This window comes from Brucepastera parasyntrophica, from assembly GCF_022376835.1.
GTDB classification, from domain to species: domain Bacteria; phylum Spirochaetota; class Spirochaetia; order Treponematales; family Treponemataceae; genus Brucepastera; species Brucepastera parasyntrophica.
In genome coordinates this window covers 288,358-403,700 of record NZ_CP084606.1, presented here as the reverse complement: position 1 = coordinate 403,700, position 115,343 = coordinate 288,358, and the positions used below count along the sequence as shown (strand labels likewise).

Below are 115,343 nucleotides of genomic sequence, written 5' to 3'. Positions count from 1 at the left end.
CGCAGTTTGGGCCGATATTCCTGCAGGTTAATTCAGGAAAGAGGACAGCTTCAATAAAATAGTAATTTGCTGCTTATCCCCCTGGCCTGAAACTCAAAGTCCTTTTTTACTGAGCCGGATTACCGGTACCGGATATTTTTTTTCTCCGTACCCTTTCAAGCACAAACGGAAAGCCCGTAAACACTATCGTTCCTGCGGCGACAATACATACATAGAACGCCGGGTTCCCGATAGGCAGCTGTGAAGGCGGAAAGAATGCAACAATAAAGACAAACAGGGCGGCAAGAAAACCGATTCCTGCAACCAGCCACATTCCTGTCATCCCTCCGGGGACCTTATACGGTCTTTCCATATCAGGCTTCGATATCCTTAACCGGATTGCCGCGGCATACATCAGCAAATACATGACTATATATACGGCCGCGGTAAGCGCTGACAGAAGAAAGAAAGCCACATTTACATCCTTCAGGATAAAATACAGACAGGCGAGTACTGTCACAATAAGTCCCTGTATTATTAAAATAATAAAAGGCGCTCCATTCTTATTTGTAGCGGTCATCTTTTCCGGTAAAAGACCGTCCTTTGCTGTCTGGAGCAATCCGTGACTCGGCCCGGTAATCCAGGACATAACGCCGCCGAGCGTTCCGAAGGCTATACAAACGGCCAGAATACTGATGGCCCATTTCATATTTATTGCCCTAAGCATGACATCAAGCGCCTGCATTAATCCCGATTCAATCTGGATATGGGAAGAGCGGACAACAATGGAAATCGCGAGCGATCCGAATGTAAACAGTGCAAAGACTATAACTGCCGCAAGAAAAACTGCCGCCGGATACTGTTTTCTCGGATTTTCCATTTCAGAAGCATGGACGGCCTGAACCTCAACACCGGCAAACAATAAAATAATCCCGGCAAGAAAAGACAGATTGCTCATATTACTCACTGAAGGTAACCAGCGGAGCGACGGGTGTCCGTTTCTGATTACCGTAACGGCATTCTCTGCTGTTCCCATATCCTCAAACCCCACAGGCTTTTTCAGGATCAGCCAGACAAGGGCAAGAATAATAACCACAGCTCCCGGCAGGATAGTCCCCACAAGAAAGCCCCAGCTGGTTACCTTGGACAGTATTTTTGTTCCGGCGAAGGCAATAAATGTCGCCAGCCAGTAAAAAACAATAATAAACAGACCGGTATATACTCCGTTCCCGGCAAGCTCCGGCTTTCCGATTCCGTATGCGACTGCGCTGGCCGCAAATGCCAATACAGTGGGGTACCATACCACATTCTGTATCCACTGGAGCCAGATGGCGCAAAAACCGAAATTCTTTCCGAACGCTCCGCTGACCCAATCATATACGCCGCCACTCTTTCCTGCGTACGCGCTTCCCAGCTCTGCGGAAACGAGGGATGCGGGAATCAGAAAGAGAATAGTCGCAAAGGCAATGTAAAAAAACATTGTCATTTCTTCTGCTGCCATCATGGGTAATCCGCGCAGGCTGATAATTCCGGCGGCGGTCATAAAGGCGAGCGATGTGGTAGAAACCTTTGAGGATTTTGTTTTCTTTTCCATAACAGTCTCCCTTATGAATGATTAAAGCTGCCTCTGGCATCTTTTCTTGGAGAAGGCGGATACGATTCCAGAGCGCTGACCGCGCGTTTCATGTCCTCAAGAAGCAGTTCCATAAGATCGGTACTTGCACCATGCTTTACAAGTACACGCTGCACCGCGATATTGTCACAGTGGGCGGGCAGGGTATAGGCGGGAACCAGCCATCCCCGTTCACGGAGCTTATCGGAAAGATCAAAAAGAGTAAAAGGCAGATTGGCATTGTCCTTCAGTTTCCATGTGACTGCCGGAATTCCCTTTTTTTCATCCGGAGTATACAGAAACTCGAAAAACCCGAATTGTTCGAGGCCTCTGACAAGAAACTTTCCCGCATTATAGCATCCATCCTGGATTTTCCGGTAACCGTCGCGGCCGAACCGGATAAAATTATAATACTGGGCTATAATCTGCCCGCCGGGCCGGGAAAAATTAATGGCGAAAGTAGGCATATTGCCGCCGAGGTAATTCACATAGAACACAAGGTCTTCGGGAATATCTTTTTTTTCACTCCATACAACCCAGCCGCAGCCGAGCGGCGCAAGCCCGAATTTATGTCCTGAAGCATTTATCGACTTTACCCGGGGAACCCTGAAATCCCATTCAAGGGCCGGCGCGCAGAACGGAGCAAGAAAACCTCCGGACGCTCCGTCAACATGGATGGGAATGTCCCAGCCTTTTTCCTTTTGAAGTCTGTCGAGGGCTTCCGCTATTTCCTTTACCGGCTCATACTGACCGGTAAAAGTTATACCAAGAGTTACAACGACGCCGATAGTATTTTCGTCACAGCGTTTCAGCACTTCCTCCGCATTCATGATATACCGGCTCCTGTCCATGGGAATTTCCCTGAGTTCAACATCCCAATACCGGGCAAATTTATGCCAGCAAACCTGGACCGGACCGCAGACCATATTCGGTTTGTCCGTATCCTTCCCCGCTTTTTTGCGCGCCTCCCGCCAGCGCCATTTCATTGCCATGCCTCCCAGCATGGCCGCTTCCGAAGAACCGGTTGTCGATGTCCCTACCGCATTTTTTGACTCATGGGCATGCCAGAGGTCCGCTATAATGTTCACACAGCGTGCTTCCACTTCAGCGGTTTGCGGATACTCATCTTTGTCGATCATGTTTTTATCGATACAGTCATCCATAAGATGACGCACTTCGGGATCAGCCCATGTCTGGCAAAATGTCGCCAGATTCTGCCTGGCGTTTCCGTCAAGCATCAGTTCATCCCTGACCAACTGATAAATTTCAGCAGGATCGGACTCGTTTTCAGGTAATTTGAACCTGCCAAGCGGACGTTCCGCCGATTTTTTGTCGAAAAGATCGTCATAAGGCGATTCCTGCATTCTTTCATGCAATCCCATAGAGAGTCTCCTTAAGTGTTTTGATTTTTTTATTTTTGGATAATTAAAATATACACTATTTTACAGCCGAGTAACAAATTACATACATCCGCGGAATGGCGGACTGTTTCCTCCCGCGTAATAGCGGCGCTTCCGCTAAAGTTCCCTGCATTGATAAAAACATACTCGACAAAATGCCTGCCATGAGGTATTATTATACATAATATTGTTATCACGAGAGGAGACATACATGAAAACGGTACACTGCGATATATGCAAAAAGGTGATTGTCTCACCCATACCCGGAGGGGAAAACCCCGCCGAGATGCCCTTTTTTCATTACCGGGAATATATAATCTGCGAACCCTGCAAGGATGTCATCGATGTCCGTCTGCGCCCCGTACTCCGCAATCATTTTCCCTATTCTGCGGAATGGTATGAACAGCAGTTTGTTGATTTTATAAACGCCGGAATAAGGGCAAACCGTCCCTGATTTTACTGTTATCAGATTTGAATCGTAGAAAAGCGTGTCAAATGCGGAAAAAGATGCCTAATGCGAAAAAGTGGCGGTTTTTCCATCTGTTGACATGCTTTTTTCTTTTTTATACAATATGAAGATATTTAATTTGTATTTGAAGTAAAGGAGACATCATGTCAGGACATAGTAAATGGGCCACAATTAAACATGCCAAGGGAGCAGCTGACGCGAAACGCGGACAGATGTTTACCAAGTTCATAAAGGAAATTTCAATCGCTGCGCGTATGGGAGGCGGTGATCCGTCTTCAAACCCCCGGCTCCGCACCGCGATTCTTAAAGCGCGCGCCGCAAATATGCCCAAGGATAACATTGAAAGGGCTATAAAAAAGGGTACCGGTGAACTCGGCGCCGCGAACTATGAGGAATTGCTCTATGAAGGCTATGGTCCGGGCGGAGTCGCGATCCTTGTCGAGGTTCTGACCGACAACAAAAACCGTGCCGCTGCAAATGTCCGCAATCTCTTCTCGAAAAACGGCGGAAATCTGGGCGCTACCGGCTCGGTTGCCTATATGTTTGCGCGCAAGGGCGTAATTGAATATGATGCTGAAACTGCCGATGAGGATGCGATCATGGAGGTTGCCCTTGAATCCGGCGCCGATGATGTTTCAAATGAAGACGGAGTAATCTCTGTATACACCGACCCTGCCAGTTTTGAATCCGCGCTCGAAGCCCTCCAGGAAAAGGGTTTTGAGTCAGTTTCCGCGTCCGTATCCATGGTTCCCGATACCTACAGCACTCTTGATGCTGAAACGACCCGCAAGGTTCTCAAGCTCATTGATAAACTCGAAGAAGATGAAGATGTGCAGAATGTATACTCAAACATTGATATCCCTGAGGGATTTGAAGAAGAATAATCATTCTTTGTTATGAAAAGCCTCCGCTTGCGGAGGCCTTTTTTTTCGGGTACACTGGTATCCGTGATTAATAAGACTGAACGGATTGTAATTGGGATCGATCCCGGCCTTGCCTCAACCGGATACGGCATAGTCCGGGCCAGCTCAAACCATCTCCAGTATATCGCCCACGGTGTTATTGAAACGACCCCTGCTTTTGCCCGCCAGGACAGAATAGTCAAAATATTCAATGAAATTAATGAAGTTCTCGACAGATATAAACCTGATGAAGCCGGCATGGAAACCCTTTTCTTTGCGAAAAATGTTTCCAGCGCTATGGGGGTTGCCGAAGCCCGGGGCGTTGTTACTCTTGCGCTGGGGCTCCGGGGTATAAAACTGGGGGAATACACCCCGAACGGAATAAAACAGGCTGTCGCCGGTATCACCCGGGCAAATAAAAAACAGGTGCAGGAAGCGGTCTGTTTTCTGCTTGGCTTGTGCGAAACGCCGGAGCCGGACCACGCGGCCGACGCGCTGGCAGCCGCGATTACCAGAATACACACCAGTGATTTTTCAATACTATAACAGTATACTATCATATTATACTATATCACTCTATGATATATCGCATTATGGTATATTGATTATGCGGTATACTTTTCAGACAGCGGAGGCAGTGTCCTGTGGCCGGGCCGGACTGTCCCCGGACATATTGAATTTCCGCGCCAAAAAGGAGATAATGAGGTATGTTTAACAGCATTTCCGGTATTATTACCGCAAAAACTCCGGCATCGGTTTTTCTCGAAAATAACGGTATAGAATGGGATATAATGGTCCCTGCTCTTGCCATTGATTCCTTCGGGGCGGTAGGCGCCGAGGTCCGGGTTTATACCTGGCTGTATCATAAAGAAGATTCGATGCGGCTTTTCGGGTTTTTCAGCCCGGCCCAGCGGGACCTTTTTCTTAATCTGATGAAGGTTGAAGGTATTGGCCCGAAACAGGCGGTAAAAATACTTTCCCACATATCGGTTAACGCCTTTGAAGAAGCCGTTGACGGGGAAGACCTTGCCCAGCTTGAAAGGGTCCCCGGCATCGGGAAAAAGACCGCCCAGAAAATGATCCTTGCCCTGAAAGGAAATCTTGTCCGCGACAATCAGGGCGCGCTGCATATAAAAACCGGAATAAGCAAATATGAAGATATTATCAACGCCTTAGTTGAAATGGGATATGAAAGAAAGGCCTCAGTATATGCGGTGGAAAACGCCGCTACGGAAGTAATTGCAAAGGCGAAGTCTTCCTCCGGCGGACCGGACCCTGAAAAGGATCCTGCCGGTTTTGAAAAAGAAGTTTTCAGAATTGCAATTGTTTCCCTGAGCTGAAGCGGGGTAGGGACCAAGTATGGAAACAGGTAATCAGGGGATTGTCCGTCCGGCTTTTATGCCTGATGATGAAAAAGACAGGGCTCTGCGTCCGCGGCTGCTCGCTGATTTTCACGGTCAGGAGCAGATAAAATCAAATTTATCGGTTTTTGTCAGGGCCGCATGTTCCCGGCAGGAAAGTCTGGACCATGTTTTTCTTATCGGCCCTCCCGGCCTCGGAAAAACGACCCTGGCCCAGATCACAGCCAATGAACTCGGAGTGGAATTCAAGGTAACGAGCGCTCCCGCTCTGGAAAAGCCGAAAGACCTTGCCGGTATCCTTACATCAATATCGGAAAGGAGTGTTCTTTTCATAGATGAAATACACCGGCTGAAACCTGCTATAGAGGAAATGCTGTATATTGCGATGGAAGACTATGAACTCGACTGGATTATCGGGCAGGGCGCCAGCGCGCGGTCTGTCCGTATTCCGCTCCCTCCCTTTACCCTTATCGGGGCGACAACGCGCGCGGGAATGGTTTCCAGTCCTCTTATAAGCCGGTTCGGAATTGTTCACCGCTTCAATTTTTATACGGAAGAAGAACTCGCGACCATTATACGCCGGTCGGCGCAGATTCTGGAAGTCAGTATTCCTTCTGATGCGGCCGCGGCTCTCGCCCACTGTTCACGCGGTACTCCGCGCGTTGCGAACCGGCTGCTGCGAAGAATGCGTGATTTTGCCCAGATCCTTGGCGAAGGGGTTATAACCTGTGAAGTCGTGAATGACGGATTAACGAAACTGGAAATCGACAGCCTGGGTCTTGAACGCCATGACAGGGAAATACTCGCTTCAATAATCACCAATTACGGCGGAGGGCCTGTAGGCGCGGAAACCCTTGCTATTTCCGTGGGCGAGCCGCTCGACACTCTTGAGGATTACTACGAACCCTACCTTATCCAGTCCGGGTTGCTTCAGCGGACATCGCGCGGCAGGATTGTGACGGAACGGGCGTATGCCCATCTGGGAATGGAACAATATAAAAAAAGCAGAGAAACGGACGATGCAAACGAAGGATTTTTATTTTAATCTGCCGGAAGAACTCATAGCGCAAAAACCCAGTTCAGTGCGCGGACAGGACCGGCTTCTTTTTCTTGACAGGCAAAAACATATTTTTTCGGATCATCTCTTTCAGGACTTGCCTGAACTTATTGAACCGGGAACACTTATGGTTTTCAATGATTCAAAGGTCCGACGCGCCCGTATTTTTGCGACTGCTGAATCAAGCGGAAATAAAACGGAATTTCTTTTGATAGCCCCGTACCTGATTGCCGGCTGTGAACCGGGAACAGTCTGGAAGGTTATGGCGAAAAACGCAAAGCGGCAAAAACCGGGCAGGACGTATTTTTTTGATGACGGGACGGGAGCTGAAATTATTACAGCGCAGGAAGCTTCAGCCTTGACTCCTGAGTTCCGCCTCCTGAAGTTCAGCCGTCCGGTTGATGATACCTGGCTTGAAACATTCGGACACTTGCCGCTGCCTCCCTATATTCGCCGTGAAGACGAAGCTGACGACGCCGACCGCTACCAGACTGTGTATGCAGAAAATATCGGTTCGGTCGCGGCTCCCACGGCAGGCCTGCACTTTTCCGAGGAAATATTCTCCGCTCTCGACAGCCGCGGGATTGAACGGACAGCCGTAACCCTGCACGTGGGACTTGGGACTTTTTTGCCGGTCCGCGCTGAACATATTGAAGACCATGTGATGCATACTGAAACTTATACAATAACACAGGATACTGCGGCAAAAGTTACGGCGGCAAAACGGGAAAAACGTCCGGTACTGGCGGTCGGGACAACAAGCGTGCGGACCCTTGAGTCAGCCTGGAATAATGAAGAGAATATTCTACGTTCCGGGGAATATGCCACCAATATATTCATTTATCCGGGATATTCTTTCAGGGCCGTTGACCGGATTTTTACCAACTTCCATACTCCCGAATCAACGCTGCTTATGCTGGTGTCTGCCTTTGCCGGAAAGAGTCTGGTAATGGACGCCTATGAACATGCAATCCGCGAAGGATACCGTTTTTTTCATACGGCGATTCAATGCTGATCGGATGATCCGGAAATCAGGTCAGCATCCGGAGCGCGACTTCAAGAAGATTGAACAGGCATTTTTTTTCGTATGGACTTGCAAAGAAGGAAGGGCTGAAAAAAGGTTCGGCTTTTTCGAGTACATTGGTTATTTCCTTTTCGCTGAGCGGGAGGCCCCTTCCTATTAAGAGATTTTCAAATTCGCGGTTCCTGAAAAATTTTCTCCCTGCCCAGGCTATCCGTATGTCGGAAAGAATGTCTTTTTGGGATTTTACAAGGCAGACAAAGGAAGCTGTCGTTTCTTCAATAATACCGGGTCTTCCAAGTCTCCGGTAATAGGATATGTCCCAGTTTTCTGTCGGAATACGTATCTTGCTTATCAATTCAGTTTCGGCCGGCCGCAATTGTTCGACGTTGGAAAAATAACGCCCGATCGGTATCCAGTCGGCTTCGTCCTTTGTCCGTATTTCAAGCCGCGCGTCAAGGGCCAGAAGCGGCGCAAAAGTTGAAAGCCTGCGGTCTTTTGATGAAATATTTCCCCCGATTGTCGCAATGGATCTTATCGCCGGATTTCCGATTCCCCGTATTGCCCTGAATAAAACTTCCGGCACATTTTTCCGTCCCAGTTTGATCAGATCATTCATTGTCATACAGGAGCCGAAGTCAATATACCGTTCTGTCTTGTTTACCGTATTCAGTTCCGGGACTTTTGCTATCGCGAGCACATCCGGCGGAAGAGAAATAAGCGGGCCTGTCTGTTTCCGGGCAATCTCTGTCCCTCCCGCTACAATGGAAATACCTGAAATATTTTTCATTATAAGCTGTGCTTCAGAGATTGATGATGCGTAGTAAATAGTGGATGCCTTATCTGACATTTTTCCGTTTCCGCCTTATCGCGCCTGCGAGTTTTACACCCGCTATTATATTTTCAATACTGGTGCATCTGCATAAATTTCCCGCGAACATTTCCTTTATTTCATCCCTTGCAGGTTTCATATTTTTTTCAAGTATTCTCTGCGCAATGAAGATTTTGCCCGCATTGCAGTAACCGCACATTATTGCGCCGGCCTGTTCAAAACCCTGAATGATGTCCTGGTAATCCGCGGTTTTGCTGAATTCTTCTATTGTTACGATTTCCGCGTCCCGGACCTGGAAAACTGAAATTATGCAGGACGGAACCGGCTTATTATTCATCAGTACGGTACAGGAGCCGCAATGTCCCGCGCCGCAGCTTTCTTTTGTTCCTGTCAGGTTAAAGCGCTTCCTCAGAATATTAACCAGCCGCTCTCCAGAGTTTGCGTCTATAAACACCGTGCTGCCGTTCAGTGTAAACGGGACAATCATACAGCTGTTTCCTCCTGTGGTTCCTGTGAAAATTTGCTTTCCAGCTTTTCAAATATCATTTCCGCATTAACAGGAATTGTTTCCGTAAACGAATCGGTAATCTGGGCAAGGGCTGTTGTATAAGCTGCGGGAATAAGGGTGTGTGCGATTGAATCCAGCCCGCGCGGAACGAAGGCGGAGTCCGCAAAAATAATGTGGGTTTTCGGAACCTGCACAGGAGAAATAATATTATACAGATTCCCGTCCGCCGGATGGAATTTCCCGTCCGTTATTTTTATCTGTTCAATACTTACTTTAGAAATTGCCTCCGCTATGGTTTTATTCACTGTGGAAATGGCCGCCTGTTTGTTATAAATCTGTCCGGCGTCACAGGCCAGCCAGACTGACCGGATATGCACTTCAAAGGCGGTTGGATCAAGTTCCATTTCAAGCACGCAAACAGCCGGGGTGAGCGAAATAAAGGGTTTGCCGGTCATCTGCGAAAAATCCCATATTTCTTTTTTCCCGGGCTTGTATATTTTTTTTACCGTAATGGGAAGCGGCTGTCTGAAACGCAGTTTCTGGATTGTTGAGCAGCATCTGATGATGAGCGGAGCAAGGATGGCAATCTTACTGGAAAGGGTTTCGGGACCGCTTATACTCATGTCGTCAGTATCAGTTCCCGCAAAATAAATAAGTTCTTTTCCGATTCCGAAAGAAGTAGCAACAATAGCTCCCAGTATATTTTTCATTGATTTTGAATAAAAACCTGATTTGATATATACATTTCCGTCTGTGTCCATAGTCATTTCAACTTCATATTTTGAATTATTCAGGGTTTTACTTATAAATCCGTTTCCCTGGAATCCGCAGGCAATTCCGATTCCCCTGAACGGGCCGTCTCCGTATCCGTTTCTGGTTTTGTTGAGGCTCGAATAGGCCGCGTATTTGCGGTGAAAATCGCTGGCCCTGCAAACCGAATCAAACAGGTCCTTAAAGTGGTAATCGGTTTCCATAATCGCACCGTAAAACAGCTTTTCGCCCCTTGATACTAAATTTGCAAGTTTCCATTCAACCGGAGAAAAGCCTGATTTTTTGATAATCTCATTAAGATGATTTTCCAATGCGAACAATACGGATGATTCTTCGAAGCCCGCAAGGGCATCCATTGGAGGCATACTGGTTTTTACCGCATAGACTTCGATTTTCCGGTTTTTCGCTGTATAAAAACCTGTAGCGGAAACAGCCATCCGGTCAATGATCTCGTGTATGAGCGGACTATAGGCCCCTGAATTAACCAGAATCTTTATTATTATTGATTCTATCTTTCCCTTGCTGTTTATTGCTGTTTTGTGGGTAATTTTTATCGGAGCTGATTTGGTCGTGTAGTAAAAATCTTCTGACCGGGAAAAAGATATTTTTACCGGTTTTTTGCACAGGTACGACGCGAGCGCCGCCTGCGCCGACAGGATTGACGGTGTCCATATTTTTCCATCAAGGACTTCGCCTGTCACTGTTGGTATGACCCTTACTTTTTCGTTATCGAGGCCGAGTACGGCGGCAACTGTTTCCCTGACATGGAAAGGCCATTGGGTAGCCGTATATATTTCAATCTTTTCCTTGGAATAATTTACCGTTGTGCAAAGGGGTTCCGCATAAAAGTGATCCTGCGGACCTATGGATGTTACTGTTTCAAATTTTGTTTTTGCCCTCGCATAGACCGGATCAGGATTGCCTGAAGAGATAATTCTCTTGCCTATTATCTGCTGTTCAGAAAAATCATCATCAAATAAGAAAGGCCGGTTTTCTTCAGTTTCAATTTTAATGTCCTGTGCGATTTTCCTGATTATCTCGGGATCAGGTCCCACAAGTATTCCGACCGGCTCCCCGAAATAACTGATTTCATGCGAAGCAAAAATTGGTACCGATGAATCAATTACCGTTAAAACCTTTTCCCCCGGAATATCCGAAGCTGTGTAAAAAAATAACCTGCAGGGAGGACCGGTGTCTGAATCTGTATGAGAATGCCATGTTCAATCTCTGCCCTGACAAGCAAACCGTAATACTGGCCAGCCAGATCTATATCACTGCAAAATCTGTTTTTTGTTTTTTTTATTCCGGTCATACGCACCGCCTGTAATACTGTTCCCTGTTTCTATAACCGTGTCAATAATGCGGCGTGCTGTTTGTTCAGGCATACCGGGCCAAAAGGGAAGGGAAATCGTTGTTCTATATTTTTTATCGGCCTCAGGAAAATCTTTTTTACTGAGACCGTATCTGTCTTTAAAGTAACTCATTTCAAAGTGCGGAATAAAGTGCATGGAAACCCCAAGGCCTTTTTCCCTGAGAATCTGCATAAAATCATCCCGGTCAATAGTCAGCTTTTCCGGAACAATCCGCAGCAGATACAAATGCCAGGCGTTTCCAGGACTGTCAGGAGGCAGCTGAAAGAATTCGCACCGGCTGAACGCGGTATTGAACATTTCCGCAAGAGCTTTTCTTTCCTTAAAAAAAGTGTCGGCCTTTGTGAGCTGGACTCTTCCGATCGCGGCAAGAATATCGGGAAGATTGCATTTCCAGCCTTCATCCACAACATCATATTTCCATGAAGCGTCGGGATTCGTATATCTGTCCCACACGATTCTGTTTATGCCGTTTGAGCGCATTATTTTTATCCGATCCGCCTTTTCACTGTCCCTTACGCAAACCATCCCGCCTTCACCTGTAGTTATTGTTTTTGTAGCGTAAAACGAAAAAACACCGGCGTCGCCAAGGGTACCCGCTAAACCGTCAGGAGTCCGGGCGGGAAATGCATGGGCGGAATCTTCAATAACCGGCACATTGAATCTGCTCGCTATTTCATTGATCGCTCTCATATTGCATACTTCGCCCGCGATATGTACCGGCACAATTGCCGCAATTGAAGAATCCTTCCTGAGAACGGTTTCTATTTTTTCCGGATCAATATTATATGAATCCGGTTCAATGTCCGCATACACTATTTCTGCATTAAGGTGGCGGGCGCTTGTCGCGGTTGATACAAAGGTGTAAGGCGTCGTCAGGATTTTTTTTCCGGATCCGACTCCGAAAGCCTCCATGGCCAGAAGAAGTCCTGACGAGGCGCTGTTAACGGCCAGGGAAAAGGGGCTTCCCGTGTATCCGGAAAATTCCCGTTCAAAATCGAGCGTTTCTTTTCCGGTTGTCAGCCAGCCCGACCGGATTACCCGTATTACGGCTTCTTCTTCTTTTTCTGAAAAAGAAGGCTTAAAAAAAGGGATATTCTTCTCTGCCGGCGGTTTTTCATTCATTATATATTTCTCCCAGAGAAGGAATAGCTTCGCATAGAACAGCGATGAGACTGTCCCTGTTACGGTATTCTTCTTTTCTTCCCTGTTCATAAAAACAAACCGGCGCTAGTTTTTCCAATAGAAGGGACAGCTTTATATCCGCCGCCGGATTACCGTTAACCAGCCGCAATATCTTGGGGTATTCGGTTTTTTCGGGCTTTTCTTCTTCAGACCAGAGAATCTCATCACAGCGTTCCCCGGGACGTTTGCCTATAAAAGAAATCTGTATATCCTCTTCCGGCCGGTACCCCATAAAGCGGATCAGCTGCTCGGCTACATCAAGAATTTTCAGCGGTTCCCCCATGTCGAGGAGGTACGCTTCTCCGTTAATTCCGACACCGCCTGTTTTAAGTACCAGCGAACAGGCCTCGGGTATGGTCATAAAATACCGCGTCATTGCCGGATCGGTAACCGTTACCGGACCGCCTTTATGAATCTGGTCAATAAAGAGGGGAAGTATTGATCCCCGGGAAGCCAGCACATTTCCAAAACGTACAACCATGTACGCCTGCGCGTCATCCTGTTCAGATGATTTGTCCAGGTTTCCGGCGGCTTTTTTTGCGCACTCCATAACCATTTTTTCGCAGATGAATTTTGAGGCCCCGTATACCGAAACGGGATTTACCGCCTTATCGGTTGAAATGAGAACAAATCTTTTAACTCCGGCGGCAAGGCAGGCTTCCAGAAGGTTCTTTGTACCGAATACATTGTTTTCAATTGCCGCAACAGGGTTTTCTTCCATAAGCGGAACATGCTTATAGGCCGCGGCATGGAATACGGCGTCGCACCGCAGTTTTTTAATGATATACCGCATATATTCCCGGTCTTTCAATTCTCCGATCACAGGTACAATAGTTGCTTTTTCTCCTACACCGCCTTCCTGAAGAAGATGCAGCTCATGATCAATCTGGTATATGGAATTCTCACCGTGCCCGAACAGAAAAATGCGTTCAGCCCCGCCCGAAAGAAGCTGCCGGGCAAGCTCGCTTCCTATTGAACCTCCCGCCCCGGTAATCAGGACTCTCTTTCCCTGAGGTAGGCGAGACTTTCCTTCAGGCTTATCGCAACAGGCGCCCTTCCCAGTAAATCCTGCGGGTCGATTTCCCTGGTTTGAACAAGATGGGCATTTCCCTCAAGAATCTGTGCGATATTCGGCAAAAGCCTGATTTTCGCGAATCCGGCCTTTTTCAGGACGGAATAAATGCCGCTGAGTAATTCGGGCCCCGCGCTTGGAATAGCAATAAGGGCCTCGTCCTTGGGCCCTATTCTGATTAAGCTCGCGGTTTGCTGTATGGGTCCGATGACAGGTATACCATCTATAGTCTTTCCTATCTTGTTCACATCGTCATCGAGAAAGGCTATAACAGTCCCGAAGATATCCTTTTCCCGGATTTCATGGGCAAGCATTGTCCCGGCAATCCCGGCCCCGATGATATAGATACTTGTTGCAGCATTGTTTTCCGGCATTTACTTTTTTCCCAGAATTTCAAAGGCGAGATCAACAGGAAAGGAATCATTATACATATCCAGTTTTACCTTTGCCCGGCATTTTCTCCTGTCGACTTTTATAATACTCCCCTCAAGCCCCTTGAGAGGTCCTTCAACAACAATAATACGGTTATTTTCATCGAACTGCACTTTTGAAATGTCCGCAACTTCTCCAAAAGAAAGAAAATGCTTTATTGTAGACAGGTCTTTTCCCGAAAGCGGCAGCGGATTTTTATTTTCAGGAAGATAACGGTAAAAGCCGGGAGTAGTGCGGATTGCCCAGTATAATGGTTCGGGAAAATCCCCTGTTTCTAGAAATACATATCCCGGAAAAATGGGAGAAATCTGATCGATCATTTTCCCTGTTTTCCGGATTGGCAGTTTTTTCTTCAGAAAAACAATAGTGACGGGATCAAAGTCATTTGTTAATACAGATAATAATGCCCGTTTGATAAACATTTCTTCGCCGCGTGTTTTAACCTGTAGGGCATAATAACTCATAGTATGAACAATACCACAGGAAATAAAAAAAGAAAATACTTTATTTCCGACGAAAATTCTCATACCGCATTAATTTTTTCCGATATTGTATGAAGAGGTGGAGTAAATATGCATAAAAACAGGCTATTTTTTGTCATCATTCTGCTGACTCTGTGTCTGGGCGGAATTTCGGCCGCAACTGTTACCATATCAGTGGTACAGAATGAACAGGCGCCTGAAGTTGCTCTCGAAATAAGCAGAACAGTCGAAAATGAAATAATGATGCAGTTTTTTGACGCCGGTCATATAGTTTCAAATGAACCGATAAAATCTAACGGAAACCGTTTTCCGGAAAAAAATTACGGCCTGAAAGATGCCGCTCTGGGGTATTCTGACTATCTGGTTGTTGTTTTTCTGCAGTATGGTGTCAATAAAATAGAATCTTCGGATAAAAAAAGCACCTATGCTGAGCTGAAATCAGTTAACTGGAGACTGGTCCGTGTCCGGAATGCGGAAATTATAACGGAAAAAAAACTTGAAATACAGGCTGGTCAGAAAAATAATTTTGACCCGTACAAAAACGCGAAAACTTTGGCAAAACAGATAACCGTGGATTTGCTCAAATATTGTAAGTAGGATCAGGGGGAAATAAATGAAGCATAAAATAGGTGTTTTCCTTATCGGATGTTTATTGCTGTGTATTCCTGCTCTCTCCGTGTGGGCAGTTTGGGAAGGAAATGCGGGAATTGCCGCCGACTATAATTTTCCAAAAGGCGGAATGTATGCCCTGAGCAATATGTTTCCCAGAAATACGATTGTGGAAATACAGAATCTTGAAACCAATATTACTGTCCGCGCCGTTATTACCGGTACTTCCGATGTTCCCGGTCTGGTAGCTCTGTTATCGCCGGAAACGGCGGCCGCGCTGAATATCCGCTCGGGATCAGTAAGCAGGGTGCGTATTTCCGTGCCATCGGTTGTTGCGGAACGCCCCGCGGACGGAACATACGCCAATACCACAAATACACAAAATCAGGATCCTGATGTTAATCCCGCGGTAGCCGCAAATACAAATCCCGTAATTCCGCTGGAAACCGTTGCTGAACCTGAGACTGACCCGCTGGTTGCCTATACTGACAATCCCGATGAATCCGGCACTGAAACAGTGGTTATTGAGGCTGATCCCATTATCGGCGAAGAGACATATGTAATAACCGAACCCGAACCGGATACCCAGGTTGCTGAAATACCGGACACTGAAAATACCGATGTGCCGGGAGAGGCTATCGCAGAAGCCAACCCTGATGAATCACCAGCCGTTTCTCTTACTGCTTCAGAGGAAGTGCCCGAACCGGGAAGTGATGCTCTCAATATTTATTATGATGAACCTTTGGTCGCTATTGTGGAAACGGAACCTGAACCGGAAGAAGAAACTGTGCATGTGAGCGCTTCCGATGAAATTCCCGACCCTGAAACAACGGAAATTACTCTGGTCCCTGTTGGACCAAAACCGCCGGAAGCAGTACCCGATCAGGAAAAGGATGAAACAATCCCGGTAGTTCAGGAAATAGCGCTTGGAGATAAACCCTCAGGGGAGCAGACAGTTGAGGACCCCATTCCCACTGTGCCGGAAATAATTCCTCCGCAAAAGACCACGGAACTTGCCCAGCAGCCCATAAAACAGGTAGACGAAATTCCGGGCAGGCCTCAAGCCGAAAATAGTACGGGACTCAAAGCCATTCATATAGAAGAAATTTATACTTCCGATATTTCGGGTCTGACTATATCCGATCTCGTAAAAAACAGGTATTATATACAGCTGGCGAGTTATTCCGATGTCCGCAATACTCTGAAAGTAATTGATACATACGGAAAAAAATATCCGCTTGCGGTCCAGAATAATGCTGATGTAATGAAGGTCCTGGTTGGTCCGCTCGACAAAACTGAATATGGGGCTGTACTGGAACACTTTAAAAAAGACGGGTTCAAGGATGCCTTTGTAAGAAAAGGACAGTAATTCTGTATGGAATATGTTAATGAGCTGATTACACTGGTAGAGCGTATGCCTATTTTCCGGGGAAAAAATATGCACCTGGCAATAATAGCGAACCCTATTTCCGGCGGCTTTGTATTAAAAAAAGAATTGAACAGAACCGTCGGTTTATCGAGGCGGCGGTTCTGGAAGTCAAAGACCGTCCTGTACAGACAAAATCATGTACCGCCGTATTGCATACTTCGGAATGGGTTGCCCATGCCCAGGTAATTGCCGCTCAATTATACAGGAATATTGAGAAAAATACGGATCCGGATGCGCTGTATTTAATTGTCACCGCAGGCGGAGACGGGACAAGCCTGGAAGTGCAGACCGCGTTTGCCGAGGTTGTGCTGAAAAACGGTAAGAAGGAAATAACGGACAGGATTTGTTTTTTGCGTCTGCCCTTCGGAACAGGAAATGACGGCGCGGACGGCAGGACCATTGATGTATCCCTGAAACTTTTAACCGAGCCGGTCCATTATGTTATGCAGCCCGCAGTCCGGGTATATCCCGCAGGCAAAAAGGATGATTGCTGGTATGCGTTTAATATTGCGAGTATCGGGCTTGATGCCTTTGTAACCCATATGACAAACCGTGTAAAACATTTATTTCCCGGTGATTTTTATAAAATATGGGTTGACCTTGCCTGTGTTTTTTATGACCGGATTTATCGCGTAGGAGACCTTTCCGTTCAGGCTGAACTCAAAGACGGGACTGTGGTCATGAACCATCAGGAAAAAATGCTTCTGTATCTGATGGGCGTTTCAGGCCACCGGACATACGGTTCCGGACAGAAAATCCTTTCTGACGATAATAATATCTGCGGTGTACGGGATATGAGCCTTTTGAGAAAGCTGAAAATAAAAAAGCACTTTCTTAACGGGACTCACGCCAGTTTTTCCGAAACATTACTGTATACGGCAGATATACTGAAATTTGATTACAATGAAAAAATCCTTGTCCAGCTTGACGGAGAATCCCATCTTCTCACTAAAGAAGATTTTCCCTTAACCATGGAACTTACCGAACCCTTTATCCGCATATTACGCCCTGAGGGAATTTAGACGGCGGATAATATAACTGCGTGCAAGTAAGTGCCGGAAAAAGAAAACCAGTCCGGTTTTGACTTATTTTCCGGCCGGTACTGTCATGCGCCGTGACAGAATTTGTACTTTTTGCCGCTGCCGCAGGGGCAGGGGTCGTTCCGTCCTACTTTCGGCATTGTCCGTACCACCTGCGCATTTTCGGGAGTGCTTGCGCTCATGGGGCCTGAATTTTTCCCCGGGGCGGCCGCCGCCGCGGAACTGAACGAGCCTATGGCATTATGCTGCGCATTGCCCGAAACCGTGCGGTAACCCCGTCTTGGCGCGGAAGCCCCGTCGACCTTTATCTTGACAAGGAATACCCGCGACGCAATTTCAAGCCGGATTTCGTCCAGCATCTGGTAAAATATATCAAACCCTTCAAGCTTATATTCCGTAAGAGGATTTTTCTGTCCATAGGAACGGAGATAAACCGCTTCTCTGAGTGATTCCAGATTTTCAAGATGATCGAGCCACTTTTTATCAATGGCCTGCAGGTATTGGTATTTGATAAATGTATTAAGGTTTTCTTTCCCGGCCAGCGACTCTTTTTGCTCCAGATCTTCCCGGAATTTCTTCAGCAGGTTTGCTTTTGTGTCTCCAGCGTTTTTCGTAATTCCGGCTATTTCTTCTTCCGTTATAGTGTAGCCGAATTTCGAATAAAAATGATCTTTCAGATCAGCTGTCGAGGCGTCCCGGTTTTTCCTGCTCGCCGCAGTAAATTCGCCAATATATTCGTCTATGTATTCTTCCGCGGTGGCCAGAATACGGCCTATAAGGTTTTCATCGGCAAGAATATCATTCCGCTGTTTATAAATAAAGGTTCTCTGTTCATTCAATACATCATCATATTCAAGCAGGTGCTTTCTTATTTCAAAGTTTCTTTCTTCTACTTTTTTCTGCGCCTTTTCAATACTTTTGTTCAGCCAGGGATGAAAGATCGGTTCTCCGGGTTCCATCCCAATCCTTGACATCATGCGCTTGAGGTTTTCTCCGCCGAAGAGCCGCATCAGATCATCATCAAGTGAAATGAAAAAACGGGACCGTCCGGGATTTCCCTGACGTCCGGAACGCCCTCGCAGCTGATTATCAATACGCCGGCTTTCATGGCGTTCGGTACCTATTACATATAACCCGCCGAGGTTTATTACTTCCTGCTCATCTTTTTTCCATTTCCCGAATTCTTCTTCATAAATGGCCGCATACTGTTCAGGTGTCGCATTTGTCCCGGCCCGTTTTCTGGCGCGGAATTCCGGGTTCCCTCCCAGTTTGATATCCGTACCGCGGCCCGCCATATTCGTCGCGATCGTTATAGAACCTTTTGCGCCGGCCTCGGCAATAATCAGGGCCTCGCGCGCGTGGTTTTTCGCGTTAAGGACTTCATGACGGACACCCTTTTTGGTGAGCAGTTTGGAGATATGCTCGGATTTTTCTATGGAAACGGTTCCGACCAGTACCGGCTGGCCCCTTGTATATGCATCGGAAATTTCATTACACAGCGCGTTCCATTTTTCCTTTTCATTCAGATAGACAACATCATCTTCATCTTTGCGGGCAACAGGAAGGTTTGTCGGAATGACAACAACTTCCATGCCATATATTTTGTTGAATTCAACCGCTTCTGTATCAGCCGTCCCGGTCATTCCTGAAAGTTTGTCATACATGCGGAAAAAATTCTGGAAGGTTATAGTCGCCATTGTCCGGTTGCGCTGGGCAATACGGATATGTTCTTTTGCTTCAATAGCCTGATGCAGCCCGTCGGAGTACCGCCTGCCGTCAAGAATACGTCCGGTGAATTCATCTACAATCTGAACGGCCCCTTCCTTGACAACATAGTCTACATCAATATGATACAGCTCGTGCGCCCTGACTGCCTGTGTGAAATAATGAATAAATTCAAAATTTTCTTCTTCAAAGAGACTTCCGCTGATCAGACTTCGCTTTTGCAGGATTTCCTCGATATGCAGCATACCGTCGCCGGTAAACGACACTCTCCGGCTTTTTTCATCAAGCTTGTAATCGCCGACAACGGACTCACCCTTTGTTTCATCGGGATAATCGTTTGTCCCCGGTTTTTTTTCAACTTCCTTGAGCTGGCCTATCAGTTTGTCCACTTCGGAAAAACGGGCCGTATCGTCTTCCGCGGACCCTGAAATAATAAGAGGGGTCCGCGCCTCATCAATCAGAATTGAGTCTATTTCGTCTACGACTGCAAAGGAAAATTCCCGCTGGGTACGCTCCGACATATCCCATTTCATATTGTCACGGAGATAGTCAAAACCGAGTTCATTATTTGTGCCATAGGTAATATCACAGTTATATGCGAGCCGACGGGCCTCGTTATCCATGTTGGACAGAATGGAACCCACGGTCTGACCAAGATATGTATATACCGGACGCATCCAGTCTGCGTCGCGCTCGGCAAGATAATCATTTACGGTGACTATATGCACACCCTTGCCGGTAAGGCTGTTCAGGTAAGCAGCGGCAACGCTCATAAGGGTTTTTCCCTCACCGGTTTTCATTTCTACAATCCGGCCGGAATGCAGAACAAGCGAACCGAGTATCTGTACATCATAGGGACGTTCTCCCAGAATGCGTCGAGCCGCTTCCCGGGCCAGAGCAAAGGCTTCCGGAATAAAAGCATCGAGGGATTCTCCTCCGGCATATCTTTTCTTGAATTCAGCGGTTTTTTTCGGAAATTCCTCCGTGGGCAAAGACATGGCCCAGGTTTCTTTTTCATTTACCTTATGTAATACAGGAAGCAGGGCTTTAATATCCCGTTCGTGCTGTGAACCAAAGAAAAAACGAATAATTGAGTCTGTTAACATTAGTACATTCTACTAAAAGTAAACAGTGTTGACAAGCGCAGGAATGAATTCTAACCTGTTAGGGCAGCGCTGATTAAGCCATGACGACTTAATCAGCGCTGCTTGGAGGATGTATGAGGCATCACGGAAGTCATGTAATTATTACGCTGCTGTTTTTTTGTACGGCCTTTTCTTTTGTTTCCTGCAAAAAAGAGGCGGCCGGAAGTCTGGAACGCGAAAAATTGTTTACACTTTCCTATGGACGTTTTGAAGACGAAATAGATCTTTTCCAGCTTGGGTCGGCTTTTTCCGTGCCTGATACCCAGATATATATGAGAGACGGAATGTTTTATATTGCGAATCCGGGAGCCCAGAAAATACTGCAGCTGACATCTTTCGGCGATTTGTTATCCGTTTATTACAATCCTGAAACAAACCCTGTTCCGTCCTTTGCCGACCAGGTCGCGCCGGTAAACGGCGTTGTCAGCCCTGCTACCCGCAAGGCCATACCGTATCCTTTTAACCATCCGAACTATCTGGCGGTTGATATGGATAAACGGCTTCTCGTTGCCGATCAGCTGCCGGAATCACGTTATGAATTTGATGCTGACCAGCAGCTTATTTTAAAGAATGTGATTCTGCGCTTTACATCGGACGGGAGGTATATTGATTATCTTGGACAGGAAGGACTGGGAGGGACACCCTTTCCTCCGGTAACAGGTCTGTATACAAATGTAAGAAATGAAATAATAGTCATTACAAAAACCATGACTGAAATACAGGTTTTCTGGTATGACGCCGAGGGAAACCTAATGTATAAAATTCCCGTAAGGTACAAAAACCTGCCGACTCCCTTTGAGGCAGCCGACACTATTCATATCTCCCTTGAGCGGGTTATTCCCGATCCGGTAAGACAGGTCCTGTATATTAAGCTGGATTATTTTCCTGAAATAATCGATTCCGAAACCGGAGCAAACGCCGGTATTTCGTATGACCGAAGCTGCATATATCCCCTGGATGTTAAGGCGGGCCGTTATGGCGAAAAAATAGATATTCCGGCCTATGATGAGGGTAATGCAAATTCCGAAAACATATATACAAGGCCCTTTGATTTTCTCGGAATTACGGCAAACGGAAATATTTTCCTCTATACACCCAATGAGGAAGGCTATGCCCTTGAAATTATGGATATCCGTTCCCGGAATGTCCAGAGAAGGACCCTTTCCATCCCCAGGGAAGAACAGGCCTACAATGCCTTTATGCTTTCCAGCGACGGAATACTTTCCGCCCTGCTTGCGACTCCTTCAAATGCCTCCGTTGTCTGGTGGCGCACTGATTCACTGATCGGAGAAATAAGACGGTGAAATCTGAAGATGATAAAAAAAACACGGATTCCGCTGATATGGAATCGGACGCCGAAAGGCTCCATTTCCATTATAACCGTGAACAGCGGCTGAAAAACGCACCGGAAAGCGTGCAGAAGATATATACCGAGGGATATACGCCCAACAAAGGTTTTATAAAGGGGCTTACGGCAAACCGCGGTCTCCGGAGTATTTTAACAGTAATCATTATTTTATGCATTGTTATTGCCGGAATTGCACTGTTTTCTGATCCGGAAGGAACGGCCGCGCTGTCCGGGACTTCTTTTAAGCTCAAAGCTTTTTTATATGATGAAACAATATATATTACGCTTTCCTGTTCCGGAAATTCATCGTATAATAATGAAACACAGCCTCTGATAGCAGTTTTCCAGGGTCTTGATACCGATGGTTTGGTTGTTCTGGAAAAAACAACTGTCGAAGCATACAGCGGACAGGAACTGGTAGTCAGGACAACAATGAGAGATTATGAAATAAAAAGAGTCCATGCAAATGTCTCAATCAATGATGAGGATGTGTCAATAACGGTAACAGTTGACCGGAGTTAAACTTTTTTATATTCTTAATCTTACAGGAGTGAAAAAATGCTGCAGTTTTATTTCTTTTCCGTTCTTTTTAATGCAATTACCGGTCTGGTCCTTGTTTTTTCCGATAAATTGTCCTCCGGTTCGCCGGTCCAGGAAGGCCTTTTAGTAATTGTACAGAATAGAACTTTCCGATTTGTTCTCGGCCTTTTAACCATGATAACAGGTTTCCTCAAGCTCGTGACGGTAGTCCGCGGGGATGTTCCCGTTATCGGCGATATTTTCCCTGCCTGTGCCGGTCTGGTCGGCGGATTCATTCTGGTATATGAATATTACAAGAGCCGCCCCGAAACTACGGATGAAAAGCCCCTGCCGAATTTTGCTCAGAAAATCATATCATGGAAGCAGTATGTCGGTTATGTAATGCTTGCTGCAGCGGTTCTTCATCTTCTTTTCCCGCAAGTACTGTTTATTTAATCCGCAAGGATCTTATGAGAGAGTCTGTTGCGGCAATAATGTGTTCTTCCGGCAAATTTCTTATCGGACACCGGCTGCCTGAGGGCGAAATGGGGGGACGCTGGGAATTTCCCGGAGGAAAGGTTGATGAAGGCGAAACTCCCGAGTCAGCGATAGTCCGCGAACTCCGGGAGGAAATGGGAATTGAGGCCGTCCCCGAACAGTATATAGCCTCCATTGATTTTTCCAATAAAAACGGCCCGGTCCGCCTGCTTGCCTTTACTGTCAGGATTGCCGATGATTCCGCCGTCAAACTGACAGAACATTCCGAAATAAAGTGGGCGACGCTTGAAGAAATTGAAAAGATGCCCTTTGTTGATTCCGACCGCAAGCTTTTTCCTTTTTTGAAGGATTTACATTGAAAATGAAATACCGTTTTATTTTTTTTATATTCCTGTGTATTTTTCTGTCCGCCGCAGCCTTGGGTTCATGCAAAAAAAGGATACAATAGGAACAATCACCTTACCCGAAACTTCCGCTGTTTCGGATAGCGCGCGGTTTGCCCTTATTGTGGATCCCTACATCTCAATCCGGGATAAACCGGGAGAAGACGGGATAACTGTTTCCCACGGCAGACGCGGAAGTATTTTCGAAGTTAAGGGGAGAAGAATCCTGAAATCGGGAAATTCACAGATAATCTGGATAAATATTGATGATGGATGGATCCCCGGGCCTTCAGTGCACTTATATTCGAATTATGAACAGGCCCAGACAGCCGCCGAACTTCTCCGGTAACCGGAAAAATCGGAAGGCATCCTGTTAATCAGGCGCCCTGCTGATTCCAAGCTGTCCGCAGGCCCCGCCTATTTTTTTTCCGCGCTTTTTTCTGACTGTTATGTTCAGACCATATTCCTCAAGCGTTTTAACAAAAGCGGTCGTTTCGGCTGACGGAGGTGAAGTAAACGGCAAAGACGGCACGGAATTCCAGGGAATTACATTAATATGGACATTCAGGTTTTCCGAGAAAACCGCAAGCTTTCCGGCCATCTTCCGGTCTGTGTTTATTCCTCCAAGCAATGGTATTTCAAGGGTCACCCGTCTGCCTGTTTTTTCATTGTAATACTTGACCGCCTCTTTGAGTGCCGAAAGGGGATTGGCCTTATTTACCGGCATCAATTCTGACCGGAGTCCGTCGTCCGCAGCGGTGAGCGAGACAGCCAGCCGTATATCAGGTCCCTCATCGGCGAGGGAATAAATACCTTCGCAAATCCCCGCGGTAGAGACAGTTATCCGTTTGCGGGACAGCCCCCGGCCTTCAGGATGCGTTAAAATTTCCACAGTTTTTCTGATTGCAGGCAGATTGAGCATCGGTTCTCCCATGCCCATAAAGACGATGTTGTCGAGCCTGCCGGCAATTGCTTCCAGATGGAGAAACTGTTCGACAATTTCGCCGGTACTGAGATTCCTTGAAAATCCCATATCTCCTGTTCTGCAGAAGGCGCAGTGCAGGGGGCACCCCACCTGGCAGGAAACACAGGCGGTTTTTCTGCCAGCCGCGTCCGTAAGCAGGACTGTTTCAACAGCGGTTCCGTCTGCAAGCGAGATTTGCAGCTTTACTGTACCGTCAGGATCCTTTTCTGTCCGGGAAACCTTTGTTGAATATATACTATACTTTCCGTCAAAACCGGTCCGGTCCGCAAGGGAAAGATTTGTCATTTCATCAAAGGTTTTCGCTCCGGCGGCAATCCATTTGAATATCTGCCGGGCTCTGAAGGGTTTATCAAACTGCATAAAAGAAAAAAGCTCCTCAGGGAGCATCCCTGAGAGAGCCTTTTCCATATGTGAATGTGAACACATAAAATATAAACTATTCCCTTAACTTTTCAAGCATTTCGGAAATTAACTGATTTCTGATGCCGAATTTCTGGAATTCCTGCAGAATATCAATTGCTTTCTTTTTATCTCCGCAATTTGAATGGCATTCTGCAAGTTCAAGATACAAACGGTAGTTACGCGGATCAGATTGCAGCAATCTTGAAAGACTTACCGCGGCCTCATCATATTTCCCCTGAATTTTGCTGATCATTGCAAGTCCGAGAACTGCATATACATCAAATTCAATATCGAAGGCGCGCTGGTAATAATCCTGTGCAAGTTCATAATCACCTAAATTCCTGTACGCATCTCCGGCTCTGGTAAGAATAACTTTATTATTCGGGTCTTTTTCGAGGATTTTGTTCCAGTATTCCACGGAACGGAATTGCTGGTTCATTCCCCTGTAGCAGTCAGCCAAGCCGAAAAGAGCATAAAAGTTATTCGGATCCATCCTGAGCGCCCGCTGGAAATAGTAGATTCCCTGATCATAGGTTTTCAGTTTTCGGTGACAGTTTCCGATTGACGTGAGTACGCGGATATCGATGGCATCATCATTCAGGTCAAGCATTTTCTGCCAGTAATACAGCGCGTCACGGTACTCCTTAAAGTCATAATGCAGATGTCCCAATCCTATAAGCGCATAGGGATTGTTATCTTCCACGTCGAGAACTCTAAGATACAGAATTTTGGATTGTTTGAAGTCGCGGATTTTCCGGTAAGCGTCCGCAACTCTGGTAAGAACAGTAATATTCCGGTCATCATGCTGGAGATACTGTTCCCAAATCTCGATGGCTTTGTTGTATTGGTTCAAAGCCTTGTAACAGTCTGCAAGTCCGAAAAGTGCGTAATTATTTCCAGGATGATACGATAGACATTTTGTATAATAGTCTACCGCCTCCCGGAAATGATTGCGTTTTCTGGCCGCGTCACCGAGCCCTACCAGGGCATAATTATTATCGGTTTCAAGATCCAGAATTTTCCGGAATGCATTTTCCGCCTCATCGACATGACTATCTTTGAGGAGCAGGTACCCGTTTTTTGATAATTCAGCGATTTCGTTGAATTTCTTTTCTTCTTCCGTAATTCCTGCCGTCGGTTCGGGTATCGGCGGCATGTCGGACAATAAATCTACCATTTTTAACCTCTTTATATTGAAATAATTGATTCTATCATCAAAGCTAACTTTTCAATTATTGGCTCTGCCTTACGTTTATTATGGGCCAACCAGTACATTTTCAGCGCATCAATCGGTTTGTCCTTTTCAGTATAAAAGTCCCCGACCCGCGTTAATCCGTCTGAATAACCGGTTGTAATGAAAATTCTCTTTGCGCTTTCTACCTCCCCTTGGTTAAAAAGTTCATTACCTTTTCTATTTAGAAGTGCTTTTTGTTCTGATGTCAGCCCTTGCAGGGGGGAATCAGTTGATTTGATCAAACCTTCATTTGTGAAGCGTGAAAATTCATCCAAATTTTTTGAATTCAAGAGTCCCCCATCATTCATAATAAGAAACTTTACTATATTTTTCAAGCAAGAAAAAATGATTTAGTGTAAAATTATCATTTACCATAAAAGTCAAGAATTGACCGTCCATATTCACGCTGATCTCTCCTCTTCATAACACCGATCGTATCGGGAAGGATACATTCTTTTGGCCGGTGAATTATTGCGAGTCCGCCCGGTTTTAAAACAGCCAGTTCTCCGCAGCGCGCGATCATTTCCGCATGAAAACGGTAGGGAAAGGGCGGATCAAAGTAGATTATATCAAACTGCATTTTTGAGCGTTTGAGAAACAGTTCCACGGGCTGGAATTTGCATTCTATTCTCCGGGGAGCCATTGATACATTTTTCAGAATTGTTTCAACTTTGAGAGGGTCTTTTTCAACAAGATATACCGGATCAGCGCCGCGCGATGAAGCTTCAAGCGCGCAGATTCCCGATCCGCTGAACATATCGAGAAAAGATTTTCCGGTTAAATCTCCCAGAATGGCAAAGAAGGATTCCCTCATTCTGTCCATAGCGGGCCGGATAATTCCTGCCGGACATTCCACTGTTCTGCCGCACAGACTTCCACCGGTTATTCTCATTTTACCAGCCCATTTGCAGTTTTATACCGTCTGCTGCCCGGATTCCCGACGCCCACGCGCCGGTAATTCCCCGGGATGTTCCCGCGCCGTCGCCAATCAGATATATGTTTTCGGTAGCCCGGAAATACCGGTCCAGAAAATGGGGTTTATTCGCATACAGTTTGATTTCCGGATAGTACATAATAGTCGCGGGATGCAGAACACCGGGAACTATAGTATCAAGCTGCTTTAATGCTCTCCAGATTGAACGCAGAAATTTGGCCGGGATTGCCAGGCTTATATCTCCCGGAGTACAGGTCGGCAGGGAGGGTTTAAAGTCGTACAGATCACCGTTTAGTCCTTCTTTTGTCGTTCGCTTTGCGAGTCTGAAATCGCCTATCCTCTGCATAATAGGATGTCCGCCTCCCGTGAGCATGGCAAGTGACGCCAGAAATTCCGCGTAATCCTGTCCCGAGGCAAGGGGCTGGGTGAACTCAACACTGCGCAGAACGGCAAAATTAACTAACCCGTTTGCTGCTTTCTCATTGGAAAAGGCGTGACCGTTTACGCTGTAATATATCTGTCCGGTTGATGTGGTGTATTTTTCCTGAACCACGTGGGCCGCTCCCGAATTGGTACAGAATGTCCGGGTGCGTTCGGGAAATAGAAATTTCGGATCATAATAGTCTTTGACAATAGGGTAGTTTTCTATTTTTGTTTCAACCCGGACTCCGACATCAATACTGTTGTCCGTATACGGAATATCATTTTCCTTCATGAACTTGCGCAGAAAATCAAAACCATGCCGTCCGGGCGCGACAATCATCTGTTTATATGCAATTTCACGTTTATCCGTCCTGGCTATGCTGTTTTTTTTATCAACCGATACGAGCGCTTCCTGAAGACAGATTTCAACTCCGGCCTTTTCAAGGCGTTCCAGCAATTCCCTGATCAGTTTGAGTCCCCCGTCGGTACCGAGATGGGACTGACGTATGAGTATAAGTTCCACACCTATCCTGCCCGCGCGTTTTTCATAGGTAGAGAGATTTTTCTGGGGCAGAATTTCCGGGTTCAGAAAGGATTCAACCCGGGACAAATAGGACCCCGCGGTATCTTTATCCCAGTATTCTTCGGGAAAACCTGTCGGCCAGGTGAAGTTCATTTTACAGTCATTGCGGAGTCCGCCCGAGGATATTTTTTCGCGTTCCAGGAGCAGGATTTTTGCATCAGGTTTAACTGAAAGAATTTCAAAAGCCGCGCCGAGTCCGGCGGGTCCGGAACCGACGATAAGACAGTCGTATTTCATATATACATAGTATCAGAAGTTGAGAAGTTCATTCAACTCATTGCTCGATACTATGTCTCTTGCATCGGTATTTTTAGCGCCTTTTTGCATTTCCTTAAGTATTTGTTCTCTTATTGAGCGCTGGAGATTTCTGATTGTCTGGAGTTTGGGCATAAGCGGTATAAAACTTTCTTTCATGGCTGTCTGTCCCTGCAGTATGGAATCAATAATTTTTATATACCGTTCCTGGCATGAATATAAATTGCGGAGCAGCCGGGTATATTCCCCCAGGTTCGGGTTCATTTGAATTTGCTTGTACATTTTCTGTATTATGTTATCAAAAAAAAGAATATCATCAACGATTTTATCAAAAAAGTATTCTTTTTGCAGTTCAAGCATAAGTCCTTCTGACAGCGTGTCCAGTGACTGGGACAACTGATATAAGTTATCCTGAAACACAATATTCTGCAGCATGTTACATCCTCGGAGTTAAGCGCGGCTAAAATGTCTGACAGCCCCGCGCCTGAATTTTATCTCTTTGATTAATGTATCGGCATAAAATTCCGTTATGTCAATATGAATATAAAATAAGATTTTGCATAGCGCTTCGTTTATGATATACTCGAACATAATGAACAGTTCTGAGATTACCGGCGGGATTATCAAAGATCCCGCCTTTGCGCCCTATATTCCGGTAGTAAGGGTTATCCCTGAAAGAGAAGGACAGTATGTGCCTTTTCCTGCTGACCTGAACCCCCGCCTTTTGGCGGCCTGCCGTTCCCGGGGATTAAACAGCCTCTATTCACATCAGGCGGCTTCCTATGTTTCAGCCCGTACGGGCGGGCATACGGTAATAGTTACGCCCACCGCGTCAGGGAAAACCCTGTGTTATAATCTGCCTGTTATCCAGGCCCTTCTTGAGGATCCCAATGCGCGGGCCCTGTATCTTTTTCCGACAAAGGCCCTGAGCCAGGACCAGCAGAGTGAAATTAATGATCTGTTCGGTTATTTTCAAAATTCAGCGGAACAGACGCCCTTGCGTGTCTGCATATATGACGGCGATACGCCCCAGTCTGTACGCGCGGACGCACGGGACAAGGGCCGTATTGTTATTTCGAATCCTGATATGATGCACGCCGGAATTCTCCCGAACCATACAAAATGGACCCATTTTTTTGTCAATCTGAAATATATTGTTATAGATGAAATGCATACATACCGCGGCATATTCGGAAGCCATATGGCCAATCTCATCCGGCGGATTATGCGTGTCGCGGATTTTTATGGTTCAAAACCAACCTTTATCCTGTGTTCCGCTACAATAGGAAATCCTGCTGAACTTGCGCAAAAACTGATAGGCGCACCCGTTAAACTTATTGATGAAAACGGCGCTCCTTCCGGTAAAAAGACCATTGTTTTGTATAATCCGCCCCTTATCGACGCCGTTCAGGGGATCAGACGGGGCGTTATTAATGAAAGCCAGAGATGGGCCCTTGCCTTTCTCAGAAAAAATGTAAAAACAATTCTCTTTGCCCATTCGAGAATAAAGACTGAAGTAATAGCTTCGTATATAAATGACTCCCTGGAAAATATGTATACCGGTAATGAGGGGATTACTGTAGTCCCGTACCGGGGAGGGCTTCTCCCTCTGGAACGCAGAACAATTGAAAAAGGTTTGCGCGAAGGAACCATTCAGGGGTTGTTTCCACAAATGCGCTTGAGTTGGGCATTGACATAGGCGGACTTGACGCCGCGATTGTTGCGGGGTTTCCGGGTTCTTTTTCCTCATTCTGGCAACAGTCGGGCCGGGCCGGACGCAGGCAGACCGAATCGGTGGTTGTTTTTATCGCCTCCTCATCACCTCTGGACCAGTTTATTATTACACATCCCGATTACTTTTTTGACCGCCCGCATGAAACCGCACAGATTGACCCCGAGAATCCTTATGTGCTGACTGATCATGTAAAATGCGCCGCTTTTGAGCTGCCCTTTACCGATGCGGAACTCACGTCGCCTCACGTGCAGGCTGCTTTTCCGCCTGAAACAGTGGAAATACTGTCCGCGCTTGAGGAAGACGGTATTGTCAGGCATACGGCCGGAAGGTGGCACTGGTCTGACCGGTCATTTCCTTCCGAAGGAATCAGTCTCCGTTCCGCAACGGCTGATAATGTTGTAATTGTTGATATAACAGAGGGAAGGAATACCGTAATAGGAGAAATGGACCGTCCTTCGGCAAAGGAAATGCTGTTTCCGAATGCCGTGTATATTCACCTCGGACGGCAGTATATGGTTACCCTGCTTGATATTCCGAACAGGCGGGCTGAAGTAACCGAGGTTGAAATCAATTACTTTACCGACGGTGTGGTTAAAACCGACATACAGGTTTTGACGGAAGATTCCATTGTTTCCTATCTTCCGGAAAAACTTTCAATCGCTGTCGGCGATATACTGGTCCGGACCCAGGTGGCAAAATTCAAGAAACTGCGTTTTCATACACATGAAAACATAGGGTTCGGTGAAATAGCGCTTGATGCCGAAGAAATGGAAACCAGGGGCGTTATGCTTCTTTTGGATAACCGTTTTTTTCCGCTTCATGATATGGAAGGTTCGGGGCTTGATGACGCAGACCTGGGTGAAATTCTGTCAGGTATGGGGACTCTGATGCGTTCCGTCGCCCCGGTCTTTTTGCTGTGCGACAGCAGAGATATTGGGGTCTGGCCGCGTATCCGTGACCTTCATTTCTCGGGACCTGTTTTATACTTTTTTGACAGAGTTCCCGGAGGTTCCGGTCTGGCTGACGCTTTTAATGAAAGTCTGCCGGCAATTATACAGGCGTCCATTGATCAAATCCAAAACTGTCCCTGTGAATATGGCTGCCCGTCCTGTATCGGAGTTCATTCGGAAAATCCTCTTATAAAATCTTCCGCCGCCGGACTTTTGAAGAACCTTGTCTCCGGTTCTCCGGGAGATAAAAACTGATGGCGAACTCCCGTCTTTCCGGCCGACTTAACCGGATCAGGGAAAAAGAGCGAAAAAACGGCGCGGAATTGCAGAATGTCATCGTAAGCGGGGAAGCGGAGACCGTTGCCGGTTTCGCTTCGCCTTATTTGCCCGGCTGGGAAAACACTGCGCCCTTTCTCTATGAGCGGATCCATTACGCAAATATCCCCTGTTTCCGCTCCGGTTTTTCCGCATCCCTGCCGCTTTTGTTTCCGCGTGAAAAAAAACTGCTTGAAAAGTTTCCCGTCTTCTTACCGGACCAATCAGATGAAGAGACCTCTTATTCTTTTTTGCGGAACCTTGTTTTTTTCGATATTGAAACAACCGGCCTCTCCCACGGCGCGGGAACAATTGCCTTTATGGTCGGGTTTGCCCGGTTTACTGAACCCGGAATCCTGGCGGTTCACCAGCTGCTGATTTCCGATTACCCCGGCGAGCCTGAATTGCTTGAAAAAATGTGCGCAATTATCGGTACAAATCCTGTTTTTGTTTCATTTAACGGAAAGTGTTTTGACTCGTCCATTCTCGTGTCCAGGCTTTGCATGAACAGGATCTCCGGAAACGGGTCTGTTTTTTCCTCGAATATTCATCTTGACCTGCTGTTTCCGTCGCGTGTTTTATGGAAACGTGAACTCGGGTCCTGCAGGCTTTCAATTCTGGAAAATCAAATCCTGGGAGTAAGCCGACTGAATGATCTTCCGGGAAGCGAGGCGCCCGACGCCTGGTTTGAATTTGTCCGTACCGGAACAATGGACCGGCTTTTGGCTGTCGGAGAACACAACCTTGAAGACTGTATAAGTCTTGCCCGGCTTTTATTCCGGCTGGACTCGGCAATAGAAGAAGGCGAGGGCAGGGCAGCCCTTGTACGCGCCCTTGATTTGCGGTCTCAGAAAAAATATGAAGAGGCCCGTATTTTTCTTGAACCGCTCGCTCATTCGGGCGACGCTCTCGCGGCAAAAATTCTGGCTATCGATCTTGAACACCGCCTGAGCGACCTCGAACAGGCCCTTATGTTCGCGGAAAAAAACGGGGACCTTCACCGCGCTGAGCGTATAAAAAGAAAAATGCTCAGGAACTGACATTTGCCTGACCGGTAAATGTCAGTTCTTCATGGGGGCTATTTCCTTTTTATACACATACCGCATAAACACAATACTGCATAGAACTGAAACGCATTCGGCAATGGGAAAGGACCACCATATGGAATGAAGTCCTCCCGTTTTTGAGAGAATATAGGCCGCCGGCAAAAGCACAGCCAACTGTCTGATTACCGACATAATAAGGCTCAGGACCGCATGTCCAAAGGCCTGAAAAACCGACGAAAGCACGATTCCGAATCCCGCGAGAAGAAAATGCAGGCTGATAATCCTGAGCGCATACATACCGATTTCCATCATGGACTCCGACGCATTGAACAAGGACAGCAGCTTGTCGGGAAACACCTGAAAAATTGTCATCCCTATAAGCATAATACAAACGGCATAGCAGATACTCAGCTTTATTGTCTTGGTAATGCGTTTTCTGTTTTTCGCGCCGTAATTGTATGCAATAATCGGTATCATTCCGTTATTCAGACCGAATACAGGCATAAAAATAAAACTCTGCAGCCTGAAATAGACCCCGAAAACCGCGGTGGCAGTGGATGTAAAAGCCATAAGTATTTTATTCATTCCGAAGGTCATAACAGATGAGATGGAAGCCATAACCATGGAAGGAATTCCCACCGCGTAAATTTTCTTTATGGTAAAAAAATCCGGGCGGAATTTTTTCAGGTTGATATGTATATCAGGGTTGAATTTCAGGTTAAAGAAAAGCCCCAGTCCCATTGCACAGGTTTGACCAATAACAGTAGCAAGCGCGGCTCCGGCGACTTCCATCCTGGGAAATCCGAATAAGCCGAAAATCATAATGGGGTCAAGGATAATATTGATAATTGCCCCGGCTCCTTGGCTTATCATGGTAAAGAAGGTCCGTCCTGTGGACTGGAGCAATCTTTCAAAGGTAACCTGTCCGAATATACCGAAGGAAAGCATTGTACAGATTGAAACATAGGCAATACCTTCCTTCAGAATCACCGGATTATCCGTCTGCATTTCAAAATAAAGCCGCGTGAGACTGAGTCCGAGAATGAAAAACAGGACAGCATAACACAGGGCAAGAAAAATGCCGTTATTGGCCGCTCGGTTTGCCTCATCCTGGTTTTTCTGGCCCAGACTTTTTGAAAGCAGGGCATTAATTCCGACCCCTGTGCCGGTTGCGATTGCGATCATTAAATTCTGTACCGGAAAGGCCAGAGTTACTGCCGAAAGCGCGTCTTCACTCAGTTTTGCGACAAAGAGACTGTCTACAATGTTATAAAGCGCCTGTACCAGCATTGAAATTACCATTGGAAGGGAAATTTCAATCAGCAGTTTACCGATAGGCATGGAGCCCATCTTGTTTTCTTTGAGTTCAGCATGTTCTGTCATAGATACACACGACTATATAGGAGTCGGCAATATATGTCCATGCAAAAGGAGCTGTTTTCTTTATAATGTTAATTTTTCTTTAAAAGCTGTTAAAAATCATTGTCATTTTTCCAAAAAATAGTATAGTGTAGAAGAAAGGTTTCTCATAATTTAAAAATAAACAGCCGTTTGTTCGCGGTATTGTAGTTTAAAATAGGAGTCTCAGCGATTAAGACGTCCTGAAAGGCATATGAAAATTTCAACCTTTGAACAACAGCAGGATCTCTTTGTTCAGGTCCTCGAAGAATTGAGCCGTCACAGCAACCCTTATGAGCCTATTTCAGGTATATTGAAAACAACCTGTGATTTTTTCGGCTTTGCCTGCGGTTTTATTTATGAGGCGGACCATACCCAGACTTTTCATCTGAGGGAGTCATACGTCCGTTTTAATACCTCGATATGTGAAACCATACAGATAAGCAAATACCTGAAACCTGACGAAATAGCGTATATAACCAATACTTCCGCCATTATTATACACAAGCAGGATGCAAAAAACGAACTGGAAAAAAAGCTGCTGCATTTTTTTCATATGAATACCATTTTGCTGATTCCGATTATTGATGCGGAAAAACAGTTAATAGGAATAGCCGGCATGATGGACCGCAGGAGCGAGGTTTTGCTGTACGAGCCTGAGGTAAATGCGGCCTGTTCAGTCATGAAGGTTGTCGGAAACCATATAAAACTGCGGGTTTATCAGCACAAACTTGAGGCGACCAAGGAATCCCTTTTATCCATTATGGATCATATGGGCATAGATATATATGTAAATGATTTCTATACTCACGAAATTCTGTACGCAAACAAATCCATGGCGGATCCTTACGGCGGTTTGCCGAATATGATGGGAAAAACCTGCTGGCAGGCTCTTTATTCGGATAAAACAGGCGAGTGCGATTATTGCCCGCAGAAAAAACTGATAGATGAAAACGGCGAACCAACCAAGGCGTACAGCTGGGATTATCAGAGGCCTTTTGATAAGTCCTGGTTCAGGGTTTTCAGCGCGTCTTTTCCCTGGGTCGACGGAAGGCTGGCCCATGTGGTAACCAGTGTTGATATTACCGAAAACAAGCGTAATGAGGAACTTATTAAGGAAATGGCTGGACTCGATACGCTCACAAAACTCCGGAACCGGCGGAGCCTGCTTTACGACTGCAGTGAAATGCTTAAACGCGCTGAAGAATCCGGGACAACAGGTTATTTTCTCTTTTTTGATCTTGATAATTTTAAGACAGTTAATGATACGCTGGGTCATCAGACCGGCGACGAACTTCTTGTTGCGATGGCGCAGGAACTTACGGAAAATCCCCTGACACAGGACAGGATATACCGGCATGCAGGAGACGAGTTTGTTCTGCTGTGTGAGGATACTTCGTCCGAAAAACTGCAGGAAATTCTTGATTATCTGCTGGGCCGGTTCCAGCAGCCCTGGCAATTGTCTGATTCAGCCCCGGTCTGCCCGCTGAGTATCGGCGTCGCGTCCTTTCCGAAAGATGGCGATACGGTAGAGCAGCTTCTGCATGCGTCCGATACCGCGATGTATTCAGCAAAACGGCAGGGGAAGAGTCGCGTGTGTTATTATGAAGCCCAGCCGGTAAAATCCCTGTAAATCGGGCTTCTTTCAAAACCCGGTTAGCTTTGAAAGAAGCTTTTCAAAGAGAAAACTATCAGATTCTTTATATCTGATAGTTTTCTCTTTTTTTACGCCTAAGGCGGCAATTTCAAAAACTTTTTCAGTTTTAAAATTGCCTCAATACCCAAAAAAACAGCTGTTTTACCGGTCTTTCGTGCAAAATAAATCCTAAGTACCCCAAGGCATTTCACCGATATTAACCATAAGGAGTTACCTGTATATGGTTAGAGGATGGTACACAGGCGCCAGCGGCATGAACGCGCAGCAATACAGGCTGGATGCGATTTCGAATAATCTTGCGAATGTGGATACAACAGGCTTTAAGCGGGATATCGCCGTCAGCAAAAACTTTCCGGAATTACTGCTCAGAAGAATGAATGACGACGGAGTATATAAAAATACTTTCGGGTCGGCTGATGCCGCACCAATCATAGGAAAAATAGGCCTCGGCGTTGAAGTGAATGAGCTGTTTACGAATTTCGAACAGGGTTCTTTCAAACAAACAGGAAACGACACTGACATGGCCCTTGAGGGACACGGATTTTTTGCCGTAGAAACCCCTCATGGTGAACGGTATACCAGGAACGGCAATTTTACGATTGGCGTTGAAGGCTATCTGTTGACAAAAGAAGGCTATCCCGTTCTGGGAGAAAATGGAAGAATTTTCCTGCAGGATACAAAATTTACCGTAAACAAAAACGGCGAAGTATATGCCAGGCCGATAGCGGATACCGATGCGGATCCTGTTCTTGTCGACAGAATGAAACTGGTTGTTTTTGAAAATGACCGTTATCTGGCAAAGCAGGGTTCAAGTTTATACAGGGAAACGCCTGTTTCCGGCCCGGCCTTTTCCGCGGAAGGAAATGAACGTCCTGTAATAACCCAGGGTTTTGTGGAAGCTTCCAATGTTAATGTTGTAAATGAAATGGTACAGATGATTGAGGTTAACCGTATGTATGAGGCGAACCAGAAAACAATCCAGACTGAAGATACCATGATGTCGAAATTATGGAGCGAGGTCGTCCGCGTCAGGTAAGTGCGGCGAAATAAAACCGGATAAAACCAAATAAACGGGGGCAAATATTTTATGGTGAGAAGTTTATGGACAGCTGCAACAGGCATGAACGGACAGCAGGCAAATATCGATACCATTGCAAACAACCTTTCAAACGTAAACACAACAGGGTTTAAAAAACAGCGAGTTGAATTTGAAGATCTGATTTATCAGACGGTACGGACCGCAGGGACTCCGGCAACTGAAGATACGATCACACCGGTTGGTGTCCAGATGGGGCATGGTGTCAAGGTTGCTTCAACCCTCCGGATGTTTGATCAGGGATCGCTCCAGAATACGGGCAATATCAGTGATGTGGCAATCCAGGGTGAGGGATTTTTCAGAGTTCTGCAGTATGATGGTTCCTATGCCTATACCCGTGACGGCTCTTTTAAAATAGACGCCGACCGCCAGCTGGTGACCTCAAACGGGCTGAAAGTTCTTCCCGAAATAACCTTTCCCGAAGGCTATATTCCCGAGCGAATAACCGTTACCCAGGACGGAAGGGTCACTGCCTATGTTAACGATCTGGATGAACCTCTTGATATAGGTATTATCGAGTTATACCGTTTTCAGAATTCCGCCGGACTTTCAGCTGTCGGTGAAAATCTGTTCAAGCAGACACCGGCAAGCGGTATTGCAATTGCCGGCAGACCGGGAACTGAAGGTTTCGGAAAAACCATTCATAAATTCCTTGAAATGTCCAATGTTTCAACAGTCAGTGAAATGGTTAATATGATAGTGGCGCAGCGGGCCTATGAATTCAGTTCAAAAGCTATCCAGACTACCGACAGTATGCTGGGTACAGCGGCAGGACTGAAACGGTAAGGAATAAAAATAAGGGGAGAGACGGCCGATGAGTACTTCAATGTTTTTGCAGAGCGTTTCAGGGAGCGGTTTTTCCGGCAGCACCGGAATTCTTGCGGATAATGCCCGCGCCCAGGAAACGGAACGCCGCTTTTCCGCCCTCATTGACGGAATTGCCGCGGGCCTTGACGAGCCAAAAACTGCCGCTTCACCGTCAGTCCCTTCCGGACAGGATACCCGTCTGCCCGGAGATTATATAAGTTCTTTTTCCATAACAAACCCGTCCGAAAATGACTATCAGGCAGCGCCTTCCGGGGCTGCTGCAAACAGCGGGCAGACAGGTAAAATTGATAAAACCAGCAAGCTATATGAACAGGCCCTTGAACTGGAATCCTATTTTGTCAAAATAATGCTTTCCTCAATGCGGAATACTATTACAAAAACAAACCTCTTCGGCGGAAGTGATTTTGCGTCAAAAATGTATGAAGACATGATGTATGATGAGCTTTCGAGGACCGTTACAAAGAACGCGGGATTCGGTCTTGCAGACCAGGTATACCTGCAGCTCGCTGAAACAGTATCAGAATAGGATTTATGGCAAGTATTCAGCCTTTTTTCTGTCTATAAAGATTTGGAGTTGCCGCTTCATTAAGCTGGGCAGTTTTTTGCCGGAAAGTTCAAAAATACATACCGTTAAAACAGCGAAATAATTTTCTCTGCTTTAACGGTTCCGGCCTTTAAAAATCAGATATGGTTACCATACGTCAAAATCGCTTAAATTCACTGTTGTCACTTCAGAGGCAAATGAAATCATATCAATACTTTCGTAATAATCTCCTGCGTCCAGGAATTCAATATCTACCCAATAGCTGCCTGTTCCGGTCCACTGGCTGCCAAGCATGGAATATAACGGGATTGTGACGGTTCCGCCGGAAATCGCTACAGGATAACCTATAGCAACCAGACTGGCTATACCATTATCTTCATAAATATAAACCCCGCATTCATCACCATTATATAATGAAATTCCGGTTATTTTGAGGCTTTTTTCCGGCTCTTCATCAAGCGCGCACCCGGAAAAAAACAATACTCCCAAAACCAGCATAGCCCCTACAAGTTTTTTTGTGACATTTTGTTTCCTCAACTTTTCACGTCTCCTTATGCGTTATGTTATACAATGAATAAACCGGGAAAGAGGTATCTTTTCTTCCGCAGGCTATAAAAATGTATTAGAACAGTGTACGGGGATATCCGGTATTTTTCAATATTTTTTGTAAAATATTCTGAAAAACAGGAATTGCCTGCGGTTTTTTTGCCGGTTTCAAATATTTCTGGAATGAAACGGAAATACATGCTATACTGATGCAAAGCCAATTTTTAAAGAGGTATTTTATGAATTCGACATTTGCAGTCAATGCCTTTCTCGGCCGCAATGATTTTCCAGCGTACGGCCCCGATGTTAATTCTGTTATTAATACAATGATGTATGATATTGAAGAAGGTCTGAAGCGTGACCCGACCTATCCTCCCGGGAGCGGCCCCTCCCTTGATATGATACCTACCTGGTCGGTACCCCCGGCTTCAGCCCCGAAAAACCAGCAGGTTATTGTAATCGATGCCGGCGGGACCAATTTCCGTTCCTGCCTTGTAACATTCAATGAAACCGGAGAACCCGAAATATCCCAGATGGAAAAATGCGCCATGCCGGGTTCAGACAGGGAATACAGCAAAAAAGAATTCTTTGCAACCATAGCCTCTTTTCTTGATCACCTGAAAAATAAGGCAACCAGGATCGGTTTCTGTTTTTCCTATTCCATGACAATTACTCCCGAGGGAGACGGAAAGGTTATCAGGCTTTCAAAGGGGATCAAGGCTGATGAGGTAATCGGTACGCTGGTAGGGGCAAGCCTGTCCGATGCCCTGGTCGCGCGGGGATGGAAACGGCCCGAAAAAATAACGCTGATAAACGATACGGCCGCGGCCCTTATGGCAGGCGCGGTCGCCGCCAAAAACGGAAAGGCCTATGATTCCTATGTCGGGTTTATCCTCGGAACGGGAATGAACGCCGCCTATATTGAATCTGAAAAAATTGAAAAAATTGCCTCCATGAATATTAATATACCGTCATCCCAGATTGTGGTCTGTGAATCGGGAAAATGCAATAAAATAGCCCGCAGCAGATTTGATCAGGAAATTGATAAAATAATGGATTCTCCCAATGTGTTTGAACGGATGTGTTCCGGCGCCTATCTGGGACCTCTCGGACGGCTGGCCCTGAATGGGGCGGCAAAAGACGGACTTTTTTCAGAGCCTGTCGCAAAAGAATTCCTGAAAATGGAGAGCCTTGATCTCATAGAAATGGACGATTTCTTTTTTACGCCGTATAAAACCGATACAAAACTCGGTAAAATTCTGGTTAACGGAACGGAAGATGACAGGGAAAAAACATTCAGGCTTCTCGATGCCTTTGTAGAGCGGGCCGCCCGGCTTGCGGCGGCAAATATAGCTGCCGTTGTAATTAAAAGCCGCAAGGGTACAAATCCGGTAAAACCTGTCTGTATTTTCTGTGAAGGTACGACCTTTCTAAAAACCCACAATCTCAGGGAACGGGTTATAGGCTATCTTAATACTGTGCTAACTGAAGAGAGGGGGATATGGTTTGAAATTGTTTCAATTGACCATGCCGTTACCCTCGGCTCGGCAGTCGCGGGCCTCCTTTAACAGGTAACTTTCTTTTTTCACGGTTGTTTATTTGATACCCGCCGGTAATGCAGAAGCAGGAAAGCGGGTCCATGTTGTTTTGTAATATGGAATCCAAAAACAGGTTCCCGGATTCAGGCGGATATCCGAATCCGGGGGCAGTGTAACTGTATAGCCGATTTTGGCAAGCCGTCATTGAAAAACAGGTATTTTCCGCTGTAATTCAGTCCATTATTTTACGTTTTATAGTGATTCCTGTTTGGATTTCGCCGGTAAAATTGCTATACTGAATTTAATTAATATGATATGATGGTTTGAAATGTTTTTTTTATATTTATCGCTGGCACTAATATTTCTTCTTGTTTTCGCCCTTTTATTGTCAAATAAGGGCACCGAGATAAAGAAATTTTTCCAGTTTTATATAACCGGTCTTGATTCCGGCTTCAGTCTGAGCCAGATCAGGGTCCTTGCAAAAGTGGGCGAACTGGCAGGGCTTGAGGACCGGTCAACCCTTTTTTGGTCCGTTGCGGCCCTTGACCGCTGCACTGCCGAAATTGTCCGGCAGAGCAGGGTGGAAGGAACAGAAAACGATCCCAAGGTCCAGAAACTGCTTTCCGCATTGTATACATACCGCACACAGATTGATATTGAACAAACCAGAAAAAAACGGGGAGTCGAGACTACCCGGGCAATTCTGATCGGACAGAAGGTCCGTATCCTGCTCCGCGGAGTCGGTATTTTCAGCTCGACTGTTACCGGAAATACCTCAAAATTTCTCCGGCTTGACTTTCCGTCCCATCCGAAAATTCAGGCGACTTCAATTGAGTGGACAAACAGGATAGTGACCGTTTATTTCTGGAGGAAGGACGACGCCGGATATGAATTTGAGACAACTATTATTTCCGATCCTGAATATGAGGAAAAAGCTGTTATTCTGCTTGCCCATACCTCAAACCTGACCCGTACCCAAATGCGTAATACTATACGGGTAAAGTGTCATATCCATGCCCAGATGTATCTTTTAAAACCCGGGGACGAAACGCGCTCATTAATGGAGTCCGAGCCCGGAATGAAGTGTCTGCTTGAGGATATTTCGGAGGACGGGGCCATGGTCATGATCGGAGGCAAGGCCGTAAAGGGCCTGAAAATAAAGCTCCAGTTTATGATTAATGATGTTCTGATTGTGATGCCGGGTGAAATACGCGGGGTTGAATTTGACCAGGAAAAGAACCAGTCCAGAATTCATCTGCAAAGTGAAAAGCTTAATCCCAGAATGCGAAACGCTATTTTATCATTTGTATATAATGTTCTGCCGGAAGAGAAAAAAGAGGAACTTGATGCAATCCGTTTAACAGAAGAGGATGCATTGGCCGAAGCAAATCTTGCAGGGAATGTACCGCCTGATGCTTCTGCCGGAACGCAGGAAAAAGCCGGCGCAAGCAAGGATGAATTGCCGGATTTTGCTGAAAAACTGGTATAACTTGGGGGTATGCGATGATGAAAAAGCCGCTGTTTATTGTTTTGTTTATGCTTATAGGCATGGCCGTTTTTTCCCAGTCCAGTGATCCTGTTGTACTTTCGTATCAGCGTAATTTTATCAGGGCCAGTATCAGCACAAAACTTGAATTGCTCAATGATGCGGCCCGGATCAAAACAGTCAACATGACTCCTTTATATGTTGATGCCCTCAGTTTTTGCGGGAGCAATTATCCTGTCTTGGGAAATGATTCCCAGTTACTGGAAATGATTGCCATAGCGGCGAGGAATTCTGCCGTCTATAATGATCCTTCCGTGCTTCCCTATATACGATCTGTTTTTTCGCAGGTTACGGATTCAAATGCCAGAATCGCCTGTCTTACCGCTATGGCCGAATTAATCACCGATCAAAAAGATGAAATAGTTTTTCTGCAGAACTGGTTTTCTTCCGCAATTTCAGCCACTCTGGATGGAACCGCCTATACGGATGCGAAGGTTCTGGCAGCCTGTGCCAGAACGCTCGGACAGATTGGTGATCCCGACTCCTTCACGGTACTTTTCCGTGCCGCAACATCGCGGCTCGATACCAGTGTTGTTCAGGCCGCTTCTGATGCCCTGAATTCCATAACGGACGAGTACAAGGACAGAATCCTTGCCATTATTGCTCAAAAAAACATAAGAGATATATACTCAGCTTTTTCATTTGCAATGAAGAATGAAGATTTACCGCAGAATGATAAGGCGGAAATTGCCGAGGCAGCATTTATCGCCGCCCTTGAAACATCCAGGGTAAAGGACGGACAGGATGCTGTCCGGTCTTCCGTAATACGGGAATCAATGGCAAAACTGGCAGAAATGGAGTGGTCCCATGCCTCCCCTGTTATTGTGCAGTATTTTTATCAGGTTCAGGGTGATTATAAGAATGAAAAAGCCGGAGTTGATATGCTTATACCGGTTGTTTCCGCTATGGGCGCAATGGGAACCACAGAAGCTGCTCAGGCTCTCTCGATTTTTCTTGGCCTGCTTAATTCCGAAACAGAGCAGAAGAAAACATATAATGAGCAGTTAATGCTGGCCGTAATTCAGGCATTGGGAGACCTTGGCGACAAATCCGCTTTTGACTATCTCTTGTATGTTGGTTATCTTGACTATCCCGAAACGGTAAAAAAGGCCTCTCGCGATGCTCTCGCGAGGCTTCAATGGTAAGAAAAAAACAGACAGATTTTTCTCCGGTTTGTATTATGGCAGTTACCGCATTGGTAATGTTGTACCTGTCTGAAAATGTCCAGTCGAAAAAAATAGCGTTAATTTTTGTTTTCGTAATTATTTCCGCTATGTCCTTATTGCAGAATCTTCTATATTTGAAAAAATCCCGGTCCGCATTGCTGTCTGCTGTTTTTTTCGTTTTTGCCGGTCTGTGTATAGGAGTTATTTCTTCATACCATATCCAGATCAGCCGTTTTCCGGTTTTTACGCTGGCTGAGCCTGATAAAATTACCGCGATTTCCGGGAAAGCCCTGACTGATCCCGTTCCGGCCGCCGGAAGCTTATATAAAATGCAATATGAAATTGAACGCTGCCGGTACAGTGACGGATCTGAATTCTCGGCATCAGGTATATGTACTGTTTATATTCCCGCTCCATATATTACCGAAGCGCTGCCCGGCGGAATAAGTACAAAAAACGGACTCCGGGAAATATACGCTGCGGGATTGAGACATTCCTTTGACGGAAAAATGTCTTTAAATAACAGCAAGCCGGGTGAGCAGTTTTATGCGGTGAGGCCTGATTCCGGGTGGTATATACCTGAAAAAGCCCCTCCTTTTTTGCAGGACTGAGGGCTTCCTTGAGGGTAAGGCTGATACATATTTTATATGACTGGGGCGATGCGGGAGGACTTTTGCTTGCACTTCTTTCCGCGAACAGGGATTATCTGTCTCCGGGACTTGCCGGGTTATTCAGAAATGCCGGACTGGCTCATGTGCTTGCCCTGTCCGGCATGCACCTGTCTCTGTTCGGATTGGTTGCTATTACAATCGGCAGAAAGATCGGGGGAAGGCGGTTTTCAGTAAAACTGTCATTACTTGCGTTATGTATTTTTGTCTGGTTCGCAGGTCCTTCGTCTTCTCTCAACCGGGCCCTGTATATGGCGATTGGAATGCTTTTGCTGAAACAGCTCGGATTTGTTCCGAAAGTACTGCCTGTTATGGCCGCGTCCTGTGTATTTCAGCTTATTGTGCAGCCAAATGATGCATTAACGCTCTCGTTTTTGCTTTCATACAGCGCCCTGCTTGGAATACTGACTGTTGGGGAGGCCCTTGGGTTTCTTACAAAAAAATGGCTGCCTGATACTGTATTTTCAGGAATTTCCGCGTCTGTTGGCGCGCAATGCGTTTCAACGCCCTTTATTGCCGCCACTATTAAAATTCTGGCTCCGGTTGGGATAATCTCTTCCTGCGTTGTAAGCCCGCTTATATCGATATTTCTCATTGCAGGTATGTTTCTGGTTTTTTTGACTATTCTGTTTCCCTTTTCAGCGTTTTTTTGCGGGAAAATCCTGTCTTTTTTATACCGGCTCATTGTTATTCCCGTCCGGTTTTTTTCGGGATTCCCGTTAATAATACTGGAAGACTTGCCTGCTATAATCACTGCCGTTATACTGTCAATAACTGTTTCCTGTTCACTTTGCTGTTTTGCGGCTAAAAACCGCTGCCGGAGGTCTGTTGATGTCTGTTTTACCGAATTATGATTCACCGCTTGCTCTGAAAACCTTTCTCCAGGAGCATGGAATGGCTATGCAAAAGAAATTCGGACAGAATTTTATGATTAATCCTTCCATACGCCGCCGGCTGGTAGATTCGCTTGATCTGAATGAGTGTTCCACTGTATGGGAAATAGGACCCGGTCTTGGGGCTATAACCAGTGATTTGTTTTCCCGCACGGAAAATGTCCTTGTTTTTGAGATCGACAGGGGATTTGTTGCTGCCCTTAAAGAGTTTTTCCGGAACAGGAATTCATTTACAGTTGTTGAAGGTGATGTGCTTAAGAATTGGAAACAGGCTGTTTCGGCATACGGACTGCCTGACCGGCTTATCGGCAATCTGCCATATAATATAGCCGCCACAATTATTGCCGACATGATTTCCGAAGGCGAGCGGATTGATACAATGGTTATTACGGTCCAAAAGGAAGTTGCTCAGAGAATGACCGCAAAACCGGATACCGAGCATTATTCTTCTTTTTCCGTTTTATGCCAGTGGGCATATAGTGTTGAGACTATTACTGATATTGCGGCAGGAGCCTTTTGGCCCAGACCAAATGTAACTTCGCGGGCAGTAAAGATGAAAAAGAAAACTGAATGGCCCTGCTGTTCCGATACCGCGCTGTTTCAGTCAATACTTCGCGGACTTTTTTCCTCACGCAGGAAGACAATAAAGAATAATTTTACAGCCTGGCTTGCGTCTTCAACATATTACGGAAACCGGGAAGATTCCGAAAACATAGTCCGGAATATGCTATCCGGCTTAGCCATAGACCCCGGAAGGCGGGCTGAGACCCTTACGGTCTTGGACTTTTGCAGGATTAGTGATAAACTTATAGAGTTATATGGGTATTCGGGAAAATCTTAAAAAAATATATGAAGATATTCATACTTCTGCGTTAAAAGCGGGCAGACATCCTGGTGATGTAAAATTGCTTGCGGTAAGCAAATTTCATCCCGCTGAAGCTATTGTTGAGGCTTCGGACGCCGGTCAGTTCCTGTTCGGTGAAAACAGGGTGCAGGAAGCAGTTGCAAAATTTACCGGAATCCTTTCGGAAAATTCTTCAGTTTCCCTGCATTTGATCGGTACGCTCCAGCGCAACAAAGTGAAACAGATACTGCCTCTGGTATCGTGCATACAGTCTGTAGACCGCATACATCTTCTTGAAGAAATATCAAAACAGGCTGTTCTGCTCAAAAAAAACGTGAATATTCTGTTTGAATTCCATACAGGCGAGACTTCCAAGTCCGGTTATCTGGATAAAGAAGAACTTTTCCGCTCAATTGATTCTCTTGAGCGGTTTCCTAATATTACCTGTAAGGGATTAATGACAATTGCCCCATATACCAATGATGTCTCTGCAGTTGCGAGGGCTTTCCGGACCCTCGCCAGTCTCAGCCGGGAATGCTCAGGGCGGTATCCCGAACTGGACTTCCGCGAATTATCCATGGGTATGTCATCAGATTATCATATTGCAATAGAAGAAGGATCAACTATGGTCCGCATTGGTACCGCCATTTTCGGGGAGCGGAAATGATAAAAAAATATATTTCTGTACTTATGTTTTTTTGTATGCTCGCTGCCATTATCCCGGCCCAGACCTCGACTACTCCGGAACCCTACAGGGATGATGAATTTTCCGCATGGATGAAGGACTTAAGGCGGGCGGAAATAATCTCATTCGGTTCTTTGCCTTTTGTAACGTTTATGGCCGGAATTTACTACGATATTTACCGGTATTTTTCACACGACCAGGATGAGGCGTACATGCCCTGGCCGTTTAAGGATTCCGCAACATCCATCCCTCTTACTGAAGACGAACAGAAAAATATATTGTTTATTTCCATAGGAATTTCCCTAGGAGTGGCGCTGTTTGACTTTACCTACCGGACAATTGCACGGAAAGTTCGGGAAAACCGGCTGGAAAGAGAAAACAGACTGAAGAAGGATCCGATTATGATTCAACCCATGGACAATCCTTCTCTGAACGGCCCGACAATTCATCCGCTTACGACTGATATTGAGATTGATACTTTTCCAGCAGAAAGTATTCAGGAATACTATGAAGAAGAGCTTTCGGCTCCGGTTGAATAATGCCTGAAATACGTTTTATCGTGGGGCCGGATGCCGGCAGGGGAATACGGCTTGATACTTATTATTCAGCCCTGCCTGATTCACTCAGCCGTTCCAGACTGAAAAATGGAATAATATCCGTTATGGTTAACAACCGCCCGGCAAAGCTCTCGCGGACGGTGCGTCCGCATGACAGTGTCATCATTCTCTGGGAAGATCCTGTTCCGGAAAATGTAATTCCTGAGAATATTCCGCTTGAAATCATTTTTGAAGATGATAATGTAACTGTCATTAACAAGAAACAGGGAATGGTTACCCATCCCGCTGCCGGTAACTGGACTGGAACCCTTGTCCATGCGCTTCTCTGGCATTGGCAGGAAAATGACGGTTCCGCCTGTTACCGTCAGGGCATAGTACACCGGCTCGATAAGGATACTTCGGGCGTTATAATTACCGCGCGGAATCCGGAATCTTTGGCCTGGCTGCAGGAGCAGTTTGCTTCACACCGGGTAAAAAAATATATGCTGCTATTTTATCCGGTGTGCCTAAGGAAAAATCCGGACATATAAAAACAGAATATGCAGGGACCCTAAAAACAGAAAAAAATTCATATGTTCAGATAATCCGGAAAAAGGTAAATTTGCGTATACCAGTTATAAGGTTATGCGTATATACGGAAACTATTCACTTGTGCTTTTCCGGATACATACAGGCAGAACACATCAAATACGCGTTCACAGCCGCTATCTGGGGTGTCCTGTTCTTGGTGATCCCATATACGGGAAAAAAGATGTTAATTTCCCTGATGCTACACTTATGCTTCACGCGAAAAAACTGCGTATACGCCTTCCGGAAGAGGGACGGTTCCGGACCTTCAAAGCTCCGCTCCCTGGGCGTTTCAAAAAAATTATATGTGAATTGCGGAAATAATAGTATGCAAACGCTTTCGATAATCCATGAAACGGAAAACTGGGCGCTGGTATTCAAACCGCATAAAATACCGACTGCGCCCCTGAATGAAAATGAGACAAATACTGTTATATGCTGGTTTTTAAAACAACGTCCCGACAGTAAAACCGTTTCAGGAAAAAAAATAATAGAGCATGGGCTGCTTCACCGTCTTGATACCGCTACTGCAGGGCTTGTTCTTATTGCAAAAAATCAGCCGGCTTATGATTTCTTATTACAGAGCCAGGAAAATAATCTTATAACAAAGCATTATTGCGCATATTGCTCTGAAATCCCTTCGGCAGCTCAAACCGGCTTTGGAAATCTTGACGACCTTACTCTGCCGTATATCATCAGCAGCAGGTTCCGCCCCTATGGACCGGGAGGGAAAAAAGTAAAACCTCTTTTTCCCGGAATGCGCGGGTATAATGCGGCAAAGCGAGACTATCATACCTGCATAGAAAGTACCGGTTTTGAAAATAAAGAATCTGCAAAACAGCCGGTTCGGATAATAAACTGTTCCCTTGCCAGAGGTTACAGACATCAAATCCGGACTCATCTTGCCTTTCTTGGTTATCCGATTATTGGAGACAGGTTATATAATGAGGATAATCGCCCTGATACAGACCTTCACTTATTTGCTAACGGTATAAGTTTTCCTGATCCCCGGTCCGGTGAACGAGTATCTTTTTTACTTCCGATACCAGATAAAATGAACCAATAACAAGAAGAGGTATTTTTTTCTGATACGCGGAAAGAATGGCATCCGGGATAGCTTTTTGATAATCTTCATTAATTGTCAGCGTAACTTTTCTGCTGCCGTATAACTCCAGAAAAGGCCGAGAAATTTTTTCCATATCCGTTTCCTTGAAATCACCAGGTTTTGTAATTGTGATCTCTGAAAAGGAATGAAATAGTTCCGCTATTGCATCGACATTTTTATCTGCGGCACATGCAAAAAGCAGGTGATTATTACCGGGAAAAAGTTTTTTAAAAGTAGTCAGGGTAGTGCTTATACTTTTTACCGTATGAGCACCGTCCAGGACAATGGGCACATCCCCGGGAATTAATTCAAACCGTCCGGGAAGCCATGCCCGGGAAAGACCTGTTTCAATCATTGATTCCGTAATATCGGGAAGAAGAAATTTTGCGGTATATGCGGCAATCGCGGCATTCTGAGCCTGGATTTCATTCAAAAACCGCAGCCGAGTTGACAGCGGACGTGAAAAAACAGGACCTTCAGGGATTTGTTTATATTCAATAAATATAAAATTACCTTCCTGCGATGTTTCGGATGATATGCTGCTGATTATATCCTGCATATAAAAAAAAGGGCTTGAATGGTATTTTGCCGCATCTGTAAGTACTTTGAGAGCTTCTTCCTGTTGGGGAGATACAAAAACCGGTGTATGGTGCTTTATTATACCTGCCTTTTCCCCAGCTATTTTTCCCAGCGTGTCTCCAAGAAATTCCATATGCTCCATTTCAATAGGTGTTATTATACTTGCGGCAGGTGTAATGACATTGGTCGCATCCAATCTTCCGCCCATGCCTGTTTCGATTACCGCCCAATCAACGACAGCTTCCCTGAATGTAAGAAAGGCAAACAGGGTCACGAGTTCAAACCATGTCGGTTCATTTCCGCCCGGAAGATTTTCCGGAATAATTGATTCAACAAGCGGTACAAGTAAATCACTTGCCTTTCCGTACATCTCGTCGCTGAAAATACCGGCGGCAGAACTGACCCGTTCGGTAAAATCAAGTATATGCGGAGAAGTATATAAGCCGGCTGTATAACCGGCGGCGCTGAAAATCTGCGTCAGCATAGCAGAAACAGACCCTTTTCCTTTTGATCCTGCTATATGTACTGTATTGTATTTTTTTTCGGGATTTTTAAACCTGGCGACAAGAAATTCCATTGTTTCGAGTGAAAATTTGCTTTTTTTAGGAAATTGCTCGAAATTAAGATAATTTTCAAGCCATTCATAAAAAAATCAATCTGCCGCTTTTGTTGCATCATTATATTATGCAACAAAAATAACTTGCGGTAAAGTAGCGGTTTCAGTATTATATACATATGACAGACTTTGAATTTCCGGAAAAATTAAAGAATTTCAAAATATATATGGTAGGCATAAAAGGTACCGGTATGACTGCTCTTGCGGAACTTCTTGTTTCAAGGGGCGCTGTTATTACCGGAAGTGATGTGCCGGATATTTTTTACACAGACAGAATACTGAATGCCATAGGAATAAAACCATATATAGGTTTTAAGCCTGAAAACCTGGGAAAAGATATAAAACTGGTCATACATTCTTCCGCTTATTCAGCAGAAACAAATCCTGAATTGATAGAGGCTCAAAAAAGGGGACTGCCTGTTCTGTTGTATTCAGAAGCCCTCGGGCTATTTCCGCGAAGAGCTATTCCGCAGGAATAGCAGGCGTACACGGAAAAACAAGTACAACAGGTATGGCCGGGACTATTTTAAAATCTCTGGATTTTGACACCTCTGTCCTTGCAGGAAGCAGCATAACTTCCTTTGGTGACCGCTGTACTATGATTAACGGCAGCAAGTATTTTGTTGCGGAAACCTGTGAATATCAGCGGCATTTTTTGAGTTTCCATCCGCAAAAAATCATTTTAACAAGTATAGAAAGCGATCATCAGGACTATTATCCGACCTATGAGTCAATACAGTCGGCCTTTTTGCAGTATATCAACCTTTTGCCCCAATTCGGTGAAATTATTTACTGCGCGGATGACCCCGGCGCCTATGAGGCTGCAAAAATTGTTTTTAATACAAGACCTGATATTATTTATACGGGATATGGGGAAAAGGCTCTTGGCGACTATCATATATACGATATAAAAATCAGGAATTCGTATCTCTGTTTTAAATTAAAGAAATTTAAAAATGAATTCCGTCTGCGTGTACCCGGCCGTCATAATGTCAGGAACGCCGCGGCCGCGATTGCCCTGACTGTAAGCCTGATTCTTCAGGAAAAAAATCTCTTTCGGATGAGGACATTCAGAAAATCCATGAAGGAGTGGAAGCATATACCGGCTCAAGGCGGCGCTGTGAAATAGTGGGTGAGTCGAACGGCGTTATTGTAATAGATGACTATGCTCACCATCCTACTGCTATAAAATCGACCCTGGCCGGCCTGCGTGAGTTTTACAAAGGCCGCAGGCTTGTTGTTGACTTTATGTCTCATACATATTCCCGAACAGCAGCCTTGCTAAAAGACTTTGCTTCCTCTTTTATTGCGGCCGATGAAATTATTCTGCATAAAATTTATGCCTCGGCCCGCGAACAGTATGACGGAACAATCAATGGCAAGGACTTATTTAATCTGGTTAATAATAAAAACAAAAAGAAAAATGTCCATTATTTTGAAGAAGTGCTTGACGCACGTGAATATCTTTCAAAAACACTTACCGAGGGAGATATTTTTATAACAATGGGTGCCGGGGATAACTGGCGGCTGGGGCGTGCCGTTCTTGAAGACAGGAGAAAATTATGAAAAGTATGACAGGATATGCCTATAAAGAAAAAAAACGGAAGAACTTTCAATTTCCATTGAAATAAAAAGTTATAACGCGCGTTTTCTCGATATTGCAATTTCACAGCCTTATTGGCTTGGACGTATTGAAAATAAAGTAAGGGAATATGCCGTCCGGCAGGTACAGCGCGGAAAACTTGAGCTTAATATACGAATCAGGGAAAGTTCTTCAAATCTTACAGTCACGCCCGATCCATCAGTCGCTCTTGCGTATAAGAAGGCTGTTCAGGAAATTGCCGATGCTCTTGATTTTAATGAAGGTGTCCCTCTTTCCCTAATTATCCAGCAGGACGGTGTGCTGTATTCCGACCGTGTTTTTGATATTGATTTTTACTGGGAAAAAATCCAGCCCGTTCTTACGGAGGCTTTTTCCGACTTTAACAGGAGCCGGGCCGCTGAGGGCGAGGCTCTTTGTGCAGACATCAGGAATATGATTTCCAGAATAGAAACTTCCGTTGAAGATATTTCAAAACGCGTCCCCGAAATGGAGACGATTTTTAAGGATAATATAAGAGCCCGGTTTGCCGAGGTGCTTGGTAATGAAATTGATGAGCAGCGTGTTCTGCAGGAAACAGCCGTTATGCTTGTAAAGTATACAATCAATGAAGAAATTGTACGCCTCCGTGCGCACCTGGCAAGTTTAAATAAAGAACTCACCTCAAATGCCGCGACCGGAAGAAAAATTGATTTTATCTGCCAGGAAATAAACAGGGAAATAAATACAATTGGTTCAAAAAACCAGATTATAGAAGTAGGGCAGGCCGTGATAGAGGCAAAGGATGCCCTGGAAAATATCAGGGAACAGGTTAGAAATATTGAATAAGAAAAGTAACAATACAAATGCTTGTTTTTGCATACCTGACAATTCAGAATTACGGATCGCAATTTCGGGCCGTTCAGGATGCGGAAATACGACTGTTTCACGTCTGCTTGCCGAAACACTGGGCATTGCATTTATCAATTATACATTCCGGTCACTTGCTTTGGAACTGAATATTTCATTTGAAGAAATAATAGAAAACGCAAAAAAAGATTTTATATACGATAAAATGGTTGACACAAAACAGATAGAGCTTGCCGGAAAAACATCCTGTGTTCTTGGTTCTCGTCTTGCTATCTGGATGCTTGAAGACGCCGACCTGAAAATATATTTGACTGCATCGGAATATGTCAGGGCCAAACGTATACAAAAACGTGAAGGCGGTGATTTTCAGGAAATCAGAGAATACACGGCCATGCGCGATGCGGAAGATACCAGGAGATATTGGGAACTCTATCAAATAGATAATACGGATTTTTCAGTTGCGGATATGGTTATTAATGTTGAAAATTATTTTCCCGAACAGATAGTACAAATTATTGTTGAAGAGCTTATTGAAAAGGAAATGTTGTTACGTGGTAAAGCTGCAGACTGAAAAAAAGGAATCTTTTAAAAAAGCAATATATGAAAACTATCATTCAGCCGGAAGAAAATTCCCGTGGAGGGAAACGGCCGATCCTTATGAGATTCTAGTTTCAGAAATAATGCTTCAGCAGACGCAAACAGAAAGAGTTGTGCCAAAATACAATAACTGGCTGGCTGCTTTTCCCTCTCCGGCTGATTTGGCCGCAGCTGATTTGGCTCTTGTTCTGAAATACTGGGTGGGACTTGGCTATAACAGACGGGCGCGTTTTTTGCATGAAACTGCAAAGATAATACAGCAGGAATATGGAGGGATATTTCCCTCTGACCCTGAAAAACTTGACGCCCTGCCGGGTATTGGTCCCTATACCGCGCGCGCCGTATCAACGTTTGCTTTCGGCCTTCCGAATGTTTTTATTGAAACAAACATCCGGTCTGTTTTTATTTTTTTCTTTTTCCAGGATTCCGAGACGGTTTCAGACAGGGAAATTCTTGAACTTGTAGAAGAAACCCTTGATGCGGGCAATCCGAGAGAATGGTATTATGCCCTGATGGATTACGGAGCCCTGCTGAAAAAGAAAATACAGAACCCGAACAGAAAGAGCAGGCATTACACAAAACAGTCAAAATTCGAAGGGTCTCTCCGTCAGGCAAGAGGAGAAATAATAAGATACCTCAGTTCCAATACTTCAGGCAGTCTGGATGATATAGCCAGTGATTCAGGTTTGCCTTATGAGCGAATAGAAAAAGCGGCCCTGGCCCTTCTTGGCGAAACTCTCGTAGCGGAAGAAGAAGGCATATACCGGATATATTAATTTCCGGGTTTCTCTTGACCTTTAAGCATTTTTCTGCTATAAAATATCCAGGCCTGACAGAGCGGATGTCGTATAACGGCTATTACCCCAGCCTTCCAAGCTGGAGACGAGGGTTCGACTCCCTTCATCCGCTCTGTCAGGCTTTTTTTATGCTGTTCCGGCAATACCAAAATCAGCAATAAAATATAGCATTAGTAATGCAGACCGATTCCTATGGAAATTTCCTGTATATTTTCCCCGTCCCGTTTTGCTGATGCTCCGGTATCAAATCCGTTTGTGAACAGTTCCGCAAGATCAAAACCCAGACTGGCCCGCACGTAAATGCTGCGCATTTTTAACGGATATACTATTACCTCAAGACCGCCCGCATACCATCCGTCTTTAAATGAATAATAAGTTCCCTTCTGTATGTCGTGGACAAGCGCCATATCAAAGAACAGGGCGAGATGCATTTCAAAACTGACATATCTGGTCCAGCCTACTCCGGTGATTTCTTCAAAATTGATATGCATAATACGTATCGGGATATCAATGTTCAGAGAGAAGGCTGTATCCGTTGTTATGCGGTCATCAAGAATACCCCTGAGCATATCTCCCTGATCATCATTCGTTTCGTCGAAAAAATCGTAAAAGAAATAAAATTGGCCGGAAAGGCCGAAAATATTAAAGAAACTTATGTATCCGCGGACCTTTGTATTGATCGATATTTCAAATTTATTTTTTCCGAAATTGTAGGTATATGAATTTCCAAGACTGGCGGCAACGCCCCGGCGGAAATTCCGCTCCCAGTCAATACGGTCAAATCCCAGAGAATGGGAAGCTGTGAGTGTAGGACCCTTTAAATCAGGATCGCTGATCCCGTTATGGTCCCAGTTAAACTCGAAATTCAGGGCCGGTGTCCACGACACATCCCCGAAATAGGACAGTGTTGTTAAGACAATAGGGAGTTTCAGATATACATCTTCAGTGAAATAAAGCCAGTCCTCATACAGGACATCTTTGCTGTCCCGGTCATTCCATACCACGCTTTGTTCCGCGCCTATATGCATATCGGAAAAACCAAGAGGAAGTTCAAAATCGATACCGGTTGAAAATTCCAGTGTAACTAATTCATCTATAGGAATATTTATATATGCGGATAAATCCCATTCAAAGGAATATCCCCAGGCTTTAAATGGTATGGTAAAATCCAGATTTCCGGAAATCGCCTGCTGTCCATCTATATCGACATTATAATTGATATCGGAAGTCAGCGTCTGCATGGTACCGAAAAAATTAAAATCTTTCAGTTTCAGTTTGAGGGTAAAACCCGAATTCGAATCCAGCTCAGGATAGGGGACGATTATCAGATTCCATGTGTCGGCCGTATTTACCACCAGATATACCGGTATTGTCCCTGTCGCGTCCGGGTCTCCGTAGGTTATATCTATACGGACGCTTTCAAGCACCCTCAGATTAAGAAAAAGCTGTTCGATATCCCTGATATATTGATTCAATTCTTCCTGGGAAGAAAAAAAACGGTCGTTCGAAATCTCAACGGATTTTGAAAGCGGGTATTCGCGGGTTGCGCCTTTTATATTATAGTCTACATTTTTTATCTGATACAATTCCCGTGCCTGTGCGAAACCCCTATTTGCACAAATGGCCAGGAAAAGAAAAACAAGAGTTTTGAATTTCATTTAACCATTATTCTTTTTTTTTGTTACTACGTCAAGGTTCCACTTTTTGGGCCGCGAAATAGCCTTTGTATAAATCGCCCCTTTCCCGGGGGCCCATAAATCAAGTTTGGTTAACGGAGTAGTAATAAACAGCTTTTTTACCGTTATACCGTATGCATTATCAAAAAGATTCGGAGCCATTTTTTCAAAACCGAAACGGGTTTCATAAAACGCGGTACCTATTTCGATGTATTTTTCCGCGGGAGAGTCAAGAAAAATATCAAGATCAGTCTGTCCGGGAGATAGCCGCGCGCCTGTTTCCAGATACCGCAGTTTGTCCAGGCAGAGAATGGCTATAACCCTGTCCCCGCCCAGATCAAAATCAGTCTGCAAATTCCTGATATAGTCGCCCGACATGCTCACCCTGATGTTTTTCGGTTTTATGTAACGGAAAATACAATCAATCAATTCAAACACATTAATATGTATATCGGCGGCCAGATTAATCATTTCTCTGGTTTCTTCCGCTGAAAAAGTATGCATACTGCCTTCCGGAATGGAAAAGGTATCAAGCAGTTTTGCCGCCATTGGTTCCGCAAGATCAGCGCCAAGCCTTGAATCGGAATATACCGGCAGTATCAAACATAAAAAAAGTGCCAAAAATAATATACGCATACTAACGGGCTCCTTTACGGGTTATAAGTACACCGATTGTCTTGATTATCAGCCACAAATCGAGCCAGACCGACCAGTTCTGTATATAGTATGTGTCAAAAGCGACCCTTTCTTCATAGTCACTGTCCGATCGTCCCGAAACCTGCCACATCCCTGATAAACCCGGTTTTACGGAAAAAATATAACCGAAGCTTTCTCCGTATTTCACCGCTTCTTCGATAGTAACCGGACGGGGGCCGATAAAACTCATTTCACCTTTCAGAATATTAAAAAACTGGGGGAGTTCATCTATACTGGTTTTGCGCATAAATTTCCCGATAGGTGTTACTCTCGGATCATTGGTCAGTTTTTGATATTTGTCCCATTCTTCCCGGTATGAAGGATTTTCCGCCAGGATTTTTTCCAGAACCTTATCGGCGTTTATTACCATTGACCGGAATTTCCAGACGCGGATTCTTTTTCCGTTTTTTCCGATACGTTCATGCCCGTAAAAAACAGGACCCGGAGACGTCAGCTTAATAAGCAGGGCCATAATCAGGGTAAGCGGTATTGCGAATATGCTTCCGATAATCAGCAGAATTATATCAAGCAGCCGTTTGGCGGCAAGATTATAAAATCTGGTCAGATTATTGGTTGAAGAAAGCGCAATTGTTCCGTTTATTTCCTTTATGGTCATTGAAATGGTATTCAGAAAACTGAGCCGGGGAATAATGATATTATAGCGGAAATTGGAAAGGGTAGTTGTAATAAGTTTACGGTATGATTCAGATGGCTGTTCATCTACGACGATAATCGCCATCTTTATGCGGAGGTCCGTATTCAGCCGCCTGCTTTCCTTTATAGAATTCAAAACAGGAATTCCCCGGTATTCCTGCATTGTCTGGTCATGTTCCGAGATGATTGCTACCGGGATATATCCCATTTGAGGCCTGTCGAGCAATGTATCAATCAGCTTTTTCATTTCTTCTCCCTGTCCGTAAACGGCGGCAGGGATACCCCACCATCTGAAGCGCGAATAAACATTCCGCGCCAGGGTTCTGCTTACGGGAAGTGAAAAAGTGGAGAAAAAGAAGGCGACAAGGAATGCTATCGCGACATAGGCACGCCCGTCCGTTTCAATGACGATCGAGAGCGCAATACCGATAAACATTACGGCATTCGCAAGAAAGAAACTGCGGAGCTGTTCACTTGGAACCATCATAACGCCGGGATACAGATGGAAAAAACTGTACATGATAAAAAAGAAGGGCAGATACGTCCAGTAATTTATAAATGAGCGGAAGTTAATATAATGCCGGTCAACAGCGTTTACAACAAAGAACCCGGCGCCTATGCACAGCATGATTGTGATAAAATCAGAAAAAATAAAGGCAACTACTGTTACTGCGGAAGATGTATGCCGGTATCTTGCTTTAAACCAGACAATGTAGTCGTCAATACTCATAGTCACCCCAATTACCGGAAACAGCCTGCTGACAGCAGATACCGTTTTCCCGCTGGTATTTTACTATCCGGATCCGGAACCATTTCCCGGTTCCGCTTTTTTATATATATCTTCAAGTCTCTTCAAATAGGCATTAATGATAATTGAATCAGAAAACCTGGTTTCCGCAATTTTCCGGGATTCAAATCCCATTTGTTTTTTTTCACTTTCACTGCTTGATATAAACCGGAGCATCGCAGACTTCAGGCTTTCCCGGTCTCCCGGAATTGTCAGAAATCCGTTTACACCATTTTCGACCGGATCCCTGGTCCCCGGGCTGTCAGCCGCAATAAGCGGTTTTCCCATCGCCGCGCCTTCAAGGAGTACTCTGGGTACTCCCTCCCGGTAGTATGAAGGATGAACCACACAGTCCGCCTCACGGATATATGGCTGAACCTGTTCAACAAACCCCAGATACTTTATTATACCGCTTTTTTTGGCATTTTCAAGTTCATCCCATGGTAAATAAAAAGAATTGTCTTTGTCATACTCACCAATAACAATAAAAACTGTATCAGGATACAGTTTTCTGACCTCTATTGCCGCGGAAATATAATCCCGGATTCCCTTGGTAATAAGCAGTCTTCCGTTGAATAAAAAAGTTATGATTTTTTTATCCCGTTTTTCTTCCGGTGACGGGGAAAAGGCAGATAAATCAACCCCGGAACCGGGCAGAACATATGTGCGTTCAGCCGCTACAAGACGATGTTCAAGAAAAAACTCACGGTCATCGTTATTCTGAAAAAAAACAAAGGATTTCCGCGAGGAAAAGACCAGGCGGTAAAGCGAATGGACTATAAAACGCGTCAGCCCTTTTTTTTCCTCGACAACCCCGAGGCCGGTTATATTGGCTGCGGACCTGATTCCAAGGATATTTGAGGCCAGGGTACCGTATATGTTGGGCTTGTTGTTGATATGAAGGGCCGCAAGAGGCTTGTAACGCCTGTAAAGTGATATATAACGCAGAAAAAGACGGAAATCCCTGATCAGATTGGTACCGTCGCTTTTCATAGGGAGCGGTATAAACCGGATATGCAGATCAGTTTCAATTTCTGCGGCTTTTTTATCAGGATCCGCCAGGGTAATAACTTCCCACCCGGCATTTTTCATTGCAAGAAGAAGCCGCTTCCTGCTGTATATATTCCACGCTGTATTGGCCGAAATCATTACCAGCTTACGCTTCATTTTTTCCGGCCCGCAGAATCAGTTTCAGTGTCGAGAGCAGACACCCTCCCGCATAAATTATTGTATAGATAAGCAATACGACGGGCAGAAAACCTGTTTCAAAACCGGCAATATACAGCAGCGGTAAATAACCCGTTACTCCTATTTCTTCACTGAAGCGCTTTTCTTTGCCCTGTCCGGGTATTTTTCCCGCAAGAAGTTCAGCATTTTTGAATGACTGGTGGTTAAGTCTCATCAGTATATTTGCCGTTGCGGCAAACCCTCCGAGAAAAAGCCATGTTCCGGCCTGCCAGGGGAGTCCGACCGGCTCAAAGAAGGGAAGATCCAGAAAATCACCATTCCGGTACAGACAGGAAAACCCTATCGAGGTCAAAATGGCAGCATAAGCGAGGTATCCTCCCATGGCGTCAACCCAGCCGCCGTAAGGAGATTTCAGCTTGAGTGTTCTGGCCATAGTCCCGTCTGCGCAGTCCAGCACGGCGAAAAGAACAAAAAGCCCCATGGCTATACGGTGGCAGAGAAGAACCGGAAAAAAGGTCAGACATAAACCGGCAATACAGCAAAAGGCCCCGATATATGTGACCATATTGGGCGTAAAATTTAGCGCAAGAAAAACATAGGCAAAAGGATAAGAGAGGGGCCGGAAAAGATAGGTGGTCACTGTCCCGTCCGATTTTCTTTTCTCAGGCGGCAGGGAACTGTAAATATCCTTAAAACGGTATTTCATGAAATGATTTCCTCGATAATATTTGCGAAACGTTCAGGAAGCGCTCCAAGCTGGGTTACATAGGCTTCAAAAGCATTTTTCACAATACGGTTTCTTTCAACATCATCCTCAAGATAGCGGTACGCGGTTTTCTGAAGATTTTCCGCGTCCCAGTCAAACGGAACATAGGTTTCTTCCGGTATAAAAACCCGGGGCCAGGTCTCAAGATGGGACATATCCGGTTTGAGAAGCAGGGCGCCGCTCCTGATTGTTTCAAAATCCCTGAGACAGAGTTCTCCCCATCCGAAGGGACTTACGGTTATTTTTGAATTTGCGATTTCCCTGTTATACTGTTTTTGCGCCGTCATACCGGTAAGAAAAACGGGATCGGTTTCAGCTTTTTTCAGAATAAGCTCCCGCTGATAGTTTATTGAAGGTCTTGAAATCATGCCTATCCTGCAATGGACCTGGCAGGTCCCCTTGTTTTTCAAAAAGGGCGGTTCGGGAAGCGTGCGGCGCAGGTAAAACGGCTTTGCCGCCTTCAAACCGAAAAGCCGGGCCGCCAGAATTCCTGCCCGCTGACGCAGTACATTCCTCGGATAATCGCCTATGCCGATATTCCAGGAAAGCCTCAGCTTCGCGAGCTGGTCCGGTCTTGTTTCGGTTACATAATGGCGGGGCGATGGGTCGGTAACACCGTATTTTTTGTGGTAATAATCCGAATACAATTCCTTGCCGTACAATTCCTTGCCGTACAGGGACCTGTCGAGAAAAAGGGCTTTTGAATAAAAGAGATCAACAAAGGGCAGTACTTCAAGACGGGGGATCGCGGCGCCGGCGTCATCATGGAAAAAAGCAATGCGGTCATATTTTGCGCGCAGCTTGTCCATAAGACTTAAATCGGTAAAGTCGGGCTTGATAAACCTGCGTACCATGATCAGAATGCGGTTTTTATCGGTGTTCAGACAGTAGTCAGGGTCCGTGGTAAAATAAAAACGGTGCTTTGTATTATTGAAAAGGAAGGGTTTGAGCGAATGGAAACAGGCTATTCTGTCAGCGATAGTTAAAACAGTAATATTGCTCATAAATATATAATAGTATAGAATTGAAGCTATGAATAGTCTCCCAGAAAGAATAAAAATCGGCGTATTCAGCAAGCCTCTCGATAACTGGATGAGCGGTTCAGGGCACCATCTGGATGAAATGATGAGACATATTCTTGATCTGAATGACAGCGAAGGCAATCCCTTTGAATTTACCTTCATACATTATAAAAAAAGTGAAAATCCGGTTTATTCCAGAGTGAAGGAACTTCTTATTCCGAGAAATCCCCTGGCAGCTTCCTCAGTTATCCGGAAACTGGGTTTCAGTATTCTTCATTATTCTCCGCTTTCAATCTACGCGCCCATGTTCAGAATAAAGGCAAAAAAGATTGCCACAATTCATGGGGCCGAAGAGGTTATTTATCCCCAGGGATATTCGCTCATAGCGCGGCTTCATGAAAAATGGGTTATGCCCATTCTTGCCCGCAGGCTTGACCGGATAGCGACCGTTTCCGAAACCAGCAAAAACTATTATGTTTCAGTGTATAAGGTTCCTGACGAAAAAATATTTCTGACTGTTAACGGAGTGTCTCCGGAATACCATGTTCTTGATAAGGCAGCACTGAAAGTCCCTGAAAAACTGGGAATTACGAACCCCTATATATTTCATATCAGCAGATATTCAATGAGAAAAAACCCCGAAGGGATTCTGGGCGGTTTTTCTGTTTTCTCCGAAAAGCATCCTGAATTCCGTCTTGTATGCGCCGGCAAAGGCTGGGACGGGGAAGAAGTCCGCGGGTTTGCCCGCGAATTCCATATTGAAGATAAACTGATTACCCCGGGTTTCGTAAGCGAGACAGACTGCGCCGAACTATTAAACGGGGCCTCCGCTTTTCTTTTTCCTTCATTTGCCGAGGGGTTCGGAATGCCGAATGTTGAGGCTATGGCCTGCGGCTGCCCCGTTGTTACAAGCAGTGTGTTCGCCATACCGGAAGTAGTAGGTGACGCCGCTGTTTTACTGAAGGACGAGCGGAATGCGGAGGAGTGCGGGGCAGCGCTTGAGCATATAGTAACCGATAAAGCCTTTGCGGCAGAACTTGTCCGCAGGGGACTTGAACGCGTTAAACGGTATGACTGGAACAGGAGCGCCGCTGCCCTTATGAAAGTATATCATGAACTTGCTGAAGCCACGTAATTGAATTCTTCTCGGTCAGGTTTCCTGCAGGATAAACCAAAGGCCACGACATAAAAAAAGGATTCGCGGAACTGAACAGCTCCTGGAATCCTTTTCTGTGATACTATACTCATATAGTATATTATTGTAGTATATGATTGTACTATATAATTATAGTATCTGTTTCATATAGACTCCAAGTATTTCCGTAAAGGTTTTCATTTCTTCAGGACGTATGTCGCCGATGTTTGCAATGCGGAATGTATTCGCGTCGGAAAGTTTACCGGGATAAATGGTAAAACCCGCCCTGCGTGAAATATCATGGAGGTCCTCAAAGTCATAGTTCGGGGAATCGGGTTCAATAATAGCCGTTATCAGCTTTGACTGGGCCGCTTCGGGTACCAGCATCGAAAGGTTCATCTTCTTTAACGCTTTTACCAGCTCTTCCCAGCACGCTGAGTAGCGCGCGTAGCGTTTTTCAATGGTCTCCAGTTTTGTTTCAATAATTGCCTGCCGCAGGGCATACATGGTTTGGACGGGCGGCGTAAAGCGGGTCTGTTTTGTTTTTCTGAAATATACGAACTGGTCCCAGAGGTTAAGATAAAAATTCCTCATGGGATAAGACTGGGTTTTTTCAAGGGCTTCTTTTCTGCAGAACACGAACGCGACGCCAGCCATTCCCTGGATATTTTTGTTTGAGGTGGATGCCATAAAGTCAATGCAGTCATCATCCATGTCTATCGGTATCGCGGCAAAGGCGCTGACCGCGTCCACAATTGTGGTTATATTATGATCGCGGCAGAACCGGCAGAGTTCCGGGACCGGATTGAGAAGTCCCGTGGTTGTTTCATGATAGACTATTGCAAAATGGGTGAAGGAGCCTTCGAGTAATTTTGCTTTTACCGCATCAATATCAAGCGGCATAAACCCGCTGCTTTTAAATACTTCAAAGTCTAATTTATATACTGACGCGATTTTTGCAAAGCGCGCGCCATAGGCTCCGTTGTCAATAATCAGGAGTTTTCCGTCATCAGGAATACAGGAGGATATCATAACTTCATCCGCCGCTGTTCCCGATCCGCCGAACAGGACTGTTTCTATCCTGTCCTTTTTTCCTGCCATGAGCGACAGTTCGGAAGAAACCCATTCCATAACGTCCCCGAATTCAAGTTCCCGGGGGCAGATATCGGCGCAAACCTGGGCGTACTTTACGCTGTCTGTTGTTGTCGCGGGGCCGGGATTCAAAAGGACTTCCCGGCGTATTTTTCTGAGACTTTCATTTTCCTTTATGCGGGGGTAGATGCTTTTTTCCGCCATTTCAAGGTGGCTTTCATCATCTATTTCTCTCCACATATAGTATTCTATTTTTCGTATGAAAATCCTGTTTCCCGTCCCCGCCGCCGCAGAGATTGCAGACAGGGCGGATTCATATTCCATTTTCGGATCTTCGGCAAGCCGGGCGTTCATAAAATGAACCATATGTTCCAGGGTCTGTTTCCGGAGCCGGCTGATTCCGGTCAGTTCGGCAGAGACCGTATCAAGCTCGGACGCCTTTTTTGAATGCCGTACCAGATACCCGTCTGCGTCCGCTTCAAGATATACTTCATCGCCGGAACCGGTTTTTCCGGAAGCCAGTATAACGTCCGGATGACTTTCATTGATAAGCACGGTAAGGCCGATATCGTCATATATGAGATCGGATTCGAGGAGCAGGAAATCACCGTATACGAGCGGCAGACAGCAGGCAAGTGTACCCATACTGCCGGTTTCAGCGTAACGTTCATTTTTTATGAGCCTGATGCAGGTATATTTTTCCGCAAGCTTTTCATACCATTCGCTGCGGTGGCCGGTTCCAATAATTATTTCCTCGATTCCGGCGGCAATAAGTTTCTGTACCGACTGTTCAACAATAGGAACAGAATCAATTTCAATAAACCCCTTCGGCATGGAAACGGTTTTCTCTTTGAGCCGGGAGCCCAGCCCCCTGCCATAATTACAGCCTGTCGTATCATAGTAATCCTTCCCGAATCAATGTGTTTTAATGAATTCCATTAATGCAGTTTTATTTTCCAGAGGGGTTGATTTAGGCCTTCCCAGGTCTTTCCGTGAACCTTTCCGTACACGGATTTCAATAAAAACAGGCCCTCCGTTTTTTCTTCAAGAGCTTCCGTTAGTTCCTTTTTTGTTTTTGCTGAAAGTGTTTTTTTATACCCTGCCGCTTTTGCTATCGCAGGAAGGTCTATCAGGAGGCCCACAGTGGGCTGTCCGCCGACTGAATCGTGGGCTCCGTTGTTGAGAAGTATATGCCGGAAATTTGACGGCTTTTGCGTCCCTATTGTAGCGAGGCCGCCCATATGCATCAGGGCGGCTCCGTCTCCGTCAATACAGGTTACCGGTATATCAGGTTTTTGCAGGGCGACCGAAAGCGCAATCTGGGAAGCATGGCCCATTGAACCCACTGTGAGAAAATCCCTCTCATGCGACATTCCGTATTTTTCGCGGAGTTCATACAGTTCCCTCGACGCCATTCCGGTGGTTGAAATGAAAATATCATTTTCTCCCGACACCCTGATAATCTCATCTATGGCTTCTTCCCGGGTCATCTCGGCATTAACAGTTTCATTTTTCCTGAGCGTATATGGCGCAAAAGTGTCCTTTTTGGCAACAAGGGCATAGGGCGCGTTTTGCTCCGTAATATACGCGTAGCAGGCCGCTATCTGTTTTTTTGCTTCTTCTTCGTCGTCTGACAGGACCGCGTAGGGTATTTTCATTGCTTCGAGCAGGGTGCAGGTGACTTTTCCCTGTTTTATATGCTGGGGTTCATCCTTAACGCCCGGTTCCCCGCGCCAGCCGATCACAAGTATAAGCGGTATGCTGTATACTTCCTGGTCCGCGAGGGAGAGCAGGGGATTAATTGCGTTTCCGATTCCCGAATTCTGCATATATACAAGCGGGACTTTTCCCGTCGCCAGATTATACCCGGCGGCAAGGGCAACCGCAGTTCCTTCGTTTACCGAAATAATATGTTTTTTTTCATCTGTATGGTCGGTTATATAGGCGCAGAAATTTTTCAGAAGGGAGTCGGGCACTCCGGCAAAAAAATCCGTTTTATTTTTTATAAGCTCATTATAAATCACTTCAGGTTCAAGCATAAATATACTCCATAGACTTAACGCATGTTGATTTAAGCCATCGCGGTTTAATCGAAATTGCCTATCAGGCAGGTTCTTTGCCTGATAAACACTTGCAATCGGACTTCCCGTCATTCCGGATGAAGACGGGAATAAAACCTTTTTTCAGAAAATTTATTCATGGCGAGGGTTTAATACCCGCCGCTCTGCAGCATGGTATTTTATTTGCCGCCGGGGATTAATTCCAGAATCTGTTTTATGGGCATGCACAGGGGATCGGCTTCAAGAGATCGTTCATTTTCCAGAATTATTTTTGCGACATTTACCATCGCAGGGTATGAAGCCCGGAGCATGTGGTTTGCATAAATAATTATGTTCGCGCCCCAAGCAGCGAGTTCCTGTTCCTTAAACTGATTATATGTTGTCGGCACCAGTACAATAGGGACCTGGGCATATTCGGCGCGGAAAAGCCGGCAGAACTCCCTGATATCCTCTCCCGTTTTTTCCTTGCTGTGTATCATAACTCCGTCAGCCCCGGCTTTTACATATGCTATTGCGCGTTCGAGAGCGTCGGAAACAGGATATCCCGCAATAAGGCTTTCAAGTCGGGCTATGATCATAAAGTCTTTTGTTACCTGGGATTTTTTGCCTGTGCTGATTTTTTCACAGAATTCCGGGATAGAGGCCAGTTCCTGTTTTACTTCGGTTCCGAAAAGTGAATTCTTTTTTAAGCCTACCTTGTCTTCGATAATGACTGCCGAAACTCCATTGCGTTCAAGTGTACGTACCGTGAAAACAAAATGTTCGGATTTTCCTCCGGTGTCTCCGTCATAAATAATCGGTTTTGTTGTGCATTCAAGTATATTTGTCAAATCCTGCAGCCGGGTGGTAAGATCAACTGCTTCGATATCGGGCTTTCCCTTGCTGGTGGAATCGGTCAGACTTGATGACCACATTCCGTCATAACTGTGGGTCCCGTCTTCTTTTGTAATTTCGATGTTTTCTATAATTAATCCGGAGAGGCCTGAGTGCGCCTCCATAATCCGGAGTATGGGTTTTGCCTGCAGCAGCCGCCTCAGCGTTTTCATCCGTATGTCGGGAGTTGTTCCTATGGCCCTGTGCATTTCATTCAGCGCGGATGAATTTATACCCTGTGTGTATGGAATTTCAATTACCTCTCCGCCGATTTCTCCCATGACCTTATATACTTCTTCCCTTATTTTGCACAGGGGGCCTGTTTTCCAGTCGTCGCCGTGAATTATCGCATCAGGGCGGTATTTGAGGAGATTAGGCACATAGCTCCAGTCTTCCTGAGGGACAACGCTGTCAACTCCTTTCAGATTTTCCACAACCTCTTTCCGCTGTTCATAGGTCAGATAGGGAAGCCTTTTGTGGGCAGCTATTGCCGAATCGGTAAGAAGCCCTACCATAACTTTTCCGCGCTTTGAGCCTTCATGTATAATGTTTATTATACCGGGGTGTATTATGTCACCGGTCATTCCAAGATAAATTGTTTCCATATGCACATCACCCTGTTTTTATGTTTTAAGTTCGGAAAATAATTTCCGGTACAGTTCAGTTATATGTTCCTGCGAATTCTCGTCTTTCACAATATCATATAGTTTTTTGCCTTTTTCCTCAATAACGCCCTTCCGCATGCTGAAATCCCGTTCCGCCAGGCTGATCTGTTCCATGAGCCTTTCCCGGTGTTCAGCGGCAGTATTGTATGTATAGGTATAGCACAAGTCTCCGGGAAAATCCTGTATGGTTGCTATTTCAGGACATATTACCGTTTTCGCGCAGGAAAAGGCGAGGATTGCCGTACCGGAATTAAGGCTGCTTTGCTGGTCATACGGGAGTATCAGCATATGTGAATGGTGTATCAGCGCGGTGAGTATGTCATCTTCAATAAACTGCAGAAGAAGAGTAATATTTGAAAGACCCTCCGCTTTTTCTTCCAGGGCGTTTTTGTATGCGGCGTCTCTGGGCCTGCCCGCAATAATAAAATGGATGTTTCGGTTTGAACTCTGCGCGGCCGCCGAAATCAGCAGTTCAATATTTTTATAGGGACGGACAGCGCCGACAAACAGCAGGATGAGGGTGTTTTCCGGAATTGAAACAAGCGTTTTCATCTTTGCTTCATTCGGGGTATAGGCGTCAATATAATTGGGATGAGGGATATAGCAGATTTTCTTTTCAATTTTTTTTTCATTCATGTAAGGCGTTAATACTTCCCGGGACGCCCTGCTTAAAATTATGATTTTATCTGCCCTCCGGCACAAATGTTTCATAAACCACAGGGACATTTTCCTGTTCCGTTCTTCATGATTAACGCGGTTATGAAGAACGTATATAATTTTTATTCGGAATATTCCAAGAATGGCGATAATACCGATTTTCGCAAGCAGTTTGCGTATGCGTGGCAGCGGTTTTTCACCAAGCCGTTCAAACCAGTTTAGGATAACTGCGTCGGTACGCCAAAGCAGGCGAGGATGGGAGAAAATACTGTAAAAACCATACACTTCGGCTCCAGTGCTTTTGATGCAGGAAACAGTGATTTCTATATATTTATTATTGGTACTTGTCAGTGGGGAGAACCCGATATTGCAGCGCTGTTTATCAGTTTCCATATTTTTTATAGTTTCTGCAAATGTTTTTTCATTTCATCTTCCCATTTTTCCGGCCAGTCAAAATGGAACTTCTCTTTATATTCCGCGCACAGGCTCCTGTATTTCTTGTACACTTCCGGAGAAGTATACAGCTTTTCCAGAAGGTCCGCCAGATATGCCGAATCGGCGGGAGGAAATAAAAGGCGTTCGTCCTCCAGAATATCCGGGATGCCGCCGACCCTGCTTGCTATGACAGGGATGCCGGCATGGAGTCCTTCAAGTATTACATCGGGATAGCTGTCAAAAATAGACGGAACAACAAGCATATCCGCATCTTTCATATATATGAACGGATCCGGACTGTATCCGGCAAAAGTCACCATGCCGGAAAATCCATTCCTGTTGATATACTGCATCATTTCAAGCGCGAGGGCTGACTCCCTGCCGACAAGTTCAAGGTGCAGGGGAATATTCCGTTCATGCAATATTCTGAAAGCGTCGATCAGATAAGGTATACCCTTTCGTTCGCCTATTGCTCCGATATATAATACTTTTTTTAATGATTCCGAGTGATTGATGTTTTCATTTTCTTTCCTGAACCAGGGTTCTCCGATATTGCCTTTTATTATGCAGCATTTGTTTTCATCTACCCCGGTTCTGGATCTGAAATTATTATAGTCGATTTTACTTTGAAACGCGATAATGTCCGCCCTGTGGGAAATCATCTTTTCATATTTTTTGTATTTTATAACATCCAGGAAATATTTTATTTTTTTCCGGAAAGGTTCTGCCGGTGATTTCAAAAATGTTTCGCTTTCCGTAACTGCATCGCTTCTTACCGCATAGAACAGTTTTGCGGACAGTATTTTTTTCAGATATGTTCCCGCCGGGAAATGCGTTTCACCATGGACCATAATATAATCGCTGCCTTTTCCATCCTCTTTTATTTTCTGCCTGTGCTTTTTTAAAAGACGCATAAATTGAATTGAGAAGGGAACCAGTTTTTTTTTGTGCTTATAGTCCAGCGGAAGTATGGTCATATTTTTTAAATGCAGGTCAAGAGAACTGTTTGCGATAAGCAAAACACTGTTGCCGCGTTTTGCGAGTCCTTCCATAAGTTCAATATATCTGCGGTGGCCCCCTGTGCGGATCTGCGAGTTAAGAAAGATGCCTGTGATTTTCAAATCTGATGGCTCCTTGTGCCGGAAATATTATTGTCGGAGAAGGGTAAAGGCATGGGTATCCCGTTCGTTTTCAGGAGGTACCTGCATGTAATCGCCATACAAAACCCTGAGACAGGTATCAGAATCAACCGGCGCATTGAACATTGCGTCTTCAAACAGTATTTGTTTTCCCGTACCGAACGCCTCTGACGGGTATATGTAAAAGCTTGCATTGATTTCACTTATCGATGCTGCTTTTTTCGAATTATAGAAAGCGTAGCGTGTAATTGTCTTATGAAGCATCCGGTATACTTTTTTGTACGGAAACAATTTTGCGATGATTTTTATCACCATATTTTTCAGCGGTGAACGTTTATATTCAGGATCGGATGTTGACAATTTGAACAGGCGTTTCAGAAAAACTGCTTTTTGTTTAAGAAGCTTTGTCCTGAGCGGACTGTCAGGCAGGCCGTCAAGCGGGAATATATCAACCCACAGATATTTATGTTCGCCTTTCCGCCTTTGTTCTTCATCCAATCTGATTTGAATACTGCTGTCTATATATTTGGCAAATGGTGTATAGTAATGTTCGGTTTTTTGTATTTCATGCAATTTGAATGGAGAATGGAATTCCTCATCGGGAAGCGCTATGAATTTCTCATAGTCTTCTCTCGGCATCGCAATATCAACATCATCATCCCAGGGAATAAAACCTTTATGCCGTACGGCCCCAAGCAGGGTTCCGAAAAAAAGATAATAACGGAGATTGTGTTTGTCCAGCAAAACACAGAGTGATTTCAGAATGTCCAGTTCAGCGCTTTGTATTTCATTCATTCAGATTATGCTTAATTCTCCCGCACAAATATATATTTTATGTAAAACATCCTGGTTTATTTTTTCAATAAATGAATCAAAACTCAGATTTTGTTTATAGTATTGCACGCAGTTTTTTTTCATTTTTTTTATATCAGGATATTCACCCCCGCATATTTTTTCCAGAATACTAACCAGTTCTGATAATTTCTCATAGGCGAGAACATTTACCCGGTTTTCAAGATGCGGATAAAAGAAATGTGAAAACTGGGAAATCGGAATGACCCCTGCGGCAAGCGTTTCTATCTGATTATGACAAAACGGCTGTACATACCCACACATATGGATGAAGAAAGTTGTCTGGGCCAGAATATCAAAATATCTGTTTCCGGGAATGGAAAATTTCGCTGAGTTTATGAGAATCACTTTGTTTTTCAGATTTCCCGAATCCATATTTGATAAAAAATCATCAAAGGATTCGGGTATGTATAAATGCTGAGGCGAAATATGTTCTGTAATATGTGAAAAAACTTCCATTCTGGTATTTATATGAAAATATGTATGGGTTTTTTCATCAGTATATTTATCATCAACCCATCCGACAAAAAGCGCCAGAATTTTCCTGTCATCATTTCCTGAAGCTGCCAGGGCCTTTGTCTCGGTTTTTCTTGTTAAAAATTTCGGGTGAAAAGAAATCGGATAGAAAAGTCCGTCTGAAAAATCCGTGTTTTTATTAAAAACGTCATAATCTATTTCATAAATACGTTTTTCACTCTTTATGCTTTCAGGAATGGATTCCACAGTATCTGATAAAACAAGAGCGCATTTTTTCATATCTTTTGGTTTCGCGCGGATAACGTTTTTTTCCCGGGCAAGTTTTAATCCGGAAATATCCATGGTGGAAAACTGTTTTACCGGAATATGAATAAAACAGATATAGCCATTTTCAGAAAAGAATCTGGACAATTGAAGCATTCTTCTGTTTGGAACTATGCGGAGCATTTCAATATATACTGCTTTGTCATAATTCTTTTTTTGTTTAAAACCCCTGATCAGGAAGAGTATATAATACCTTATTTTTCTTGCTTTATTTTTAAGTCCCATGGAATGCCCGCTTGTGTAAATAATTTTCCTGTTCAGATCATGTATTGAAAAGAGAATCAGAAATAGCGCTCAATTTTCTTTTCAGCCTTCTTTTAAAACTGAAAAAGGAAATTTTTCTCGGAGGATATTTTTTGAATATATTCCTGAATGCCGCGTCATATTTTTCGCTGTGTATTTCCGGCATTGATTTATAATCAGAATAAAGATTCTGCATTGTATCAAGCAGGGACCTTACACAAAAATGCTTTCCGGGCAGTTTTTTTGAGACAATAAATTCAAACATTGAATCACATGCTTCAATATAGCCGGAAACCAGTTTCCCGTTTTTTTTGTACCGCCGCCCGTTATGGAAGTCTGGTTTCTGCGCCTGAAATAAAATGCAAAGGTTATGCAGTAAATTTTTTCTACCGAAGAAAACAGAATGGGCGTAAAGTCGGTATCTTCATGATAAACTTTTTCGCGGAATGAAAAACTACGCAAAATACCTTTTTTTGTAATATAGATACATGCCGAAACATCGGTTTGAGGTAATCCGGTTTTTTCCCGGTCAATTGTAATCAATCTGTCATAAGGCCAATTGCAGAAATATTTTTTGCTGTCATCATAAACTCTGCTGTTATCATTCTCTTCTGAAAAGGATATGGCATTAAATCTGACAATGTCCGCGTTTTTCTGCTTCGCATAACTGTATAGTATTTCACAGGAGTGCGGTGAAATAAAATCATCGCTGTCAACAAACCAGACATATTCACCCGATGCGGCGCTTATACCGGTGTTCCGTGCGCCCCCGAGTCCCAGGTTCTTTTCATGTGTTATAACTTTTATTCTGTTGTCTTTTTTCGCGTATTCGTCGAGAATAGCCGAACTATTATCCGGTGAAGCGTCATTTACGCATACGATTTCTATATCCCGCAAAGTCTGTGTAATGCAGGAATCAAGACATTCCCTGAGATATTTTTCAACATTATATACAGGAATAATAATGGAAATTTTAGCCATAAAGATTTACCATTCGTTGCCTTCTTCGGTTGCCCGAATCGAGTTTACTCCAAAATAAAGGGCGACCGAATCATTCGGAAGTTCATTTTGATCCTCGCTGATATCGACAAGTCCGTATAACGCCGCATGTCTGTCGACTGCAGGGATGGGGGTTTTTAATTCTATCTCAAGAATATTGTTTTCTTTTTGCGTTATTATATACTGGGAACGTTTTTCCCATTTTGCATAAATTCCATAAATATTTTTACCTGCAAAGATAAAGGAAATAAAGAACGATACGGATGCAAAGATCATTATGGCTGGTATATTTCTTTTGATTTTTTCTGATTCCGATATTTCACGGAACAGACTCAGGAGCACTATGGAGAACATCACAACAGGAAAAAAGAAAGCCCTTTCGGGAAAAATCGGGCTTATCAGCATTGAATAAACCGCTGCGAATCCTGCCGGAAAATAAAGGTAATTAAAAAAAACTATCCTTTTTTTTCATAAACCAGTAATTCTACGCCAATCAAAACTGAAATTCCCGCGAGGATATAACCGTTGCTGAAAAAGTCCTTTGAAATATCAAAGAAGCGTTTTAGTAAATGTAAAACCATATTTCCGTGACGGTCGAATTCCTTCATGCGGACATAATTCCCCGGAGCGGCAAGAAGAAAATAAAACCCTATTATAAACCCTATGATGCCCAGTATTTCAAACAGAGCAAATTTTTCCTTTTTAAAAATTTTACGAATGCTGTATCCTGTTAAAATAACAAGGGTAGCGGCTCCTGCATTTTCATTGCACCAGCCTGTTATTATCCCCAGAACCAAAAAAAGAATTGATAATATAATATGAATGCTATAGCTGGTATCCATGCTTTTTTTCCTGAATGGCATCAGAAAGAAAAGTATAATTGTCGTGGTCCACAGATAATTGCAGCTGCCGGTAAGCCAAAGAAAATTCTGGCCCCAGACAGGGACAGAAAACCATAACAAAATATGTATGGCGGAAAGAAGCCATAATTTCATATCAGCCAGGGTTCCGCAAATATGAAAATACACCAGACAGATAAATATACAATAAACAATTGTATTGCAGATATTAAAAAAACTTTTTCCTAAAAAGAGAAATAACTGCGCAAGAAAATGGGCAACACTCCGGCCTCCCCATTCCATATAATGCCGGTATTGTGAATAAAAAATATCGCTTATCGAAGATACACGTTCATCCGTATTATAGACAAATGAATAGAGATAATCGTCGGCAATCATCGGCGTTAAAACGTTCAATAAAAAAAGAGCAGTATATAAAATACCGGAATAGAAAAACGGAGAATTTGTTTTTTTGTTATCATTTTTTTTCCCTGATTATGAATAAGGGCCGCTGTTTTGTTTCAATATATGTTTTTGAAAGATATAACCCGAGTATTCCTATTGAAAAAAGCTGTATTCCTCCCAGCATGAGAATAATACATATTGTTGAAGGCCACCCCGCGACCGGATCGCCAAAAACCAATGTCTTTATTATTATATAAATAATTATTAAAAAGGATATAAAACAAAAAAGAATCCCGCATATAGCGGCTATATACAACGGTACTGTGGTAAAAGCAATAATTCCGTCAATGGCATAAGTACATAACTTCCAGAAAGACCATTTTGTTTCTCCCGATTTCCGTTTGATATTTTCATATTCGAGATATTTTGTTTTATATCCTATCCAGACAAAGAGTCCTTTTGAAAATCTGTTTTTTTCCTTAAGTGATAAAAGAGACCTCGCCATTTGTATGGTCATTATCCTGAAGTCGCGGGCGCCGTCCGCAATATCTATTTCGCATAATTTTCTGATAACTGAATAAAACTGTCTGGCAAAAAAAGAACGTATGACCGGCTCGCCTTTTCTTGTTACCCTGCGGGCCGCAATGCAATCATATTCGCCAGTAATTATTTCCGCAATCATTTCCGGAATGAGGGAGGGCGGGTCCTGAAGGTCTATGTCGCTTATAATAACGTAGTCATAATTTTCTTCCGAAGCATATTCGAGTCCGGCGTAAATAGCCGCCTCTTTGCCAAAGTTCCGTGAAAAGCTTATATAGTGTATCTTTGAATCTGTCAGACAGAGCTGCTTTATTTCTGCAAGAGTATTATCAGTTGAGCCATCATCAATAAAAATAATATGCAGTTCAATATCATGTATCCGCGCTGCCTCTTTTTGTACGGCCTGATAAAAAACAGTAACATTATTTTCTTCATTTAAAGCAGGCACCGCTATCAATATTTTCATTTTGTCATATTCCATTCGCCATTAATCACCGGTTTTATTCCGCTGTTTCCCGGATAATTCGGTTAACTACACGGTCAGACGCATTTCCGTCTTCAAAAAGCTGCAGCTGCTGAAAAAATGCATTCAGCTGAGATACATATTTTTCACTATCGAAATAAATAATTTTCTGAATCAGGTCATCCGTATTTACGGCAAGGGGAAAGGGCAGGGAAGTCAAATCAAAATAAAAGCCGCGTTCTTCCATATACTCATGGTAATCATTGATATATAAAAAAACCGGTTTTTTCATCAGTATAAATTCAAACATGCTGCTTGAATAATCGGTTATCAATATATCGCTCACAAGCATCAATTCCTGCATATCAGGATAAAAAGTTGCATTTATGACAGTATCGGAAAAAAAGAGGTTTTCCGATCTTTCGGAAATGTTCGGGTGCAGTCTTACAAGAAAGACGACTTTGCAATTGTTCTTTTCTGATAATGCCGACAGCGCTTCGGAAAAATGTATATTATATGTATCAGTGTTATAGTCTGTCCTGAAAGTTGGCGCGTATAAAAGTATTTTTGTATTATAATCAAGATGAAAATAATCATATACTTTTTTCTTTTTATCTTCAGGTTTTTTTATCAGAATGTCATTTCTTGGAGAGCCGCTTTCGAGAATTTCCCCGTCATACCAGAACGCCCTCTTATACATTTCCGTACAGAACCCGCTGTTTGACAGTATCAGATTAATTAATTGTGAATCATGTTTTGCCTTTTCAATATAGGCGCAAGGCAATTTATCTTCCGCATCTTTTTCTATTTTTTTTAGGGCAACACTGCCATGCCAGGTTTGAATATAAAACTGCTTTTTCCTTTTGCGTACAAATGTGAGTTTTCGGCTGTTGTCTATCCAGATTTTTGCCGTTGCTTCTTCATATTTCGCTCTGAGTGAACCGTATTTGACTTGCCTTATCTGTGGTGGTATTGAATCATTAAACCCGGGAATGACCGACCAGACAAGGTCAAAATCAAGTTTTTGTTTCAGTATATTTTCAACAATATATTTTGCATTATCACTATAACCTTTGCCGCTATAATTTGAAATAAAAATTTTGTATTTTTTTATGGGAACGATGCGAAATAAATAATACGGTACAACCAATGAATAGTATTTAATACAGTCAATAATGGGGTTTATCAAAAATTTTCTGATGAAAGATACCTTTTTATGCATATTTGTGACCCTTAATGAATTACTTATTTGAGCTTGTTCCTTGAAGCTGGGGGCCGTATTTATCCATTTTTCAAACTTTAATCCATCTGTGAAATTTTATAAAACAGATCACTCTGTTAACATTCCAAGGTTTTTTACTATTAAAATATTTTCACCACCGTCATTGTATAAAGCAAGATCAATTCTTTTCGTCTCTCCCGATAAAACACAAATGAAATCAACACCAACATTTTTAGCGAGCAGACCATCTGTATATATACGATCTCCTGCTATAACACAAGAAGCCTTCCCATAATTTTCAATTATACTATCAACGAACTGCTTGTTCGGTTTACCAAAAGACATATTTGGCTCACGAGAAGTCGACAATGAAATCATATTAATCATCGAACCTATATCAGGAATATTACCGTATTCTGTAGGACAGACAACATCAATATGAGTGGCGACATAATCTATATTTGGTTTTGTATTTAATAAAAAAGACATATTCTCCAGTTTTTTATATGTTAACTCTTTATCATAAGACAGAACAACGGCTTCATTCTTATCTTCGTCAAATAAAAGAGAAACATTTGGAAGTCTTTTTTGCATAAAAAGCAAGACATCTTCCGTTGCCACCATATAAACTGACGTGTATTTTTTTTCCTTTATATAATCAATCAAAGGATACAAAGGTGTATGTATTTGTTCTTCATTAACGGGGAGTCCAATTTCAGCAAGCTTTTTTACATAATGTGAAGGAACACACGATGTATTATTTGTAAGAAAATAAAAATCATAGTTTTTCATGTTTTTATTAACAAAATTGATTGATTCCTGAATCCCCTTATTTCCTACAAAGAGAGTCCCGTCTAAATCACATATAAAAGCCTTTTTGTCTTTCAAACATATAGAAGAAAATTTCATATCTGCTAAAAGTAAATCTTCCTCAGTATCAACTTCAACCCATTTTTTATGATTAATATCAAACGGAAATACATCGACAATACTAAATAATTGAGGGAAAGCGACTTCTGTCCACTGTTTAAGATCTTTTTTCACCTCAATAAATTCTTTTGTGATCTTAAATAATTCTTTACTGGCAACATTGCTATATTTGTATAAATCTACTGACACACCAACAGAATCCATTTGTGGTATTTTTTTTGAAATATCTTTTATTTTTCCATTTTTGTCCACATGGATCTTCATTGATTCATCAATATATTCCCCAATTTCTGTTGCAATTGCATTGTCAAAGCTGCTTCCTGCAAATTCAAGCATGAGATTCTCATCATACAAACAATCCGCATTATTAATAAAAAGAGTATCAAAATTTAAACCTGTTTTTTTTTCAAGATATTGAAATGCAATATATAGCGAATACATATTATTTGTCGTTTGATAGTCAGGACTATTTATTAGCACAACTTCAGGATAATTAACAGCGGAAAAACTTACTATCTTTTCTGCCATATATCCTGTTATAATAATTATATTACTTTCTGGTATGCCTATTCTTTTATATCCTGCTATCTGATAATCAAGAATTGATCTTCCGCAAACTTTTATCAAGGATTTTGGCATTACCGATGTTATTTCTTTTAAACGAGAACCAACACCTGCTGCAAGAATTACAGCATAACTATTTATAGTTTTTAACTTCAAATTCATAAACAACTCCTTCATGTATAAGAGAATATTCCGACTTCAATAAATCAAAGGTTCCGTATGTTATTACCCGCTTCAAAAATGCCTCCTTCAGTCCGCAATAGTCCAGGACCAGTTCGGCTTGATAATATTTTCCCTGCTGGGTGATTTATGCTGATTGTTTTTCGAATCATATACTTCGAAGTAAATTTTGGTATTTGTACTTGATATTCTTTTCAGCCGGTAAATTGAAAGATCAAACTCAATGCTGTATTCTCCGGTCGCGAATATTGATGTATCGATATCAAGGTTCACTTTATGATAACCCACAGAACACATTTTTGAATATTCTTCTTCGGAAAAAAAGTCCGACGCATTACACAGGCATAATCTTCTTCCTTCTGCATTCGCGAAATAAAGAGAGAATACATAATCAAGGTCCGGCGTAAAAATTTCATATTCAAAATGCAGGCGGTAGCCGTAATTGGTAGTATCAAGGGCGGCATGATATAGTTTTAAATTATTGTCACCGTCATTGCCGGACCAGTTTTTCTTTTTTTCGGCGGCATCATGTTCGCGGTATTTAGTTACACATTCCGCAATTGGTCCCTGTCCGATAAGCCTGCCCTGCTGGAGTATGATACCCTTATTGCACAGGGTTTCGACAGCCATCATGTTATGGCTGACAAAAAGAACGGTCCGTCCCTGCTCGCTGCTTATGCTGTTCATTTTTCCGATGGCTTTTTGCTGAAACGCGGCGTCACCGACCGCGAGGACCTCATCGGCAATCAGGATTTCACTGTCCAGATGGGCTGCGACCGCGAAACCAAGTCTGACATACATACCGCTTGAATACCTTTTAACCGGTGTATCTATATGCCTTTCTATTCCGCTGAAATCAATTATTTCATCTATCTTTTTATCAACCTGTTTTTTTTTCATTCCCAGAATTGAACCGTTTAAATAAATGTTTTCCCGTCCGGTCAGCTCTTTATGGAAACCGGTGCCTACTTCCAGCAAACTTACAACTCTTCCCCTTATTTTAATTACGCCCTCAGTCGGGGCCGAGATACGGGATATGAGCTTAAGCAGAGTGCTTTTGCCTGCGCCGTTCTTTCCTATAATTCCGACCCGGTCTCCCTGGATAATATCAAGTGATATATCTTTTAATGCCCAGAAACTGTCCGGCCCGTCATGGTATTCATTGCCGAGTTTTGCGTGGGGGTCAGGTTTCCCCCGTTTCCGCGCAAAAAAACTCTGCATGTCACGGAAAAAGGTACCGGTATTAATAACCCCGAGATTATATTTTTTGAGAGATTTTCTATCCGTATTGCAACATCATCCATAATACAGTTTTCCTTAATCACGCAACATCAATAAAGGTTCTTTCTCCCCGGTTAAAGAATATCAGCCCGAAGAAGAGAAATACCACAGTCATCACAATGCTTGATATAAACATTGCCGGCGGGACATACCCGGTCCCGTAAAAAATGATACGGAAATATTCTATAGGAGCAGAAACAGGATTAATATAAAATACCCAGCTGAACTGTTCCGGAATCTGGGACAGCGGGTATACAATGGGTGTCGCGTACATCCACAAGCTGATACCGAATGTGATGAGCTGTTTTATATCACGGTATTTAGTCGTAATTGCACTGATAATCAGGCCCATGCCTGTTCCCAGGGCAGCAAGCCATATAACAACGCAGGGAAACAGCAGGGCGCTCCATGAAGGAGATATCGGATATTTTAATACAAAATAATACACATAAAAAATTATAAACAAGACAAATTGAATTCCCAGCCCGACCGCATTTATCAGTACCCGTGAAATGGGAACGGTCAGCCGCGGGAAGTATACTTTTCCGAATATATCTGCGTTTGAAGTAAAGGTATCGCTCGAGTCTTTAAAACACTTTTCAAAGAATGTCCACAGCATGGTTCCGCCGAAATAAAACAGTATATGCGGAACCCCTTCGGTCGATATGTTCGCAAGGTTTCCGAACACAAAGGTATACATAATTGTCGAAATAAGCGGCTGAATGACATACCATAAGGGGCCGAGGATAGTCTGTTTATACTGGGTAGTAAAATCGCGCTTGAAAAAAAGAAACACCAGGTCCCTGTATCTTATTAACTCGCGGATCCGCAAATCAATCAGTTTATGTTCAGGCTTAATAATCGTCGTCCAGTTATCTTTTTCACCCATATATTATTATTCCTTATCTATAATCCTGCATTATATCAGAAAACAAGACGATATCCAGCACTGATACTGCAATTATATGTATGGACACTTCTGAGAGAAGCTTCATACTTATAATTATGAATATCGGTGAATACAAACTCGAAAAAACACGACTGATTTTTCAATATATGAAAAAGCGTATTTATTCCTATTGACAGATCGGTTCTGAAACGATACTCCCGTGTACTATCTGTATTTTTCCTGTAATACCACACATAATCATTGTCGGGGTTTCTTCTCTGAAGCAAAAGGGATGATTTACCCCTGGGATAGTACACATCGAAGGACAGTAACTGACTGTTCCCGCCCGTACCAATACCAGGTCCCAGCCATTGACCGCGGTTGGTATATCCCTGTTTTATTATGTGGTGCGCATAAAAAGTCGTTTCTACACCTGTTAGGGAATAATCTCTTGAAGATTCCAGATTGGTTATTTCAAGGGTCAGAAGGCCGGATATATTATGTTTTTCATTTAAACGGATTGATTTTGCCGCTCCAAGCGTATATGCCTGGGTATGAAAGGGATATCGGATAATCATATCAAGATTCGGACTGTAATCGTTTCTTCCCCATTCCGCGTAAACTTCAAAGCCGACGGATGGAAAAATATATGACAGCGTAATTGAAGCCCGCTGGTCCCGTTCATCCGTTCCGGCGGATGTTTCCATAAACGGCCATAATAATGTAAATATGCCTCTATAATCCAGGTCGCTCCATTTTGACAGCATGGTTCTGTGGACCCCGAGGACCAGGCCTGAAAGAAAAGATGGCGCGTATGAAAAAGTGACTCCGGTTACCAGATTTCCGTCATTTGAACTGTCATTATCAAAGTAGTCCGATTCTGTCAGCTTGCCCCAGAATGTCCGGAATTCAACGTCACCGGCATACCAGCCAAAAATAGTAACCGGCTGTTTCCTCAAACCTATGTCAAGTTTGGGATACGGCGCGGCATTATTTGAATGGAGCAGGGGGTTAACTTTTGCGGGTCCCAGCCATATATTCTGGGTTCCGAATCCTATGGTCAGGGTTTTCCATGTGTAGCGTATTTCAGAATCTCCCCAACTGTAGGAGAAAAAAGGGGAATCGCCGAACCGCTGGGGCGCGTCAATATGTCGTAGGCCAAAATATCCATATTCTCCTGCCTTGCCGGCATAATTAGCGTCGGCATACTGACCGTCCATATAAAACGGAACAAGCTCAAAGGCCTGATTCTGTGAAAAGGAAAACTCAGGTTTAAGCGTCAGTTCAAGTCCGTACCCTTCAAAACGGACCCCTCCGGTAAGATATGCGTTAAACCCTTTACCCTGCCATAAAACACTGTCATTCTGACCATAGGGAACCGCAGTATTGTATGAGAACAGTACATCCGGACCATAAATCCTCATTCTGAAGCCGGCAAATAAATTCCTGAATGTACCCAGGTTCTGTTCCTGCCAGGGATGCTCTGCGTCTTCTGAAATTGTCCATTCGGAATCTGATAATGTCCGGTAATTTAAATATGGCCGTTCCGCAATACCCTGCAGGGAAAGAAAATCATAATACGTTTCCGTATCAGAAAGAAGCTGTTCCTGGGCAAAAATAACCAAAAGGGAAGTAAAAAAAAATATAAGACCTGCGATCCTTTTTATCATTTCGGTTTTCTTCTCTGAAGTCTCAATTATTAAGGCTGCGCAATTTTACTGGCCTACACCATAATATATAAAGCCTTTCTTTTCCATATCCGCTCTTTTATATACATTCCGGAGATCAAAAAAGATAGGTGTTTTCAGGAGGGATTTTATGCGGTCAAGATCAAGATTGCGGTACTGGTTCCATTCGGTCATAATAATTACAGCGTCCGCGTCTTTTACCGCTTCATATTCATCCGTGTAATAGGTAATTGCGTCCTTAATGCGTTTCAGTCTCCACTGGGCCTCGTCGATGGCGGCAGGGTCACAGGCACGTATTATTGCGCCCCGTCTGGCAATGTTGGTAAGGATTTCTATTGCCGGAGCCTCGCGCATATCATCTGTGTTCGGTTTAAATGACAGGCCCAGAACGGCGATAATTTTGTCGGTCAGATGACCCATTCCGCCCAGTCCGCTCTCTATTTTTTCAAACATCCGGAGTTTCTGGCTTTCATTTGCCTGGATCGTTGTTTCGACAATTGTGAGGGGCATGCCTGCTTCACGGCCGATTCTGGCCATTGCCTGGGTATCCTTCGGAAAGCAGCTTCCTCCGTATCCGGGTCCCGGGTGCAGAAATTTACCTCCAATACGTCCGTCGCGGCCCATTGCCTTTGCGACATCCTGGACATCCGCGCCGACCTTTTCACAGAGGTTGGCGACTTCATTTATAAATGTAATTTTTACGGCAAGAAAGGAATTTGACGCGTATTTTATCATTTCCGCCGTTTCAATATTCGTCTCGATAAACGGGGTCTCGTTTATATACAGAGACCGGTATACATCTTTCATTATACTGCGGGCTTTTTCACTTTTTGTTCCGATCACCACCCGGTCAGGATGCATAAAATCGCGCACTGCCGAGCCTTCCCTGAGAAATTCCGGGTTGGAAACAATGTCAAAAAGATAGAGGTTGGCTTCTTTCCCGCGGTTTTCAAGTTCTTCCGAAATCCATTCCTGAACCCGTTTTCCCGTGCCTATGGGAACAGTGCTTTTATTTACAACAACCTTATAGCCATTCATAGTGCGCGCAATACTCCGCGCAACTTCTTCCACGTATTTCAGATCCGCGCTGCCGTTTTCCGCAGGTGGGGTTCCTACGGCAATAAAAATCACGTCCGATTTTTGTATTGCCTCCGCCATATCAGTGGTAAAGGAAAGCCGTCCGGTTTCAACCGTGCGGTTTACAACATCGTCAAGGCCGGGTTCATAGATGGGAATTTTCCCATTTTTGAGAGTTTCAATTTTATCGGCATTATTATCCACACAAATAACAACATTCCCAAAATCAGCAAGGCAGGCACCCGATACGAGTCCTACATATCCCGTTCCGATTACAGCGATTTTTGCCATGGCTCTGTCTCCTTGTACCATTGTATAAATTGTTCAAGTCCTCTTTCAAGTGATGTTTCCGGACGCCAGTTAAAATCGCGCTCAAGTGCTGAAGTATCGGCGGCTGTTACGTAAACATCGCCTGCCTGCATAGGCAGATATTTTTTTTTCGCCTGTTTTCCAAGCAAACTTTCCAGTATTTCAATAAACGTTTCAAGCTTTTCCGGATGATTATTTCCGATATTATACAATCTGAACTGTGCCGATGAACGGTCCGCAAGCGGATGCAGCGGATCAAACGCAGTATCTGCCCGCGCAGGGTTATCAGCTATAATTATAACCGCTTTTACAATATCTTCAATATAGGTAAAATCTCTCAGAAGATCCCCATTGTTATATATATCAATGGGTTTTCCCTGCATAATGGCGTCCGCAAATTTAAAATAAGCCATGTCCGGGCGGCCCCAGGGGCCATATACGGTAAAAAAACGCATGCCCGTTACGGAAATTCCGTATAGATGGCTGTATGTATGGGCCATCAGTTCATTGGCGCGTTTGGTCGCCGCGTACAGGCTTACCGGGTGATCAACAGGGTCTGTTTCAGAAAAAGGAACTTTTTTATTCATTCCATATACGGATGAACTTGAGGCAAAGGCAAGATGGGCGATCCGGCTGGCCCTGCATGCTTCCAGAATATTCAAAAAACCATCGAGGTTGCTTACTGAATAGGCATACGGATTTTCAATACTGTATCTTACTCCGGCCTGGGCCGCAAGGTGAATAACCCGGTCAAAGGTATGCCCGGAAAAGACAGTATCGATTAATCCTTTATCTTCAATCCCGCCCCGGTAGAATATCCAGTTTTTTTCATGTCCGGAATTCTGTTTTCGCGCTGTTTCTTCAATAATGGCAAGACGGCGTTCCTTCAAGTCTGTACGGTAATAATTATTGACGGAATCCAGTCCGATTACAGTATGCCCGGCTTCAAGGAGTCTGCAGGCGGTAAAAAAACCGATAAAACCGGCCGCGCCTGTTACAAGATAGGTCATGTCTTATCTTTCCTGTCCAAAAGGGGCAATGCTTCCTTTACAAGGTTTGTTTCCCCTTTTTTTGCAACCAGCGCCTTGCCGTTTTTTATGATTACGTCAATATCGGAGACGCCGCAGAGCATAACAGGAATATCCGAATAGACGAAACAGTTTTCAGACTTTATTGAGGCTGAAGTGTCGGAAAGTGCAGAGTAATATTCCGCGAAGGAATCCCAGGTGCCGATGTCATTCCAAAGAAAACCGGCCCGCACAGAAACTGCCCGTTCCGTTTTTTCGCTGACAGCATAGTCGATTGAAATGGGCGGGGTCGTTTTATAGGCTTTTTCAATTGAATCGTTCGGGGACATTATCCGGATCCCGGCTATGGTTTCAATTGAATTATACATATCAATATCCTGAAAGGCCTGATATATTTCCGGAGAATACAGTTCCAGTTCATTCAGGTAAAAATCTGCCCGGAACGCATAAATTCCCGAATTCCAGTAATAATTGCCCTCGGCAAGATAGGATTGCGCGGTTGCCGCATCCGGTTTTTCCCTGAAAAAATCAATAACAAACGCCTGGGAAGATCCTGAAAACGGGAGCGGAAGCGTTTCTCCTGCCTTAATGTAGCCGTATCCTGTTTCAGGCGCGGCGGGTTCAATTGCGAAGGATACAATATTTTTCTGCCCCGCATACCATGATGCCGTCCGCACATCCCGGGCGAAGACTTCCAGCGGGGAAATCAAATGGTCGCTGGCCATCATAAGTATATTGACCGGTTCTATGGAATTATTCTTGTACAAAAGATATTTTGAGGCCCACGCCGCAGCCGGCGCCGTATTTCTGCCGCAGGGTTCACTCATTATGATAATTTTTGAAATCAGTTCAGGTTTTTTTATCCGCTCCGCGAGCTCCTGAACCTCATTAATGACAAGATTAGTCCAGTTTTTCCGGGTAATAATACAGATGTCGCCGGAAATTTCCAAAACAGAGGCCCTCAGAATGGCTGACTGGAGAAAACTGTCCTCTCCGGAGGGTTTCATGAATTGTTTGGGTTTGTCCGGCCCGGAAGCGGGCCAGAGCCGTTCACCTGAGCCGCCGGCAAGAATAATTATATCACTGCACATTATCGTTTCCTGTAAGTATTGAGAACAGTTCCGATGAGGAACTGAGGGAAAAAGCATGTATTCCCTGAAAATTTTCAGAGATAAATACACAGGGAAATGTCGTTTTCAAGTATAACATACCGCAGTCAACGGTATACTCATAGCCGCATAATCTGAATTATTTGACTATTTTCGATTATAAGTGTTTCCGGTATAAAGAATTAGCTAATTCTTTATACCGGAAATGTAACTCAAAGGAGTATAATAATAAAAACTATAACTTTTTTAAGTGAAGAATGAATGGCTGGATAATTCATCTATTCCGGACGGATTCAGGGCATATGCTGGCTTTTTTCAGGAAAATATTCACAGTCCAGGGCGACACCTGTAACTTACGTGACAAATTCCGCTGGCTTACCGCTGTTTTTTGTCTGGTGAGTATATTAATTGTGTTCAGGAGAAGATTATCCGAATTCTGTTCCATTGAATTGCAAAACAGGAATTGCTTAATGAGCAGGAATAGACAGTCCAAACCTTAACCTGAACCGCCGAAACAGGTTTCAGTAAAGCGGGACTTATGTTCATCTTATGAACAGGCTATCACAGGTCGGCAAGATTGACAAGAGAATTATAGTTACAAAACCATGGGGATATGCTATGATAAGCGAAAAGGGTTTTCAATTTTTTGTTAAAACATTCTTTTGAAAATTGAGGAGAAATATAGTCACATAGTCTGAATTATTTGGCTATTTCCGATTGTAAGTATTTCCGGTATAAAGAATTAACTACTTTTTTATATCAGATACTTAAGTTAAAGGAGTATAAATGTCTGTTGCGCCGCATATTAAAGAACAAATGTCATCTTCGTCTTTTATACGCAAAATGTTCGAAGAAGGCGTGCAAATGAAAAAGGAATTCGGGGCTGAAAATGTATATGATTTCAGTATCGGCAATCCCGATCTTGAACCGCCGGCTAAAGTAAAGGAAATGCTGGTAACGCTTGGCCATTCTGATATACCGGGGATGCACGGTTATATGCCGAATGCCGGATATCCTGAAACCAGGGCGGCAATGGCTGAAAAAGTTTCAAAAGAGCAGGGCGTTCCTGTCGATTTTTCTCATATTGTTATGAGCGTAGGGGCCGCCGGAGCAATGAATTCAGTGCTTAAGGCTGTGCTGGCTCCCGGAGATGAGGTCCTTGTTCCGTCGCCTTATTTTGTCGAATACGGACATTATGTCCGTAACCATGGCGGAATACTGAAGCCAGTTCCCACTGCCGGAGATTTTTCTCTTGATCTGACTGCTATTGAGTCCGCCCTGTCGCCGAAAACGGCGGCGCTCATTATCAATTCACCGAATAATCCCACAGGTAAAATATATACAAAACAGGATATTGCCTCACTGGCAGAAATTCTTGAAAAACACCGGAAAACTTCGGGACGTTCTGTCGTGATTATAGCGGATGAGCCATACCGTGCAATTGTGTATAACAATGCTGCCGTTGCTCCGGTGTTTCCGGTCTGGCCGTCATCTGTTATTGTTACATCCTTTGCCAAGGATTTAAGTCTGCCCGGCGAACGGATAGGTTATGCTGCGGTTAATCCCGCCGCCCCGGACGCAAGTGAATTGATTGATGCGGTTATTTTTGCTACCAGGATTCTGGGCTTTGTAAATGCCCCCGCCGCCTTTCAGCGTATTGTCGCGGCCTGCTGGAATGAACCGGTGGATTATTCTCTCTATGAAAGCAGACGGAACACCTTAATGAGTATTCTCCGGAATGCGGAAATTCCTTTTTTTGAACCGGAAGGCGCTTTTTACCTGTTTTGCCGCGTTCCTGAATCCAGAAAAACGCCAAACAAAAATGATGACAGGGCCTTTTGCGGTCATCTGAAAAAATATCACATTCTTGGAGTCCCCGGTTCCGGATTCGGAAAAGAAGGGTGGTTCCGGCTCGCGTATTGCGTTCCGGAGCGGACGATCAGCGGTTCAGCGCAGGCATTCAAAAACGCCGCCGGAGAATGGTAAAAAATAACAGTAGTGGTACGGGATTCCTGATAAGGTCATACGGCTTCCCGGAATATATATCTGCTTGTCATTGTCAGGGAGGTATTCTGCAATGAAAATATTAATGACTTCGAGCGAAGTCACCCCTTATGCAAAAACCGGCGGTCTTGCCGATGTTGTTCCCGCGCTTGCGAAGGGCCTTGAAAAACTGGGTCATGACGTGCGGATCATAATGCCGCGGTATTATAAAATTGACAGAACCAAACTCGAAAAAATGCCCGAGCCGGTCTCGGTATATCTCGGATACAGCGAAACAAAAATTGATATCTTTGCCGATACATTGCCGGACTCAGCCGTAAAGGTATATTTTATTGACCATGAAGAAAGTTTCGGCCGGGATGGTATTTACGGCGTCCCAGGCGAAACTGACTTTAATGATAATCCCCAGCGGTTTTCACTCATGGCCCATGTAGTATTTCAATTTTGCAGGACCTATCGCTGGATTCCGGATATTATTCATGCCCATGACTGGCCGACCGCGCTCATTCCTATTCTTCTTAAGTTTAACGAACGGCATGATGAATTTGCGCATACTGCAAGCGTCTTTACCATTCACAATATCGGTTATCAGGGTATATACGGGAAGCATCTGTATCCGTATACCGGCCTGAGCTGGGATAATTTCTATGCCGCCGGCTTTGAGGATTGGGACAGAATGAATTTCCTGAAAGCGGGCATTACTTCCTCCGACAAACTCACAACAGTTTCCCCCACTTATGCAAAGGAAATCCAGCAGCCTGAATATGGTTTCAGGATGGACGGAATTTTAAGATACCGTTCGGCTGACCTGTCCGGGATTCTGAATGGAGTTGATACAAAAATATGGAATCCGGCAACTGATCCGCTTATACCGTCAAATTATACGGCGGAATCCATTGAAAAAAAGCAAAAAAACAAAGCTGAACTCCAGAAAGCCATGGACCTCCCGGTTGATCCCGATATTCCTATTGTGGGACTTATATCGAGGCTCGTGGACCAAAAAGGAATATCCGAGTTATTCGGTCCGACTTACGGTTCGGTTTACCGGATATGCACCGAGATGAAACTGCAGATGGCTGTTCTGGGGGCGGGCGAGCTCTGGTGTGAAAATGAAATAAGGTCCCTTACCGGTTCCCTGCCGAATTTCAGATCATATATAGGATATAATGAAAATCTGAGCCATCTTATTGAAGCCGGATCGGATTTTTTCCTCATGCCTTCACGGTATGAGCCCAGCGGTCTCAACCAAATGTATTCACTCCTGTACGGAACGCTTCCCATCGTAAGAAATACCGGAGGACTTGCTGATACCGTTGAGAATTACAATGAAATGAACGGGAGCGGAACCGGATTCGTTCTGGACAATCTCACTCCTCAGAGTATCTTTGATACGGTAGGCTGGGCAGTATATACCTGGTTTAACAGAAAAGAACATATCCTTGAAATGCAGAAACGCGGTATGAAAAAACAGTTCGGCTGGGATATTTCAGCCAAACAGTATGAGGACGTCTATAAAAACGCCCTGGCTCAGTTCAAATAAAAGCCGTTCAAAACGAATTTCGCATATCGAAAATACAAACCTTCTCCTCGGCGGCCCGGCAGAAGAGACTCGCTGAAATTTTATGAGTAATTAGCGGCAAATATGTCCCTCTGTTTATTTCGGACATATTCGCTGTTATTTTAATTTCCTGTCTTTGTCTGATCACTTAGATCGGATGCCCTCAGGATTCTGATTGCTCCATCCGAATTCTGCACCAGAACCCCTTTTTCAGTTATGGTAACCGGCGTATAGGGAAGGACCTGGATAGCGGACCGCGCTTTTACTGCAAGCGTATTATCAAAGCGGCCGAGGACAAAAGTCCCGTTATCCTGTTCAATTACAGCATAAAAATCATTGTTATTCTGAACAAGGATGCTTTTTTCGGCAATTGCGATGGTACCCTGATTGGTCATTTCAAGGGTGTCCTTATCAATAAGAACAAGCCTCACTGCGGCGTTCCCTGATTTTTTTCCGGCAATTGCCATATAGCCTGCCGGGACAGGAATAAGGGTCCGGTTGCGGATGGAATTCAGAGGAGAGCGTTTTACAATTGCTCCGCTGTCCAGATTAATCAGGACAAGCTCGGACAGCATTTCCGTATCATCCGTTACGCGCAGCCCGTATGAAAGCGACGCCGATGAAAGAGCTGCCGCCTCGGCCGCCCTTTTCGCCGCTTCCTGTGCAGCCAGATCCTGCTGTGTGTCAGAAGCAATATTCCGCCTTTCAGATTGAGCTTCGCTTTGTTTTGTATCGGCAAGAGTCTGTTCAGTCTGCGCAAGAGATTCCTTTTCCTCCGCCTTCTGCTCGGCTTCCTGCTGGGCCTGCTGGGCGGCGTCAGCCTCAGTCCTTTTTTCTTCCGCTGTTTTTTGGGCGTCTTCCGCAGCTGCCTGGGCTTCTTTATCATCGGGATTTTCCGCCGCGGTTTGCTGGGCCTGCTGGGCGGCCTGTTCAGCCTGCTTTGCCTGCTGTTCGGCCGCTGCCGCCTGCTGCTGCTTTTCGGCGGCATCTGTCCGGGCCTGGGCCGCCTCTGTCTGGGCGGTCTGGGCCCTGTTCTGGGCTTCCTCGCTTTCCCTTTCCTTAAGATCAACCATGTCTTTTCTGGTATCCGTCGCGGCAGGATCATCCTGCTTTATTCTTTCTATTACCTCCGGCGCGGTAAGATGGGAGGTATCAATGGAACTGATGGTCCCCGCAAGTCTCGGATCGCTCAGAGGGATAATAATCTGCGATTTTCCGGGCCAATCATAATAGCGTACGGAAAGGCCCGCCTTGTCGGCGGTCAGGTAGTTCATGACAACAGGCTTGTATTTTTTACCCAGTGTAGTCATATCGCCGCGGTATACCGCGTTGTATATTGTTATAAAAGTGGCGAGAGTAGACGCGTCCCTGTCGGAATATCCATAAGCGGAGGAAAGATAGGCGCTTATGATTCTGCGCAGGTTATCAATATGATCAACCCCGATATTATTCCCGAGGACCAGGATGTCCGCGTCAAGGCCTGTAGTTACGGAAGGATCGACTGCATGAATTATAGAATACCTGTTCTGGTCACCGGCTGAGAACGGCGCGTTTCCTGACAGTCCCGGAGCTATTGATGCACCCAGCTGAGTCCCGATAGTGCGGATTTCCTCAGCGGTATTTACTACTGACTGGGGTCCCGTATAATTAATGAATTCTATCGGTTTTATGGCTGATTGCAGTTCCTGCTGGTCCACTTCAAGCGCGGAAATTGTACATATAAAAAACAGAGAAAGGATAACGGCTGTGCATTTTTTCATTATAATCCTCCACTAAATAATATAAAAATAAACTGTAAAATAGACGAGTCTTTTTCAAAACTTCCGTTTTTGAAAAAGCAACCCGGATACAAATGAAAAACCATGCCATTTTCCGGTTTTTCAAAAATATACACCTTTAATGTAAGTTTCTGATATAGAGACTTAGCTAAGTCTTTATATCAGACCGCAGAATATCCTCCGGATTGACCGGAATCCGGCAATATTCCATGAATTACATTCATTGTAATATATTTTTCAGTTTTTGTCGTGCATAATTCTGAATTGATGAGTGATAAGGTTTTTTCAGAAAAGAAGACAGCATCTGTACCGATTCAATCTGTATTTGTCCTGAAGAATACCTGCCTACGGAATATAGGGCGTCACAAACGGCAAAATGGATTTGCAAGTCATCCAAATCGTTTTTTTGTATTACAGTACTGATTGCCGCAAGCGTTTTTCCGTCCGGATCACAGCCGATCGCCGCCAGGGCATATAACAGTCCGGTAATAATAGTCGGTTCAGTTTCAGTTGACATACAGTCAATAAGAATCTGACGGTATTCCATGGAACCCATTTGTCCGAGTAAAATTGCGGCCCTTGCCCGCTCGGGAACGGCAAAAGAACGCAGATTTCTCGTTTCAATTGACTTGTTTTCAAGAATTTCGGCCAGCCTGTGGGCATAAAATATTTCATGCATTCCTATCGACCCTTTATCCAGTTCCTGCGTGACTGAGGCTAAAAACTGCCGTATGTATGTAATACTGGCGCCTGCCGAATATCCGGAAGGCATGACGCGGCCTTTCATAATTCCATAAAATTCCTGATCCCGGGCCGGCGGGGTCCCCGTTATACGGGTTTCAGCCCGGAATCCGTATAACATCCATCCCGGCGCGGCGGCAAAAACATTGCCGTTCTGGGACAAAACCGGAAAAAGGGTATGTTCCGGCAGGATATGTTCCCAGACTTTTCTCCCGCTTACATTCCATGCGCCTGCATATCCCTTATATGCAAAGGTGAACTGTCCGTACCCTTCAGATACGGAAACCTTTCCCTGGACCGGTATTCCTGTCTTTCCTTCCCATAGTGTTGTCCCGTCAGTTATATTAAAAGTCTGCAAAACCCCGTTTTGATGAAGAGCGGCCAGCGTTCCTCCTTCACTCATAAATACGGAAACAGGAGAACCTCCGCTGAACCGCCATATTTCTTCTGTCGGGGCCGCTTCATCGCCCCGGTTATGCCGTATATCATAGGCCCGGATGCTTCCGGACGGAAAGCCTGCGACAAATCCTCCCCTGATCGGAATAAATACTGCAGGGGTTTCGTGCAGCGTTATATGCTCACGTATTTCACCGAATGGTGATACACGGATTAAAAGACCATTCTGGCATGGAACAAGAATATCCCCATCCCCTGTCTCTCCGGGAGGAAAAACTATTTTTTCATTCAGATTCACTGTCCACAGATTTCTTCCGGTAGTAGTTATGCACTGAACGGAAGCGCTGCCGAAAAGAAAAAAACGGCCGTCTCTGCCTTCAAGCGGAGGGTAGGCAGGGATTTCAGCTTCGGTTCTTTGCCATAAAACACTGCCGTCTGCGTTAAAAACCATAAACAGACCGTTTTCAGAAGCCGTATATATATTTCCATATCGTGTTGCGTAAGTATACGGGAGCATTTTTGAACGGAATGAGCGTGTCCACAAAAAACCGCCGCTTTCCGAAAGGCAGGTCAGGGTTCTGTCCGATGTTGTGACGTATATGCGTCCATTCCTTACAGCGGGAGAGCAAATAACATCGCCGGTTAATACTCTGGTCCATGCCGCTTCAATGGCATACGTACTGTGGATACATAAGATATAAATAACTGAAAGCCAGACACATTTATTTTTCATTTATGAAAAAACCGACTAATTCAATATGATGGGTTTGAGGGTAAAAGTCAAACAGAATAATATCCTGTAAAATATACCCTGCGTTAAGCAATGCGGCCGCGTCCCGCGCAAAGGTCACGGGATTGCATGACACATAACTTATTTCAGGTATTGAAACCGCTTTAAGCCATTCCATCATTTTTTTATGAATGCCCTGCCTGGGCGGATCAATAACGGCCATTGAAAATGTTTTTTTTGCCTCAGAATGAAAAGGCCATTGTGAATCCTTTACTGCACAAAAAACGGGATTCTCCGCTTTGCCCATCAGATTTTTTTCTGCCCACAGCAATGCTCCTGTGTTTTCTTCCACCAGCACAGTCTGCGTATATTTTTCAGCCATAAATACCGAAAATGTTCCGACTCCGGCGTAAAAATCAAGCAGGACGCCGGGCTTACCGGCAGATTTAGGAACAATACAGCGGAGCAGTTGTTCAAGCATGGGAATATTTGACTGGAAAAAACCGTTAATATCAAACCGGAGTTCCCTGCCGTCAATCGTGACAGCACAGGATGTATCCCTGCCTTCATAAAATAAGGCATTGCTATATGCAAAAACATGTATTTTTCCGGACGCCGGAGAATTGTCCTGATTTTCAGATAACAGGTTTTCCGCAAGCGCCTGTCTGATCCCGGTAACCGCTATGGGACAATCGGCCAGGGGAATAACTGAATTACTTGCTGATTTTTTAAGCCCGATTTTTCCCGCTTCCGTTTTGCTGAATTGAAAGCGGGAACGGTATTCAAACGGGTTTCCGCTTACGCATTTGATATCTCTGTTAAAATGGATACCCGCTCTTGCAAGAATGTCCCCGACGATCAATTTTTTCAGTTCCAGCTGATAGTCATTTTCCGCCATCTGCAGCGAACACCCTCCGCAGATCCCGAAAAGCGGGCAGGGCGGTACAACTCTTTTTGGCGATGACTCCAGAATTGATGTAATATGCGCGATATCATAATCACGGTATTTCTCAGAGATTTCCACTTCAAGGGTTTCTCCGGGAAGAGAGAACGGAATAAATACGACTTTTCCGTTAATTCTTGCAATACAGGAACCCCCGGATACCATTTTTTCTGTTATAATTGTCATAAGGAGATTATATTATACACATAAATATATTGTTTGTCGGGTAGTCAGCAGCGTTGTTTGAAACGAGCTGCCTATGAATACCTATTTTTGCCGCCTTTTGATGAGAATGCGGGGCGGCGGCAGACTGTAAACTGGAGGAAAGAGAAATGTCAGCTGATCTGTTTTATTTGACTGCAAGTGACGGAGAAAAAATAGCAATTCACTCATGGGAAGCAGTGAAAAATCCAAGGGCAGTTATCCAGATAAGTCACGGTATGGCGGAATTCGCCATGAGATATGAAACTTTTGCGTTTGAAGCAAATAAAAGCGGTTTTATCGTTTTTGCCGCCGACCACCGCGGGCATGGGGAAACGGCGGGTTCTCTGGAGAAACTTGGGTATCTGGCGGATAAAGACGGCTTTGAACGGGTAATGGAAGACCAGCATGAATTGACTCTGGAAATCAACCGGCGTTATCAGGGGCTTCCTGTCATTCTTTTTGGTCATTCTTTCGGCTCTTTTATTTCGCAAATGTATATTGAACATTACGGAACCCTGCTGAAAGGCTGTATTCTGTCAGGGACCAGGGGACCTGCTCCTGTTGAAGTTTTTTTCGGTTCCATTGTTTCAGGTATTATTTCCTTTTTTGGAGGAAAGAAAAAGCCGTCAAAACTGCTTGATAGCATTATTTTTGGCAACAATAATAAAAAGATCGATGATCCCAAAAGCAAATCTTCGTGGATTTCGCGGGATGATGAGGAAGTTGAAAAATATGACGCCTCCCCCTGGAGCGGATTTATAGTAACAGCCGGATTTTTCAAAGACCTGATGCACGGATTATCAAGAATTCACAGAAAAAAAGCCATCCGGAACATTCCTTCTGATCTGCCTGTTTTTATTTTTTCCGGAACTGACGATCCGGTCGGCGCCTACGGAAAGACGGTCGCAAATCTTGCGGAAGAGTATGAAAAAAATAATATAACCAACGTGAAACTGACATTATATCCGGGAGGCAGGCACGAAATGCTGAACGAGATAAACAGGGAAGAAGTAATACGTGATATCCTTGAATGGATTAATGAAGTTCTGCAAGCCGGTTAGTACTGAAAAAATAAACGGGCTTGTATGAAAATGCCCTAATTTAAGTGATTGCCGCTTAAAAAGCGTTGACACTGAAAGGGTTTCCGGTAAAAATACAGGAATAGATGCTGACAAGATATGGTTCAGACGCCAAAGGTAAAGCTGTTCGCAAGGCGTCTGTATATACAAAAAACGAACATAATATAAATAAAGAACTTATTGACCCTGATGCAATCAGAGTAATTTCGCTCTTGCGGAATGCCGGTCATGATGCTTATATTGTCGGCGGCGCCGTACGTGACCTGCTGATCGGTACACAGCCGAAAGATTTTGACATTGTTACCGATGCCGAACCGTCAAGAATCAGAAAATTATTCAGAAATTCCCGTATAATAGGAAAACGTTTCAGACTTGTTCATATTTTTTACGGGGAAAAAATATTTGAAGTGTCGACATTCCGCTCATTAAAAGAGGGCAGTATCGGTAATTGTTTTGGAAGCATGGATGAAGACGTGCTTCGCAGGGATTTTTCACTGAATGCTCTGTATTATGATCCCATAAAAGAACAAATTGTCGATTATGTTAATGGAGTCAATCATATCCGCGGTCACAGGCTTGAACCGGTGATTCCCTTGGAAAATATTTGAGGAAGATCCTGTACGCATGCTCCGTGCGGTAAAATATTCAGTGGCAGCAGACTGCGCCATTCCTTCCCGGCTCCAGAGAATGCTCCGGAAATCATCTCCGCTCTTGCAGTCTGTCTCTCCTTCCAGGCTCACGGAAGAGCTCCTTAAAATAATCAACAGCGGAAGGGCCTACGCCACTATCTGTTCGGCTCTTCAGTATGATTTATATATGTATCTCCAGCCGTCCGCGAACAGCCTGATTGACGACGATCCCGGTTATGCGGAAAGTTATGAGAAAAGCCTCCTCAGGCTTGATGAACTGGTTGCCGAAAACAGGGACCTGAGAACGGGTCAAAAGCTGGTCTATCTTCTTTATGATTTCATTCAGCGCATTACAAAATGGGACGACCCGCCGTCAGAGGTATACCGTACAGTATATGCCGAATGCAGACGTTTTATTCTTCCGATGAACCCGCCCAGAGTTGAACTTGAATATGCGGTCCGGTGGTGTTTAAAAGACGGCGGCCTCAATATTAAGGTGACAAAGCCTCGGAAAAAACAGCCCGATACTCATACGACACAGGGTGAAAGAAACAAGCCGAGAGCAGCAGAAGATAATGCTGCGGCGTTTCATGGGCCCAGAAAACGCCGCCGGAACAGAAACGAAAGACCTTCTACGGAATCGAATTGAGTAAGGCGTCAACCCGGTCCGCATAGCGGGCGGGATTTGAAGTTTTGGCTGTACGCAAATAAACCGCTGCTTCGGAGTATCTTCCGTCAGCATATGCTGAAAGGCCGAGAGCCCAATTAACGGTTGAAATATCGGCGCCGTATGCAAGCGCTTTTTGATACCACGCATCCGCGTCCTTATAATTTTTTTCCGCGTAAGAAACAAGACCAAGATAATATGCAATCAGGGGGTCCTGTTCCCTGATACTCATGGCCTCTGACAAATTCTGCTTTGCCGCTGCAAAATCACCTTCGTTATAGGCTGTTACACCATTCTGAACAAGATCATTATAAGTTTTTTCCCCGGCAAGCCACAATGAAAAATCCGTGTTTGTCTCATTCCCGGAGTAAAACTGAAAAAACCTGTTTTTAATGACGTCCGTATTTTCCTGCCGGCTTTCATCATTGAATTGCCCCCTGTTTTCAAGCAGGAAAAACGCTTCATACAAAAACCGCTGGTAGGCCGCTTTTTCCGAATTTAAGAGAAATGAAACAAAGGCCCAGGCCTGCGGATAAAACCGGGCCGATTCATAGGTCCCGGTAACAGCCGATAAAATTCCTTCAATATCAATAAATCTGTCTGGAGAATTATGCAGTAATTTGGCTGAATCAAGCCAGGGCGAGTAAGTTTCAAAAACAACGGACTGTGTCAGCGGGTCATATGTCGCTGTTTCAAAAAACGCCTGGAAACCGTCGCGTATCCATAATGGAGGTTCATTAACGAAGGTATACAGATACTGGAGAAAAAGCTGACGGTTGAGGGCAGGGCCGGCGAAAGCTTCATATCCGGAAAAGTCCGCATTCGGAAAAAGCACCAGTTCTGAAAGTTCCGGTTTAGAGTATTTCAGAAATAAAAACTGGTTTCTGGTTTCCCCTATAAGGTTCTGAATATAATTGTCATACTCGCTTTTATTTGCCAGAATAGTGACGCGGCATATGTGCCGGGATGTGTCGGTGTCAAAACGGAATATTTCATTAAATGAATTCCATATTGCATTAAAGGCTTCGGCGGTTGCTTCAATCCCTTTGAATGATTCTGGATAGGTGAAGGTATAATATCCTTCCGTATAACTTTTGGCGGTTTGCGCTGAAAGCACCTGAGACAACAATATGGAAATCAGCAGGACAGGCAGCATTTTTTTCATTTTACGATTCCTCCTTCCGGGTTATTTTATCGATAATTATATGGATATCCTCAATCAGGATACCAGTAAAACGTTCAATGTTGTCAATAATATATTCCTGCATTTTATGTATGGTCCCGGTCAGTTGGGTGCCGAAAGGCACATCTATAACTATCACCAGCCGGTATCCGTTTTTATCACTCTTGATTGACAATTTTTTTACATAAATATCCTTGTCAAATTCCTTAACGCAGTGCAGAACCATCTGGCTCAGGGCTGCTTCGGAAATAATAACCTTGCCCGGTTTTGAAAACTCCGGACGGACAAGGGATTTCTCAAAATTTTTGACTGGTTTGAAGCAAGCGGGTTCTGTTTTTTTTTCAGTAAGACCCGTATCCTGTCATAGAATATCTGCGGATAGTTTTTTTCAACTTCAATTGAAGGTACGGGAATAACATGCTTGCCTTCAACCCTCCGGCTTCTTATGGCTGTTTCAATTTCTTCCTGTGTGGAAATATCCTCTATTTTTATTATTTTATGCGGCTGGGGTATTTGCAGCCGGGCGGCGATTTTTTCCACCATTTTTTCCGAGGTACCGATAATAAGAATTTTCTTGAATTTCTGATTCTGGAGCGCCCGGGCAACTTCATCCCGGTGCATTTTATCATCGAAGAGCGCCCGGCGGACCGCTCCCATATATGTTTTTTCACGTTTTGCGGAATGGCCTGCAAGTATCTTGTCATCCTTTATCAAAAGACCGTCATCTATAATAAGTTCAATGCCGTATTTTTGCGCAAGTACTTTTGCGCGGAAACTTTTTCCGGTTCCGCTTGCGCCTACGAGAGCATATACTTTTACGCCTTTAAAAAACCAATACAGGTCATGCAAATTCTTCATGCTTTGTTAAGTATACGTCTGCATTATTAATGTATCAAGCACATATTTCCCGAAAAGAGCTTCAATTTTTTCACAAAAGGACAAGGGGATGGGAGCCGTTATTGTTTCCGGAATATCCGGAAGACGTTCTTCCGGAAATGATAACTGACGGGCATGTAAAAAATAACCTTCACTGTTTTTTTTACCGTAGCGGAAGTCCCCTGTGAGAGGGTACCCGTTTTCGGCAGCCTGAATCCTGATTTGATGTTTCCGTCCGGTTACTGGTTTGAACAGAAAAAGTGTGCAGCGTGAATGTTCCGTATTATGTATAGCCAGCGGCTTTACCATAGTAATCATTTTTTTATTATCTCCGGTACTGCTTTCCCATGCTGTACTGTTTTCACATATTCCTTCCGATATACCGAGATATATCTTTTCTATTTGTCTTGTTTGTATAAGATCCGAAAACCAGCGGGCTCCCCTCAGGCTTCGGGAAAAGGTCAAAATACCGCTGGTGTCCCTGTCCAGTCTGTGCAAAGGACCTGTTCTGAAGGAGAGAGAATCAAGGCTTTTATGTGATGGCGGAATGAGATTGCTGAGTCCGCCATCTCCATGGACCGGAATTCCCTTCGGTTTATTGATAAATAACAGATCTTCAGTCTCCAGCAGAATTTCCGGTAATGGGCTGTATTCTGCCGGCCGGTATTCTTTTTCTTGATATTCTTTATTTTCCTGCACCAAAAATTCAGCTATTTGAATTTTGGAATTCCCGGAAACGTGAAAATCATGGCTGACTTTTTTTCCGTCGACTTTTATCAGTCCTTTCCGGAAAAGCGCATAAACAGCGGAAAGAGACAATTCCGGCAAGACCCGTCTGATGATACGGTCAATGCGGCGGTTTTTATCGTCTTCAGTCACGGAAAATTGTTTAAAATCCATCAATTAACAGTATATACGATTTGCACCCTTGACAAAAGGCACCTTTTGACGAAAATAGTAATAGAGATGAGCCAGAAAGTGATTGAACAGCTTGTTCAGTTAATCCATAATCCGCTGTTTTTATCAGCCGTTTCAAGTTGGCTGATAAGTCAATTTTTAAAGACGGTAATAACTCTTTTTACCCATTCCATAACCTCTTTCAAGCAGTTTATTGAACTTATTCTCTGGAGAACAGGCGGCATGCCTTCAAGCCATTCCGCTCTTGTGTCTTCAATCACTACTGCAATCGGATTCAAAAACGGTATAAATTCCGATCTTTTTATTTTTTCATGCTGTTTTTCCCTGATCGTTATCAGAGACGCCGTGGGGGTCCGCAGATCAAGCGGTTTGCAGGCCCGTACTTTAAATGAATTCGGGACAAAAGTTTCCGGAACGCTGAAAATTCCTTTCAAACCGGTTAAGGAGATACAGGGACACCGGCCTATGGAAGTCGTTGCAGGAATACTCCTGGGATTTTTATAGGCGTGGCTTTTTCAACTCTCTGACCGATTTCATGAACCTGACATCAAATCCGTATATAACTCCGGTTTTTTCCGGCCTGATTTTAATTGCTGGCATTCTGATACTTTCCTTATTTCCGGTACGTACTTCCGCGGCCTTGTGGAATGGTTACCGTATCCTGTCAGTTTCCCCCGAAGAATCTGAATTGCAGGTGCTTGATTTACTTAATGCGCAGGGTATCATGGATGTTGTTACACAATCCAATTCACAAATACCTGAAGCCGCAGTGCTTCCGAATTATAATGAAGCAGAACAGGACCGGAAAAACTGGTTTGTGTTTCCCGGGAACAATACCCGTTTTTTTTATCTGCCGGAACATACCGTTTTAGCCAGGTCTGTTGAAAAAGCTTTTGCCGGTTCCGGCCTGTATTGGGTGCTTGAGTCGGCGGATTCCTTTTCCCTGGTGAGTATCTGTCTTTTGGCTTCGCTTTTTATTGCCGGTTTGTTTATTGCGTCAAACCGGTTTTTCTTTACTGTGTCAGGACTTGCCTTTATTCTGTTTGCTGTTTCCGCCAACCATATTTACGGGTATGTTTCCGCTCTTCTGGCTATAGTTTCAGTCATTTTTCTGTCAAATGTGTTATATGTCCGTCATTTCAGGCTTAATTATGATCAAAAGAAAAAACGTTTAAAAAAATACTTTTGGTCTTTTCTGCCGGCTATTGCCGCGCTTGTTATTTCTGCCGCCGGAGGAATGCGGGTTCTGCTGCTTTTTGTCTGCAGTTTTTTAATCTCGGTCTCGGCTACCATTCTCAGTTTTTTTATTCGTGATAGGATACGGATATATACGCAACGTGAAAGAACTCATCCGGTTTTTGACCCTTTTCCCATGAGTCCTGCCGCCGTATACCGTTTTCCCGTAAAAAGAATTGTATATACTATTGGCGTTATTTTTCCCGTATTATTGGTTTCAGGGATTCTTGTTTTTTCTTTTGGGACGAAAAATCAGTCTGAGGGGCAGTTCAAGGAGTTGTATTTACCGGCCCCGAAAGAGTATACTTCGAAGGGTTCTTTTACACCTGAAGCATATATGGAAATGCTGCAATTTGAGAAAAAACATTCTTTGCCTGACTTAGCGGATTTTGTTGCGCTTCAGTGGCATATCAGAATGTTCCCGTGGACGAAAATCCAGAACGGTTATGCATATCCGGTTATAGGTGATACAATCACTGCTACTGATTATAGCATACATGATAATGGAAAAGTTACCGGAGAAACCAGGATTATTGCGACATTTGATGCTGATTTCATTAAAAAGGTTTTGGCTGAAGACAGCACGCCCTTGGAAAAAATGCTGATTCATCAGGGGCGTTTTGTCAGTGCTGGCTTCAAGAGGTTGAACTGATGACACAGACTATACAATTCAGAAAGAGCAGGGAGATGATTACCTATGAAGCCCTGAATGCGGTTATAACAGGTAATGCCTTTTTGCCGTCAATATCGCTGGTTCCGCTTTTACAGCACAGAGGCAGCCCTGCAAATCCCCTTGTCGCTCCCGGAGAACAGGTCAGGGAAGGGCAGTTAATAGCGCGGGGCAGCAGCTCCGATTCAGCCCATATTCATTCCCCGATACCGGGAATAATACAGAAATTCAAAACAGTTCCTCAGCCTGACGGAAGCATGGGTGTCGTGGCTGTAATTCGCTTGTCGGGTGCTTTTGATATTCTGGGAAAAAAACAGGAACAGAATAATTGGCGTTATTCATCGGAACGCGAAATTACCGGTATACTGGAAGACAAGGGAGTCATCTGCACTTTTGAACATCCTGATCCTCTTGTACCGTTAATTCGCGCCGCCAAAAAAAAGGGACGCCCGGTTCTTGTTGTGCGGCTTTTTGATCTGGATCCCACCTGCCAAACCGACAGCATGCTTGCTGAACAGTATTTCAGTATTATCCTTGAAGGAGCGGCAATTATTGCCCGCGCCCTTGATGCTTCTGCGGTTCTTTTTGTTTATTCCGGAAAGGAAAAAAATCAATTTACAATATCTGCTGATATTTCATCTGAACTTTTTCATAAAAGAAAAATTCTGTTCAGGAGAGTTGAGGCAAGATATCCTTCAGGTAATACCGGCTGTTTTAATGAAATTTACGGTGCTGCTTTTCCTGATGGAAAAACTGGATCAACTCTCTTTATTGACCCAGTTACCGCGATTTCTGTCTGGGAAGCTGTTGTACAGAACAAGCCCATCCTATACCGGTACATATCAGTCAGCGGCCACGCGCTTAAAAAACCGGCGTTTTTAAAGGTGCGAATAGGAACGCCGATAGGCGACGTTATCGAGGAGTGCGGCGGTTTTAAAGCGGATCCCGCAAGAATTATTGTAAACGGACTTTTGACAGGGACTTCTGTATATGATCTGGATACTCCGGTAACAAAATATACAAAGTCTCTTCATATCATGGATAATGAATCCTGCCCTTCATATAGTGTAAATAATTGTATTCATTGCGGCCGCTGCGTACAGGTCTGTCCGGTTTCAATTGATCCCTATAAAACCGTCGCGAATATTCGGAAAGGAATATTTTCGCCAAAAACCATTTCGGATATCCGGACATGCCAGAATTGCGGTTGTTGTGTTATTGTCTGTCCATCGCGGATACCCATGCATCATATAATCAGCGAAGCTGAAAGCCGAATGCAAAAAGGGGAATATAAATGAAAAAAATGGGTTTGCTTGTTTCGCCTTCTCCCTTTATTTTAACCCGCCCGACTGTTGTACATATGTCTGTAATAACTGCTGTTTCACTTTTGCCGCAGATTATAATACTGTTTGTTCTCCGGGATTTTTCCGCTCTGCTTACAATTATTTCAGCGGTCCTGGGAAGTGTTTTTGCAGAATTGGGTGTTTGTATAGTGCGGAAAAAAAATACTTTTACCGATGGAACTGTCCTTTTAACAGGGCTGCTTGCCGGTTTTTTACTGCCGACAACTTTATCCTTTTTAACGGTTTTTTGTATCTGTTTTTTCGGTATATGTACCGCACGGATTTTTTTGGAGGAACGGGTTTATACTGGATGAACCCTGTCGCGCTCACTGTAGCTATCGCCTATATCAGTAATCCGGGAGCCTTTCCCGTACAATCACTTACGGCAGAAGGAATTCAGTCCGCTGGAGACGCTTTTACGGCAATGAAAATTGCGGATTTTGCCCGGATGGATTCCGATATGCATATCAGCTCTGTCATTAATGCCTTTTTTCTTGATATATTTAATATAAAATTACCGGACGGTTATGTTACTCTTTTTGCGGCGGCCCCATCCGTAATTACCGCTTTCAGATACAACATACTTACACTCGCTGCTTCAATTGTTTTAATTTCAATGAATATTATTGATTGGATAGTACCGCTTTGTTATCTTGCTGTTTACAGTATTTGTACTTACTGTTTTTCACTCCTTCCGTTCTTCCCGAATTTTTATTCAGGTGATATTCTTTTCGCCTTACTGACAGGCGGAACACTGTTTATCGCATTCTATATTTTACCTGATTTTTCAACAGCACCCCGGACCAGAACGGGAAAAATAATTTCAGGTTCTCTGGCAGGTGCCGCGGCTTTCTTTATCTGCGGCCCCGGGGCCTCACCCGTGGGCGGTGCCTTTACAGTTTTACTGATAAATGCGGTGAATCCTTTTATTGAATATTTTGAGGACCATGTTTTAATCAGAACAAGGGAGGCCGCATGACTCCCGAGATACAAAAACTGATAAAACGCTATGTATTAACTGTCGTGATTTTTTTGGTATGCGTTCTGTTAATTGTCGGTATAAATCTTTTAACGTCCCACCGGTATGATGAAATACTCCGGAACTCTGCCGAGCAGCTTCTTTCGGCTTCGAATACCACAAGTATACAACTCGGAGAAAAAATATCCATTCCGGGAGCAGGTTCAAAATACAGGAATATATACAAATCAAGGACAGCAGATAACAAAAGAGGGCTGGTTTTTGTCACAGGCGTTACAGGGAATTCAGGGCCGCAAACAGCAGTCTTTTATTATACTCCGGATCAGGGAACTGTATTTTCAGGATTGGTCGGTACAAAAAACTCTGACGGGGAATCATACGGAATAACAAATAGAATCATAGAAAAATGGATTTATACAATAGACAGGATAGTTTCAAAGAATGAGGAGTATTTGCAAAATGAATAAAAAAAATACACTTTTTCTGTTTGCGCTTTGTCCGATTCTGCCTGCCGCCTCAAATCTGGGATATGGCACTATTTTATCCTGTCTGATTCTGTGGCTATTTCTTTCAAGCTATATACTTCAGAAAATAATTGGCAGGCTCGAATTACAAAAAGCCTCTAAGGGTATTGAGCTGATGGGGCTTGCCTGTTCTCTTTCCCTTTTTCAGGTTGTCTTACAGGGTATCTTTCCTGTTCTGATTGTTTCCCTTGAATTGTATATTATTTTGACTGCTTTTTCCTTTTTTATTATCGAAAATCTTTCTGCGGCGTTATTTGAAAGCCGTCTTTTTCCCCAGCTGCCTTTTTTCGTACTTTTTATTCTGCTGTTTTCTCTGGTGAGGGAATTTTTTGGATATGGGACTATTTCTGTGCCGGTACCTGACGGGTTATATACTATTACTGTTTTCGAGAATCTGCCTAAGGTAACCGGTTTTTGGGGAACAACCGGCGCGGCTTTTATTCTGCTTGGTTTTATTGTACGGATTGCGCAGATACGTATTCCTGCGTTTTTTTCATTGAAAGGGAAATAATTATGCATATTTTTTTCATACTTTTCTTTTACGCTTTTTCCTGTTCAACCGTACTTTTATATGGTATCGGACTTGAGAGGACTCTGCTTGATTCCGGATCCGATATCCTGTTTTTTAAGCGGTTATCGTTTTTCTTCATAGCTTCAATACTGGCCGTACTTATACTTTGGTTCCCGGTAACCTATATAGTCATACCTAACGGGTTTTTCATCCTGGTGCCTGTTTTTGTTATTATGGTCTGTGAAATTTTGTATGAGCTGACCAGTCAGTTTTTTTTCTCTTCAAAAAAACAGTTTACAGGTGAACAGTTATTTTTTTTAGGAGTCGTTTTTCTTTCAATCGCCGAAGCCGCATCATTTACGGAATCCCTGCTTATTTGCGTCGCCGCTTTTTTGTGTTTTTTTGTGACAACAATTATTTTATTTTCAATACGAAGACGTTTATCCGCAAGTTTTACTTATTCGGAAGAAAAAAGGATTCCCTCATTGATACTTGTCAGCATGGGGCTTCTTTCAATTGTTCTGTTTTCTGCTGATATATCCTGGTGGTTTTCGGAGGTTTTTCATTGATTTCTCTGCTGCTTCACTTACTGCTTATCTTTATTTCTGTGTTTGCCATCGTCTTATTTTATTTTTGTATTCTGTTTCTGATACCGGAACGCTACCGGCAGCGGAAATATACTTCAGTCTCCCTTCAAAATGAAATGGATGATGAACCTCCCGGAAGCGATGTAAAAAACAAAAATGCAGTTATGCGGTGCAATTATATATCTTCGGAACCCCGCCGGTTCGATTCCATCGGTTTTTCCGATTGCAGTATAATGCAGAAAAATTTCCGGGGAGACACAGTCTGCCCGGACGGCTGTCTTGGTTTGGGATCATGTTTGTCCGTATGTCCTGCCGATGCTATTCTTATTGACAAAAATGCTATAATGATTAACGGTAACTGTACAGGCTGCGGCCGCTGTATTTCTGCCTGTCCGAGGAATCTCATAATACTGCAGCCGGCTGGTCTGCACAAAATACAGGTATGCGCGGGCGAGGGAAGACCCAATCTTTCCGGCGCGTGTCCGACCGCCGCAAATAATTTTTCTTTTTTGGCGTAAAAAAGTACAAAAAAATACAGAATCGTCCTTTATAAGATCGCCCGTGTGGGGTATACTGGTAGCAATACTAAATTGAGGATATTGTGAATAGTATTAGAAAACTCTGTTTGGGGACATATTGTACTATTACTCCGGGAAGCGATCCTGAATTCTGTGAAAGACAGTATCAGGTAATCTATAAACCTCTGGTATCTTCTCTGTATAATCTGCCCCAGCTGCCTTTTTCGTTGTATATATCCGGTATTTTGATCGACTGGCTTGAGCGCCAGCATCCCGAGTTTTTTATGATTCTGGAAGAAATGGCCAACCGGAAACAGATTGATATACTTGGCGGCGGATATTATAATCCCTTTTTTCCTCTTTTGCCTCCGGCGGACCGTGTCGGTCAAATAGAACTGCTTACAACAAGTATAAGAAAACACTTCGGAAAGCGTCCGAGGGGGGCATGGCTCGCCGCAAGCGCGTGGGATCCTTCAATGGTTTCCTCTCTGCATACCTGCGGTATCGAATATGTACTTCTTGATAAGACAATGTTTGAAGCAAATGGAGAGCCTCAGATTACGGGCTTGTCTCCGGTAATAATGGAAGACTGCGGAAAAACGCTTGTTGCCTTTCCGCTCGATAATACCTTAAGAAATCCCGAAGCTTACTCGCCTGAAGACTTTCTTTCAAAAATCACTTCAAATAATACTGAAACGGAAAAAGTGCAGACAGTTATTGTTTTCCCGCATCAGGATTCTCTGCCCGCCTTGTTTTCACAGGAAAATAACGGAGTATCATGGATTGAACATTTTGTTTCTCTTATTGAAGAATCCGAAAAAAAAGTCGAACTGACAACAACCAGCCGGGTTATCGCGTCCCGGAATCTTTTCCACCGGGCATATATTTCAACCGGAATGGCCCCTGTTCCTGCCTGCAGAACGGAGACAGGCAAAATGATACGCGGATACGGGCAAAGACATCGATAAAGCAGTATGTTCTGAATAATGAAAACAATATTTTCCTGTATGCGAAAATGATATATGTCCACAGCCTGGTAAATCAGCTCCGCGGCGATAAATCGAGAAAAAAAAACGCCCGGGAAGAAGTTCTTCAGGCCCAGAACAGTGAAATATTCTGTTCCGGGAATTTTACCCCTGAAAATCAAAGCCGAGAACTGCGCCTTCTCGCATATAAGAATTTACTGATAGCCGAAAAATCAACGCGGCTGCGCGGGATTTTTTCACCGTCGATTACGAGCCTTGATTTTGATATGGACGGAGTAAAGGAATTCCTGTGCCAGCTTGATAATATGAATATGTATGTGCATTTGCTGGCGGGAAGAATTTTCGAAATGGATCTTTTCGGTGTGTACAGAAATTACTGTGATACTCCCCCCGGCCGGTCCGGTCTTTTTCTTGATCATTTTATTACTGAAACTGAACTTGGGGAACTTCAGAACGGTTCTTTCTCACGGGACAATTCAGTTTTTGCCAAAACCCTGTATCAGGATGTTCATGTTGATTCAGGCCGGCATGAAATACTTCTTAAAACGGAAGGACTATATGGGGCTTTGCAGCAGACTATTTCACTCCGTAAGCAGTTCAGCTTCAAAATACAGGAAGTTCAGGTTCAATATATACTGAAAAATGACGGTCCCTTTAACTTATCCGGTATATTTGTTATTGAATTGAATATTGCGTTAAGCGGTTCAGGACGTACTCCTCCCCGTACAGTTGTTTTTTCACGGGACAAAACCAGTGAAGATATAATCAAAACTGTTTCCTTTCAGGATGTTGAATGGATCCAGATATCGGATTCCGATACGGGTGTCACATTTACAATTAATGCAAATGAAAATCCTGACGCAACACTTATTCCAATAACAAATATGTTGAATTCGGATATTGAGGGTGTAAGGGTCTTTTTATCATGGAAGGTTGATCTTGGTCCGGGGTTCGAAACTGAAAAAATGGTTTTTTTAAAAATTGATTCCTGAAAGTCCTGTTTTTGCCTGTTCTCACTAATATAAAACCCGCCTGGCATTTGCATTTCTTTTTCCGTTGATTGTTTTGTAATGAAATAGTATCATACCATTATGAAAAAGAAATTGGTTACCTCCGCATTACCTTATGTAAATAATGTCCCCCATTTGGGAAATCTCATTCAGGTTCTTTCCGCTGACGTTTATTCCCGGTTTTGCCGGCTCCGCGGATATGAAACACTGTATATTTGCGGGACTGATGAATACGGAACTGCGACAGAAACAAAAGCCCAGGAAGAGGGTAAAACCCCCAGGGAATTATGCGATTATTATTATGCGATCCATAGCGATATATATAACTGGTTCGGTATTGCCTTTGATAATTTCGGACGGACTTCAACCCCGCAGCATACGGAAATTACCCAGAAAATATTCCTTGATTTGGAAAAAAACGGGTATATAAAAGAACATACCATTGAACAGCTCTATTGTCCGTCCTGCGCCCGGTTTCTTGCGGACCGCTATGTCAGGGGTACTTGTCCGTCCTGCGGATATGAGGATGCCCGGGGAGATCAGTGTGAAAACTGCGGCAAGCTCCTAGACCCTGTCGATCTGAAAAATCCCCGCTGCTCAACCTGCGGTTCATCACCGGAGATGCGCGAAACAAAACATCTGTATATAGATCTGCCTGCCATACTTCCGCAATATGAAAAGTGGATGGCAACGGCAAGCGCCGAAGGAAAATGGGCAAAAAATGCCATGCAAATGACCCAGGCGTGGATCCGTGACGGCCTCCAGGAACGGGCAATAACCCGGGACCTTAAATGGGGTATTCCGGTGCCGAAGGCCGGTTTTGAGAATAAAGTGTTTTACGTCTGGTTTGACGCTCCCATAGGATACATTTCAATAACCAAATGCCTGACTGACCAGCTCGGGACTGACTGGAAAACCTGGTGGCTTGAACCGGAAAATATCGAGCTGTTTCAGTTTATCGGCAAGGATAATATTCCTTTCCATACAGTCATTTTTCCCTCAAGTCTCATAGGATCGGGTGAAAACTGGACAAAGCTGTTTCATATGTCCAGTACTGAGTATTTGAATTATGAATCCGGAAAATTCTCAAAATCGAAAGGAATAGGCGTATTCGGATCTGATGCCAAAGAGTCAGGAATTCCCGCCGATATGTGGCGGTTTTATATTTTCTATAACCGTCCCGAGAAATCAGACGCGTTATTTACGTGGAAGGATTTTCAGGAAAAAATAAACAGTGAATTGATCGGAAACCTCGGCAATCTTGTAAACCGTACCCTGACCTTTGTATTCCGTTATTATGAAGGGAAAATACCGGAAGCGGACGGTCTTGAGTCACAACGTGACGATATCCGTTCGGTTTCGGAAAATCTCAGGGATGCGGTCAGCGCTTCAATAAATAAAATAACGGAACTGCTTGAATGGGCTGAACTCCGGGACGCTTTCAGGGAAATTTTTGCCCTGTCGTCGGTCGCCAATAAGGCCTTTCAGGACGGGGAACCCTGGAAAACCCGGACTTCCGACCCTGAAAAGGCGGAGGCTCTCCTTCGGGATCTGTGTTATCTCATTAAAAATATTCTGATTTTTGTTCACCCGTTTATGCCTCGATTTGCCGATACCGTTGCTTCCTTTTTTGGAAAAACCATTTATTCCGGTACAGTGTTTGACGCAAACAAGGTCAGTGCAGTACCTCAGGTCCGGCCGAATGACCGCAATGTCCTTGGCTGGAATAATCTCGGCGAAAGGACCGGCCTTTCGATGATCACCCAGCCTGAAATAATATATAAACCGATGGATTCGGCTGTTATTGAAAAATACCGCGAACAGTATTCCGGTTCGCAAAAGGAACGCTCCGAAAAAGAAAAAACGGCTGTTTCCGAAAAAGCCGCTGAAGAAAAACCGGCAGATATTCCGGAGGAAGATATTTTTAATGCAAAAATAGCTCTCAAAACGGCAAAGATAATAAAAATAGAAAAACATCCGGACGCCGAAAAACTCTACATTGAAACGCTGGATGACGGTTCGGGAACGGAGAGGGTTATTCTTTCCGGGCTCGTTCCATACCTCAAAGAGGAAGATCTTCTCGGCAAATCAATCATTATAGCAGATAATCTGAAACCCCGGAAAATGCGGGGCATTGAATCCCGGGGAATGCTGCTGGCTGCCGATTATACAGATGCTGCAGGGAATGAACAGGTAGAAGTACTTGATTCCTCCTGGGCTGTTCCCGGAACTCCGGTAATGCTGGAAGGGGCTGATTCATCAATTGAAAAACCTGCTGAAATTGACGCGGATACATTCTTTTCGGTAAAAATGAAGATCATTGACAATGCTGTTACGGTTAACGGTAAAAAACTGCTTATCGGCGGTAAACCGGTAATGACAAAGTACGCATCATCCGGTGAGGTTTCCTGATTTTGGATATAAAACTTGAACCGGTCGAAAAAAGCGAGCTGCATAGCCATATGGATACGGAAGGTGAGAACAGTTCCTTCCTTCAAAGTATTTTTTGGGCGGAATTCAAATCCCTTAAAGAATGGACGCCCTATTTCTTTTCCCTTGAGGCGGATAATTGGAAAACCTGGGTAACCGTACTGGTACGGAAACTCGCCGGTTTTCTGTCAATTGCCTATATACCCATGGGCCCGGCTGTTTCCGTCCGGACAGCGGAGGAACAGACCTCGCTGCTGTCACAGCTCGCTTCTCTTTTAAAGCCCTACTTACCCAAAAACACGCTGTATGTCCGCTGTGACCCGCCCTGGGGGACTTCTGTTTTAAACAGTCATATTTCAGGCGAAACAAAACCGGAGGAATTATTTCCCGAATTTCCAGGGAAACCGGTTCGCCGGGCCGCAGCTTCGGTACAGCCCCCCGATACGGTTCTGCTCAATCTGGCAAAAACACCGGAAACGCTTCTTTCCGAAATGAAGCCGAAATGGCGCTATAATATCAGGCTCGGTGAAAAAAAAGGCGTCAAAATCAAGTGCCTTGAAGGTAATGAAGCTATTGATTCCGGCATTCCTGTTTTTTATCAACTGTATCTTGAAACTGCACGGAGAGACGGCATTTCAATACATACCGAACACTATTATACCTCTTTATTCGAATATGCTGAAAAATTCAAAACAGCTTCAATGGCGCAGTACGGCACTGAGTTTGACAGGGATGAACTTTTTTTGCTCAGGGTATATATTGCGGAACATGAGAATACTCCGATTGCCGCAATAATCACGCTGTTTTACAAAAAGGAAGCCGTATATCTTTATGGAGCTTCATCAAATGAAAAACGGAATCTTATGCCTGCCTACAGTCTCCAGTGGCGGGCTATATGCGATGCGCAAAGTCTGGGATGCCGGAGCTATGACTTTTATGGAATACCCCCTGTTGAGGATCCTGCGCATCCGATGTATGGCCTGTACCGGTTTAAAACTGGCTTCGGCGGCTCAATCATACACAGAATAGGAACTTTCGATGTCCCGCTGAAACCGGTAACCTATGAACTGTACCGTTTTGCTGAAATTCTCCGGACATTCTGGTATAAAAGGGTGCGTAAACTCTTCAGAAGATAAACAGCCCGCGCGAAAAGAGGCCTTGCTGTTTTCCGGGTCCACAGAATATACGGAACAAATCAGGCTAAAAATTCCCTGGATGTCATCAACCGTACGCCTATTTTTTTTACTTCGTCCAGAAAGTCATTGCCCAGTTTCTCGAAACCGGCGACATTAGAGCTTACATCTGTAAGCACGATAAGTTTTTCAGACGGGATACAGGCTATAAGATCGCGGACTGTATTTGCAACACAATGCGACAGGGCCTCGCCGGCAATGGCAATATTATCCGCTATTTTAAGCCGTTCAATCAGCGCAAAGTTTGTGCGGGAACCAGGATCCGCCGCGTCCGATACTTCCGCCCTGATCGCGCTGTAATGTTCTGTTCTCACATTGCTGCCCTTGTAGGTATAGTCTACAATACGCCCCGGCACGCTTCTTTCCCAGTTAATCAGAGCGTCTGACAGTATGGGGAAAATACAATTTCCCCATGTACCGATAAGACAATGGGGAGGCCATATGCACAAATTATACTTACCAGTTTTCTCAAGCGTTTTTACGTATTCGATCGAATACTGCTCGTATTGAGGAACAGCAGCCTTATATTCGTTGTTTTTCAGCATGGCCGAAGTAATAATTGTATAGGGTTCAGGATGGTTTCCCTTTTTATCAATCCAGAAAATCGGATGCGCTATATGAAAAAGATGATGTGTGTCCATAGTAACATGGATGGATTGGAGTTTATCACCGAGTCTGTTTATCATTTCCGAAAGTTTTTTACAATCCTCATCGGCGCCCTTTACACTTAAGGCACCGTTAACGTCACAAAAATCATTCTGGGGATCAATAATTAATAGAGTACTATTCATATGTTCAAGTTTACCACAATCCTTTACATTGTCAAGCTTCCACAATTAGTTTATACTGTGGTCTTATGAATTTTGAAGTTTTTGTATTGGGCTGCGGAGGGATGATGCCGCTTCCGTATCGGCATCTGACTTCGGTTTTGCTGAGACGTGAAGGGGACCTTTTTTTGTTTGACGGCGGGGAGGGGACTCAGGTTTCTCTTCGGAGATTGAATTTACGATGGAAAAAGATAAACGCTATTTTTATAAGCCATACGCATGCCGATCATGTAACAGGCTTGCCGGGAATCCTTATGCTGTCTTCGCAGGTAGAACGCGATGAACCGCTGTATATTTTCGGGCCGCCCAGAATAGAAGAATATATAAAAACCAGCAGAAAAGTCCTCGACATGTACATTAATTATGAACTCATTGTGAAGGAAATACTTGAACCGGGACTTGTATTCAGCGGCCCCGATTTTGATGTCTTTGCTTTTCCCCTGGATCATACAAAAACCTGTCTGGGATATTCCTTTGTGGAGCATCCGCGGCCCGGAATCTTTAATCCGGAGAAAGCGCTTGAAAAAAAGGTTCCGCGCGGCCCGCTGTGGTCAAAACTGCAGTCAGGAGAGTCTGTAGAGTCATCCGACGGTCAAACCGTCCATCCGTCTGAAGTTCTCGGCGCAAAACGAAAAGGCCGGAAATTCAGTTATGTAACTGATACAAAATATATCCCTTCCATTTCCGGGGAAGTCGCCGGTTCCGATCTCCTGATTTGCGAAGGCATGTTTGAAAAAGCCCTTACGGAAACTGCTGAAGAAAAGAAACATATGACCGCATACCAGGCTGGCATAATAGCGCGCGACGCAGGGGTAAAAAAAATGGGGCTTATCCATTACAGTCCGCGATATACTGATTATGAGCTGAAAGTGTTACTTTCCGAGGCTAAAGAGGTTTTTCCTGAGACGGTTTTGACAAGGGACCGCATGGTTTTTCCGATCGAATATGAGGATTAAGCGGATATGATACAGGTCAAAAATATTTCAAAATCATACGGAAATATTGCCGCCTGTACCGACATTTCATTCCGGCTCCGGCAGGGGACTGTTACGGCTCTTTTGGGACCGAATGGCGCTGGCAAATCAACGATACTGAAAATTGCAGCGGGCGTTATTTTTCCGGACTCCGGTACTGTAACGGTGAACGGCTATGATATGTTTACCGATCCTATACAGGCCCGGTCGGAAATCGGAATTGTATTCGAGAATAATCCGCTTTATACTGATCAGACTGTTCAGGAATATCTCCTGTTTATTGCGAAAATGTATGGACTTTCACATAAAGACAGCATTGAATCAGTATCAGCATGTATAAAAAAATATAACTTAGCTGAAGTGCTTCAGCGGCCCATAAAGGAATTATCTCATGGATTCAGGCAAAGAACAGGCCTGGCTGCGGCTCTTGTTCATAACCCATCCATACTCATCCTTGATGAGCCGACAAATGGCCTGGATCCCCTTCAGATTGACGAATTCAGGAAAATTATCCGCGAATACGCATCCGGTAAAACGGTTATTATTTCCACCCATATAATGCAGGAGGTGGAGCTTCTCTGCGATTCTGCTATTATGATTAACAGAGGCGGCGTGCTCATGCAGGGGCCCTTTGACGAGATATATGCAAAAACAGGGAAAAAATCGATAGAAGACGCCTTTATCCATCTCGTACGAAAAAGCAATGGAGCCGGACAGTGAAAAAATCTTTGTATCAATTTACCGTATTGCTTACGAAAGAATTAAAACAGGTTTTTTCCTCTCTGGTTTTTTCGCTTGCCTCGCTTTTTTTTCTGCTGGGTACGGGAATTCCTTTTTTCTATTTCCGCCGCTTTCAATTTGTTTCAGATTTTGCGCTGAAGGAATATTTTGCTTCCTTCCCGCTGCTATCCGTGCTGATTTTTCCGGCACTGACAATGAATATATGGGCGGATGAAAGAAAAAAAGAAACGGAACTGATACTGTTTGCATTACCTGTAAATGACTGGCTGCTTGTTGCGGGAAAGTTCTCCGCCCAGCTGCTGACATATCTGTTTTTACTGCTTATGACAGTGCCGGTTGTCATCTTTTTACCCTTTCAGGAAGCGGGGACCGTTTTTACCACATACACTGCTCTTTTTCTTGCGGGATTTTTGTGTCTCAGCCTTGGCCAATTTTTTTCAGCCCTGTTTTCGTTTCCGGCAATTTCCTTTATTTGTTCGGCGGCCGTTCTTTTATTATTCAATACCATTCACTTGCTGCCGCAATTGATATCCATGCCGGGCAGTGCGGCGGCTCTTTGCACATGGTTTTCCTTTGCCTGGCATTTTGAAACAGCCTCGCGGGGTATACTGGACAGCAGGGACCTGGTCTTTTTTATAATTCCTGCGCTGATGCTTTTATACGCAAATACAATTTTTTTGAGATACCGAAGATGCAGACGATAAAAAGACAATCCATTATAAGAGACATCCTTGTTTTTTCCCTTCTTTTGATATTATTTGTGCTATCGCTGCGTATATATTTCCGTGCTGATTTGACAAAAAATAAGATATATTCAATTTCACCGTATACGCGGACAGTTCTGGCTGATCTTGATTCCGAAGTCACGGTGACCTGGTATTGTTCCGGAATGCTTGAAAAACTTGTTCCGGCGGCGCGGTATATACAGGATTTTCTTGAGGAATACCGCAATTACGGCAAAGGTCATTTTGTATACTCAATTGTTGATCCTGCCGCAGCAGGAAAAACAAATACTATTCAATCGCTTGGAATGATTCCCCGGCAAATAGAAATTCTGGAAAATGACGGCAGGACCTTCCGTGAGCTGTATTCAGGACTCCTCATCGAATACAAAAACAGGCACCAGATAATTCCGTTTTTTATTGATACAAATACGCTTGAATATGATCTGACCCGTCTGATACTGGAACTGAAAGACGGAACGGAAAAAAACTCAGTCGGGATTATTTACGGAAGCCGGCCGTCGGGTTTGTCTGATGAATACAGCTATGTAGAACCCTGGCTTTCCTATGCGGGCTTTCAAGTGCGGAATATCCCGCTTCCGGCAAAGGACCTTGATGTATCGGTTCCGCTTCTGGTGATCGGTTCTTCACTGCTTGATTATCAGACTGTAAGTGCAATAGAACAGTTTATCAGGGACGGGGGGAGTTCCGTTTTTTTTGTTTCCGGAACAACGGTAAATACGGCAACGGACTGGGAATCATACCGGAAGGAAGATGATATATTTTTATCATATCTTGAAACAATCGGCATCAGAATAGAACAGGAACTACTTCTTGATATTTCCAATTTCAGGATGACAATGCCTTCTCTTGACGGTACGCGGTATGAATATATAAATTATCCCTTCTGGATAATTTCGGGCAGTTTTGCGGAAGGCCGGCAGAAAAAAATATTTGCCGGCATCCCCGCGCTCCAGTTTTTCTGGCCATCTCCTCTCATGCTAATACCCGGGACCCATAATTTCCTCCCCCTTGTTTCAACAACTCCAGCCGCATTTACTATGTCTGAACCGTTTGATACAAATCCATTCGGGAACCAGCTCTCCCTCTTTTCTTCAGGAGAAAAATCAGTAAAACATCTTGGAGCTTTTTCGGAAAGCCGAAACAGGATTATCGTGTTTCCTGATGAATATATGATAAGCAGTCTGATTGAATATACGGCAAGTGATACCAATCTTGATTTTCTGGTAAATTGTATTGAGTGGATATCAGGGAAGGATTCGCTTCTTGAACTGAAAAAAGACGGCGAGAATTACCAGATGCAGCCGCTTGATGCGGCTGTCGAAAGCTCCGATTTATTACGAACTGCCGTTCTTACTAATATTATTATACTTCCTGTTCTGATTATTGTATTGACAAGTCTGAAATTCATCAGAAAGCGCAGGACCGGAAAATGAAATCTGTGAATGCAGTAAAGCTTCTTTTGATACTCTGTTCCGTATTCCTCGTTTTTACTGTTTCCGTATACATTTTTTATAATTCTTCACGGAAAGGAAATGTCACTTATATAACATTACTCCCGCAAAAAAACGCAAAAACCGTAACGGAAATCCTGATTGATTCTCCTTCTTTTTCTTTCCCGATACATTTATTGCGGGAAAACGGTAAATGGTTTCTGGATCTGGGCGCGCGCTATCCGGCGGATGACAATAGAATTGAACGTCTGTTTGAGGAGTTTTCCGGAAGAAAAAAAGCTTCCGTAATCATCGGGACTGATTTACTGAATTATGGACTATCCGGCCCGGATACCGTGCATGTACAATTTTTCAATGCCCAACATGCTATAATTTCTTCGGCTGCATTCGGAGATACCGATATTACCGGCGAGTCAATTTTTCTGATATCGGGCAATGAAAAAAAAATATTCAGAACGGATGATACCTATTCACATTTTTTGAATCCCAGGGCTTCATACTGGGTCAATCTTACACCTTTCAGTACTTTGCAGGATAAGGGCAATATTCAGCGGCTTATCGTAAATAAAGAAAATGAAAAAAAAGAATTCCGGGCGGGCAGGGATCCGCAGCCTGAAGAGCTTGGAACGGTACTTCAAAAACTTCAGTGCCTGGATATTACAAATGTACCTATGATGCCTCAGGAAGAAATAATTCTTGAAATGGGTAATACTGAAGTAATAACTATACACTTTGCTGAATTGGACGGAGAAAATACTATTATGACAACAAGCCTTATTCCGGGGTCCGCTTATATAATCAGCAGATGGGCAAAGGAAAAAATAGACAGCGTATTTGAAGAATTATAATACTTCTTCCTGCTCGGCAACAAACGAACGGTATTTTTCCGGGTTCGCCCTGAACGCAACTATGGGCAGGTTTTCCTCCCCGTCCGCTTTCTTCGATGCGTTATAAGCTTCTTCAATCATGCGGTACGCAGGAAGAAGTCTTCCTGTTCTGGTCGTTATGCCTATTGAAACTTTTCCGGAAATATTCATTTCTTCAAGCAGAAGACTTAAATCACTGAACAGAGTGTTGGCGGTTTTCATTGCCTGATCGAGATTCATGTTCTGCAGAATTACGGCAAAACTGTCCGGACCAAATTCAAAAAGCATGTCCCTGAATTTGAATGTATCAAGAAGAAGCCGGGAAATGTTCTTCGAAAAATTTTCTGCTTCATCATGTTCCGGTATCCGTATTATAATCAGAGACAAATCCTGTTCAGACGAAGCCGCCCGGACCAGCTCCGCATCAAGTCTGTCTTCAAGATACTGCTCCCATCCTATTCCCGTTGTTGGTGAAAAAAGACCTGTAGGTTCGGCAGGCTCATTCCGTTTTGGTTCCGGTTCTGCGGCATTTTCATTACCTGATTCAGGTTCAGAATCGGCATGAACATCAGCAACCGTATCGATTTCCACAGGCTGGGGCTGCTGAACGGATTCAACTGTGGATTCCACCGGAGGTTCGGCAGGGATATCTTCAACGGGCGTTTCAGCAATATCAGGTACTGGAGGTTCTTTTATTTCCTGATTTACGGATACTTCCGCTGCCGGTTCAGGAGGTTCCGGACTGATGACTTCCGCGGGTTTTTCCTGAACGGGGGCCTGTATGACCGGCGCAACGGGTTTAAGTGAAATATCTTCCGTAATATCAAGCCCTGTTTTGCGGTTTATATTTGCCGGAGCTTTTTTCTTTGATGAATTTGCGAGAATAACAATCAGAGTTGCCAGAAAAAGAACAGATATAACAAAAAAGCAGTTTTTGCTGGTATTATATATAACATCAGGATGCAAAACGTATAAAACCGCGGTCACTGTAAATGTTCCGGAATTCTGACCGCTGTCAATTTCTATGTTGGCGCTGTGATTTTTCATAAAGGGAGACGTTTCGGTTATATAGGGCCTTCCAGTCACATCATAAG

General features: G+C 44.2%; 100 protein-coding genes, 1 tRNA gene and 9 pseudogenes (1 of these 110 running past the window's edge). 59 read left to right on the top strand and 51 right to left on the bottom strand.

Features of this window, described 5'->3' with window-relative positions; genetic code table 11:
• Nucleotides 1–106 precede the first annotated feature (106 nt).
• Together K7I13_RS01920 and gad are read right to left on the bottom strand one after the other, a co-directional pair.
• Nucleotides 107–1,573, bottom strand: coding sequence for an amino acid permease (locus tag K7I13_RS01920; RefSeq protein WP_255947538.1), 1,467 nt, complete (start codon nucleotides 1,571–1,573; stop codon nucleotides 107–109).
• Between the two features lie 11 nt (nucleotides 1,574–1,584).
• Nucleotides 1,585–2,973: a glutamate decarboxylase gene (gene gad / locus K7I13_RS01915; protein ID WP_255947536.1), complete on the bottom strand. Its 1,389-nt coding sequence runs from the start codon at nucleotides 2,971–2,973 to the stop codon at nucleotides 1,585–1,587.
• A gap of 229 nt (nucleotides 2,974–3,202) precedes the next feature.
• Between gad and K7I13_RS01910 the strand changes: the two genes are divergently transcribed.
• The 6 genes and pseudogenes from K7I13_RS01910 (at nucleotide 3,203) to queA (ending at nucleotide 7,803) form a co-directional block, all read left to right on the top strand.
• Nucleotides 3,203–3,445: a hypothetical protein gene (locus K7I13_RS01910; protein WP_255947535.1), complete on the top strand. Its 243-nt coding sequence runs from the start codon at nucleotides 3,203–3,205 to the stop codon at nucleotides 3,443–3,445.
• 158 nt (nucleotides 3,446–3,603) lie between these two features.
• Nucleotides 3,604–4,344 carry a YebC/PmpR family DNA-binding transcriptional regulator gene (locus tag K7I13_RS01905; RefSeq protein ID WP_255947534.1) on the top strand — a complete coding sequence of 247 codons (741 nt, stop codon included), beginning with the start codon at nucleotides 3,604–3,606 and terminating at the stop codon, nucleotides 4,342–4,344.
• Between the two features lie 63 nt (nucleotides 4,345–4,407).
• Entirely contained in the window at nucleotides 4,408–4,908 is a 501-nt protein-coding gene (ruvC, locus tag K7I13_RS01900; RefSeq protein ID WP_255947533.1) for a crossover junction endodeoxyribonuclease RuvC, read from the top strand.
• A gap of 161 nt (nucleotides 4,909–5,069) precedes the next feature.
• Entirely contained in the window at nucleotides 5,070–5,702 is a 633-nt protein-coding gene (ruvA, locus tag K7I13_RS01895) for a Holliday junction branch migration protein RuvA (RefSeq protein WP_255947532.1), read from the top strand.
• Nucleotides 5,703–5,721: 19 nt separating this feature from the next.
• Nucleotides 5,722–6,768: a Holliday junction branch migration DNA helicase RuvB gene (gene ruvB / locus K7I13_RS01890; RefSeq protein WP_255947531.1), complete on the top strand. Its 1,047-nt coding sequence runs from the start codon at nucleotides 5,722–5,724 to the stop codon at nucleotides 6,766–6,768.
• Nucleotides 6,743–7,803, top strand: a pseudogene (gene queA, locus K7I13_RS01885) (tRNA preQ1(34) S-adenosylmethionine ribosyltransferase-isomerase QueA). Before ruvB ends, queA begins: the two are co-directional and overlap by 26 nt.
• 8 nt (nucleotides 7,804–7,811) lie before the next feature.
• On the opposite strand, the gene K7I13_RS01880 reads toward queA, so the two are convergent.
• The 6 genes and pseudogenes from K7I13_RS01880 to loaP all read right to left on the bottom strand — a co-directional run bounded on the left by K7I13_RS01880 (nucleotide 7,812) and on the right by loaP (nucleotide 14,393).
• Complete coding sequence (locus tag K7I13_RS01880; protein ID WP_255947530.1) at nucleotides 7,812–8,651, bottom strand: FAD binding domain-containing protein; 840 nt, start codon at nucleotides 8,649–8,651, stop codon at nucleotides 7,812–7,814.
• On the bottom strand, nucleotides 8,641–9,120 hold the full coding sequence (locus K7I13_RS01875) for a (2Fe-2S)-binding protein (protein WP_255947529.1): 480 nt from the start codon (nucleotides 9,118–9,120) through the stop codon (nucleotides 8,641–8,643). Before K7I13_RS01875 ends, K7I13_RS01880 begins: the two co-directional genes overlap by 11 nt.
• Nucleotides 9,117–10,967: a xanthine dehydrogenase family protein molybdopterin-binding subunit gene (locus K7I13_RS01870; protein WP_255947527.1), complete on the bottom strand. Its 1,851-nt coding sequence runs from the start codon at nucleotides 10,965–10,967 to the stop codon at nucleotides 9,117–9,119. Before K7I13_RS01870 ends, K7I13_RS01875 begins: the two co-directional genes overlap by 4 nt.
• 216 nt (nucleotides 10,968–11,183) lie before the next feature.
• On the bottom strand, nucleotides 11,184–12,407 hold the full coding sequence (locus K7I13_RS01865) for a DegT/DnrJ/EryC1/StrS family aminotransferase (RefSeq protein ID WP_255947525.1): 1,224 nt from the start codon (nucleotides 12,405–12,407) through the stop codon (nucleotides 11,184–11,186).
• Nucleotides 12,400–13,913, bottom strand: a pseudogene (locus tag K7I13_RS01860) (polysaccharide biosynthesis protein). The gene K7I13_RS01865 and the pseudogene K7I13_RS01860 overlap by 8 nt, the downstream one beginning before the upstream one ends.
• Nucleotides 13,914–14,393, bottom strand: a complete 480-nt coding sequence (gene loaP / locus K7I13_RS01855; protein ID WP_439647457.1) for an antiterminator LoaP — start codon at nucleotides 14,391–14,393, stop codon at nucleotides 13,914–13,916.
• Nucleotides 14,394–14,543: 150 nt separating this feature from the next.
• Between loaP and K7I13_RS01850 the strand changes: the two genes are divergently transcribed.
• From K7I13_RS01850 to K7I13_RS01840, 3 genes are all read left to right on the top strand, one after another.
• Nucleotides 14,544–15,050 (top strand): hypothetical protein, encoded by a 507-nt coding sequence (locus tag K7I13_RS01850; RefSeq protein ID WP_255947523.1) that lies wholly within the window; start codon nucleotides 14,544–14,546, stop codon nucleotides 15,048–15,050.
• 16 nt (nucleotides 15,051–15,066) lie between these two features.
• On the top strand, nucleotides 15,067–16,431 hold the full coding sequence (locus K7I13_RS01845) for an SPOR domain-containing protein (RefSeq protein WP_255947522.1): 1,365 nt from the start codon (nucleotides 15,067–15,069) through the stop codon (nucleotides 16,429–16,431).
• A 209-nt stretch (nucleotides 16,432–16,640) separates the two neighbouring features.
• Nucleotides 16,641–17,513 (top strand): diacylglycerol/lipid kinase family protein, encoded by an 873-nt coding sequence (locus tag K7I13_RS01840; RefSeq protein ID WP_255947521.1) that lies wholly within the window; start codon nucleotides 16,641–16,643, stop codon nucleotides 17,511–17,513.
• Between the two features lie 83 nt (nucleotides 17,514–17,596).
• On the opposite strand, the gene secA is transcribed toward K7I13_RS01840, so the two are convergent.
• The gene (gene secA / locus K7I13_RS01835) at nucleotides 17,597–20,362 is read right to left on the bottom strand and encodes a preprotein translocase subunit SecA (RefSeq protein ID WP_255947519.1); all 2,766 of its coding nucleotides are present in this window, start codon (nucleotides 20,360–20,362) and stop codon (nucleotides 17,597–17,599) included.
• A gap of 113 nt (nucleotides 20,363–20,475) precedes the next feature.
• Here secA and K7I13_RS01830 point away from each other — a divergent pair, with 113 nt between their 5' ends.
• The 5 genes from K7I13_RS01830 to K7I13_RS01810 all read left to right on the top strand — a co-directional run bounded on the left by K7I13_RS01830 (nucleotide 20,476) and on the right by K7I13_RS01810 (nucleotide 23,498).
• On the top strand, nucleotides 20,476–21,705 hold the full coding sequence (locus K7I13_RS01830; protein WP_255947514.1) for an LIC_12708 family protein: 1,230 nt from the start codon (nucleotides 20,476–20,478) through the stop codon (nucleotides 21,703–21,705).
• The gene (locus K7I13_RS01825) at nucleotides 21,702–22,271 is read left to right on the top strand and encodes a hypothetical protein (protein WP_255947513.1); all 570 of its coding nucleotides are present in this window, start codon (nucleotides 21,702–21,704) and stop codon (nucleotides 22,269–22,271) included. The genes K7I13_RS01830 and K7I13_RS01825 overlap by 4 nt, the downstream gene beginning before the upstream one ends.
• Nucleotides 22,272–22,307: 36 nt before the next feature.
• Nucleotides 22,308–22,724 (top strand): hypothetical protein, encoded by a 417-nt coding sequence (locus K7I13_RS01820; RefSeq protein WP_255947512.1) that lies wholly within the window; start codon nucleotides 22,308–22,310, stop codon nucleotides 22,722–22,724.
• A 14-nt stretch (nucleotides 22,725–22,738) separates the two neighbouring features.
• The gene (locus tag K7I13_RS01815) at nucleotides 22,739–23,125 is read left to right on the top strand and encodes a (deoxy)nucleoside triphosphate pyrophosphohydrolase (protein WP_255947511.1); all 387 of its coding nucleotides are present in this window, start codon (nucleotides 22,739–22,741) and stop codon (nucleotides 23,123–23,125) included.
• A gap of 67 nt (nucleotides 23,126–23,192) precedes the next feature.
• Nucleotides 23,193–23,498, top strand: coding sequence for a hypothetical protein (locus K7I13_RS01810; protein WP_255947510.1), 306 nt, complete (start codon nucleotides 23,193–23,195; stop codon nucleotides 23,496–23,498).
• Nucleotides 23,499–23,522: 24 nt separating this feature from the next.
• Here K7I13_RS01810 and rlmN read toward each other — a convergent pair whose 3' ends face one another.
• The 6 genes from rlmN to K7I13_RS01780 are packed head-to-tail and all read right to left on the bottom strand — an operon-like array spanning nucleotide 23,523 to nucleotide 28,400.
• The gene (gene rlmN / locus K7I13_RS01805; protein WP_255947508.1) at nucleotides 23,523–24,560 is read right to left on the bottom strand and encodes a dual-specificity RNA methyltransferase RlmN; all 1,038 of its coding nucleotides are present in this window, start codon (nucleotides 24,558–24,560) and stop codon (nucleotides 23,523–23,525) included.
• 10 nt (nucleotides 24,561–24,570) lie between these two features.
• Entirely contained in the window at nucleotides 24,571–25,692 is a 1,122-nt protein-coding gene (locus K7I13_RS01800; protein ID WP_255949185.1) for a tetratricopeptide repeat protein, read from the bottom strand.
• Between the two features lie 32 nt (nucleotides 25,693–25,724).
• Entirely contained in the window at nucleotides 25,725–26,078 is a 354-nt protein-coding gene (locus tag K7I13_RS01795) for a hypothetical protein (protein ID WP_255947506.1), read from the bottom strand.
• A gap of 56 nt (nucleotides 26,079–26,134) precedes the next feature.
• Nucleotides 26,135–26,662 (bottom strand): RsmD family RNA methyltransferase, encoded by a 528-nt coding sequence (locus K7I13_RS01790; RefSeq protein ID WP_255947505.1) that lies wholly within the window; start codon nucleotides 26,660–26,662, stop codon nucleotides 26,135–26,137.
• 1 nt (nucleotide 26,663) lies between these two features.
• Nucleotides 26,664–27,947, bottom strand: a complete 1,284-nt coding sequence (locus K7I13_RS01785; protein WP_255947504.1) for an NAD(P)/FAD-dependent oxidoreductase — start codon at nucleotides 27,945–27,947, stop codon at nucleotides 26,664–26,666.
• 12 nt (nucleotides 27,948–27,959) lie between these two features.
• On the bottom strand, nucleotides 27,960–28,400 hold the full coding sequence (locus K7I13_RS01780) for a hypothetical protein (RefSeq protein ID WP_255947503.1): 441 nt from the start codon (nucleotides 28,398–28,400) through the stop codon (nucleotides 27,960–27,962).
• A gap of 157 nt (nucleotides 28,401–28,557) precedes the next feature.
• On the opposite strand from K7I13_RS01780, the gene K7I13_RS01775 reads away from it, so the two are divergent.
• Genes K7I13_RS01775 through K7I13_RS01765 form a run of 3 tightly spaced genes read left to right on the top strand, consistent with a single transcriptional unit; the run spans nucleotide 28,558 to nucleotide 32,005 of the window.
• Nucleotides 28,558–29,664, top strand: a complete 1,107-nt coding sequence (locus K7I13_RS01775; protein WP_255947502.1) for a DEAD/DEAH box helicase — start codon at nucleotides 28,558–28,560, stop codon at nucleotides 29,662–29,664.
• Complete coding sequence (locus K7I13_RS01770; protein WP_255947501.1) at nucleotides 29,649–30,905, top strand: DEAD/DEAH box helicase; 1,257 nt, start codon at nucleotides 29,649–29,651, stop codon at nucleotides 30,903–30,905. The genes K7I13_RS01775 and K7I13_RS01770 overlap by 16 nt, the downstream gene beginning before the upstream one ends.
• Nucleotides 30,905–32,005, top strand: coding sequence for a ribonuclease H-like domain-containing protein (locus K7I13_RS01765; protein ID WP_255947500.1), 1,101 nt, complete (start codon nucleotides 30,905–30,907; stop codon nucleotides 32,003–32,005). Before K7I13_RS01770 ends, K7I13_RS01765 begins: the two co-directional genes overlap by 1 nt.
• Nucleotides 32,006–32,026: 21 nt before the next feature.
• On the opposite strand, the gene K7I13_RS01760 is transcribed toward K7I13_RS01765, so the two are convergent.
• Nucleotides 32,027–33,394 carry an MATE family efflux transporter gene (locus tag K7I13_RS01760; protein ID WP_255947499.1) on the bottom strand — a complete coding sequence of 456 codons (1,368 nt, stop codon included), beginning with the start codon at nucleotides 33,392–33,394 and terminating at the stop codon, nucleotides 32,027–32,029.
• A gap of 229 nt (nucleotides 33,395–33,623) precedes the next feature.
• Between K7I13_RS01760 and K7I13_RS01755 the strand changes: the two genes are divergently transcribed.
• The 4 genes from K7I13_RS01755 (at nucleotide 33,624) to K7I13_RS01740 (ending at nucleotide 37,516) form a co-directional block, all read left to right on the top strand.
• Nucleotides 33,624–35,042, top strand: coding sequence for a GGDEF domain-containing protein (locus K7I13_RS01755; protein ID WP_255947498.1), 1,419 nt, complete (start codon nucleotides 33,624–33,626; stop codon nucleotides 35,040–35,042).
• 244 nt (nucleotides 35,043–35,286) lie between these two features.
• Entirely contained in the window at nucleotides 35,287–36,102 is an 816-nt protein-coding gene (flgF, locus tag K7I13_RS01750) for a flagellar basal-body rod protein FlgF (protein WP_255947496.1), read from the top strand.
• A gap of 51 nt (nucleotides 36,103–36,153) precedes the next feature.
• Nucleotides 36,154–36,948, top strand: coding sequence for a flagellar basal-body rod protein FlgG (gene flgG / locus K7I13_RS01745; protein WP_255947494.1), 795 nt, complete (start codon nucleotides 36,154–36,156; stop codon nucleotides 36,946–36,948).
• A gap of 28 nt (nucleotides 36,949–36,976) precedes the next feature.
• Nucleotides 36,977–37,516 carry a rod-binding protein gene (locus K7I13_RS01740; RefSeq protein ID WP_255947491.1) on the top strand — a complete coding sequence of 180 codons (540 nt, stop codon included), beginning with the start codon at nucleotides 36,977–36,979 and terminating at the stop codon, nucleotides 37,514–37,516.
• A gap of 165 nt (nucleotides 37,517–37,681) precedes the next feature.
• Here K7I13_RS01740 and K7I13_RS01735 read toward each other — a convergent pair whose 3' ends face one another.
• Nucleotides 37,682–38,071, bottom strand: coding sequence for a hypothetical protein (locus tag K7I13_RS01735; RefSeq protein WP_255947489.1), 390 nt, complete (start codon nucleotides 38,069–38,071; stop codon nucleotides 37,682–37,684).
• Between the two features lie 248 nt (nucleotides 38,072–38,319).
• Here K7I13_RS01735 and K7I13_RS01730 point away from each other — a divergent pair, with 248 nt between their 5' ends.
• From K7I13_RS01730 to K7I13_RS01680, 11 genes are all read left to right on the top strand, one after another.
• Complete coding sequence (locus tag K7I13_RS01730) at nucleotides 38,320–39,648, top strand: hexokinase family protein (protein ID WP_255947487.1); 1,329 nt, start codon at nucleotides 38,320–38,322, stop codon at nucleotides 39,646–39,648.
• 298 nt (nucleotides 39,649–39,946) lie between these two features.
• Nucleotides 39,947–41,107, top strand: a complete 1,161-nt coding sequence (locus K7I13_RS01725; RefSeq protein WP_255947485.1) for a flagellar brake protein — start codon at nucleotides 39,947–39,949, stop codon at nucleotides 41,105–41,107.
• A gap of 14 nt (nucleotides 41,108–41,121) precedes the next feature.
• A complete protein-coding gene (locus K7I13_RS01720) occupies nucleotides 41,122–42,309 on the top strand; it encodes a HEAT repeat domain-containing protein (protein ID WP_255947483.1) in 1,188 nt (395 codons plus the stop codon).
• Nucleotides 42,303–42,941, top strand: a complete 639-nt coding sequence (locus K7I13_RS01715; RefSeq protein ID WP_255947481.1) for a hypothetical protein — start codon at nucleotides 42,303–42,305, stop codon at nucleotides 42,939–42,941. The genes K7I13_RS01720 and K7I13_RS01715 overlap by 7 nt, the downstream gene beginning before the upstream one ends.
• Nucleotides 42,942–42,949: 8 nt before the next feature.
• Entirely contained in the window at nucleotides 42,950–43,852 is a 903-nt protein-coding gene (locus K7I13_RS01710; protein ID WP_255947479.1) for a ComEC/Rec2 family competence protein, read from the top strand.
• Nucleotides 43,830–44,732: a 16S rRNA (adenine(1518)-N(6)/adenine(1519)-N(6))-dimethyltransferase RsmA gene (gene rsmA, locus K7I13_RS01705; RefSeq protein ID WP_255947477.1), complete on the top strand. Its 903-nt coding sequence runs from the start codon at nucleotides 43,830–43,832 to the stop codon at nucleotides 44,730–44,732. The genes K7I13_RS01710 and rsmA overlap by 23 nt, the downstream gene beginning before the upstream one ends.
• On the top strand, nucleotides 44,710–45,402 hold the full coding sequence (locus tag K7I13_RS01700) for a YggS family pyridoxal phosphate-dependent enzyme (protein WP_255947476.1): 693 nt from the start codon (nucleotides 44,710–44,712) through the stop codon (nucleotides 45,400–45,402). The genes rsmA and K7I13_RS01700 overlap by 23 nt, the downstream gene beginning before the upstream one ends.
• Nucleotides 45,399–45,959, top strand: a complete 561-nt coding sequence (locus tag K7I13_RS01695; protein ID WP_255947475.1) for a DUF8521 domain-containing protein — start codon at nucleotides 45,399–45,401, stop codon at nucleotides 45,957–45,959. Before K7I13_RS01700 ends, K7I13_RS01695 begins: the two co-directional genes overlap by 4 nt.
• On the top strand, nucleotides 45,959–46,507 hold the full coding sequence (locus tag K7I13_RS01690; protein ID WP_255947474.1) for a pseudouridine synthase: 549 nt from the start codon (nucleotides 45,959–45,961) through the stop codon (nucleotides 46,505–46,507). The genes K7I13_RS01695 and K7I13_RS01690 overlap by 1 nt, the downstream gene beginning before the upstream one ends.
• Nucleotides 46,494–46,868 (top strand): pseudouridine synthase, encoded by a 375-nt coding sequence (locus K7I13_RS01685; RefSeq protein ID WP_369413717.1) that lies wholly within the window; start codon nucleotides 46,494–46,496, stop codon nucleotides 46,866–46,868. Before K7I13_RS01690 ends, K7I13_RS01685 begins: the two co-directional genes overlap by 14 nt.
• A 4-nt stretch (nucleotides 46,869–46,872) precedes the next feature.
• Entirely contained in the window at nucleotides 46,873–47,610 is a 738-nt protein-coding gene (locus tag K7I13_RS01680) for a pseudouridine synthase (RefSeq protein WP_255947473.1), read from the top strand.
• On the opposite strand, the gene K7I13_RS01675 is transcribed toward K7I13_RS01680, so the two are convergent.
• Complete coding sequence (locus K7I13_RS01675; protein WP_255947472.1) at nucleotides 47,528–48,805, bottom strand: bifunctional folylpolyglutamate synthase/dihydrofolate synthase; 1,278 nt, start codon at nucleotides 48,803–48,805, stop codon at nucleotides 47,528–47,530. The genes K7I13_RS01680 and K7I13_RS01675 overlap by 83 nt on opposite strands.
• A 158-nt stretch (nucleotides 48,806–48,963) precedes the next feature.
• Between K7I13_RS01675 and murC the strand changes: the two are divergent.
• From murC to K7I13_RS01650, 5 genes and pseudogenes are all read left to right on the top strand, one after another.
• Nucleotides 48,964–50,410: pseudogene (murC, locus tag K7I13_RS01670) on the top strand (UDP-N-acetylmuramate--L-alanine ligase).
• Between the two features lie 49 nt (nucleotides 50,411–50,459).
• Nucleotides 50,460–51,272: a YicC family protein gene (locus tag K7I13_RS01665; RefSeq protein ID WP_369413716.1), complete on the top strand. Its 813-nt coding sequence runs from the start codon at nucleotides 50,460–50,462 to the stop codon at nucleotides 51,270–51,272.
• The gene (cmk, locus tag K7I13_RS01660; RefSeq protein WP_255947471.1) at nucleotides 51,265–51,864 is read left to right on the top strand and encodes a (d)CMP kinase; all 600 of its coding nucleotides are present in this window, start codon (nucleotides 51,265–51,267) and stop codon (nucleotides 51,862–51,864) included. Before K7I13_RS01665 ends, cmk begins: the two co-directional genes overlap by 8 nt.
• Nucleotides 51,845–52,666 (top strand): HhH-GPD family protein, encoded by an 822-nt coding sequence (locus K7I13_RS01655; protein ID WP_255947470.1) that lies wholly within the window; start codon nucleotides 51,845–51,847, stop codon nucleotides 52,664–52,666. The genes cmk and K7I13_RS01655 overlap by 20 nt, the downstream gene beginning before the upstream one ends.
• Nucleotides 52,667–52,727: 61 nt before the next feature.
• A tRNA-Gly gene (locus tag K7I13_RS01650) sits at nucleotides 52,728–52,799 on the top strand.
• A gap of 58 nt (nucleotides 52,800–52,857) precedes the next feature.
• On the opposite strand, the gene K7I13_RS01645 is transcribed toward K7I13_RS01650, so the two are convergent.
• The 6 genes from K7I13_RS01645 to K7I13_RS01620 all read right to left on the bottom strand — a co-directional run bounded on the left by K7I13_RS01645 (nucleotide 52,858) and on the right by K7I13_RS01620 (nucleotide 59,458).
• The gene (locus K7I13_RS01645; RefSeq protein ID WP_255947469.1) at nucleotides 52,858–54,345 is read right to left on the bottom strand and encodes a BamA/TamA family outer membrane protein; all 1,488 of its coding nucleotides are present in this window, start codon (nucleotides 54,343–54,345) and stop codon (nucleotides 52,858–52,860) included.
• Entirely contained in the window at nucleotides 54,346–54,999 is a 654-nt protein-coding gene (locus K7I13_RS01640; RefSeq protein ID WP_255947467.1) for a hypothetical protein, read from the bottom strand. It lies immediately after the preceding gene.
• A 1-nt stretch (nucleotide 55,000) separates the two neighbouring features.
• Nucleotides 55,001–56,443 carry an undecaprenyl-phosphate galactose phosphotransferase WbaP gene (gene wbaP / locus K7I13_RS01635; RefSeq protein WP_255947465.1) on the bottom strand — a complete coding sequence of 481 codons (1,443 nt, stop codon included), beginning with the start codon at nucleotides 56,441–56,443 and terminating at the stop codon, nucleotides 55,001–55,003.
• A 63-nt stretch (nucleotides 56,444–56,506) separates the two neighbouring features.
• Nucleotides 56,507–57,667, bottom strand: coding sequence for a glycosyltransferase family 4 protein (locus K7I13_RS01630; protein ID WP_255947454.1), 1,161 nt, complete (start codon nucleotides 57,665–57,667; stop codon nucleotides 56,507–56,509).
• A complete protein-coding gene (locus K7I13_RS01625) occupies nucleotides 57,657–58,394 on the bottom strand; it encodes a CDP-alcohol phosphatidyltransferase family protein (RefSeq protein ID WP_255947452.1) in 738 nt (245 codons plus the stop codon). Before K7I13_RS01625 ends, K7I13_RS01630 begins: the two co-directional genes overlap by 11 nt.
• On the bottom strand, nucleotides 58,391–59,458 hold the full coding sequence (locus K7I13_RS01620) for a glycosyltransferase (RefSeq protein ID WP_255947450.1): 1,068 nt from the start codon (nucleotides 59,456–59,458) through the stop codon (nucleotides 58,391–58,393). The genes K7I13_RS01625 and K7I13_RS01620 overlap by 4 nt, the downstream gene beginning before the upstream one ends.
• 28 nt (nucleotides 59,459–59,486) lie before the next feature.
• On the opposite strand from K7I13_RS01620, the gene K7I13_RS01615 reads away from it, so the two are divergent.
• Entirely contained in the window at nucleotides 59,487–60,611 is a 1,125-nt protein-coding gene (locus K7I13_RS01615) for a glycosyltransferase family 4 protein (protein WP_255947448.1), read from the top strand.
• A gap of 150 nt (nucleotides 60,612–60,761) precedes the next feature.
• Here K7I13_RS01615 and K7I13_RS01610 read toward each other — a convergent pair.
• From K7I13_RS01610 to K7I13_RS01520, 19 genes and pseudogenes are all read right to left on the bottom strand, one after another.
• Nucleotides 60,762–62,602: pseudogene (locus tag K7I13_RS01610) on the bottom strand (2-aminoethylphosphonate aminotransferase).
• A 16-nt stretch (nucleotides 62,603–62,618) separates the two neighbouring features.
• Nucleotides 62,619–63,742: pseudogene (aepY, locus tag K7I13_RS01605) on the bottom strand (phosphonopyruvate decarboxylase).
• Nucleotides 63,743–63,942: 200 nt separating this feature from the next.
• The gene (gene aepX, locus K7I13_RS01600; RefSeq protein WP_255947446.1) at nucleotides 63,943–65,241 is read right to left on the bottom strand and encodes a phosphoenolpyruvate mutase; all 1,299 of its coding nucleotides are present in this window, start codon (nucleotides 65,239–65,241) and stop codon (nucleotides 63,943–63,945) included.
• 18 nt (nucleotides 65,242–65,259) lie between these two features.
• A complete protein-coding gene (locus tag K7I13_RS01595) occupies nucleotides 65,260–66,351 on the bottom strand; it encodes a glycosyltransferase (RefSeq protein WP_255947435.1) in 1,092 nt (363 codons plus the stop codon).
• 5 nt (nucleotides 66,352–66,356) lie between these two features.
• Nucleotides 66,357–67,514, bottom strand: a complete 1,158-nt coding sequence (locus tag K7I13_RS01590) for a glycosyltransferase family 4 protein (protein WP_255947433.1) — start codon at nucleotides 67,512–67,514, stop codon at nucleotides 66,357–66,359.
• A 27-nt stretch (nucleotides 67,515–67,541) separates the two neighbouring features.
• The gene (locus K7I13_RS01585) at nucleotides 67,542–68,327 is read right to left on the bottom strand and encodes a LicD family protein (protein ID WP_255947431.1); all 786 of its coding nucleotides are present in this window, start codon (nucleotides 68,325–68,327) and stop codon (nucleotides 67,542–67,544) included.
• Nucleotides 68,328–69,410 carry a hypothetical protein gene (locus K7I13_RS01580; protein WP_255947429.1) on the bottom strand — a complete coding sequence of 361 codons (1,083 nt, stop codon included), beginning with the start codon at nucleotides 69,408–69,410 and terminating at the stop codon, nucleotides 68,328–68,330. It lies immediately after the preceding gene.
• A gap of 231 nt (nucleotides 69,411–69,641) precedes the next feature.
• Nucleotides 69,642–70,409: a glycosyltransferase family 2 protein gene (locus tag K7I13_RS01575; protein ID WP_255947427.1), complete on the bottom strand. Its 768-nt coding sequence runs from the start codon at nucleotides 70,407–70,409 to the stop codon at nucleotides 69,642–69,644.
• 6 nt (nucleotides 70,410–70,415) lie between these two features.
• The gene (locus K7I13_RS01570; protein WP_255947425.1) at nucleotides 70,416–70,832 is read right to left on the bottom strand and encodes a DUF6056 family protein; all 417 of its coding nucleotides are present in this window, start codon (nucleotides 70,830–70,832) and stop codon (nucleotides 70,416–70,418) included.
• A gap of 50 nt (nucleotides 70,833–70,882) precedes the next feature.
• Nucleotides 70,883–71,683, bottom strand: a complete 801-nt coding sequence (locus K7I13_RS01565; protein ID WP_439647456.1) for a DUF3329 domain-containing protein — start codon at nucleotides 71,681–71,683, stop codon at nucleotides 70,883–70,885.
• 61 nt (nucleotides 71,684–71,744) lie between these two features.
• Complete coding sequence (locus K7I13_RS01560; RefSeq protein WP_255947423.1) at nucleotides 71,745–72,692, bottom strand: glycosyltransferase family 2 protein; 948 nt, start codon at nucleotides 72,690–72,692, stop codon at nucleotides 71,745–71,747.
• Between the two features lie 19 nt (nucleotides 72,693–72,711).
• The gene (locus tag K7I13_RS01555; RefSeq protein ID WP_255947422.1) at nucleotides 72,712–73,896 is read right to left on the bottom strand and encodes a CDP-glycerol glycerophosphotransferase family protein; all 1,185 of its coding nucleotides are present in this window, start codon (nucleotides 73,894–73,896) and stop codon (nucleotides 72,712–72,714) included.
• Nucleotides 73,897–74,004: 108 nt separating this feature from the next.
• Nucleotides 74,005–75,552 carry an HAD hydrolase-like protein gene (locus K7I13_RS01550; RefSeq protein ID WP_255947421.1) on the bottom strand — a complete coding sequence of 516 codons (1,548 nt, stop codon included), beginning with the start codon at nucleotides 75,550–75,552 and terminating at the stop codon, nucleotides 74,005–74,007.
• A gap of 549 nt (nucleotides 75,553–76,101) precedes the next feature.
• Nucleotides 76,102–76,874, bottom strand: a pseudogene (locus K7I13_RS15830) (ABC transporter ATP-binding protein); the annotation flags it as partial.
• Nucleotides 76,875–76,891: 17 nt separating this feature from the next.
• Nucleotides 76,892–77,740 carry an ABC transporter permease gene (locus tag K7I13_RS01540; RefSeq protein ID WP_255947420.1) on the bottom strand — a complete coding sequence of 283 codons (849 nt, stop codon included), beginning with the start codon at nucleotides 77,738–77,740 and terminating at the stop codon, nucleotides 76,892–76,894.
• Nucleotides 77,741–77,775: 35 nt separating this feature from the next.
• Complete coding sequence (locus K7I13_RS01535) at nucleotides 77,776–79,410, bottom strand: capsule assembly Wzi family protein (RefSeq protein WP_255947419.1); 1,635 nt, start codon at nucleotides 79,408–79,410, stop codon at nucleotides 77,776–77,778.
• A gap of 45 nt (nucleotides 79,411–79,455) precedes the next feature.
• Nucleotides 79,456–80,796 (bottom strand): UDP-glucose dehydrogenase family protein, encoded by a 1,341-nt coding sequence (locus K7I13_RS01530; protein ID WP_255947418.1) that lies wholly within the window; start codon nucleotides 80,794–80,796, stop codon nucleotides 79,456–79,458.
• Nucleotides 80,778–81,824, bottom strand: coding sequence for an NAD-dependent epimerase (locus tag K7I13_RS01525; RefSeq protein WP_255947416.1), 1,047 nt, complete (start codon nucleotides 81,822–81,824; stop codon nucleotides 80,778–80,780). The genes K7I13_RS01530 and K7I13_RS01525 overlap by 19 nt, the downstream gene beginning before the upstream one ends.
• Nucleotides 81,821–82,933, bottom strand: a complete 1,113-nt coding sequence (locus K7I13_RS01520) for a mannose-1-phosphate guanylyltransferase (protein WP_255947414.1) — start codon at nucleotides 82,931–82,933, stop codon at nucleotides 81,821–81,823. Before K7I13_RS01520 ends, K7I13_RS01525 begins: the two co-directional genes overlap by 4 nt.
• An 804-nt stretch (nucleotides 82,934–83,737) precedes the next feature.
• Between K7I13_RS01520 and K7I13_RS01515 the strand changes: the two genes are divergently transcribed.
• Nucleotides 83,738–84,937, top strand: a complete 1,200-nt coding sequence (locus K7I13_RS01515; protein ID WP_255947412.1) for a pyridoxal phosphate-dependent aminotransferase — start codon at nucleotides 83,738–83,740, stop codon at nucleotides 84,935–84,937.
• Nucleotides 84,938–85,028: 91 nt separating this feature from the next.
• A complete protein-coding gene (locus K7I13_RS01510) occupies nucleotides 85,029–86,495 on the top strand; it encodes a glycogen synthase (protein WP_255947410.1) in 1,467 nt (488 codons plus the stop codon).
• A 140-nt stretch (nucleotides 86,496–86,635) separates the two neighbouring features.
• Here the strand turns inward: K7I13_RS01510 and K7I13_RS01505 are convergent, their stop codons facing one another.
• From K7I13_RS01505 to K7I13_RS01495, 3 genes are all read right to left on the bottom strand, one after another.
• Complete coding sequence (locus K7I13_RS01505) at nucleotides 86,636–88,273, bottom strand: P83/100 family protein (RefSeq protein WP_255947409.1); 1,638 nt, start codon at nucleotides 88,271–88,273, stop codon at nucleotides 86,636–86,638.
• 238 nt (nucleotides 88,274–88,511) lie between these two features.
• On the bottom strand, nucleotides 88,512–90,161 hold the full coding sequence (locus K7I13_RS01500; RefSeq protein ID WP_255947408.1) for an outer membrane protein assembly factor BamB family protein: 1,650 nt from the start codon (nucleotides 90,159–90,161) through the stop codon (nucleotides 88,512–88,514).
• The gene (locus tag K7I13_RS01495; RefSeq protein ID WP_255947407.1) at nucleotides 90,151–91,287 is read right to left on the bottom strand and encodes a class I SAM-dependent RNA methyltransferase; all 1,137 of its coding nucleotides are present in this window, start codon (nucleotides 91,285–91,287) and stop codon (nucleotides 90,151–90,153) included. Before K7I13_RS01495 ends, K7I13_RS01500 begins: the two co-directional genes overlap by 11 nt.
• Nucleotides 91,288–91,433: 146 nt before the next feature.
• Here K7I13_RS01495 and K7I13_RS01490 point away from each other — a divergent pair, with 146 nt between their 5' ends.
• Together K7I13_RS01490 and pcnB are read left to right on the top strand one after the other, a co-directional pair.
• Nucleotides 91,434–92,366, top strand: a complete 933-nt coding sequence (locus K7I13_RS01490; protein WP_255947406.1) for an alpha/beta hydrolase — start codon at nucleotides 91,434–91,436, stop codon at nucleotides 92,364–92,366.
• 104 nt (nucleotides 92,367–92,470) lie between these two features.
• Nucleotides 92,471–93,662: pseudogene (gene pcnB / locus K7I13_RS15825) on the top strand (polynucleotide adenylyltransferase PcnB).
• Here the strand turns inward: pcnB and K7I13_RS01475 are convergent.
• The 3 genes and pseudogenes from K7I13_RS01475 to K7I13_RS01465 form a co-directional block, all read right to left on the bottom strand.
• Nucleotides 93,646–94,845 carry a tetratricopeptide repeat protein gene (locus K7I13_RS01475; RefSeq protein ID WP_255947402.1) on the bottom strand — a complete coding sequence of 400 codons (1,200 nt, stop codon included), beginning with the start codon at nucleotides 94,843–94,845 and terminating at the stop codon, nucleotides 93,646–93,648. The pseudogene pcnB and the gene K7I13_RS01475 sit on opposite strands and share 17 nt — an antisense overlap.
• Before the next feature lies 1 nt (nucleotide 94,846).
• Nucleotides 94,847–95,721, bottom strand: a pseudogene (locus K7I13_RS01470) (hypothetical protein).
• A gap of 6 nt (nucleotides 95,722–95,727) precedes the next feature.
• On the bottom strand, nucleotides 95,728–96,618 hold the full coding sequence (locus K7I13_RS01465; protein ID WP_255947400.1) for an RluA family pseudouridine synthase: 891 nt from the start codon (nucleotides 96,616–96,618) through the stop codon (nucleotides 95,728–95,730).
• Nucleotides 96,619–96,705: 87 nt separating this feature from the next.
• On the opposite strand from K7I13_RS01465, the gene K7I13_RS01460 reads away from it, so the two are divergent.
• The 12 genes and pseudogenes from K7I13_RS01460 to K7I13_RS01400 all read left to right on the top strand — a co-directional run bounded on the left by K7I13_RS01460 (nucleotide 96,706) and on the right by K7I13_RS01400 (nucleotide 108,587).
• On the top strand, nucleotides 96,706–97,161 hold the full coding sequence (locus K7I13_RS01460; RefSeq protein ID WP_255949179.1) for a divergent PAP2 family protein: 456 nt from the start codon (nucleotides 96,706–96,708) through the stop codon (nucleotides 97,159–97,161).
• A 31-nt stretch (nucleotides 97,162–97,192) separates the two neighbouring features.
• Nucleotides 97,193–98,545 carry a hypothetical protein gene (locus K7I13_RS01455; RefSeq protein WP_255947398.1) on the top strand — a complete coding sequence of 451 codons (1,353 nt, stop codon included), beginning with the start codon at nucleotides 97,193–97,195 and terminating at the stop codon, nucleotides 98,543–98,545.
• Nucleotides 98,545–99,861, top strand: a complete 1,317-nt coding sequence (locus tag K7I13_RS01450; protein WP_255947396.1) for an SLBB domain-containing protein — start codon at nucleotides 98,545–98,547, stop codon at nucleotides 99,859–99,861. The genes K7I13_RS01455 and K7I13_RS01450 overlap by 1 nt, the downstream gene beginning before the upstream one ends.
• A pseudogene (locus tag K7I13_RS01440) lies at nucleotides 99,858–100,885 on the top strand (RnfABCDGE type electron transport complex subunit D). Before K7I13_RS01450 ends, K7I13_RS01440 begins: the two are co-directional and overlap by 4 nt.
• Entirely contained in the window at nucleotides 100,882–101,352 is a 471-nt protein-coding gene (locus tag K7I13_RS01435; RefSeq protein ID WP_255947393.1) for a hypothetical protein, read from the top strand. The pseudogene K7I13_RS01440 and the gene K7I13_RS01435 overlap by 4 nt, the downstream one beginning before the upstream one ends.
• Nucleotides 101,345–101,920: a hypothetical protein gene (locus tag K7I13_RS01430; protein ID WP_255947392.1), complete on the top strand. Its 576-nt coding sequence runs from the start codon at nucleotides 101,345–101,347 to the stop codon at nucleotides 101,918–101,920. Before K7I13_RS01435 ends, K7I13_RS01430 begins: the two co-directional genes overlap by 8 nt.
• 2 nt (nucleotides 101,921–101,922) lie before the next feature.
• Entirely contained in the window at nucleotides 101,923–102,489 is a 567-nt protein-coding gene (locus tag K7I13_RS01425) for a hypothetical protein (protein WP_255947391.1), read from the top strand.
• The gene (locus tag K7I13_RS01420) at nucleotides 102,486–103,025 is read left to right on the top strand and encodes a 4Fe-4S binding protein (RefSeq protein ID WP_255947390.1); all 540 of its coding nucleotides are present in this window, start codon (nucleotides 102,486–102,488) and stop codon (nucleotides 103,023–103,025) included. The genes K7I13_RS01425 and K7I13_RS01420 overlap by 4 nt, the downstream gene beginning before the upstream one ends.
• Before the next feature lie 83 nt (nucleotides 103,026–103,108).
• Nucleotides 103,109–103,993 carry a polysaccharide deacetylase family protein gene (locus tag K7I13_RS01415; protein WP_255947389.1) on the top strand — a complete coding sequence of 295 codons (885 nt, stop codon included), beginning with the start codon at nucleotides 103,109–103,111 and terminating at the stop codon, nucleotides 103,991–103,993.
• Nucleotides 103,994–104,040: 47 nt separating this feature from the next.
• Nucleotides 104,041–105,003: an alpha-amylase/4-alpha-glucanotransferase domain-containing protein gene (locus tag K7I13_RS01410; RefSeq protein WP_255947387.1), complete on the top strand. Its 963-nt coding sequence runs from the start codon at nucleotides 104,041–104,043 to the stop codon at nucleotides 105,001–105,003.
• A 99-nt stretch (nucleotides 105,004–105,102) separates the two neighbouring features.
• Nucleotides 105,103–107,433, top strand: a complete 2,331-nt coding sequence (metG, locus tag K7I13_RS01405; RefSeq protein WP_255947386.1) for a methionine--tRNA ligase — start codon at nucleotides 105,103–105,105, stop codon at nucleotides 107,431–107,433.
• A 2-nt stretch (nucleotides 107,434–107,435) separates the two neighbouring features.
• Entirely contained in the window at nucleotides 107,436–108,587 is a 1,152-nt protein-coding gene (locus K7I13_RS01400) for a lipid II:glycine glycyltransferase FemX (protein ID WP_255947385.1), read from the top strand.
• Nucleotides 108,588–108,646: 59 nt separating this feature from the next.
• On the opposite strand, the gene K7I13_RS01395 is transcribed toward K7I13_RS01400, so the two are convergent.
• Nucleotides 108,647–109,435, bottom strand: a complete 789-nt coding sequence (locus tag K7I13_RS01395) for a cysteine hydrolase family protein (protein WP_255947384.1) — start codon at nucleotides 109,433–109,435, stop codon at nucleotides 108,647–108,649.
• Between the two features lie 65 nt (nucleotides 109,436–109,500).
• On the opposite strand from K7I13_RS01395, the gene K7I13_RS01390 reads away from it, so the two are divergent.
• From K7I13_RS01390 to K7I13_RS01370, 5 genes are read left to right on the top strand one after another with little or no spacing between them, the layout of a single operon-like run.
• Nucleotides 109,501–110,427: a ribonuclease Z gene (locus tag K7I13_RS01390; RefSeq protein ID WP_255947383.1), complete on the top strand. Its 927-nt coding sequence runs from the start codon at nucleotides 109,501–109,503 to the stop codon at nucleotides 110,425–110,427.
• Nucleotides 110,428–110,433: 6 nt separating this feature from the next.
• Nucleotides 110,434–111,165: an ABC transporter ATP-binding protein gene (locus tag K7I13_RS01385; protein WP_255947382.1), complete on the top strand. Its 732-nt coding sequence runs from the start codon at nucleotides 110,434–110,436 to the stop codon at nucleotides 111,163–111,165.
• On the top strand, nucleotides 111,162–111,890 hold the full coding sequence (locus tag K7I13_RS01380; protein ID WP_255947381.1) for an ABC transporter permease: 729 nt from the start codon (nucleotides 111,162–111,164) through the stop codon (nucleotides 111,888–111,890). The genes K7I13_RS01385 and K7I13_RS01380 overlap by 4 nt, the downstream gene beginning before the upstream one ends.
• Nucleotides 111,878–113,365, top strand: a complete 1,488-nt coding sequence (locus tag K7I13_RS01375) for a GldG family protein (protein WP_255947380.1) — start codon at nucleotides 111,878–111,880, stop codon at nucleotides 113,363–113,365. Before K7I13_RS01380 ends, K7I13_RS01375 begins: the two co-directional genes overlap by 13 nt.
• Nucleotides 113,362–114,231 carry a DUF4340 domain-containing protein gene (locus K7I13_RS01370; protein ID WP_255947379.1) on the top strand — a complete coding sequence of 290 codons (870 nt, stop codon included), beginning with the start codon at nucleotides 113,362–113,364 and terminating at the stop codon, nucleotides 114,229–114,231. Before K7I13_RS01375 ends, K7I13_RS01370 begins: the two co-directional genes overlap by 4 nt.
• Here K7I13_RS01370 and K7I13_RS01365 read toward each other — a convergent pair.
• Nucleotides 114,226–115,343 carry the 3' portion of a GGDEF domain-containing protein gene (locus tag K7I13_RS01365; protein ID WP_255947377.1) on the bottom strand. The gene runs 304 nt beyond the window's last position, so 1,118 of the gene's 1,422 nt are visible here — the last part of the coding sequence; the start codon falls outside the window, past its right edge — the gene reads right to left on this strand; its stop codon occupies nucleotides 114,226–114,228. The genes K7I13_RS01370 and K7I13_RS01365 overlap by 6 nt on opposite strands.

Bases quoted from the DNA above. Each gene is read 5' to 3' on its own strand.
- K7I13_RS01920 (WP_255947538.1), bottom strand. From the start codon at position 1,573: ATGGAAAAGAAAACAAAATCCTCAAAGGTTTCTACCACATCGCTCGCC.
- K7I13_RS01375 (WP_255947380.1), top strand. From the start codon at position 111,878: ATGCAGACGATAAAAAGACAATCCATTATAAGAGACATCCTTGTTTTT.
- K7I13_RS01630 (WP_255947454.1), bottom strand. From the start codon at position 57,667: ATGAAGCGTAAGCTGGTAATGATTTCGGCCAATACAGCGTGGAATATA.
- K7I13_RS01615 (WP_255947448.1), top strand. From the start codon at position 59,487: ATGAATAGTCTCCCAGAAAGAATAAAAATCGGCGTATTCAGCAAGCCT.
- K7I13_RS01695 (WP_255947475.1), top strand. From the start codon at position 45,399: ATGATAAAAAAATATATTTCTGTACTTATGTTTTTTTGTATGCTCGCT.
- K7I13_RS01775 (WP_255947502.1), top strand. From the start codon at position 28,558: ATGAACAGTTCTGAGATTACCGGCGGGATTATCAAAGATCCCGCCTTT.
- secA (WP_255947519.1), bottom strand. From the start codon at position 20,362: ATGTTAACAGACTCAATTATTCGTTTTTTCTTTGGTTCACAGCACGAA.
- K7I13_RS01875 (WP_255947529.1), bottom strand. From the start codon at position 9,120: ATGATTGTCCCGTTTACACTGAACGGCAGCACGGTGTTTATAGACGCA.
- K7I13_RS01550 (WP_255947421.1), bottom strand. From the start codon at position 75,552: ATGAATTTGAAGTTAAAAACTATAAATAGTTATGCTGTAATTCTTGCA.
- K7I13_RS01510 (WP_255947410.1), top strand. From the start codon at position 85,029: ATGAAAATATTAATGACTTCGAGCGAAGTCACCCCTTATGCAAAAACC.
- K7I13_RS01850 (WP_255947523.1), top strand. From the start codon at position 14,544: ATGCATAAAAACAGGCTATTTTTTGTCATCATTCTGCTGACTCTGTGT.
- K7I13_RS01430 (WP_255947392.1), top strand. From the start codon at position 101,345: ATGAATAAAAAAAATACACTTTTTCTGTTTGCGCTTTGTCCGATTCTG.
- K7I13_RS01810 (WP_255947510.1), top strand. From the start codon at position 23,193: ATGCAAAAAAAGGATACAATAGGAACAATCACCTTACCCGAAACTTCC.
- K7I13_RS01865 (WP_255947525.1), bottom strand. From the start codon at position 12,407: ATGAATGAAAAACCGCCGGCAGAGAAGAATATCCCTTTTTTTAAGCCT.
- K7I13_RS01490 (WP_255947406.1), top strand. From the start codon at position 91,434: ATGTCAGCTGATCTGTTTTATTTGACTGCAAGTGACGGAGAAAAAATA.
- K7I13_RS01460 (WP_255949179.1), top strand. From the start codon at position 96,706: ATGAGCCAGAAAGTGATTGAACAGCTTGTTCAGTTAATCCATAATCCG.
- K7I13_RS01570 (WP_255947425.1), bottom strand. From the start codon at position 70,832: ATGCTGATAAGCCCGATTTTTCCCGAAAGGGCTTTCTTTTTTCCTGTT.
- rsmA (WP_255947477.1), top strand. From the start codon at position 43,830: ATGTCTGTTTTACCGAATTATGATTCACCGCTTGCTCTGAAAACCTTT.
- K7I13_RS01580 (WP_255947429.1), bottom strand. From the start codon at position 69,410: ATGGGACTTAAAAATAAAGCAAGAAAAATAAGGTATTATATACTCTTC.
- K7I13_RS01760 (WP_255947499.1), bottom strand. From the start codon at position 33,394: ATGACAGAACATGCTGAACTCAAAGAAAACAAGATGGGCTCCATGCCT.
- K7I13_RS01575 (WP_255947427.1), bottom strand. From the start codon at position 70,409: ATGGCTAAAATTTCCATTATTATTCCTGTATATAATGTTGAAAAATAT.
- metG (WP_255947386.1), top strand. From the start codon at position 105,103: ATGAAAAAGAAATTGGTTACCTCCGCATTACCTTATGTAAATAATGTC.
- K7I13_RS01905 (WP_255947534.1), top strand. From the start codon at position 3,604: ATGTCAGGACATAGTAAATGGGCCACAATTAAACATGCCAAGGGAGCA.
- K7I13_RS01390 (WP_255947383.1), top strand. From the start codon at position 109,501: ATGAATTTTGAAGTTTTTGTATTGGGCTGCGGAGGGATGATGCCGCTT.
- K7I13_RS01795 (WP_255947506.1), bottom strand. From the start codon at position 26,078: ATGAATGATGGGGGACTCTTGAATTCAAAAAATTTGGATGAATTTTCA.
- K7I13_RS01700 (WP_255947476.1), top strand. From the start codon at position 44,710: ATGGGTATTCGGGAAAATCTTAAAAAAATATATGAAGATATTCATACT.
- K7I13_RS01555 (WP_255947422.1), bottom strand. From the start codon at position 73,896: ATGCATAAAAAGGTATCTTTCATCAGAAAATTTTTGATAAACCCCATT.
- K7I13_RS01880 (WP_255947530.1), bottom strand. From the start codon at position 8,651: ATGTCAGATAAGGCATCCACTATTTACTACGCATCATCAATCTCTGAA.
- K7I13_RS01410 (WP_255947387.1), top strand. From the start codon at position 104,041: ATGATATATGTCCACAGCCTGGTAAATCAGCTCCGCGGCGATAAATCG.
- K7I13_RS01495 (WP_255947407.1), bottom strand. From the start codon at position 91,287: ATGACAATTATAACAGAAAAAATGGTATCCGGGGGTTCCTGTATTGCA.
- K7I13_RS01780 (WP_255947503.1), bottom strand. From the start codon at position 28,400: ATGCTGCAGAATATTGTGTTTCAGGATAACTTATATCAGTTGTCCCAG.
- K7I13_RS01535 (WP_255947419.1), bottom strand. From the start codon at position 79,410: ATGATAAAAAGGATCGCAGGTCTTATATTTTTTTTTACTTCCCTTTTG.
- K7I13_RS01675 (WP_255947472.1), bottom strand. From the start codon at position 48,805: ATGGAATTTCTTGTCGCCAGGTTTAAAAATCCCGAAAAAAAATACAAT.
- K7I13_RS01500 (WP_255947408.1), bottom strand. From the start codon at position 90,161: ATGAAAAATAAATGTGTCTGGCTTTCAGTTATTTATATCTTATGTATC.
- K7I13_RS01530 (WP_255947418.1), bottom strand. From the start codon at position 80,796: ATGGCAAAAATCGCTGTAATCGGAACGGGATATGTAGGACTCGTATCG.
- K7I13_RS01435 (WP_255947393.1), top strand. From the start codon at position 100,882: ATGACTCCCGAGATACAAAAACTGATAAAACGCTATGTATTAACTGTC.
- loaP (WP_439647457.1), bottom strand. From the start codon at position 14,393: ATGTTTATCAAACGGGCATTATTATCTGTATTAACAAATGACTTTGAT.
- K7I13_RS01715 (WP_255947481.1), top strand. From the start codon at position 42,303: ATGGTAAGAAAAAAACAGACAGATTTTTCTCCGGTTTGTATTATGGCA.
- K7I13_RS01585 (WP_255947431.1), bottom strand. From the start codon at position 68,327: ATGAATGAAATACAAAGCGCTGAACTGGACATTCTGAAATCACTCTGT.
- K7I13_RS01830 (WP_255947514.1), top strand. From the start codon at position 20,476: ATGAGGCATCACGGAAGTCATGTAATTATTACGCTGCTGTTTTTTTGT.
- K7I13_RS01370 (WP_255947379.1), top strand. From the start codon at position 113,362: ATGAAATCTGTGAATGCAGTAAAGCTTCTTTTGATACTCTGTTCCGTA.
- K7I13_RS01645 (WP_255947469.1), bottom strand. From the start codon at position 54,345: ATGAAATTCAAAACTCTTGTTTTTCTTTTCCTGGCCATTTGTGCAAAT.
- ruvA (WP_255947532.1), top strand. From the start codon at position 5,070: ATGTTTAACAGCATTTCCGGTATTATTACCGCAAAAACTCCGGCATCG.
- K7I13_RS01540 (WP_255947420.1), bottom strand. From the start codon at position 77,740: ATGGGTGAAAAAGATAACTGGACGACGATTATTAAGCCTGAACATAAA.
- K7I13_RS01640 (WP_255947467.1), bottom strand. From the start codon at position 54,999: ATGCGTATATTATTTTTGGCACTTTTTTTATGTTTGATACTGCCGGTA.
- K7I13_RS01820 (WP_255947512.1), top strand. From the start codon at position 22,308: ATGCTGCAGTTTTATTTCTTTTCCGTTCTTTTTAATGCAATTACCGGT.
- K7I13_RS01425 (WP_255947391.1), top strand. From the start codon at position 101,923: ATGCATATTTTTTTCATACTTTTCTTTTACGCTTTTTCCTGTTCAACC.
- K7I13_RS01790 (WP_255947505.1), bottom strand. From the start codon at position 26,662: ATGAGAATAACCGGTGGAAGTCTGTGCGGCAGAACAGTGGAATGTCCG.
- K7I13_RS01395 (WP_255947384.1), bottom strand. From the start codon at position 109,435: ATGAATAGTACTCTATTAATTATTGATCCCCAGAATGATTTTTGTGAC.
- K7I13_RS01450 (WP_255947396.1), top strand. From the start codon at position 98,545: ATGACACAGACTATACAATTCAGAAAGAGCAGGGAGATGATTACCTAT.
- K7I13_RS01785 (WP_255947504.1), bottom strand. From the start codon at position 27,947: ATGAAATACGACTGTCTTATCGTCGGTTCCGGACCCGCCGGACTCGGC.
- gad (WP_255947536.1), bottom strand. From the start codon at position 2,973: ATGGGATTGCATGAAAGAATGCAGGAATCGCCTTATGACGATCTTTTC.
- K7I13_RS01720 (WP_255947483.1), top strand. From the start codon at position 41,122: ATGATGAAAAAGCCGCTGTTTATTGTTTTGTTTATGCTTATAGGCATG.
- K7I13_RS01800 (WP_255949185.1), bottom strand. From the start codon at position 25,692: ATGCCGCCGATACCCGAACCGACGGCAGGAATTACGGAAGAAGAAAAG.
- aepX (WP_255947446.1), bottom strand. From the start codon at position 65,241: ATGGAAACAATTTATCTTGGAATGACCGGTGACATAATACACCCCGGT.
- K7I13_RS01740 (WP_255947491.1), top strand. From the start codon at position 36,977: ATGAGTACTTCAATGTTTTTGCAGAGCGTTTCAGGGAGCGGTTTTTCC.
- K7I13_RS01455 (WP_255947398.1), top strand. From the start codon at position 97,193: ATGAACCTGACATCAAATCCGTATATAACTCCGGTTTTTTCCGGCCTG.
- K7I13_RS01620 (WP_255947450.1), bottom strand. From the start codon at position 59,458: ATGAGCAATATTACTGTTTTAACTATCGCTGACAGAATAGCCTGTTTC.
- K7I13_RS01845 (WP_255947522.1), top strand. From the start codon at position 15,067: ATGAAGCATAAAATAGGTGTTTTCCTTATCGGATGTTTATTGCTGTGT.
- wbaP (WP_255947465.1), bottom strand. From the start codon at position 56,443: ATGAGTATTGACGACTACATTGTCTGGTTTAAAGCAAGATACCGGCAT.
- K7I13_RS01525 (WP_255947416.1), bottom strand. From the start codon at position 81,824: ATGACCTATCTTGTAACAGGCGCGGCCGGTTTTATCGGTTTTTTTACC.
- K7I13_RS01815 (WP_255947511.1), top strand. From the start codon at position 22,739: ATGAGAGAGTCTGTTGCGGCAATAATGTGTTCTTCCGGCAAATTTCTT.
- flgF (WP_255947496.1), top strand. From the start codon at position 35,287: ATGGTTAGAGGATGGTACACAGGCGCCAGCGGCATGAACGCGCAGCAA.
- K7I13_RS01725 (WP_255947485.1), top strand. From the start codon at position 39,947: ATGTTTTTTTTATATTTATCGCTGGCACTAATATTTCTTCTTGTTTTC.
- K7I13_RS01680 (WP_255947473.1), top strand. From the start codon at position 46,873: ATGCAAACGCTTTCGATAATCCATGAAACGGAAAACTGGGCGCTGGTA.
- K7I13_RS01625 (WP_255947452.1), bottom strand. From the start codon at position 58,394: ATGAAATACCGTTTTAAGGATATTTACAGTTCCCTGCCGCCTGAGAAA.
- K7I13_RS01690 (WP_255947474.1), top strand. From the start codon at position 45,959: ATGCCTGAAATACGTTTTATCGTGGGGCCGGATGCCGGCAGGGGAATA.
- K7I13_RS01755 (WP_255947498.1), top strand. From the start codon at position 33,624: ATGAAAATTTCAACCTTTGAACAACAGCAGGATCTCTTTGTTCAGGTC.
- K7I13_RS01765 (WP_255947500.1), top strand. From the start codon at position 30,905: ATGGCGAACTCCCGTCTTTCCGGCCGACTTAACCGGATCAGGGAAAAA.
- K7I13_RS01560 (WP_255947423.1), bottom strand. From the start codon at position 72,692: ATGGAATATGACAAAATGAAAATATTGATAGCGGTGCCTGCTTTAAAT.
- rlmN (WP_255947508.1), bottom strand. From the start codon at position 24,560: ATGTGTTCACATTCACATATGGAAAAGGCTCTCTCAGGGATGCTCCCT.
- K7I13_RS01475 (WP_255947402.1), bottom strand. From the start codon at position 94,845: ATGAAAAAAATGCTGCCTGTCCTGCTGATTTCCATATTGTTGTCTCAG.
- K7I13_RS01595 (WP_255947435.1), bottom strand. From the start codon at position 66,351: ATGGAAACTGATAAACAGCGCTGCAATATCGGGTTCTCCCCACTGACA.
- K7I13_RS01515 (WP_255947412.1), top strand. From the start codon at position 83,738: ATGTCTGTTGCGCCGCATATTAAAGAACAAATGTCATCTTCGTCTTTT.
- K7I13_RS01520 (WP_255947414.1), bottom strand. From the start codon at position 82,933: ATGTGCAGTGATATAATTATTCTTGCCGGCGGCTCAGGTGAACGGCTC.
- K7I13_RS01505 (WP_255947409.1), bottom strand. From the start codon at position 88,273: ATGAAAAAATGCACAGCCGTTATCCTTTCTCTGTTTTTTATATGTACA.
- K7I13_RS01730 (WP_255947487.1), top strand. From the start codon at position 38,320: ATGAATTCGACATTTGCAGTCAATGCCTTTCTCGGCCGCAATGATTTT.
- K7I13_RS01910 (WP_255947535.1), top strand. From the start codon at position 3,203: ATGAAAACGGTACACTGCGATATATGCAAAAAGGTGATTGTCTCACCC.
- ruvB (WP_255947531.1), top strand. From the start codon at position 5,722: ATGGAAACAGGTAATCAGGGGATTGTCCGTCCGGCTTTTATGCCTGAT.
- flgG (WP_255947494.1), top strand. From the start codon at position 36,154: ATGGTGAGAAGTTTATGGACAGCTGCAACAGGCATGAACGGACAGCAG.
- K7I13_RS01385 (WP_255947382.1), top strand. From the start codon at position 110,434: ATGATACAGGTCAAAAATATTTCAAAATCATACGGAAATATTGCCGCC.